Here is a 115343-nt window from a genome sequence, read left to right as displayed (position 1 = left end):
AGGTCCGCGGTTTCGCCAGTGACAACTACGCCGGGGCGCACCCCGAGGTGCTCGCCGCCCTGGCCCTCGCCAACGGCGGCCACCAGGTCTCCTACGGCGAGGACGCCTACACGGAGAACCTCCAGCGGATCGTCCGCAGCTACTTCGGCGCGACGGCCGAGGCGTTCCCGGTCTTCAACGGCACCGGCGCCAACGTCGTCGCGCTCCAGGCGCTCACCGACCGCTGGGGCGCGGTGATCTGCGCCGAGAGCGCGCACATCAACGTCGACGAGGGCGGCGCCCCCGAGCGCATGGCCGGCATCAAGCTCCTCACGGTGCCCACACCCGACGGCAAGCTCACGCCCGAACTGATCGACCGGCAGGCGTACGGCTGGGAGGACGAGCACCGCGCCATGCCGCAGGCCGTCTCGATCACCCAGAGCACCGAGCTGGGCACCGTCTACACACCGGACGAGATCCGCGCCATATGCGAGCACGCGCACGCGCGCGGCATGACCGTCCACGTGGACGGCTCCCGGCTCGCCAACGCCGCCGCGTCCCTGGACGTCCCGATGCGCACGTTCACCAACGCCGTCGGTGTCGACGTCCTGTCGCTCGGCGGGACGAAGAACGGCGCACTGTTCGCCGAGGCCGTCGTGGTCCTCAACCAGGACGCCGTGCGCCGGATGAGGCACGTGCGCAAGATGTCCATGCAGCTCGCCTCCAAGATGCGCTTCGTCTCCGTGCAGTTGGAGGCGCTGCTCGCCAAGGACCTGTGGCTGCGCAACGCCCGGCACGCCAACGGGATGGCGCGGCGCCTGGCCGAGGGCGCGAGGGCGGTGCACGGGGTCGAGATCCTGCATCCCGTGCAGGCCAACGGGGTGTTCGCGAAGCTGCCGCACGACGTGGCGGAACGGCTCCAGAAGCGGTTCCGGTTCTACTTCTGGGACGAGTCCGAGGGTGTCGTGCGCTGGATGTGCGCCTACGACACGACCGAGGACGACGTGGACGCGTTCGTGGCCGCGCTCAAGGAGGAGATGGCGCGCTAGCCGGAGCCGTCTTCGCAGTTCTGCATAGGTATGCGGTCACCCGAAAAATCATTGACGCTCGGGTGATCGCTTTCCTATGCTCTGCCGACATGGAGCTGATCCAGCAGAACCCCGACCTGTCCGTCTACTTGGCCGCCGACGAGGCAATCGACCATGAGCATCCGCTGGTGCGGCGGACGGCCGCGCGGCTGGCCAAGGATGCCGAGGACTCGTATGCCTATGCACGCCTCGCGTTCGAGTTCGTCCGGGACGCCGTCACCCACTCCCAGGACGTCGGTGACCCCCGGGTGACCTGGCGCGCGTCGGACGTGCTGGAGCAGGGCACCGGCATCTGCTACGCCAAGGCCCACGCGCTCGCCGCGCTGCTGCGGGCCGAGGACATCCCCACCGCGCTCTGCTACCAGCGGTTCGACGTGGTGCACGGCCTGGTCGCCGTCCGCTTCCACGGGGCCTGGCACCGGCAGGACCCGCGCGGCAACAAGCCAGGAGTGGACGCGCAGTTCTCCCTCCAGGGCGAGCGGCTGGCCTGGGTGCCGGATCCGGCGTCCAATGAGTTGGACCACCCGGTCCTGTACGCTCGACCCCATCCGGCGGTCCTCGGCGTCCTGAAGGCCGCCCCCGACCGGTCCGCCCTGTGGAAGACGCTCCCCACCGCACTCTGAGGCCAGACAGATGCCCCTCACGCTCACCGTGTCCGACGAGGTGCGCGCCCTCGCGCCCGGCTTCACCCACCTCGCCGTCGAGGCGCACGGCCTGGTCAACGGGCCCAGCACCGAGGAGAGTTCGGCGCTCCTCGACGACGCGGCCCGCCGCCTCGCCGTACGCCTGGACGGACGCGCCCCGCACGAGGACCCGCACCTGGCCGCCTGGCGCGCGGCCTACACCGCGTTCGGCTCCAAGCCGTCACGCACCCGCAACTCCGCCGAGGCGCTGGCGAAGAGAGCGCTGTCCGACGCCGGGCTGCCCCGGATCAACGTGCTCGTGGACCTCTACAACGCGATCAGCGTCGCGCATCTGATCCCGGTCGGCGGTGAGGACCTCGACCTCATCCGCGGTGACATGCGGCTCGTGCGGGCGAGCGGCGGCGAGGACTTCGTGACGACGGCCGGCGGCGAGGAGGCCGTCGAGCACCCCGACGCGGGAGAGGTGGTGTGGCGCGACGAGGCCGGTGTGACCTGCCGCCGCTGGAACTGGCGCCAGGGCCCGCGGACCCGCCTCACGGAGGGGACGACCTCCGCCCTCTTCCTCCTGGAGAGCCTAGCCCCGATGCCCGTCGACGAGTTGAGCGCCGCGGCGGCGGAACTCGTGGAACTGCTGGGGAAGTTCAGCCCCGGGGCGAGCGTCGAGGCGGGGGAGCCGGTCGGCGCCGCCGGCTGAACCCCCGGGCGCGGCTCAGTGCGCCTCGGCCGCGCGCAGCTGCTCCTGCGTGGGGGCCGTGCCGCCGAGGTGGGACGGCAGCCACCAGGTGTCGTCCGTGTCCCTGGGGCGGCCGGGATAGGCGCGCTGCGCGGCCTCCAGCAACTCCTGGACGCGCTCGCGCAGTCGGCGGGTGATGGCGCCCGCGTACTGCTCGCGGGACGCCTCGACGGCCTCGCCGACCCGGACGGTCACCGGCAGGTGGCTGCGCCGGAAGTTGCGCGGGTGCCCCTTGGTCCACAGCCGCTGCGTGCCCCACACCGCCATCGGCACCAGCGGGACCCCGGCGTCCTGGGCGAGCCGCGCCGCACCGGACTTGAAGCTCTTGAGCGTGAAGGACTCCGAGATGGTGGCCTCGGGGAAGACCCCGACGACCTCGCCGGAGCGCAGCGAGTCCAGCGCGTGCGCGTACGCCGCCTCACCCTGCTTGCGGTCCACCGGGATGTGCTTCATCCCGCGCATCAGCGGCCCGGACACCTTGTGCCGGAACACGGACTCCTTCGCCATGAACCGCACCAGCCGCTTCTGCGGGAGGGCCGCGAGGCCGTTGAAGACGAAGTCCAGGTAGCTGATGTGATTGCTCACCAGCACCGCGCCGCCGGAGCGCGGGATGTTCTCCGACCCCTTGCAGTCGATCCCGAGGTCCCAGACCTTGAACAACGTCTTGGCGAAACCGATGACGGGACGGTAGACCAGGTCTGCCATGCGGGGGACCGGACCCTTTCTGCTCTGCCGGGGAAAGGGGCTCCCAGCGGGTAACTTACGCAGCCGTAGGTTTACGGCGTCTCGCAGATCGTGCCCGAAGAACGGACGGGGAGCCAGTCCCGGTGCCGCGGTTCGGCGAGATCCTCGTCACGTCGGCCCAGTTTTCACCTCGGTGTTTTCATCTTCCTTTACTCCGTACGCACCGTCATCCGCCGGACCAGGAGGAACATCTCGCACCCCAGGCAGTACCCGAAGGCGGCGTTGAGGAAGGCCGCCGAGAGCGCCGCGCCGGTCGCCGCGAGCCCCAGCCACTCAGGGCCCAGCGTGTAGCCCACGAGCCCGAGACCGGCGAAGACGAGCCCCACCGCCTGGGCGAACCGCGGCGGTTCGGGCGCCTCGAACGCGGTCGGCGGCCCGATGCGCGGCCGTATCACCCCGCGGAACAGGAAGCCGTACGGCGAACTGCCCACCCCGCCCGCCGCGCCCAGCGCGAACGCGAGCGTCTGCCAGGCCAGCAGCCAGGCGCTGCCGGTGACCAGCACCGCGGCCAGTACGACCGTCGTCACGGCCGCACCGAAGCGCGGCCCCCTCACGTCGATGTCCATGAATCCAGCATTCCGCACGGAAAACGAGCCGGGGGTCCGGGAATCTTTGCAGTCTCGTGAACGCTTGTGCAGTGGATGACCGGACTGGTGGTGTGCGTCGCGGTGCTCGTCCTGGCGAGCGCCTACGGAGTGCTGCACAAGCGGCGGAGCGGGAGAGTACGGGTGCGCGGGCGGGACGACGGACGGCGGCTCGGCGCGGCCGAGCTGGGCGGCGACCTCGGCGAGCGGGCCACGCTCGTCCAGTTCTCGAGCGCGTTCTGCGCACCCTGCCGGGCGACCCGGCGGGTCCTCGGCGAGGTGGCCGAGCTGGTCCCCGGGGTGGCCCACATCGAGATCGACGCGGAGGCCCACCTCGGTCTGGTGCGGGAGCTCGACATCCTCAAGACGCCCACCGTGCTCGTGCTCGACGCGGACGGCCGGGTGGTGCGGCGGGCCACGGGACAGCCGCGCAAGGCCGACGTGATCGCGGCCCTGGGAGAGGCGGTCTGAGGATCGTGCGGCTGATGGTGAGACATCTCCCCCATGTCGGGAGACGCTTGACCGTGCGCACCATCTGTCGTCAGCCTGACCCCATGCCCAGGGAACTCCTTCTCCACGGCCGGGCGCACGTCGACCTGGTCCGCACCGCGAGCGCCTGCTGTCCGGGCCGTTGAACGGCATCGGCCCCGCTCGTCACCTCCCCCAGAAGGACAACTCCATGACGGCCACCCCCGGCCTCGGCACCTTCCTCCCCGCCTCGCCCGACCTGCTGCGCTCGACGTTCCGCCGGCACGCCGCGGGGGTCGCGGTGATCACCGCCTGCGGCGCCTCGGGCCCCGTCGGCTTCACCGCCACCTCCCTCACCTCCGTCTCCGCCGAGCCCCCGATGCTCTCCTTCGGCATCGGTGTCGGCGCCTCCAGCTGGCCCGCGGTGTCCGAGACCGAACACGTCGGCGTCCACATACTCGGCGAGCACCAGGGGGAACTGGCGGCCACCTTCGCCCGCAGCGGCGCCGACCGCTTCGGTGCCCCGACCGCGTGGCGGGAGGGCCCGGAAGGCGTACCCGTCCTGGACGGTGTGCTCGCCTGGCTCGTGTGCCGGATCGTCGGCCGGGTCCCCGCGGGTGATCACCGGATCGTGCTGGCCGAAGTGGTCCTCGGGGACCCCTCGGGCACCGGCCGGCCCCTTCTCTACCACCAGGGCCGCTTCACCGCGCTGCGCGACTGACCGCTCCCGGCTCCGCTGCGGAGGTGTCCGATTCCGGTTACGCTGCGTTGCGAAGGTCACAGTTCAAAGCGCTTGCTCAGCGGGAACGAACTGGGTGTACTGACGAGTAATATTTTGGTGGGAGCGCGCGGCCGACCCGACCGTGATCGGCCGCATCAGGCGCCTATGCTGCCTGCAAGAGGCAGCCCAGAACAGACGATGCAGTAGGAGAGCCGGCGTGAGCTTGAGGATCGTTGTCACTGTGAAGTACGTGCCCGACGCCACTGGCGACCGGCACTTCGCCGATGACCTGACCGTCGACCGCGACGACGTGGACGGTCTGCTCTCCGAGCTGGACGAGTACGCGGTCGAGCAGGCCCTCCAGATCGCCGAGAACGCGGACGACGCCGAGATCACCGTGCTGACCGTGGGCCCGGAGGACGCCAAGGACGCGCTGCGCAAGGCGCTGTCGATGGGCGCCGACAAGGCCATCCACGTCGAGGACGACGACCTGCACGGCACGGACGTCATGGGCACCTCCCTCGTGCTGGCCAGGGCGATCGAGAAGGCCGGCTTCGACCTGGTGATCTCCGGCATGGCCTCCACCGACGGCACCGCGGGCGTGGTCCCGGCGCTGCTCGCGGAGCGTCTGGGCGTCCCGCAGGTCACGCTGCTGTCCGAGGTGTCGGTCGAGGACGGCACCGTCAAGGGCCGCCGTGACGGCGACGCCGCCTCCGAGCAGTTGGAGGCCGCGCTGCCCGCGGTCGTCTCCGTCACCGACCAGTCGGGCGAGGCGCGTTACCCCTCCTTCAAGGGCATCATGGCGGCCAAGAAGAAGCCGGTTCAGTCCTGGGACCTGTCCGACCTGGACATCGAGGCCGAGGAGGTCGGTCTCGACGGCGCCTGGACGAAGGTCGACGGCGCCACCGAGCGTCCGGCGCGGACGGCCGGCACGATCGTCAAGGACGAGGGCGAGGGCGGCAAGCAGCTCGCCGCCTTCCTCGCGGAGCGCAAATTCGTGTGATGCGGCCTGGCGGGCCAGAAGTTCATCTGACGCCCGCGCCCGCCGAACGCCCCTCAACTGATCCGAGCAGGAGAGTTACCCCATGGCTGAAGTCCTCGTCTACGTCGACCACGTGGACGGCGCCGTCCGCAAGCCCACCCTGGAGCTGCTGACCCTGGCCCGCCGCATCGGCGAGCCGGTCGCCGTCGCCCTCGGCAACGGCGCGGGCGACACCGCAGCCGCGCTGGCCGAGCACGGCGCGGTCAAGGTCCTCACCCACGAGGCCGCCGAGTACGCCGACTACCTGGTCGTCCCGAAGGTGGACGCCCTCCAGGCCGCCTACGAGGCCGTCTCCCCGGCCGCCGTCCTGGTGCCGTCCTCGGCCGAGGGCAAGGAGATCGCCGCCCGTCTGGCGCTGCGCATCGGCTCCGGCATCATCACCGACGCCGTCGACCTGGAGGCCGGCGACGAGGGCCCGGTGGCCACCCAGTCGGTGTTCGCCGCCTCGTTCACCACCACGTCCCGTGTCGTCAAGGGCACCGCGGTCATCACGGTCAAGCCCAACAGCGCCGCCGTCGAACCGGCCCCGGCCGCCGGCGCGGTCGAGGCGCTGGCCGTGTCCTTCTCCGAGAAGGCGACCGGCACCAGGGTGACGGGCCGTACGCCGCGCGAGTCGACCGGTCGTCCCGAGCTGACCGAGGCCGCGATCGTGGTCTCCGGTGGCCGCGGTGTGGGCGGCGCGGACAACTTCGCGGTCATCGAGGCGCTGGCCGACTCGCTCGGCGCGGCCGTCGGCGCCTCGCGCGCCGCGGTGGACGCGGGCTGGTACCCGCACACCAACCAGGTCGGCCAGACCGGCAAGTCCGTCTCCCCGCAGCTGTACATCGCCTCCGGCATCTCCGGCGCGATCCAGCACCGCGCGGGCATGCAGACCTCGAAGACGATCGTGGCGGTCAACAAGGACGCCGAGGCCCCGATCTTCGACCTCGTCGACTACGGCGTGGTGGGCGACCTGTTCGACGTCGTCCCCCAGCTCACCGAGGAGATCAACACCCGCAAGGGCTGATCGCCGCCGGCCCGTCCGAGGCCCCCGTGACCGCACCGGTCACGGGGGCCTCGGCTCATCCCAGGGTTAGCGACACCCGCACGGGCAGATGGTCGCTGGGGAACTGACCGCCGCGGGAGAAGGTGTCGACCGAGGCCCGGTGGACGCCGACGCCGCGTGTGGCCAGGATCCAGTCGATGCGGTCACCGCCCGGCACGAGCGGCCGGTAGCCGTGGAACGTCGCGTACAGCGGGCCGCGTTCGGCCGCCGTGTCCCAGGTGTCGGTGAGCCCGGAGGCCAGCAGGACGTCGTAGGCGGGATTGCCGTGCGCCGCCGCGTTGAAGTCACCGGTCAGCAGGAACGGCAGCGGGGCGAACTCCGCGGCCCGCAGCGCGAGGAGGGCCGCGGAGTGCTCGCGGGCGGACTGGCTCGCGTGGTCGAAGTGGGTGTTGAGGACGACGAACTCACCGCCGTCGCGCCGGTCGCGGAAGCGGACCCAGGTGGCGACCCGGGGGAACGCGGCACCCCAGGTGTTGGAACCGATCACCTTCGGGGTGTCGGACAGCCAGAAGGTGTCGTGCTCGACGGGGACCAGGCGCCGGGTGTCGTAGTAGACGGCCGTGGACTCGTCGTGGCTGCCGCCCTCCCGGCCGGTGCCGATCCACTCGTAGTGCGGCCCGAGATCGGCGTCGATGTCGCGCAGTTGCTGGTACAGGCCCTCCTGGGTGCCGAGGACGTGCGGGGCGGCGCGGCACAGCAGCTCACGCATCACCGGGCGGCGGACCGCCCAGCTGTGCGGCTCCTTCGTGCTCGCGAAACGCAGGTTGAACGTCATGACGTCCAGGGGGTGGCGGGGCGGCCGGGCCCGCCGCAGCGGCCGGGCGGCACGGGCCGTCCGGGCCGCCGAGGCGGCCGGCACCGAACCGAGGACCGGGACGACCAGGGCGGCGGCCAGCGCCGTGCGCAGACCCTTGCGGCGCGTCATTCTGTGATTGTCCGGCATGAGTTTCCCTCCCGACGGCTCAGGATGCGGGGGCGGACTCCGGTCACGAAAGGGGGCGTAGAGGTGATCGGCATGCGGGGTGAACACGGCGGCTCGGCCCGTGGACGGGGTGTTGACCAGCGAGAAGCCGCCCGGATAACTTCGTTCTACGGATTGTTGATTCCGCAGAGCGGAAAACGGAGGTCGGGATGGGGCAGCAGGAGACGGTGACGACAAGTCTCGCGGGCGCCGTCGGCGAGGAGATCGGCGCCTTCCTCGCCCCGGTCGACGCCGAACTCGCCCGCGCCTATCCCGGGGACCCCGGCACCCGGCAGCCCGTCCACACCGTGTACGTCCCCGCCGACGCCCTCACCGCCGGGACGATCCGCTCCTGGGGCGGGCAGGCCCTCGCCGCGCTCGACGAACACGCCCCGGACGCCGCCTCCTTCGCGGCCGTCCTCGGCCTGCGGGACGACCTCGCCGAGCCGGTGTACTCCCGGGTCCGCGCCAAGCTGGAGCGCGAACCCGTCGAGGACCTGCGCATCGACTTCGAGGACGGCTACGGGAACCGGCCCGACGCCGAGGAGGACGCGGCGGCCGCCCGCGCCGCGCGGCTCGTCGCCGACGCGTACCGGGACGGCACGGCGGCCCCGTACACCGGCATCCGCATGAAGTGCCTGGAGGCCGCCGTCCGCGACCGGGGCATCCGCACCCTCGACGTCTTCCTCTCCGGACTGCTGGAGGCGGGCGGCCTGCCCGAGGGGCTGCTCCTGACCCTGCCCAAGGTGACGTACGCCGAGCAGGTCACCGCCATGGCGCGCATCCTCGCGGCGTTCGAGAAGGCGCGCGGACTCGCGCCCGGCAGGCTCGGCTTCGAGATCCAGATCGAGACCAGCCAGTCCATCCTGGCCGGCGACGGCACCGCCACCGTCGCCCGCATGATCCGCGCCGCCGAGGGCCGCGCCACCGGGCTGCACTACGGCACCTTCGACTACAGCGCCTGCCTCGGCGTCTCCGCCGCGTACCAGGCGAGCGACCATCCGGCCGCCGACCACGCCAAGGCGGTCATGCAGGTCGCGGCGGCGGGCACGGGCGTACGGCTGTCGGACGGCTCCACCAACGTGCTGCCCGTCGGCCCCGCCGAGCAGGTCCACGACGCCTGGCGCCTCCACTACGGGCTCACCCGCCGCGCCCTGGCCCGCGCCTACTACCAGGGCTGGGACATGCACCCCGGACACCTGCCCACCCGCTACGCCGCCGTCTTCGCCTTCTACCGCGAGGGCTTCGAACAGGCCGCCGCCCGCCTCGCCCGGTACGCGAACCACGCCACCGGCGACGTCATGGACGAACCCGCCACCGCCAAGGCCCTCAGCGGCCATCTGCTCCGCGGCCTCGACTGCGGCGCCCTCGACCTCCCCGAGGTCACCGACGCGACGGGCCTGACGAGGACCGCCCTGGAGGCCTACGCGGCCCCGCGCGGGGGCGATCCGACGGCCGTCGAGGCGTAAGGGGCCTACTCGGCCGCGAGGTTCGGGCGGGCCTCGCGGACGTGGCGCTCCAGGCCCGAGGCCGTCACCCGGCCCTCCCGCGCGAACAGGCGGGTGCCCTGCTCGCAGAGGGCGCGTTTCGCACGAGCGTTGGAGACGAACTCCTCCGGCGTGGCACCGAACAGGTCCCGCAGACCGGCGGATTCCGCGAGGAGTTCGGTGAGCAGCGGGCGCTGCCCGGGGTGTTCACGTGGCTCGCCGGCGCCGTCGTGGAGCACACCGTGCCGGTTGACGTACACGAACGCCCCCGGCAGCGGCTCCCCGGCCTCCGGCTCGACCCGGACCTCCGGACCGGGCACCCAGGCGCGGTCGTACGCCGTCTCGCTCGCGTCGATCACGGCGAGCTGCCGTGCGTCGAACCACGTCACGAACAACTCCCGCACCGCGCCCGGCGCGTGGAACGGCGACGCGGACACGTACCCCATCACGCTCACGTGCGCCGAGACCCCGACCCCCAGCCCCGTGACCCGGCACCGCACCAGCGGAACCGGCGAGCCGATCCCCGACTCGGCCATCTTGTGCCGCAGTTGCCCCGGACAGGCGTTGGACCCGACGGCCAGCACCGGGGTGCGCCCGGCCAGCAGGGCACCGTCGGAGGCGTCGAACGGCAGCAGCCGGCCCCCGTCCAGGACTCCCGACTCCGCCGGCCACACCCCCGGATACAGCAACGGCCACTCGCGGGGCGCCAGATGCACGCCCAGCGCCTCCAGGCTCAGCCCGTCGCCCACCGCTCGTCAGTCCGCGGGGGGCAGTTCCCCGGACCCCCGGGTGATCAGCCGCGTGGGCAGTTCGATGCGCTCCGGCGCGATGAGGTCGCCCTCCAGCTGGCGGAAGAGGCGGTCCGCCGCCGTGCGTCCGAGCGCGGCCGCGTCCTGCGCCACCACCGTGACCCCCGGGTCGAGCAGGTCCGCGAGCTCGATGTCGTCGAAGCCGACCAGCGCCACCGGCCGGTCCTGCTCGGCGAGGACGCGGATCACCGTGACGGTGACACGGTTGTTGCCCGCGAAGACCGCGGTCACCGGGGAGGGCCCGGCGAGCATGTCTATCGTCGCCTGCCGCACCCGCTCGGGATCGGTGGCCCCCAGTGACATCCAGCTGTCCTCGACCGTTGTCCCGGCGTCGTCCATCGCCGCCCGGTACCCGCGCAGCCGCTCGGCCGCCGTGTGGATGCTGGGCATGTCACCGATGAACCCGATCCTGCGGTGACCGTGCGCGATGAGGTGGGCGACCCCGTCCCGCGCCCCGCCGAAGTTGTCCGACAGCACCACGTCCGCGTCGATCTTTCCCGCCGGGCGGTCCACGAACACGGTCGCGATGCCCGCCCTCATCTCCGGCTCCAGGTACCGGTGGTCCCGGCCGGCCGGAATGATCACGAGTCCGTCCACGCGCCGCGCGCACAGCGCGAGCGCGAGCTCCTGCTCCCGGTCCGGGTCCTCCGCGCTGGAGCCGTTGATCAGCAGTGCGCCGTGCGACCGGGCGACCTCCTCGACCGCGCGGCTCAGCGGGCCGTAGAACGGGTCGGCGAGGTCCTCCAGGACCAGCCCGATGCTCGCCGTGCGACCCTTGCGCAGCACCCGCGCGCTGTCGTTGCGGCGGAAGCCGAGCGCGTCGATGGCCTCCTGCACCCGGCGCTCGGTGTCGGGCGTGACCCCGGGCTCGCCGTTCACGACCCGGGACACCGTCTTGAGGCCCACCCCGGCGCGCGCCGCCACGTCCTTCATCGTCGGACGATTGCCGTAACGGTTTCCGGGAAGGCGTTCTGCGCGGCGGGTGGTCTCTGGCACGATGCGGCGTCCTGTCCTGTCGTCCACGGGGGGTGCGTCGGGTCCATGGGGTGATATGAGGATGTGGCGTCGAGCATAGAGCCTGGACAACGTTGTCAGATGCGGGGGACACTGTCCACCGCTATAACCCGGGCCGTGCCCCACCGCGAGACCGGCCTGCGGGTTTCTCTTGGTTCTCTGATGGTTGACGGGGAGATTCGACTCTGATGCACACCGACCTCGTGGCTGCGCTCGACATCGGCGGTACGAAGATCGCCGGCGCGCTGGTGGACGGCCACGGCCGGATCCAGGCGCGGGCGCAGCGCCCCACGCCCGCGCGGGAGGCCGGCGACACCGTCATGCGGGCCGTGACGGATGTGCTCGCCGATCTCGCCGAGTCCCCGCTGTGGGAGCGCGCGGACCGCGTCGGCATCGGCAGCGCGGGTCCGGTGGACGCCTCCGCGGGCACCGTGAGCCCGGTGAACGTGCCGGGCTGGCGCGGCTACCCGCTCGTCGAACGGGTGCGGGAGGCCACCGGCGGCCTGCCCGTCGAGCTGATCGGCGACGGTGTCGCGATCACGGCGGCCGAGCACTGGCAGGGCGCCGCCCGCGGCCACGACAACGCGCTGTGCATGGTGGTGTCGACGGGGGTCGGCGGCGGTCTGGTCCTGGGCGGCCGGCTGCACCCGGGGCCGACGGGCAACGCCGGTCACATCGGCCACATCAGCGTCGACCTGGACGGCGACCTGTGCCCCTGCGGTTCGCGCGGCTGCGTGGAGCGGATCGCGAGCGGCCCGAACATCGCGCGGCGCGCGCTGGAGGACGGCTGGCGGCCCGGCCCCGGGGGTGACACCTCGGCCGCCGCGGTGGCCGAGGCGGCCCGCGCCGGCGACCCCGTCGCGGTGGCCTCCTTCGAGCGGGCCGCGCAGGCGCTGGCCGCCGGGATCGCGGCCACCGCGACCCTGGTCGAGATCGACATCGCGGTGATCGGCGGGGGCGTGGGCAAGGCGGGCGACGTCCTGTTCGCCCCGCTGCGCAAGTCCCTCACGGACTACGCGACGCTGTCCTTCGTGCAGCGCCTGACGATCGTGCCCGCCCAGATGGGCACGGACGCCGGCCTGGTGGGCGCGGCCGCGGCCGCACTGTCCCGCAGACCGGACGCGACCGCGACGGTCTGATCGGGCCGCGCCGGTTTGACAGGGCCGCAACGGTCTGGCCGGGCTGCGACCGTCTGATCTGGCCGCGCCGCCCGACCGGCTGACCGGGCGGCGCCCCCGACCTGACCGCGCCGTTCGACCGGGCCACGCCGCCCCAGTCCCTCCGGCACCGGGCCCTTCCGGGCGGGCCGCGGGCAGCTCCGGCCCGCGATCCGCGAGGCGTGATCCACGGTCCGGCGGCACGGTCCTTCTCCCGGCCCCGTGCGCCTTCGCGGGTCCGGGCCGCCGCGGGCGCGTCACGCGGCCGGGGAGGTCCGCCTCGCCGTGGGATCGGCCGGACTGCTGAACCCGCCCGTCCTCCGCCGGGTTTGCCCGGCACCGGTCCGGTTCGCCGGACGATCGGTCGGGTGCGTCCCGTGGCCGTGTCCGGTCGGGCGGGCACGGCCACGGGTCGTCGGGGGGTTCAGCAGGTGAGGCGGGCGGCTGCCCAGTCCGCGTGGTCGGAGTCGGCGCCGTCGGCGCCGTCGGTGACGACCAGGCGGATCACCTCGGCGCCGGTGACGTCCGCGGTGAGCGGCTGCGCGGGCATGGCGTTGGTCAGCACGCCGGTCGAGGCGACCTCGGTGCCGTCGGCCCAGACCTCGAAGGCCACGCTGCCGTTCGCGCCCTTCTCGTCGTCCACGCCGACGTCCGCGGTGACCGTCTCGCACGCCCCGCCGGTGTAGTACGCGACGTCGCTCGCGGCGTGCACACCGAGGCCCTTGGCGTACTCGATCCCGCCGAGGGTGATCGGATGCCCGTCGCCCGCGACCTCCTCGCCGTTGCTCGTGTCGCGTTCCACCGGCCCCCAGCCGCTGGTGGCGGACAGCCAGGGCAGGTCGCTCAGGTACGACGTCCCGGCGGGCGGCGCCACCACCACGTGCGCGGTCAACGGCAGCGCGGTGACGACGCGTTGGCCGGAGGGCGAGCGGTAGCGGGCGGTGAGCGTCAGGTCGTACGAACCGGTGGGTGTGCCCTCGGGCGCGGTCACCCGCCAGTCGGTGCGCAGGGAACGGCCCTCGGGCAGCGAGCCCGACCCGGTGGGGGAACTCGGGGCGACGGACCAGCCGTCGGGACCGGCGAGCGACACGGAGACCGCGCGGGCGGGTGTGCGGCCGAGCGCGGTGACCGTCGTCGTCAGCCTGGCCGGGGTGCCGGCGCGTACGAACGGGGAGCTGTCCAGGCCGAGTTCGACGGCCGGCGGGTGGGTGGCCCAGCGGGGGTCGGGGGCGACGCGGACGAGGACCGTGCCGTGCGCCGGGACGGTCGCCGCGATGGTGCCCGCGGTGTTGTAGCTGCGGTGCTGCCACAGGTCGCGCAGGGTGTAGGCGGTCGCGCCGGGGAGGCCGACCGCGCGGGCGGTCGTCGCGACGCGCTGGGCGCTGCCGGTCTCGTTGAACAGCGCGACGGCGCGGCTGCCGTCGCGCATCCGCTTGGCGACGACCCAGCTCCCGCCCTCGGAGGAGACGACGGTGCCCTGCGCGCCCAGCGGGTCCTGGTCGACCGCGATGACCTCCGTGTTGCCCAGGACGTCGAAGGTCTCCTGGGACGCCTTGCGCAGGTCGGTGCCGATGAGGAGCGGGGCCGCCATGACCGACCACAGCGAGAAGTGCGAGCGGTACTCGGTGTCGGTCATGCCGCCGTTGCCGACCTCCAGCATGTCGGGGTCGTTCCAGTGGCCGGGGCCCGCGTACGGGGCGAGGGGCAGGTTCTGCTTGAGGATCGACAGCATCGAGCCCCAGTTGTCGCTGATGTCGCCGGTGGTGCGCCAGAGTTGGCCGACGTCGCCCGCCCACTCCCAGGGCTTGTTCTCGCCCCACTCGCAGATGCTGTAGACGATGGGCCGGCCGGTCGCGCGCAGCGCGTCGCGCATGGTCGTGTAGCGCGTCCTGGCGTCCACGCCCTGGTTGTTGCAGTTGTCGTACTTGAGGTAGTCGACACCCCAGTCCGCGAACTGCCGCGCGTCGCCGTACTCGTGGCCCAGGCCGCCCGGGAAGCCGGCGCCGTCGCAGGTCTTGGTGCCGGCGCTGGTGTAGATGCCGAGCTTGAGTCCCTTGGCGTGGACGTAGTCGGCGACCGCCTTGATCCCGCCGGGGAACCGGGCCGGGTCGGGCACCAGCCGGCCGTCGGCGTCGCGGGAGGGCAGCGCCCAGCAGTCGTCCAGGTTGACGTACCGGTAGCCCGCCGCCTTCAGGCCCTTCTCGACGAAGAGGTCCGCGATCCCCTTCACCATGGCCTCGTTGAAATCGGGGCCGCAGTGCGTGGAGTTCCAGTTGTTGAAGCCCATCGGCGGGGTGAGCGCGAGGCCGTCGGCGGGGGCGGGGGGAGCCGCCTGGGCCGGGGCCGTCGCCTGATGCTCCGCGGCGACGGCGGGGGCGACGGGGGCGGCGAGACCCGCCGCGCACAGCAGTCCGGCGACGAGCGCCCCGGCGGCTCTGGTGCGGGTACGGCCGCGGGTGCTCGGTTGGGGGTGGGGCTGACGCATCGTTACGTTCCTCCGACTCGAGAGCGGAATGGCGCCATGTACGCGTCATGCTTGTGCGTTCACGTTAGGACGTGTAGGAGTCTGTTGGAAGAGAGGCGACATGGGTTCGGTTGTGTTGGAATCCCGCCATCGGAACTCAGGGAAGGGGCGGGCGGGGTCACGGTGGTGGGCCGCCCGCGGGTATCGGCGTGACCCTTGGCGGTCCGGACAGTTGATCCCGGCATGAAGAAGCGCAGCATGCTCGCCATCGCCTCCCTCGCCACCGGATTCGTCGTGGCCGCGATCACCCCGTCCCACGGCGCGGACAAGGACCTGATCGGCGACCTCAACGTCTCGGACACGCTCGGCACGGTCGACCACACCGTCGGCCAGGACGGTTTCGCCGCCGCCGAGGACGGCGCCGGGGACGGGAAGTAGGCGCCCGGGACCGCGAGGAGGGCGGAGGAACACGTTCCGGTGCCGGTGCCCCGGAGGCGGGGTCACCGGCACCGGAACGGGCGCACTCAACTGGAACTGGTTTCCGTGGCAGTGTGGAGCGGGCAAGCCACAGGGGGCCACAGAAGAGGGGGAACCGTGATCGTCTGGATCAACGGTGCGTTCGGTGCGGGCAAGACCACGGCCGCACGGGAACTGATCGACCTGATCCCGAACAGCACGCTCTTCGACCCCGAGGCCGTCGGCGGCACGCTCACCCAGCTGCTCCCCGCCAAGCGCCTCGCCGAGGTCGGTGACTTCCAGGACCTGCCGATCTGGCGCCGGCTCGTGATCGACACGGCCGCCGCGACGCTGGCCGAACTGGGCGGGACCCTCGTGGTCCCCATGACCCTGCTGCGCCAGGAGTACCGGGACGAGATCTTCGGGGGCCTCGCCGCCCGCCGCATCGGCGTCCGGCATGTGCTCCTGGCCCCGGCGGAAACGATCCTGCGCGAGCGAATAGCCGGGCGGGAGATCCCGCCCCACCTGCCCGACGGCGAGATGCGGGTGCGCCAGTGGTCCTACGACCACATCGAGCCCTACCGCGCCGCCCTCGCCTCCTGGCTCACCGCCGACGCCCACCCCGTGGACACCAGCGCCCTCACCCCGTACGAGACGGCCCTGCGCATCGCCGAGGCCGTCGGCAGCGACACGGTGCCCTACTGCGACATCGTGCAGACCCCCGAACCCACCGCGGAGACCCTCGCGGCCGGTGTGCTCCTCTTCGACGAGCAGGACCGCGTGCTGCTCGTCGACCCCACGTACAAGCCCGGCTGGGAGTTCCCCGGCGGGGTCGTCGAACCCGGCGAGGCCCCCGCCCGCGCGGGCATCCGCGAGGTCGCCGAGGAGACCGGCATCGAACTGGCCGACGTACCGCGACTGCTCGTCGTGGACTGGGAGCCGCCGCGGCCCCCGGGCTACGGCGGACTGCGGCTCCTCTTCGACGGCGGCCGGCTCGACTCCGCCGAGGCGCGCTCCCTGGTGCTGCCCGGGCCCGAACTGCGCGACTGGCGCTTCGTCACCGAGCGCGAGGCCGCCGACCTGCTCCCGCCCGTCCGCTACGAACGGCTGCGCTGGGCCCTGCGCGCCCGGGAACGCGGTGCCGCGCTCTACCTGGAGGCGGGCGTACCACTGGGCTGACGCCCCGTGGGCTCACCCGCGCGAGGTCCCGCCCGTCGCCCGTACGTCCGCCCCGTCGCCCGTACGTCCGCCCCGCCGCGCCGCTGTACGGTCGAGCCGTCGCCCCGAGGCACGGGTGGTCACCAGGACGCCGTGATCGCGGCACACCGCCCCCGCCCCAAGCCGAGGACACCCGGCGCCCCGGCGAGAGCCCGGCCGCAGGCGGTCCGCCGGGTGCCGGGGCGCGCCGGCCCGTGGCCGTGGGCCCGGGGACCGCTCCGCCGACCGGAACGCGCGGGCGGGGCGGCAGCCGTGACGTCCGCGCGGCGCCGACGGCGGAAGGGGCCCCGCCTGCCCGTGGGGCCCCTCCGCCACCGTGGATCGGGTCAGCCCGCCGCGTAGTTGCGCAGGAACAGCGCCTCCGTGACCGACAGCCGCTCCAGCTCCTCGGGCGACACGCTCTCGTCGATCGCGTGGATCTGCGCCTCCGGCTCGCTCAGCCCGATCAGCAGGATCTCCGCCTCCGGGTAGAGGCCGGCGAGCGTGTTGCACAGCGGGATCGAGCCGCCCTGACCGGCGTACTGCATCGTCTCGCCCGGGTAGGCCACCGCCATCGCGTCGGCCATCGCCCGGTAGGCCGGGCTGCTCGGGTCGGCGCGGAAGGGCTGGCCCTGGCCGATCTGCTCGGTGCTCACCCGCGCGCCCCACGGCGTGTGCGCCTCCAGGTGCGCCTGGAGCAGCTTGGTCGCCTCGGCCGCGTCCACGCCCGGCGGCACCCGCAGGCTGACCAGCGCACGCGCGCCGGCCTGCACGGACGGGGTGGCGCCGACGACCGGCGGGCAGTCGATGCCGAGGACGGTCACGGCCGGCCGCGCCCAGATGCGGTCGGCGACCGAACCCGCGCCGATCAGCCCGACGCCGTCGAGCACCTTGGCGTCCGCGCGGAACTGCTCCTCGGTGTACTCCAGACCCTCCCAGCCGGGCCCGGACGCCAGCCCGTCGACGGTGGTCGAACCGTCCTCGGCGCGCAGCGAGTCGAGCACTCGGATCAACGCGGCCAGGGCGTCCGGGGCGGCTCCGCCGAACTGCCCGGAGTGCAGATTGCCCTCCAGGGTGTCGATCCGCACCCGGACCAGGGTCATGCCGCGCAGGGTCGTGGTCACGGTCGGCAGGCCGACGCGGAAGTTGCCCGCGTCGCCGATCACGATGGTGTCCGCGGCGAGCAGACCGGGGTGCTGCTCGGCGTAGTGCTCAAGGCCGCCCGTGCCCTGCTCCTCGGAACCCTCCGCGATCACCTTGACGTTGACCGGCACGCCGCCGTTCGCCTTCAGGGCGCGCAGCGCGAGCAGATGCATGACGACACCGCCCTTGCAGTCGGCGGCGCCGCGCCCGTACCAGCGGCCGTCGCGCTCGGTCAGCTCGAACGGCGGGGTGGTCCAGGCGGCCTCGTCCAGGGGCGGCTGCACGTCGTAGTGGGCGTACAGCAGGACGGTCTTCGCGCCCTCGGGGCCGGGCAGGTAGCCGTACACCGACTGGGTGCCGTCCGGGGTGTCGAGCAGGGCCACGTCCTGGAAGCCCTCGGCGCGCAGCGCGTCGGCGACCCAGTTCGCGGCGCCCTCGCTCTCGCTCCGGGGGAACTGGTCGAAGTCCGCCACCGACCGGAAGGCCACCAGCTCGGCGAGTTCCGCCTTCGCCCCGGGCATCAGTGAGGCGACGGTCTCGGCGACCGGATTCGACGACATGGGCACGCTCCTCGTGGGTGCGACGTTGTGCATGTGAGTACCACGCATACTCCCACAGCGGCCTGCGGCGACCGCCGCCGTAGGATGCGGGGGACAGGTGCGGCAGACGGCGTGATCGGAGCAGCGGACCATCGTGAGCGGCGAGAACTCTTCGGCGGACGACGTGCAGCGGGTGTGGGACGTCGTCGTGGTGGGCGCGGGACCCGCGGGGGCGTCCGCGGCCTACGCGGCGGCGGTCGCGGGACGGCGCGTCCTGTTGCTGGAGAAGGCGGAGCTTCCCCGTTACAAGACGTGCGGGGGCGGCATCATCGGTCCCTCCCGCGACGCGCTGCCGCCCGGGTTCGAACTGCCCTTCAAGGACCGGGTGCACGCGGTCACCTTCTCCCACAACGGGCGCTTCACGCGCACGCGCCGCTCCCGGCAGATGATGTTCGGGCTGATCAACCGGCCCGAGTTCGACCAGCAGCTGGTGGAGCACGCGCAGAAGGCCGGCGCCGAGCTGCGCACGGGCGCCACGGTGCAGCGCGTCGAGCAGCACGGCTCGGCGGTGCCCGACCGCCGCACGGTCGCGGTCGTCCTCCAGGGCGGCGAGACGGTCCTGGCCCGCGCCGTGGTGGGCGCCGACGGCAGCGCCAGCCGCATAGGGGCGCACGTCGGGGTGAAGGTCGACCAGGTCGACCTCGGTCTCGAGGCGGAGATCCCGGTGCCGGAGACGGTCGCCGAGGACTGGAAGGGCCGGATCCTGCTCGACTGGGGCCCGATGCCCGGCAGTTACGGCTGGGTGTTCCCCAAGGGGGACACGCTGACCGTCGGTGTGATCTCGGCCCGCGGCGAAGGCGCCGCCACAAAGCGGTACTTGGAGGACTTCATCGCCCGGCTCGGCCTCGCGGGCTTCGAACCGAGCATCTCCTCCGGGCACTTGACCCGCTGCCGGGCCGACGACTCCCCGCTCTCGCGCGGCCGGGTGCTCGTCTGCGGCGACGCGGCCGGGCTGCTCGAACCCTGGACCCGCGAGGGCATCTCGTTCGCGCTGCGCTCGGGCCGGCTCGCCGGTGAGTGGGCGGTGCGGATCGCCGAGGCGCACGACGCGGTGGACACCCGCCGCCAGGCCCTCAACTACGCCTTCGCCATCAAGGCGGGCCTCGGTGTGGAGATGAGCGTCGGCAAGCGGATGCTCGCGCTGTTCGAGCGCCGCCCGGGGCTCATCCACACGGTCCTCACCGGCTTCCGCCCGGCGTGGAAGGCGTTCAAGGACATCACGCAGGGCTCGACGTCGCTGGGCGAGCTGGTGCGCACCCATCCGCTGGCCCACCGCGCGCTGACCGCCCTGGACCGCAGGCCCGCCCCGGTCGTCGCGGAGACGACGGAGCCCGAGGAGGACGCCGTCACTTCGTGAGGGTGATCCGGAAGACCGGGTGGTCGGGGGCGATGCGGCGCAGCTCCGTGTCGGGGGCGTCGGGGCCGACGCCGTTGAAGAACACCCCCACCTCGGCCCTCCACCGCTTGAGGTAGGCGCGCAGCAGGGGCACCTTGTCGTCGTCGGCGACCTCGGTCGCGGTGAACGCGTCGGTGTTCCTGCCCAGCCGCAGCTCACCACCGCCCGCCGCGCGCATGTTGTGCGTCCACTGGACGTGTCCGCGCGGGGCGACGAGGTACTGCTGTCCGTCCACGGTCAGCAGGTTCACTGGCGTGGTCCGCCACTGGCCGCTCTTGCGGCCGCGGACCGCCAGCACCCGGGAGCCCCACACGCTGAGACCGCGGCGGGTCATCCAGGCCACGAACGGGTTGAAGACGTTGACGGTGAACCAGCCGGGCTTCTGGACGTGCGTGGACATGGCTACTTCCTCCGGGAAGCGGACTTCCGAGAGCGGTGCTCTCGCCTCTGTGGACAGCATGGGGGAGATCGGTGATCCAGAGCAAGAGCACTGCTCTGTTTTGTGTGCAGTGCTCTGATTCCATGGCAGACTGCTGGACATGAGCACCGCACAGGGCGCCCGTGCGCGGGCCAGGAGCGAGGTCACCGCGGCCGTCAAGGACGAGGCGCGCAGACAGCTCGCCGCCGACGGCGCCGCCAAGCTCTCCCTGCGGGCCGTGGCCCGGTCCCTCGGTCTGGTCTCCTCGGCGCTCTACCGGTACTTCCCCAGCCGCGACGACCTGCTGACCGCGCTGATCATCGACGCGTACGACTCCCTCGGCGAGGCCGCAGAGGAGGCCCTCGACGCGGCCGCCGACGCCGGACCCGTGCGGCGCTGGACCGCCGTGTGCGAGGCGGTGCGCGCCTGGGCGCTGGCGCGGCCGCACGAGTACGCGCTGATCTACGGCTCGCCCGTCCCCGGCTACGCGGCCCCCGAGACGACCATCCCGCCTGCCGCCCGTGTCGGCCTCGTCCTCATCGGCATCGTCCGGGAGGCGCAGGAATCCCGCGGCGGCCCGGGGCTCGCCCCCCTCGACCTCGCCGAGGAGGCCCGCCCCGAGGCCGAGCGGATGGCTGCCGCCCTCGACCCCGCGATGTCGCCGGAGGCGATGGCCGCGCTGGTGGCGGCCTGGGCGCAGCTCTTCGGGCTCGTGGGGTTCGAGCTGTTCGGCCAGTTCAACCGGGTGGTGGAGGACCGCGAGGTCTTCTTCCGGCAGGCGGTGACCGGCCTTGCGCACGGTGTCGGCCTGCGCTGACGGCGCTCGTCGCGCACGGTCCATCGCCCTGGTCCATCGCTCCGGTCCATCCCTCCGGTCCGGGGTGATCCGCACGCCGCCCCACGTCGTCCTCGGCGCCGTACTCCCCGGGGAGTACGGGCGGGCACCGCGCCGGGCCGACGCCCCGGCCGGGAAGGGCGTCTAGCGTGGGCGTCATGGGAGAACGGCGCGGGCAGTGGCGGTACGGGCCCCCGTGGACGAACCGCCCGGACGGCACCGGTGCCGAACGCTCGGCGGCCCGGTGGCCGTGGCGGTCCACGGTGCTGCTCACCGCCTTCGTGCTGGTCGGCTCGCGCTTCGCCGCGCAGCAGCAGATCCACCGCGAACCGCTCGACTCCTCCGCGCGGGCGCTGCTGGTCGTGGCCTCGGTGCTGCTGCTGTGGCGGCGGCGCCATCCGGTGCTCGTCGCCCACGGCACGGCGGCGGCCACCCTCGTCTACCTCGCCGCCGGCTACCCCTACGGACCGGTCCTCCTGACCGTGGCCGTCGCCTGCTTCAGCGCCGTCGTCGCCGGTCACCGGCGGGCCGCCTGGTCGGCGATGGGTCTGCTGTGGGCCGGCCACGCGCTGATCGCCCTGTGGCTGTACCGCTGGTTGCCGCCCGCGGGCGACCGCGGCGCGAGCCTCGGGCAGGAGATCGTCGTCGCCACCTGGGTCGTGGCCGTCCTCGCCCTGTCCGAACTGGCCCGCGCGCGGCGCGAGCAGTGGGCCCGGGAACGCGCCGACCGGGCGCTCGCGGCCCGGCGGCGCGCGGACGAGGAGCGGCTGCGGATCGCCCGTGAACTGCACGACGTCCTCGCCCACAGCATCTCCGTCATCAACGTCCAGGCGGGCATGGGCCTCGCCCTCCTGGACAGCGATCCCGAGCAGGCGCGCACCGCGCTCACCACCATCAAGGCCGCGAGCAAGGAGGCGCTGGGCGAGGTCCGCCAGGTGCTGGACACCCTGCGCGCCCCCGGCGCCGCCCCGCGCGCGCCCGCCCCCGGTCTGGACCGGCTGCCCGAACTGGTGGAACAGGCGGCGGGCGCCGGACTCGCCGTCGCCGTCGAGGGCGCCGCACCGCGCCTCGCCCCGGGCACCGATCTCGCCGCCTTCCGCATCGTGCAGGAGGCCCTCACCAACGTCGTACGGCACTCCGGCTCGCGGCACGCCCGCGTGCGGCTGGAGCGGGACCCGGACGTGCTGCGGCTGCGGATCGACGACGACGGCCCCGCGACCGGCGCCGACGCGGGCGGCAGCGGCAACGGACTGGCCGGGATGCGGGAGCGGGCCGCCGCCCTCGGTGGCAGCATCGAGGCGGGCCCGCGCCCGGACGGCGGCTTCCGGGTCCTGGCCGAACTGCCCCTGCGCGCGGAGAAGAAGAAGCGCCTTGAGGAGAAGAAGCGCGTCGAGGAGATGGCCGAGAAGAAGAAGGAGGACGGCCGGTGATCCGGGTACTGCTCGCCGACGACCAGTCGCTGGTACGGGCGGGGTTCCGGGCGCTGCTGGACGCGCAGCCGGACATCGAGGTCGCCGGTGAGGCGGCCGACGGCGCGCAGGCCCTGGAGCAGGTGCGCCAACTGCGTCCCGACGTCGTCCTGATGGACATTCGCATGCCCCTGCTCGACGGCCTCGCCGCGACCCGGCGGATCACCGAGGCGCCGGAGTTGGGGGACGTCAAGGTGGTCGTGCTCACCACCTTCGAACTCGACGAGTACGTCTTCGAGGCGATCCGCTCGGGCGCCTCCGGCTTCCTGGTCAAGCACACCGAACCGGACGAACTCCTGCGCGCGGTACGGGCGGTGGTCGAGGGGGACGCACTGCTGTCGCCCGGGGTGACCCGGCGGCTGATCGCCGAGTTCGCGGCCCGGTCCAAGGAGCCCGCGGCCGCCGGCGCCCTCGCCCCGCTCACCGAGCGCGAGCGGGAGGTGATGGCCCTGGTCGGGATCGGGCTGTCCAACGAGGAGATCGCCCGCCGGCTGGTGGTCAGTCCGCTCACCGCGAAGACCCATGTGAGCCGCACGATGGTGAAGCTGGGCGCCCGAGACCGCGCCCAACTGGTCGTCCTGGCCTATGAGTCGGGCCTGGTCCGACCGGGCTGGCTGGGCTGAGGCCGGGCCGGACGGGGGACCGGGCCGGGGACCGGGTACGGGTGCGCGCCCGGTGGAGCGGATCGCTCCACCGGACGCGCGGGAGGCGTTTTCGCGTCTTCCAGGCCCCCGGGCCTGTCCGACGATCCGCCGACGGCTCCAGTGCCCCTGTTGGGGCACTAGTCACGGGCCGGTACGCGGTCCGTGTTCGCCTCCTTCGTGACGTATCCGGTGACCACGAGCGACGGTTGTGCGCGACGGGTGCGCAGACCCGTGAGCGTGATGAGCAGTCCGGCCAGCGCGACACCGGTGACGACCAGGAAGCCGGGCCGGTAGCTGTCGAGGACGGCCTGCGGGGCGGCGTCGGCGGGGGCGCCCGCGGTGACCACCGCCGTCACGACCGCCAGGAAGATCGCCCCGCCCACCTGCACCGAGGTGTTGAGCAGCCCGGAGACCATGCCCTGCTCGTGGTCGTCGACCCCGTTGGTGGCCTGGATGTTGAGCGAGGGGAACACCAGCGCGCAGGCCGCGCCGATCAGCAGCATCGACGGCAGGATCACGGCCGCGTACACCGGGTCGAGGTCGACGCGCAGGAACAGGGCGTACCCGAGGACCATCAGCGCGAAGCCCGCCGCGATCAGCCGCGGTGTGCCGAACCGGTCGACGATCGAGCCGACCTTGGTCGAGGACACCGCGACCAGCGCGCCGGCCGGCAGGAAGGCGAGCGCGGTGTGCAGCGCCGACCAGCCGAGCAGCGACTGCATGTAGAGCGTGGTCAGGAACTGGAAGCCGACGTACGACCCGAAGAAGGCGACCGCGCCCACCTGCGCCCGCACCTGGCTGCCCGAGCGCAGCACGCCGAGCCGGATCAGCGGGCCGGGGGAGCGGCGTTCGACCCGTACGAAGACGGTCAGGAGCACGGCGACCGCGAGGAACGACAGCAGGGTGCGCGCGGACGTCCAGCCGCTCTGCGGCGCCTGGACGACGGTGAAGACGAGCAGCAGCATCGACGCGGTGCCGAGGACGGCGCCCGGGACGTCGTAGCCGTTGTGCTCCTTCTCGCGTTCGCTGCGCGGCAGCAGCCGCAGTCCGGCGAGCAGCGCGATCACCGCGATCGGCGCGGGCAGCAGCATGGTGAGGCGCCAACTGGCCTCGGTGAGCAGGCCGGACAGCACCAGGCCCATGGAGAAACCGGTGGCCGCGCAGGTGGTGTAGATGGACAGGGCCCGGTTGCGCAGCGGGCCCTCGGCGAAGGTCGTGGTGATGATCGACAGCCCGGCGGGCGCGGTGAAGGCCGCGCTCAGACCCTTGATGAACCGGCTGGCGATCAGCAGCGGGCCGGAGTCCACCAGCCCGCCCAGCAGGGACGCGAGCGCGAAGATCCCGAGGGCGACCAGGAACACCTGGCGACGGCCGAGCAGATCGGCGGTGCGGCCGCCGAGGAGCAGCAGCCCGCCGTACCCCAGGATGTAGCCACTGACGATCCATTGCAGCGTCGACGTGGACAGATGGAGGTCGGAGCCGATGGACGGCAGGGCGACGCCGACCATCGACACGTCGAGCGCGTCGAGGAACATCGCGGCGCAGAGCACGAGCAGGGTGCCCCACAGCCGGGGGGTCCAGCGTCCCTCGGACGCCGACACGGGCGGGGAGAGCGGAGAGGTCATGCCGGAGACACTACATGCACATGCATCGAATGCAAGTGCATTTAAGTCCGGTGCAAGGAATGCACTTCTCTGTTACGGTGCGTTCATGGCGGCGAAAAGAGCCGAGCAGGAGCTCGTGGAGCAGTGGCGCGACATCCTCGCGCTGCACGCCCGCACCCAGTGCGAGCTGGACCGGGCACTGCACGGACACGGGCTGTGCGCCAGTGACTTCGAGGTGCTCGACCTGCTCTCCGAGGCCGCCGCCGCGGGTGACGGCGACTGCGCCTACCGCGTGCAGGAGATCGCCGACCGTGTCCATCTCAGCCAGAGCGCGCTGTCCCGGCTGATCGCCCGCCTGGAGAAGGACGGTCTCGTCGAGCGCGCCATGTGCGCGGAGGACCGCCGGGGCGTGCGCGTCGGGCTCACGGCGAAGGGGCGCGCGCTGCACGACGACGTACTGCCGCTCCAGCGCGCGGTGCTCGGCAGGATGCTGGCCGGCTGACCGGCGGGTCCGTGACTCCGTGGGCTTGCGGGCCCGTTCCTCGGTAGGCCCTGTCCTCGGCGGGTCTGCTTCACGGCGGTGTCCGTGTGAGGGGCGCTCCGGATCGTTTCCGTGCGGGCGGTGATCGGGCGGGGGCGTTTGTGCATGGGTTCCGCGCGTTCGAGGGACAACTGTCGTATTGCCGTAACGCTGTGCGGTCAGGTGTTTACGCTGTGCCGGGCGGTCCGGGCGGCGGATCGCCCGGCACACGGCACGAGGGGCAGGATGGGCTTCGGCTTCGGGACCCGGCGGGGTGGACAACTTCCCGCGGAACAGAGCAGTTTCGTCGGACGCGCGGAGGAGGTCGCCCAGGTCGGGCGGGCGTTGGAGGAGGGCCGCCTGGTGACCCTCGTCGGCCCGGGCGGCGTCGGCAAGAGCCGTACGGCGACCCATGCGGCACGCATGCTGGCCGACCGCTTCCCCGACGGCGTGTGGCTGGCCGAACTTTCCGGGCTCTCCGACCCGGAACTGGTGCCCGACCTCCTCGCCGCGGTCCTGGAGGTGCCGGAACAGGCCGGCATGGACCTGCTCGACGCGCTCGCCGGGCATGTGCGCGACCGTCGGCTGCTCCTCGTGCTCGACACCTGCGAGCACCTGCTCGAAGCCTGCGCGGTGGTGTGCGACGCGCTGCTGCGGGCCGGTGCGGAGGTGCGCGTGCTCGCGACCAGCAGACAGCCGCTCGACGTCGCAGGCGAACGCCTCGTACCGCTGGCCCCGCTCGACCAGGACGACGCGTTCGACCTGTTCGTGCAGCGCGCCGCCCTGGCCGCGCCGGAGTGGCGGACGACCGAGGAGAACCGGCCCCGGGTCCAGGAACTGGTGGAACGCCTCGAAGGCATCCCGCTCGCGCTCGAACTCGCGGCGGTACGGATGCGGGTGGCGCCGCTGGAGGAACTGCTCGCCCGGCTCGACGACCGTTTCGACGTGCTCACCGGCACCCGGCGCGGGGCACCCGACCGGCACCGGACGCTGCGGGCCGCGATCGGCTGGTCGCACGAACTGTGCACCCCCGCCGAACGGCTGCTGTGGCAGCGCCTCTCGGTGTTCGCCGGGCCCTTCGACCTCACCGCCGCCGAACGGATCTGCGCGGGCGGGGCGCTCGACGCCGAGGGGGTCGTGCCCACGCTGTTCACCCTGGTCGACAAGTCCGTCGTCCAGCGTCAGGGAGGGGACGGTCCGGGCTACCAACTCCTCGACACCATCCGGGCCTACGCCGCCGAGCGGCTGGACACCGCCGGGGACGCCGACGCCGTGCGCGAGCGGCACCTCGCCCACCACGAGGATCTGGCCGGGCGGTTCTGGGACGAGTTCATCTCGGGCGCGCAGGTCGGCCTGCACCGGGCGGTGCGCTCCGCCGTCGCCGACGTGCGCCAGGCGCTGCGCCACGCCTACGCCGACGAGGAACGGGCGGCGCGCGGGCTGTGGTTGACGGTGCGGCTCGCGCCGTACTGGCGGGCGGGCGGCACGCTATCCGAAGGGCGGTACTGGCTCGACAAGGGGCTCGACCTCGTCCACGAGGACCGGCCCGAGCGGGCCTGGGCCCTGCTGATGACCGGGGTGTTCGCCGTGTGGACCGGTGATCTGGCGTATGCGCCGGGCCAGTTCGAGCAGGCGCGCGCGGTGGCCGAGCGGTGCGGCGAGGAGCGCGTGGTGCTGTTCGCCGACCCCTATCTGGCCGCGTTCCGGGCGCTGTTCGGGGACGTCGAGGAAGGTCTCGCCGCCGTCGAGGAGGGGCGGCGGCGCATCGTGGCCGCCGGGGACGCGCTGGGCATGGGCATCATCCACTACGAGGCCGCGCTGCTGTTCGGCATCCTCGGCAGGACCGAGCGGGCGCTGGAGGTGTGCGAGGACGGCCTCGCCCATCTGCGCGGCACGGGCGAACGGCAGATGTACGCGTCCACGCTCGGGGTGCAGGGCCTCATCTTGTGGCTGGCCGGACGGCACGAGGAGAGCGCGGGGCCGCTGCACCGGGCGCTGGAGGCCGTGGCCGAGGTCGGGGACCTGCTGATCGCCGCCCTGTGCTGTCTGGGCCTCGGCTGGCACGCCACCCACCAGGGACGCCATGTGCGCGCCGCCTGGCTGCTCGGCTACGCCCACAGCACACGGCGGCTCACCGGGGACCCGGTGGGGATGCTGCCCTCGCTGCTCCAGGAGAAGGAGCGGGTGGAGGGTGCGGTGCGCGCCGCGCTGGGGGACTCGGAGTTCCGGCGCTGGCACGACGTGGGGGCGCGGATGTCCGGCACGGAGATCCTGACGGCGGTGCGGGCGGGGGCGGAGGTGCCCCGGCCGCGTACGCCCCCGGCGCGCAGTGCGCCGCAGGTGACGGGGGAGTTGACGGCGCGGGAGCGGGAGGTCGCCGAACTGGTGGCGCAGGGGCTGTCCAACCGGGAGGTCGCCGAACGGCTGGTGATCTCCAAGCGCACCGCGGACACCCATGTCGAGCGCATCCTCGCCAAGTTGGGCGTCGCCTCGCGCACCCAGATCTCCGACGCGCTGGGATCGTGACCGACGGGCCACGGCCGCTACGTATGCGGAACGCGCGGACCTGGGCATACCGACCTTCCCCGAACCCGCCCCGTGCTCCCTTCCCCCGAGGGCACGCTGAATTCCGCCGCCCGGTCCGGCGCCCGGCGCGAGGATGACCGGCACCCGACCGCCGCCCGGCCCGGCCGGCACGGGGGGAGGCACGGCCGCCTTGGTCGGCAAGGCAGCCGCGCCTCCCCTGCGGGGCTTCGACGGGAACACCCGGCCGGGGGCGCCGAACCTGCCGGGGGCACGGCGCCGGGCCGGCCGCCGGGGTTCGCCCCCGCGGCTCGGGCGCGCGTCGTTTCCTTGCGGGGCTTCGGTGGGAGGGGGGATCGGTCAGGGGTGTCGGGCCGATCGGGGCAGGCCGCCGGGGCCGGGATACCGGGAGTGCGCCCTCGCCGTGCCGACTCGCCTCGTCCCCCTGTGGGGTCGGGTGGGGTGTTGTCGGGTCGGGGTCGGGGGTCTTCGCGGTGCGCTTCCGTGGTGATCGTGGTCAGCGGGTGGAGCAGGGCCGTGTGGCCCAGGGGGATCGGCGGCGGGGGTCCACCGCGGCCGGCGCCCCGCAGGGTCCGGTGCCGGATCACGCCGGTCGACGGCCGCTCGAAGCGCAGGCGGTGCCAGCCCTCCGGGGAATGGGGTTCGGTACTACGTATGCGTAGGGGGTGCCGGACGTGGGCGCCGCGGGCTTACGTATCCGCCCGGCCCCGACGGCGTCCGGTCACGCCGCCTCCGCGTGCCGCGTCAGGAAGCCGATGAACGCGGCGATCCCCGCCAGGACGGCCACACTGGTCAGCGCGGCCGACAGCGAGGACGCCTCGGCCATGAACCCGATCGCGGGCGGCCCGAGCAGCATGCCGCCGTACCCGAGGGTGGAGGCGATCGCCACACCGCTGGGACCCGCGAGCGCCCCGGCGCGTTCCACGGCCACCGGGAACAGGTTGGCGAGGCCGAGCCCGGTGACCGCGAAGCCGAGCAGGGCCACCCACACCGCCGGGGCCAGGGAGCCGAGCAGCATGCCCACGGTGGCGGTGGTGCCGCCCGCGACCACGGTCCGGGTGCGGCCGAGCCGCTGGAGCAGGGTCGATCCGGTGAGCCGCCCGACGGTCATGGCGAGCGCGAACGCCGAGTACCCGGCGGCCGCGAGCCCCGGCGAGGTCTCCAGGTCCTGTTCGAGGTGCAGCGCGCCCCAGTCGGCCATCGCCCCCTCGCCGTACGCCGTGCACAGCGCGATCAGCCCGAAGGTGAACACCAGCCCGCGGGTACGGCCGTCCAGGCGCCGCGCGCGGCCCCGGGCGCCGTCGGCCGGGCGGTCCTCGCGCCGGGGCGGCTCGATCCGCAGCAGCACGGGACCGGCGACGGCGGTGACCAGCAGCCCGATCACGGTCAGGCCGAGCAGGTGCTCGGTGGGGGAGAACGCGCCGGCGACGAGCCCGCAGAGACCCGCGCCGATCATGCCGCCGAGGCTGAACGCCGCGTGGAAGCTGGGCATGATCGGGCGCCCGAGCGCGGCGACGAGGTCGACGGCGGCACTGTTGAACGCCACGTTGATGCCGCCGTACGCCGCCCCGAAGACCAGCAGCACACCGCCGAGCGCCGCCACCGAGTGGGTGAGCGGCGGCAGGGCGACGCTGAGGGAGAGCAGCACCGCGCACACGACGGTGACCGGATGGCTGCCGTAGCGGCGGCAGAGGCGGCCGGTGAGCGTCATGGTGACGACCGCACCGGCGGACACACCGAGGAGGGCGAGCCCGAGAGTGCTCGCGGAGGCGTGCGTCTGTTCCTTGACGGCGGGGATGCGCACGACCCAGCCGGCGAAGACGAAGCCGTCGAGGGCGAAGAATGCGGTGATCGCGACTCGGAGACGGGTGAGGGTCTCGCCCGGCACGGCACTGTGCGGGCGGGTTTTGTTTATTGGCGGCACAAAATCAGGCTACGGGCGTCCTCCGACCGGGACAAGGGTGCGGATCCACATGATCACGACCGGGCCCTGGGCTGTGTCAGGAGCCGCGCCGGAAGTCGGGCCGGGCGGGTGCGGGTGCGCGCCGGGCGTGGGCGGCCGGGTGCGGTCCGGATGTGGGCCGGGCGCGGGCCGGGCGTGGGCCGGGCCGCGCGTGGGGCGCAGGCGTGAGCCCCACGCGTGGGCGCGAGCCCAGCAGATCGCCCGGCGGATCGCCCGGCAGGGCGCGCGGTCACGCGCGCGGGTGCGTGCGGAGCGTGCGGGAGCGGCCGTCAGGGCTGCGGGTGGGCGCCCGGCCCCGGCCGGGCCGTGACGTCCCGCGGGGTCAGCGCGGTGTGCTCCTCGGAGCACTCGACGACCACCCGCACCGGCGCCCCGCACTCGGTGTGGTGCACGTCCAGGAGGGGTCCCCCGGGAGCGGGGACGTACGTCTCGCCCCACTGCCGGAGCGCGATGAGGACCGGCCACAGGTCCCAGCCCTTGCGGGTCAGCCGGTACTCGTTGCGCGAGCGGCTGCCCGGCTCCTGGTACGGCACGGTGCACAGGATGCCGGCCGAGGTCAGCTTGCGCAGCCGGTCGCTGAGCACCGCCTCGGACAGCCCGATGTGCCGGCGGAACCCCTCGAAGCGCCGCACCCCGTTCGCCGCGTCCCGCAGGATCAGCAGCGTCCACTTCTCGCCGACGATGTCCAGCGTCCGTCGTACCGTGCAGTTCTCCGCGCTCACCTCGGACCACTCCATGGCGCCCATGGTAGAGAGCTGGCTGCGACATTGACAGCCAGCTCCGCGCGCCGCTAGCGTCGAACGACTGAGCCTGACGAGGAGGAACCGCGGCGTGGGACGGACACGGACGTACGAGTGGGAGGACCCCGCGGTTTCGGCGGCGGCCGTGGGGCGCTCCTCGGGTGTCGACTTCCTGCGGGACATGCAGGAGGGACGGCTGCCCGGCCCGCCCGTCCTGTCCACGCTGGACTTCGCCCTCGAAGAGGTGACCGAGGGCCGCGTGGTGTTCGCCCTGACCCCGGGCGAGGACCACTACAACCCGATCGGCAGCGTGCACGGCGGGGTCTACGCCACCCTGCTCGACTCGGCCGCCGGCTGCGCCGTCCACTCCACCCTGCCCGCGGGCACCGGGTACACCTCGCTCGACCTGAGCGTGAAGTTCCTGCGCCGCGTCACCGTGGACACCGGCCGGATCCGGGCCATCGGCACCGTCGTCAACCGCGGGCGCACGACCGCCCTCGGCCAGGCCACCCTCGTCGACGCGGACGACCGGCTGCTCGCCCACGCCACCAGCAGCTGCCTGCTGTTCCCGATCCCGGCCCAGGGGGCCTGAGCCTCCCGCGCCGCACGGACGCCGGCCGGACGGGCCGGCGTCTGACGGGCTGTCACACCCTCCTGCCATGCTGGGACCCCGCACCGAGCACAGGAGGCCCCCATGCCCGAGCCGTCCGTCCTCGCCGCGTTGGTCTCCGGGCTGCGCGGCGGGTCGATCCAGGTCGTCGACCTCACCTCGCCGCTGTCGGCCGAGACACCGGTGATCCAGTTGCCGCCGCAGTTCGGCCAGACGGCGGTCTTCGCACTGGAGGAGATCAGCCGGTACGACGACCGGGGCCCGGCCTGGTACTGGAACAACTTCCGCAGCGGCGAGCACACCGGCACCCACTTCGACGCCCCGAACCACTGGGTGACCGGCCAGGACCTCGCCGACGTGGCGTCCGTGCCCGCCGGCCGGCTGATCGCACCGGCCGCCGTCCTCGACGTCACCGCCGAGACCGCCGAGGACCCGGACTTCCTCGTCGAGGTCGACCACGTCAAAGCGTGGGAGGCCGCCAACGGCCCCCTCCCGGACGGCGGCTGGCTCCTCGTCCGCACCGGCTGGGACGCCCGCGGCCACTCCCAGGAGACGTTCCTCAACGCCGACGAGAACGGCCCGCACACCCCCGGGCTCTCCCCGGAGTGCGCCCGCTGGGTCGCCGAGGAGTCACCGGTCACCGGACTCGGCGTCGAGACCGTCGGCACGGACGCCGGACGCGGGCACTCCTTCGACCCGCCCTTCCCCTGCCACTCCTACCTGATGGGCAGCGGCAAGTACGGGCTCACCCAGCTCCGCAACCTCGCCGCGCTCCCGGCGACCGGCGCGGTCGTGATCGCCGGACCGCTGCCCATCGTCGCCGGATCGGGCGCCCCCGCGCGCGTGCTGGCCCTGGTGGAGCGGTCGTGAAGGTCGCGGAGGCCGTCGGACGGGCGCTCACCGCCGCCGGGGTGGACCAGGTCTTCGGCGTGGTCGGCTCCGGCAACTTCCACCTGACCAACGCCATGATCGCTGCCGGTTCCCGGTTCGTCGCCGCGCGCCACGAGGGCGGCGCCGCCACCATGGCCGACGCCTACGCGCGTTTGAGCGGCACGGTCGCCGCCGTCAGCGTCCACCAGGGCCCCGGCCTCACCAACGCCCTCACCGGTGTCACCGAGGCCGCCAAGAGCCGTACACCGCTGCTGATCCTCGCCGCCGAGGCGAGCGAACCGCTCTCCAACTTCCACATCGACCAGGACGCCCTGGCCCGCGCGGTCGGCGCCGTCCCGCTGCGGATCACCTCCGCCGAGGACGCCGTGGAGCGGGCCTGCGCGGCGGTGCGGCACGCCCTGCACGAACGGCGCACCGTCCTGCTCGGCCTGCCCCTCGCCGTACAGTCCCTGGACGTCCCCGACGACGCCCTCACCCGGGCCGCAGCGCCGCTCCCGCGGCAGCCGGTCGAACCGTCCGCCGCCGACGTGACGGCGCTCGCGCGGGCCCTCGACCGCGCCGAGCGGCCCGTGTTCGTCGCCGGCCGCGGCGCCCGCACACCCGCCGCCCGGGACGCCCTCACGGCCCTCGCCGACCACCACGGCGCACTGCTCGCGACCTCCGCCGTGGCCCGCGGCCTCTTCCACGGCGACCCCTGGTCGCTCGACGTGTCCGGCGGCTTCGCCTCACCCCTCGCGGCCGAACTCATCGAGGACGCCGACCTCGTCGTGGGCTGGGGCTGCGCGCTCACCATGTGGACCACCCGGCACGGCGCGCTCATCGGCGCCGACGCCACCGTGGCCCAGGTCGACGACGACCCGTCCGCGCTCGGCGCCCACCGCGAGGTCCACCTGGGGATCACGGGCGACGTGGCACGCACGGCGCTCCTCGTGCGGGAGGCCGCGGCCGGCGCCCCGCGCGCGGGCCGCCGCACCCTCGACGTCGCCGCCGCCCTCGCCGCCCGCGGACACCTGCGCGACGTGCCCCACGACGACACCGGCGACCGCGAGCGCATCGACCCGCGCACCCTCACCGTCGCCCTCGACGACCTGCTGCCCGCACAGCGCGTCGTCGGCGTGGACTCCGGAAACTTCATGGGCTACCCGAGCGCCTTCCTGTCGGTGCCGGACGAGAACGGCTTCTGCTTCACCCAGGCGTTCCAGTCCGTCGGCCTCGGGCTGGCCACCGCGATCGGCGCCGCGCTGGCCCGCCCGGACCGCCTCCCGGTGGCCGCGCTCGGCGACGGCGGCGCCCTGATGGGAGCGGCCGAACTCGACACCGTACGGCGGCTCGGACTGCCGATGGTGGTCGTCGTCTACAACGACGACGCGTACGGCGCGGAGGTGCACCACTTCGGACCCGAAGGCCATCCGCTCGACACCGTCCGCTTCCCGCCGACGGACCTCGCCGCCGTCGCCCGCGGCCACGGCTTCGAGGCCGTGACCGTCCGCACGACCGCCGACCTGAAGGGCGTCGCCGACTGGCTCGCCGGCCCGCGCTCCGCACCCCTGTTCATCGACGCCAAGGTGCGCGCCGACCGCGGCGCCTGGTGGCTGGAGGAGGCGTTCCGGGGCCACTGAACACCCCCGCCGCACACGGGAGTCGGGCGCAGTCGCCCCGCGCGGGCGCCGTCCGCCCGCCGTCCGCGTGTTTCGTGCAGGGGGACGCGCGGTTCGTGCAGGAGATCACGCGCCCGTCCTCCGCATACTCGGTGGCCCAGGCGGCCGAGGCGCGCGGAGGCGGAACTCGATGCGGACGTTCGTGTACACATCCCATCCCTCACGGGTGGTCTTCGGGGCCGGCGTCGTCGGCCGGCTCCGGGAGGAGGTGGAACGGCTCGGCGCCCGCCGGGTGCTGCTGCTGTGGGGCAGGTCAGCGGCGGACGCCGCCGAGCGGGTGCGCACGGACCTGCGCGGGCTCGTCGCGGCAGAGTTCGACGGCGCCGTCGTCCACACCCCCGTGGAGGTGACCGAGCGCGCCCTCGCCGTCCTGCGGGACGCGGGCGCCGACGCCGTCGTGGCCCTCGGCGGCGGCTCCGTCACGGGCCTGTCCAAGGCCCTCGCCGCACGCACCGGCCTCCCGCAGATCGTCCTGCCGACGACCTACGCCGGCTCCGAGGTCACCCCGGTGCTCGGCGAGACCGCCGACGGCCGCAAGACCACCCGCTCGGCCCCGGAGATCCTGCCCCGGACCGTTCTCTACGACGTCGACCTCACCCTCGGCCTGCCGCTGCCGGTCACCGTCACCAGCGGGATCAACGCCCTCGCGCACGCCGTCGAGGCCCTGTACTCCGCCGACGCCGACCCGGTCACCGACCGGCACGCCCTGGACACCGTCTCCCTCGTCGCCCGTTCCCTGCCGCGCCTCGCCGCACGGCCCGCCGACCCCGAGGCCCGCGCCGACCTGCTGTACGCCGCCTGGCTCGGCGGCACCTGCCTCGCCTCCGCCGGCACGGGCCTGCACCACAAGCTGTGCCACACCCTCGGCGGCGCCTTCGACCTGCCGCACGCCCCGACGCACACCGTCGTCCTGCCGCACGCGATGGCCCACAACGCGCCCGCGGCGCCCGACGCCATGCGTCGGATCGCCGACGCCCTCGGCGTCCCGGACGCCTCCTCGGGCGTGTACGACCTCGTCGCCTCCCTGGGCGGCCCCACCTCGCTGCGCGACCTCGGCCTGCCCGAGTCCGGCATCCCCCGCGTGGCCGGACTCGCCGCCGCCACGCCGTACCCCAACCCCCGCCCGGTCACCGTCGAAGGCGTCACGGCCCTGCTCACCGACGCCTGGCACGGGCGCAGGCCCGAGGGCCCGCCGTCCCCGCGGGCCGCGCTCGCCCGGCTCACCGAGGAGGTCGTCGCCTCCTTCGCGCACACCCCCGACCCCCGTCTGCGCACCCTGCTCGGCGACCTCGTCCGGCACCTGCACACCTTCGTCGCCGACAACGACGTCACCGACACCGAATGGCAGTACGCGATCGACCACCTCACCCGCACCGGCCAGATCTGCGGGCCCACCCGCCAGGAGTTCGTGCTGCTGTCCGACACCCTCGGCGTCTCCAGCGCCGTCGACCTGCTCACCAACTCCCGCACGCCCACCACCACCCCGTCCGCCGTGCTCGGCCCCTTCTACGTCCCCGGCCCGCCCGAGGCCGCGCACGGCAGCGACATCTCCGGCGGACTGCCCGGCACTCCGCTGTGGGTCGACGTACGGGTCACGGACACCGGAGGCGCCCCCGTCGAGGACGCCGTCGTGGACGTCTGGCAGTCCAACGACGACGGCTACTACGACGTCCAACTCCCCGACCTGGACGGGCCGGTGCTGCGCGCCCGGCTGCGCACCGACAAGGCCGGAGGGCTGACGTTCTGGTCGATCCTGCCCTCCGAGTACCCCATCCCCGAGGACGGGCCCGTCGGCGAGATGCTCCACGCCACCGGCCGCCACCCCTACCGCGCGCCCCACCTCCACTTCCTGATCGACGCGCCGGGACACCGGCGGCTGGTCACCCAGCTGTTCGTCAAGGGCGGCCGTCACCTGGACGGCGACGCCGTCTTCGGCGTCAAGGACGCGCTGATCGTCGACTTCGTCCCGCACACCGGCCCCACCCCCGACGGCCGCCCCGTCGAAGGGGAGTGGCGCCGCCTCGACCACACCTTCCGCATCGCCCCCGCCGCCGACCGCCCGAGGAGCGCCCGCCCATGACCACCACCCCGGCCCCCGATACGTACGACACGGACGTCCTCGTCGTCGGCAGCGGCCCCGCCGGCGGCTCGACGGCCCTGCTGCTGGCCACCTACGGCATCCGCACCCTGCTCGTGACCAGGTACGGCCGGCTCGCCGACACCCCGCGCGCCCACATCACCAACCAGCGCACCATGGAGGTGCTGCGGGACCTCGGTGTCGAGGCCGAGGCACGGGCCCAGGGCACCCCCTCCGACCTGATGGGCGACACGGTGCTGTGCACCGCGCTCGCCGGCGAGGAGATGGGCCGCATCCGCAGCTGGGGCACGGGCCCCGCCTCCCTCACCGAGTACGCGGCCAAGAGCCCCTGCGCGATGATCGACCTCCCGCAGAACTACCTGGAGCCCATCCTCGTCGGCAACGCGGCGGCGCGCGGCGCCAAGGTCCGCTTCGACACCGAGTTCGTCTCCTTCACCCAGGACGCCGACGGGGTCACCGCGGTGCTCCGCGACCGGCTGCGCGGCGACGAGTACCCCGTGCGGGCCCGCTACCTCGTCGGCGCCGACGGCGGTCGCAGCACCGTCGCCGAACAGCTCGGCCTGCCCTTCGCGGGGCGCGACGCCAGGGCCGGCAGCATGAACATCGTCTTCCGGGCCGACCTGTCCCGGTACTGCGCCCACCGCCCCAGCGTCCTCTACTGGGTGCTGCGGCCCGGCGCGGCGACCGGCGGCATCGGCATGGGCCTGGTCCGTATGGTCCGGCCCTGGAACGAATGGCTGCTGGTGTGGGGCTACGACATCGAACAGCCCCCGCCCGAGGTCGACGAGCACACGGCGCGGCGCATCGTCCGCGACCTCGTGGGCGATCCGGACCTGCCCGTCGAGATCACCTCTACCTCCCTGTGGACCGTCAATCACACCTACGCCACGGAGTACGCGTCCGGCCGGGTCTTCTGCGCGGGGGACGCCGTGCACCGGCATCCGCCGTCCAACGGGCTCGGCTCCAACACGTCGATCCAGGACGCGTACAACCTCGCCTGGAAGCTCGCCCTGGTGATCCGCGGCGAGGCCGGACCCGCCCTCCTCGACAGCTACACGGCCGAACGCGCGCCCGTGGGACGGCAGATCGTCGACCGCGCCAACCTGAGCCGCGACCAGTTCGGCCCCGTCTTCGAGGCGCTGGGCGTCGGCGCCGACAGCGACGAGACCGCCATCACCGAGGGCCTCGCCGCCCTGCGCGCCCCCACCCCCGAGGGCGCCGTGCGGCGCGGCCTCCTGGAGCGGGCGATCCGGCTCAAGAACTACGAATTCAACGCGCACGGCGTCGAGATGAACCAGCGCTACGTCTCCACGGCCGTGCTTCCCGACGACGGTCCCGCCGAAGTGTGGGAGGACGACCGGGAGTTGGTGCACCGGCCGACCACCAGGCCGGGTGCCCGGCTGCCGCACGCCTGGGTCGTCGACGCCCGGGGCCGGCGCGTCTCCACGCTCGACCTCGTGGGCCGCGGCCGGTTCACCGTGCTGACCGGGCTGTCCGGCGGCGCCTGGGAGAAGGCGGTGGAGGCGTGCCGGGACGAACTCGGCACACCCCTGCGGTTCGTGCGCCTCGGCGACGCCGACTCCCGTGACGCGTACGGCGAATGGGCCCGGGTGCGGGAGATCGCCGAGGACGGCGCGCTGCTGGTCCGCCCGGACGGCCACGTCGCCTGGCGCGGGGCCCTGCCGGACGACGGGACGGAGGCCCGGCACGTGCTGCTGGACGCGCTGCGGCGGGTCCTGGGGCGGTGAGGGGTGGGGCGCCGGGTGACGCCCCTGCCCCCGTCGACTCGGCGCCGGACTTGCCCTGTTGCCCTGAGGCGTACGGCGTTCACCCCGCGCGGCGCAGCGCCGCCGGGGTGGTGCCGAGGCGGGCGCGCATCACCCGGGTGAGGTGCTCCTGGTGGGAGAAACCGCAGCCCGCGGCCACCTCGGCGATCGGCGCGGAACCCGCCCGCAGCAGACGGCAGGCCCGGTCCAGCCGCAGCCCCAGCAGGAACTGGTGCGGCGAGCGCCCCGTGCTCGCCCGGAATCGCCGGGTGAACTGGCTGGGGCTGAGCGCCACCGTCGCGGCGAGGTCGGCGATCGGCAGCGGCTCGGCCAGCCGCGCCTCCATGAGGTCCCGCACGGCGCCGAGTTGACGCTCGGACAAGGGCGTCGGCACGGGCACGGGCGCGGGCACGGGGGCGCCGGTCCGGTGCCCCCGTACGAGCTGCGCGGCGAGCATCGTCGTCAGATGGTCGGTGTAGGTCCGTGCCGACGGCTCCCACGCCCGCACCGCGCCCTCCAGCGCGCGCAGCAACTGCTCGGCCAGCGGATCGGTCGTGCCCAGCTCCTCCGACAACTCCACCGGCCGGCCGTCGTTCGCCTCGCGCAGCGCCGCGTCCGTCAGGTACGCGTGGATCGTGTCGAGTCTGCCGCCCAGTTCCACGGCGAGCGTGCGCCCCGCCGGCTGGACGAAGAGGCCGCCCGCCGGGACGGCCCGCGAACGCCGCGCCGCACCCCGGCCCCGGCGCACGGTGACGGGCCCGGTGAGATGCAGGATGACCAGATGCGTGGCCGCCGGTTCGAAGGCGGCCCGGTACGGCTCCTCGGCCTGCGCGGACAGGTACAGCCGCTCCCAGCCGAGGCCCGAGCTGCTGCACCGCGCCCGTACCCCCGGCTGCCGCAGGATGCCGACCGTGTCGGCCGGACCGAGTTCCGCCATGGTGCGACCTCCTCGTGGCACCGTCAGTAGTTGAAGAATAAAACTCGGAGCGGTGAATGGCACAGCGGTGAATGGCACAGCGGTCAATGGCGCAGCGGTGAACGGCACGGGGACGCGGCGTTCCGCGGAGGCGTGCGTCAACTCCCGAGACGCGTGCCGTTCCGCGTGACGGCGGACATATTACTGTCCGTTCCGCGGGGATATGTCGGCACATGTCGCCAGCATGGTTCGGTTAATGATTGCGCACGAGCTGGTTGCGGGCGGGTGAGCGGGTCATGATGACCCCATGACGTTAGCCTCGCGCGCTCTCGCGCAGCTGGCGACCTGGCCCGACCTGAGCCAAGTCGAACCGAGCTGCGGTCTGGGACAGGCGCTCAGTTCCTCGCAGGGCGAGATCGCCCACTTCCACTCGGAACGCGATGTCGATCTGCATCTGACGAACCGTGCGATCCGCCGGTTCTCCCGTGACCTGAGGGGGTCCGGAGCCGTCCGTCTCGTGCCCGGCTCCCAGTGGGTGACCCTGCGCCTCGACGCCTCGAGCGACGTGGACCTCCTGATGACCCTGGTGAGCGTCGCCCTCCAGGCCCAGCACGCCTGGCCCGACCCGGTCGGGCGGCCCGAGATCGGCTGCAACGACCAGCGGGGCGCGGGCTTCGTCCGCGCGGTCTCCGGCGGCATCTGACGGCGCGCACCGGGTGGTCACACGGTGACGACCCGGACGCCGGCCTCCTCGAAACGGCGCACGTCGTGCGCGGACACGGACGCGTCCGTCACCAGTGTGTCCACCAGCTCGGCCCCGCAGATCCGGGCGAACGCCCGCTGCCCGAGCTTGCTGGAGTCCGCCGCGACGACCACCCTGGCGGCCCGCTCGCACAGCAGCCGGTTGATCGCGGCCTCCGCCTCGTCGTGCGCCGCCGCGCCGTGCGCCACGTCGAAGGCGACCACCCCGAGCACCGCCACGTCGAGCGTGATCTGCCCGAGCACCCCGTCCGCGAGCGGCCCGACCAGCTCGTACGACTGCGGCCGCGCGACCCCGCCGGTCACCACGATCTTGAACTGCGGGCGTACGGCGAGCTCGTTCGCGATGTTGAGCGCATTGGTGACGACGGTCAACGCCGGTGAACCGGAGGCGAGTTCGGGCCGCACCGCCAGGGCGCGGGCCACCTCCGTGGTGGTCGTGCCGCCGGTCAGACCCACCGCCTCGCCCGGCGCGACGAGACCGGCGACCGCCCGCGCGATGCGCTGCTTCTCGGAGGCGCGGCGAGCGGTCTTGTAGCGCAACGGCAGCTCGTACGAGACCCCGTGCACCACCGCGCCGCCCCGGGTGCGCACCAGCATCTGCTGCTCGGCCAGCTGGTCGAGGTCCCGGCGGATCGTCGCGGGCGAGACCGACAGCTCGGCCGCCGCCTCCTCGACGTCCAGCCGGCCTCGCTCCACGAGCAGGTCCAGCAGCGTCTTCCAGCGGGCGTCGCGCGACATCCGCGGCCTCCGTCTCTCGATCTTCCCGCGACCCTAGCGCACCCCCGTGGTCGTCCCGCCGCCGTCCGAGTTCGGTAAGCATGCTTGATTGTGCTCGAAACCTCGCTATATCTTGCAGAAAAAATCAGCCGGGAGGGGCGGGGCATGACCCATGTCGAGGACGAGCTGAACAGCCAGCCCGAGTGCTGGATCCGCGCCGCGGGCCTGGTAGGGCGGCACCGCGAGGCACTGGGAGCACCGGGGGAGCGGGTCGCGATCGTCGGCTGCGGCACCTCGTACTTCATGGCACAGTCCGCCGCCGCCCTGCGCGAGGGCGCGGGCGGGGGCGAGACGGACGCCTTCGCCGCCTCCGAGTTCCCCCGGGCCCGCGCCTACGACCGGGTGGTGGCCCTCACCCGCTCCGGCACCACCACCGAAGTCCTCACCCTGCTCGGCGAGTTGAAGGGCCACACCCCGACGACCGCCGTCACCGCCGACCCCGACACCCCCGTGCCGGCCGCCGCCGACGAGACCGTGGTCCTCGACTTCGCCGACGAACGCTCCGTCGTCCAGACCCGGTTCGCCACCACCGCGCTCACCCTCGTCCGAGCCGCCCTCGGCCTGCACACCGATTCCGTCGTCGCCGACGCCCGCACCGCCCTGTCCGACCCGTTGCCGCCGGGCCTCGACGAGTGCGCGCAGTACACCTTCCTCGGCCGGGGCTGGAGCGTCGGACTCGCCCACGAGGCCGCCCTCAAGATGCGCGAGGCGTCCCAGTCCTGGACCGAGTCCTACCCGGCCACGGAGTACCGGCACGGACCCATCAGCATCACCACCCGCTCCACCGCCACCTGGATGCTCGGCACGGCACCCGACGGACTCGCCGAACAGGTCCGCGCCACCGGCGGCCGGTGGATCGAGGGCACGCTCGACCCGCTCGCCGAACTCGTCCGCGCCCAGCGGCTCGCCGTCGCCGTCGCCGCCCGCCGCGGCCTCGACCCCGACCGGCCGCGCCACCTCACCCGCTCGGTGATCCTCGCCCCCTGACCCGCCTCCCCGGAAAGGAGCAGGCACCGTGCCCCTCGCACTCACCGGCGAGCTGATCTCCCGCGCCGCGGCCACCCACTCGGCCGTCGCCGCGTTCAACGTCGTCACCCTCGAACACGTCGAGGCCGTCGTCACCGGCGCCGAGGCGGCCGACGCCCCCGTCGTCCTCCAAGTCAGCGAGAACGCCGTCAAGTTCCGCCACGGACGGCTGCTCCCGCTGGCCCGTGCCGCCGTCGCCGCCGCCGAACGCGCCCGCGTGCCCGTCGCGCTGCACCTCGACCACGTACGCAGCGACGACCTCCTGCGCCAGGCGCCCGGCGCCGGATTCGGCTCGGTGATGTACGACGCCGCGTTCCTGCCCTACGCCGACAACCTCGCCGCGACGCGCGCCGCCGCCGACTGGGCGCACGCCCAAGGGCTGTGGATCGAGGCCGAGTTGGGGGAGATCGGCGGCAAGGACGGACAGCCGCCGCCCGACCCGCACGAGCCGGGTTCGCGCACCGACCCGGACCAGGCCCGTGCCTTCGTCGCCGGCACCGGAGTGGACGCGCTCGCCGTCGCCGTCGGCAGCGTCCACGCCATGACCTCCCGCACCGCGGCCCTCGACCACGGCCTCATCGCCCGGCTCTCGACCGCGCTCGCCGTGCCGCTCGTGCTGCACGGCTCCTCCGGCGTGCCCGACGACGGACTGGCCGCGGCCGTCAGGGGCGGCATCACCAAGGTCAACGTCGGCACCGCGCTCAACGCCGCGATGACCGGTGCCATCCGCGACTTCCTCGGCACCCACCCCCGGGCCGTCGACTCCCGCACGTACCTCGGCGTCGGGCGCGAGGCGATGGCCGAGGAGGTCACCCGCATCATCCACGTCCTCGGCCGGGCCCGCCCTTGACGGCTCCCCGCCACGCACCGCACCGGACGGACCGGCCCCGTACGGGGGTGTCGCGGGCGCGGGCTACTTCCTGACCGCCTTGAGCACCACGAACTTCGGGTCACCGGCGACCAGTTCGCTGTTCCCGAACAGCCGCCGCAGCTTGACGTGATGGCCGAGATGACGGTTGGCGACCACCCACAGCTCGCCCCCCGGCCGCAGCGCCTGCTTGGCCCCGCTGAACATCCGCCACGCGGTGGCCTCGCTGGTCGCCTGGTGCGAGTGGAACGGCGGGTTGTTCAGCACGACGTCCACACTGCCGTCCGCCACCCCGGCCAGCGCGTCGCCGACCCGGAACTCGGCGTGCCCCGGCACCCCGTTGGCCTTGTACGTGGCCTCCGCGGAGGCCACCGCCTGGTACGACTCGTCCACGAACAGCACCTCGGTCTCGGGGTCGGCCAGCGCCACCGCCGTCCCCACGACGCCGTTGCCGCAGCCCAGGTCCACCACCCGCCGCAGACCCCGCTGCCGCGGCAGGTGCCGGAGGAAGAACCGCGTACCGATGTCGAGCCGGTCGGCGCAGAAGACGCCCGCGTGGTTGACGACCGTGTGCCCGGAGATCGCGCCGATGCCGTCCGGCAGGGAGTAGCTGTACGGCCACGGGTTGACGGGCCGCTCCAGCGAGGGGTCGGGGGAGCAGTGGATCAGCCGGGCCTTCTGCCGCGCCAGTGAGGTGCGGGTCGGCCCGAGGATCCGCTCGAACAGGCGCAGCGTCGAGGTGTGGATCTCCTTCACCATGCCCGTGCCGACGACGACGGTGTCCTCGTGCACCCGGGGGGCGAGCCGCAGCAGCTGGTCCTCCAGCAGCGCCAGGCTCTTCGGCACCCGCACCAGCAGCACGTCCACACGGTCCGGCGGAGGGTCCTGTGTGGTCAGCAACGGGACGACACCGGGGGCGACGCCGGCGCGCGCGAGGTTCACCCGCGTCGCCTCCTGACCGAGGAACGAGTCCGTGATCTGCGTCGGCCCGTGCTCGGCCAGCGCCGTGACCAGCGCGCCCCAGCGGTCCCCGACGACCACCACCGTGCCGGACAGCGGCACCCGCTCCTCGGCCAGGTGCCGCAGCAGATGGCCGTCCGCGGCGTCCCAGGCACGCAGCCGGTCGCGGGGGTCGTCCGGGAAACGGGAGAGCGCGAACTCGCCCCACTCAGTCGTCATACGCTCACTCATCGCCCCTCCAGGCTAGCGGAGCCCCAGCTCAGCCCCGCCGCCCCGCTCGTCCCACCCGCCGTCCGCCCCACCGGACCCTGCCGGGACCTTCCCCGGGGCCGAGCGGTGCCCCCGTCGGACGCCCCCGGCGGGGCACCGTGGGGTTTTGGCAGGATGGAGGCATGGAGCAGGAACTGTTCCCCAGGCCGCGCAGGCAGGTCGCGGAGGGCGCCGTGCACATGCCCGACTGGCTGGACGCCGACGCCCAGCGCGAGCTGCTCGCCGCCTGCCGGGAGTGGGCGCGTCCGCCCGCCGGACTGCGCACGGTCCGCACGCCCGGCGGCGGCACGATGACCGCACGCCAGGTGTGCCTGGGCTGGCACTGGTACCCGTACGCCTACGCCCGTACCGTCGTCGACGGCGACGGCGCGCCCGTGAAACCCTTCCCCGCCTGGCTCGGCGACCTCGGCCGCCGGGCCGTGACCGACGCGCTCGGACCGGGGGCGGCGCGCGGCGCGGCGTACGACATCGCGCTGATCAACTTCTACGACGGCGACGCCCGCATGGGCATGCACCGCGACGCCGACGAGCGCTCCGACGCCCCGGTGGTGTCGCTGAGCCTCGGCGACACCTGCGTCTTCCGCTTCGGCAACACCGAGACCCGTACCAAGCCCTACACGGACGTCGAACTGCGCGGCGGCGACCTGTTCGTCTTCGGCGGCCCCTCCCGCCTCGCCCACCACGGAGTGCCCCGCGTCCACCCGGGCACGGCACCACCCGCGTTGGGCCTGACGGGACGCCTGAACGTCACGCTGCGCGTGAGTGGCCGGTAGGTTGCTGCGACGGCCGGACAGGACGCGGATCATGGGAGACTCGCCCTCATGAGCGGCAAGGCGGACCCCCGGGCGGCGGGGGATGGGACCACCCCGAGAACGCGGCTGGACCGGGGGCGCGGCGCGCTCGGTCCCGCGTTGGAGCTCGTGCACACCGGGCGCGCGCCGACCCGGGCGGTGCTCACGGCCGAACTCGGCGTCACCCGGGCGACGGCGGGCGCGGTCGCCGCCGAACTGGAGGCCCTCGGCCTGATCAGGGTGGACGCGAGGCCGGCCGCGGCGGCCGGCTCCCAGGGCCGCCCCTCGCACCGTCTGGAGGTCGCCGAGGACGGCCCGGTCGCGCTCGCCGCCCAGGTGCACGCCGACGGCTTCCGGGCCGCGCTGGTCGGACTCGGCGGGCGGATCGTGGCGACGGCGCCCGGCTGCGAGGACGTGGACGAGAATCCGGCCAAGGTGCTCGGCTCGGTCGTCGAGGCGGGCGCCGAACTGCTGCGCCGGACCGGACTGCGCTGCGTCGGTGCGGGCCTCGCCGTGCCGTCCGCGGTCGCCGAGCCCGACGGCCTCGCCCTCAACCCCCTGCACCTGGCCTGGCCGGTGGGCGCCCCGGTGCGGCGGATCTTCGGGGAGTGCGTGCGCGCCGCCGGGATCACCGGCCCGGCGTTCGCGGGCAACGACGTCAACCTCGCCGCGCTCGCCGAACACCGGCACGGCGCGGGACGCGGGGCGCGCGACCTGCTGTGCGTGGCGACCGGGCACCGGGGCGTGGGCGGGGCGCTGGTGCTCGACGGGCGTCTGCACACGGGCAGTTCGGGGCTCGCCCTGGAGGTCGGGCACCTCACCGTGAACCCCGAGGGGCGGCCCTGCTACTGCGGCGGCCGGGGCTGTCTGGACGTCGAGGCGGACCCGCTGGCGCTGCTCCTGGAGGCCGGGCGCACCCCCGGTCCCGAGGTGTCCCTGCTCCAGCAGGCGATCGACCTCGTCGCCGGCCACTACGACGACCCGACGGTCCGCGGGGCGACCGAGGTGCTGATCGACCGGCTCGGCCTCGGGCTCGCGGGTCTGGTGAACATCCTCAACCCCGACCGCATCATCCTCGGCGGTATGCACCGTACGCTCCTCGACGCCGATCCCGAACGGCTGCGCGCGGTGGTGGCCGACCGCAGTCTGTGGGGGCAGAGCGGCGGGGTGCCCATCCTCGCCTGCACACTCGACCACAACAGCCTTGTCGGAGCCGCCGAGTTGGCGTGGCAACCGGTGCTGGACGATCCGCTGGGGGCGCTCCGGTGACACCGTCCGTGGAACTCTTCGAGGTACGGGACCTACGGCTGGAGGAGACGGCGCCGCCGGTCCTGTCCGCCGCCGACCGGGCGGACCGGGACCGGGTGTGGGAGGAGGCGGTGCGGCACAATCCCACGCTGTTCGACGGGCCGGTGGTCGCGGTCACCGGACTGACCCGGGAGGGACCGTACGGGCTGCGCGTGTCCTGGACCCGTACGACCTACCGCCACCACGCCCTGCGCCGCGTCCGGGGCGCCACCTCCTGGCTGCCCGCACTGTTCGTCTCGGTGGTCCAGCCGTCGACCGACGGCACGGTCCTGGTGGGCCGCATGGCGTCGTGGACCGCGACGCCCGGCCGCTGGCAGCTGCCCGGCGGCTCGGTCGAACCCCCGCCCGACGGCGAGGACTTGGACCTGACCGCGGTCCGCGGCGAGGCCGCCCGCGAACTCCGCGAGGAGACCGGCATCACCGCCCCGCCCGAGAGTCTCTCCCTCTGCCTGGCCACGCGGTCCACGTCGATCGGCCTGATCTTCAAGTCCCGGCCCCTGCCCCCGGCCACCCTCCACACGGCCCACAACTCCCTTGCCGAGAGCCACGCTTCGGGCCCCCACCCGCCGGAGTTCGACGAGATCGCCCTCCTCCGCACCCCCGCGACGTCCCTCCCGGCCGGCGGGACGGCCTATCTGGAACACGTGCTGAACCATCACGCGACCAGGTGAACCCGTACTCCCCACGGGGTACGCCCACTGCCGCCGGTCGTACGACGACCCGGACCCCCTCCACCGGTCAGTCTCGACGTGTCATCACCCCTTGCCCGCTTCGACACTGGGAGACGAACCGAGATGCAGACCTTGGCGAACTGGGACGGCGGACCCGGCCCGTGGATCCTGTTCTTCCCGCTGATCTGGGCGGCCGTCGTGGTCGGCGTCGTGACGCTGCTGCGCCGCACGTCCCGGCGCGGCCCGTGGCGTGCCATGGGCCCGGCCCGCCCGTCGGGCGACTCGCCCATCGCGATCCTCGGCCGCCGCTTCGCCACGGGCGAGATCGACGAGGACGAGTACTGGCGCCGACTCTCCGTCCTGGCCGAGCAGTTCGGCCACCCCGCCCACACCCCGACCTGACCCCACCCACCGCCGGGCAGCGTGCCGTCGGCCCCGGCGAGCCACCCCGGCCCGAGGGCCGCAGGCGTTCGTCAGCCGACGGCGGCCGGGCGGGCGGAAGCGGGTGCGGCGGGTACCGGCTCGACCTCGGTGAATCGCGGCACCGTCTGTTCCACGGTCGCCGCCACCCGCCGGGGCGGACGCGCCGGCCCGGTCCTCTTCGCCGGCTCGACGGCCGCGGGCAGGGTGAACCACACGACCTTGCCCTCGTCGCCGTCCGGCCGCGCGCCCCAGCTCTCGCTGACCGCGGCCACCATGGCCAGGCCGCGTCCGCCGGTGTCCAGCGGCTCCGCGTCCTCGACCACGGGAAGGCGCGGATCGTTGTCGCGGACCGACACCGTGAGCCGGCCGGGCAGCAACTCCATCCGGACCGTGCACAGTTTGTCGGGCTGGGCGTGCCGGTGGACGTTGCTGAGCAGTTCCGTCACACCGAGCGAGGCCCGGTCTATCAATGTGTCCATGTGCCAGTAGCGCAACTGCGCAGATACGATTCTGCGGACCTGGCCGATCCGTGCCGGCAAGGCCTGGAGCTCTACGGTGCAGTGTCTGTTCGGGTGACTGATCACGGCTGCGACTCCCCGACGTGAGGTCCGGAAGAACACGGAGTACGGATCCGGCAGGATGCCCACGTTCTGGCGGCGTCTGCCGTTGTGTCCGGCGGGCTGGTTCGCAGCGTGATCGCCGGTAAACCCAGAGTGACGTGAGACAAGCGTGACGCAGGACACATCGCCCCGCAACTCGCCACGGCTCAGCGGCCGCGACCGGCCGCCCTGCGCACGGCCTCGATGAACCGGCGCGCGGCCGGCGGACCCGGCTCGCCCGGCGCGGGGTCGTGGTCGCCCAGCGTGAGCAGATACCGATTCCCGTTGAGCTCGGCCAACGCCTGGTCGTCCGGCGCGAACCACGGCTTCGACGCGCGCACCGCCTGCACGGGCGCACTGTCGATCTCGCTGCCGTAGCTGGTCAGCAGCTCCAGCCTGCCGTCGTTGATGCGGACCTTCCCGGCCCGGGTGAGCGACCGCAGCCGCTTCCCGATCCGCACGCCATTGGCCGTGAACTCCGGCTCCGCCATCCTTCCCCGCCCCCTTCGTGCGCGCCCTCCGTCGGCCCGGGGCCCGTGCGGGCCGCTCCGGTGCCGTCCGGCTCCCGATCCATCCAGTGTGCGCCCTGCTCCGGAGTGCAGTCTGCCCGGACCCCGCGGAGAGCACCAGTACGCATACGGTCCGACCGTACGCGCTCGGAGCACGCGCCGTCACGCGCCCCCCGAGGGCCGCCCCGGGGCCCCGCCCCCCTGACCGGCTTTGGCTTGCCCAAAGGTGTGTTTATGCAGGTGAGGGACATGATGGAGATGTCTATCATCGGGACGTCGACCGTACCGCGGCGACGTCGGCGTCAACTGTAAGGAGCACCGCCGTGAGCACCACCCCACAGACCCGGCCGGGCGCCACCCTCGACGTCGACCGCAGTGACGACGCCTACCGGAGCTGGCTCAAGGAGGCCGTCCGCAAGGTCCAGGCCGACGCCAACCGCTCCGCCGACACCCATCTGCTGCGCTTCCCGCTGCCCGAGCCCTGGGGCATCGACCTGTACCTCAAGGACGAGTCGACCCATCCGACCGGCAGCCTCAAGCACCGCCTCGCCCGCTCCCTGTTCCTCTACGGCCTGTGCAACGGCTGGATCCGCCCCGGGCGTCCGGTGATCGAGGCGTCCAGCGGCTCGACGGCCGTCTCCGAGGCGTACTTCGCCAAACTCATCGGCGTCCCGTTCGTCGCCGTGATGCCGCGCACCACCAGTGCCGAGAAGTGCCGGCTCATCGAATTCCACGGCGGGCGCTGTCACTTCGTCGACGACTCACGCAAGATGTACGAGGAGTCGGCCCGCCTCGCGACGGAGACCGGCGGCCACTACATGGACCAGTTCACCTACGCCGAGCGGGCCACGGACTGGCGCGGCAACAACAACATCGCCGAATCCGTCTTCCGCCAGCTGGAGTTGGAGCGCTTCCCGCAGCCCGCCTGGATCGTCGCCACGGCGGGCACCGGCGGCACCTCCGCGACCATCGCGCGCTACGTCCACTACATGCAGTACGACACCCGCATCTGCGTCGCCGACCCCGAGAACTCCTGCTTCTTCGAGGGCTGGACGACCGGCGACCCCGACGTCACCTGCGACTGCGGCTCCCGCATCGAGGGCATCGGCCGCCCCCGGATGGAGCCGAGCTTCGTGCCCGGCGCCGTCGACCGCATGATGAAGGTCCCGGACGCCGCCAGCGTCGCCGCCGTCCGGGCCCTGGAACGGGCCATCGGACGCAAGGCGGGCGGCTCGACCGGCACCGGCCTGTGGAGCGCCCTGAAGATCGTCTCCGAGATGGTCGCCGAGGGGCGCCGGGGCAGCGTGGTGACCCTCCTGTGCGATCCCGGCGACCGCTACCTCGACAAGTACTACTCCGACTCCTGGCTGGAGGAGCAGAAACTGGACATCACTCCGTACACGGCGGCCATCGACTCCCTGCTGGAGACCGGGGCCTGGCCGGACTGACCCCGCCGCCCGCCGCCCGCCGCCCGCGGTCAGACGTCCGCGTCCTCGCCCGGCTCGCCCGCCACCACCAGCCGCAGATGCTCGGCGATCTCGTCCCGCGCCGCACGCGGCAGCCCCGCGTCGGTCACCAGCGTGTCGACCTCCTCCAGCCCGGCGAAGGAACTCAGGCCCACCGTCCCCCACTTGGTGTGGTCGGCCACCACCACGACCCGCCGCGCCGACTGCACCAGCCGCCGGTTGGTCTCGGCCTCCGCGAGGTTCGGCGTCGACAGCCCCGCCTCCACCGATATGCCGTGCACCCCGAGGAACAGCAGATCGAAGTGGAGCGCCGCGATCGCCCGGTCCGCCACCGGACCCACCAGCGAGTCCGACGGCGTGCGCACCCCGCCGGTCAGCACCACCGTGGCCGCGCCCTGCCGGGGGCCCGAGGTGCGCTGCGCCACGTGGAAGACGTCGGCGACCCGCACCGAGTTCGTCACCACCGTCAGATCCGGCACCTCGATCAGCTGGTGCGCCAGCGCGTAGGTCGTCGTACCCCCCGACAGCGCGATCGCCGTCCCCGGCGTGACCAGCGCGGCCGCGGCCCGCGCGATGTCCTCCTTGGCGCTCAGCTCCAGCCCCGACTTGGCCTCGAAGCCCGGCTCGTGCGTGCTCGCCTCGACCACCGGCACCGCGCCGCCGTGCACCTTCTCCAGGACCCCCTGCCGGGCGAGCGCGTCCAGGTCGCGGCGCACCGTCATGTCCGACACACCCAGCTTGCGCGTCAGTTCGTTGACCCGGACACCACCGCGGCGCCGGACCTCGTCCAGGATCAGAGTGCGCCGCTGCTCCGCGAGGAGGTTCTGATTCTCACTCACGTACGCTCCGGTCCTTTCGCCTCAAGCCGCCGACACGCCCGCCGCATCGGTTCCGACCAGGACGTTCCACCCTCCGTCGATGCGCGGACGCCCCATCTTTTCACGGGACGGTCCAGGTTGCGCCACCACCTGTACCGACGCGCGCATGCCATTCGGACAGTCCGCGTACCACCATTCGTCACACGGACAGGGGAGATTCGGTGTGGAGAGGTGTAAGTCACACCGCCAGCGGAGATCCTGTGCCCGCGACAGCGACCGACGGCGCGTCACCGGGGGAGTGCGGAAACAGTGGAACGAGCGCAGGAAAGGCCCGCGGGCAAGAGCACGCGGACACCCGCCGCGAGACCGGGGCAGGCGGAGACCGACCTGGAACTCCTGGTCCACGGAGTCGGCGGCGCCACCCCCCAGAAGATGCTCGACGACCCGCGCACGGTGCGCGTCTCCGGCGACGACACCGCCGCCGTCTTCCGCCGCGCCGCGGACGCCCACGCCGAGGACCGCCCCGCGGCCCACCGGGGCCGCCCCGTCCCCGAGGCGTACGTCTGGTGCAACCTCACCTCCGGCAACGCCGCCCGCGCCCTGTGGCTGCTGCTCCTGCCCTTCATGGTGGTCAACCTCGCCCACTGGATGCGCCCCGCCGCCCGCGACCGCGACCGCGCGATCCGCCTCTACGGCCTGCTCGTCCGGCTCGTCGGCCTCACCCTGACCGTGCTGTTCGTCGCCGCCGCCTGCGAGGTCGCCCTGGACCTCACCGCCTGGCAGTGCGTCGGCGCCGACGCCTGCGCCCGCCGCCACACCTGGCTGGGCTTCCTGTCGCCCACCCTTTCCCACGACGGCTGGTGGAGCACGCCCGGCCGCCGCCTCGCCCTCGCCGCACTCGTCCCCACCGCGCTCACCGGCCTGCTCTGGTACCTCTCCCACCGCACCTGGAGCGCCTACGAGTCCCAGCCGCCCCCGACCGGCGAGTCCGGCCCCGACGACGACACCGCCCACACCTCCCTCGGCAGGCCCGGCTTCTGGTACGGCCGCCGCCTCGTCGCCCGGCTGCGCGCCGCCCACACCGCCGCCGGCCTGCTCACGGTCGCCGCCGCCGTCGCCGCCCCCGCCGCCCGGGCGCCCGGCGGATCCACGGCACTCGACCTGTTCGGACGCTCCCTGGCCGCGGGACTCGCCGCCGCGGCCGTCGTCGTGCTGTGGGTCGTGTGCCGACGCGGCCGCACCGAGAACCGCCTCGACCGCGAACTCGACCGGCACCTCGTGCACCGCCTCCCGCTCGCCGCCCTCGCCCTGCTCCTCCTCACCCTCGTGTACGCCGGCTGGTCACGGCCGGGCTGGCACTCCACGGGCCGGCTGTCCGGCAACGCCGCCTTCGGCGCGCTCGCCCTCGCCCAGGGCGTACTGGTCGTCGCCCTCGCCGTCGTCGCCCACGTCCTGCACCGCACCCACCGCGACCCGCGCGCCGCCCTGCGTGGCTTCGGCGGGCCCTGCGTCGCGCTGCTCGCCTGCGCGCTCGGCGGAGTGATGTCCGGCGGCGTCGCCCAGCGCGTCGCCGACTGGCTCGACGGCACCCGCGCCACCATCGACGGCGCCCCCGTCCTGCTCACCTGGCAGGCGTCCGTGATCCCACCGCTCCTCGTCGCCGTCCTGGCCCTGAGCGCCTGGCTGGCCTGGCGCACCGTCCGGCTCGGCCGCGCCGAACGCGCCCTCGTACGGCACGACCACCCGGGCGAGCCCGAGGACCCCGCCCGCACCCGCCGGGTCGCCCGCACCCGCGCCATGGCCGCCCTCACCGACCGGGCACCGCTCCTCGTCGCCGTCGTCTCCGCCACCACCCTGCTCCTCGGCGCCGCGGCCCTCGTCGGCGGACTGACCGGCGACCGGACCCCGAGCGCCGCCGCCCAGCACACCTCACCCGTCGTCCACGGCACCGCCCAGACCGCCCAGGCACTCGGCTCCTGGCTGATCGGACTCGGCTTCCTCCTCTTCGTCACCTGGGGCCGACGCGCCTACAAGGACGCCTCCGCGCGGCGCACCATCGGCATCCTCTGGGACGTCGGCACCTTCTGGCCGCGCGCCGCCCACCCCTTCGCCCCGCCCTGCTACGCCGAACGCGCCGTGCCCGACCTCACCTGGCGCATGGCCACCTGGACCGACAGGACCGGCGGACGCCTCGTCCTGTCCGGGCACTCCCAGGGCAGCGTCCTCGCCGCCGCGGCCGCCTGGCAGCTCAGCCCGGCCGCCCGCAAGCGCGTCGCCCTGCTCACCTACGGCTCACCCCTGGAACGCCTCTACGGCCGCTGGTTCCCCGCCCACTTCGGGCCCGCCGCGCTCAGCTCCCTGCACCGCGAGGTCGCCTGCTGGCGCAACCTCTACCGGCTGACCGACCCCATCGGCGGCCCGGTCCGCCTCCCCGGCGACTGCGGCCCCGAGGTCGACCACGCGCCCCTCAAGGACCCCCTCGCCTACGGCCGCACCGCCCAGCACCCGCTGCCCGCACCGATCCTGGGCCACTCCGACTACCAGGCCGACCCCGTCTTCGACCAGGAACGCGAAAAGCTCCTGGACCGGCTGCGCCCCGAACTGCCCGGCCAGCGACCCGAGACCGGCCCCTGACCGGCCCTCACGGCAGCTCCGGCAGATCCTCCGCGAACAGCAGGGTCAGATCGTCCTTCGTGGGCTCCTCGACATGGGCGACCCGGCTCGCGTGCCGCTCCACCATCGCCTCGAACGTCTGCCGCGCCGTACGCCCGTTGCCGAAGGCGACACCCTTGGGGATCTCCGTGAAGTACTTCAGCAGCGCCTCCGACGTGCCCGGCGCCAGCCGGTACTCGTGCTCGTCGGCCTGCTGCTCCACGATCCGCAGCAACTCGTCGGGACCGTAGTCGCCGAAGGTGATGGTCCGTGAGAACCGCGACGCCACACCGGGGTTGACGGACAGGAACCGCTCCATCTCCGCCGTGTAGCCCGCGACGATCACCACCACCGCGTCCCGCTGGTCCTCCATCAGCTTCACCAGCGTGTCGATGGCCTCCTTGCCGAAGTCGCGCCCGGCGTCCTCCGGCGACAGCGCGTACGCCTCGTCGATGAACAGCACACCGCCGCGCGCCCGTTCGAAGGCCTCCTGGGTGCGGATCGCCGTGGAGCCGATGTGCTCGCCGACCAGGTCGACCCGGGAGACCTCGACCAGATGGCCCTTCTCCAGCACCCCCAGGGACGCCAGGATCTCGCCGTAGAGCCGCGCGACCGTCGTCTTGCCGGTGCCCGGCGAGCCCGTGAAGACCAGGTGCCGCTTCACGGAGGCCGCCTTCAGACCCGCCTGCTGACGGCGCCGGCCCACCTCGATCATGTCGGTGAGCGCCCGCACCTCGCGCTTGACGCTGTCCAGGCCCACCAGCGTGTCCAGTTCACCCAGCACGTCCGTCGAGGAGCGCGCCGGCTCCGGCGCGGCCGCCTCGACCAGCGGCTCCTGCTCGGTGCTGCGCTGCCCCGGGATCGCGCCGAGCAGACCGGCACCGGGCCCCGACGTCTGCAGGGCGGGCACCGCGGGCGGGGCGCCCTCCCGCGCCGCGGCCGAGCGCACCCCGCCGCTCTCGTCGCTGGTGCAGTCCTCCACGACCGGACCCGTGCCCGATCCGGCGTCCGCGAACTCGTAACCCCCGCGCGCGCACCGCTCCGTGCGGCACTTCTTCAGCGTCGCACGGCAGTCGTCGATCACATGGAAGCCGTAGCCCCCGCTGCCCGTGACCCGGCAGCCGACGAAGGTGCCCCGGCCGCCCGCCGACACGTAGAAGCCCGCCTCCGCGGGGGAGTCGACCGTGCAGCGCTCGATCGTGGGGTCCGCGCCCTTGGTGACGATCACACCGGTCTGTGTGTTGTCCACCGTGCAGTTGTTGAGCGTGCCGCCGCTGCCGTGGTCGCGGAACCAGGCGCCCGTCGCCGCGTCCCGGATCCGGCAGTCGTCGAGCTGCGCCGTGGCGCCGTCGCTCACCGACACCGCCGTGTTGCGCACCTGGGACAGATCGCTGTCGACGACGTCCGCGCGCGAACCGCGGTCCAGGACGAACAGTGCGTCCGGCACGTCGTGCACCCGGCAGGAGTCGAGCACCGCCGTCGCGCCGTCGCTCACCCACACCGCGGGATAGTCGCCGGTGCTGTCGAAGATCTCGCACTGGTTGGCGTCCACCCGGGTGCCCGGGTCCCACACCGACAGGCCGTTGCGCCCGAACCGGCGCACCGTCGTCCGCGTCAGCGTGAGGACCGAACGCGAGCGCAGGTCGACCGCGTTCTCCGGGATGTCGTGGATGCGGCAGTCGGCGAGGGTGAGCACGGCGTCCGTGTCGAGCGTGACACCGTCCGCGCTGGTGCGGTGCACATCGCAGTCGGTCAGATGGGCCGTGCCCCGCGAGGTGACCTGCGCGCCGGAGCCGCGCACCTCGTAGACCTCACAACCCACCGCCTCCAGCGCCGAGTTCTCGCCCGTCACCATCAGCCCGGAGCCCGAGGCGTGGTGCACCCGGCAGCGGTCCAGACGCGGATGCCCGCCGCCCTGCACGGCGACACCGGACTGGCCGGCCGACAGCACCTCGCACTCCTCGAACACCCCGCCGCCGCCGTCCACCACGGCGATGCCCACACCGGCCGGGTTGTCCACCGTGCAGCGCCGGACGGTCGGGCGCGCGCCGCCGCGCACCTCGATGCCCGCGGCGGACCGGGTGACGATCCGCACGTCCAGCACCTCCGGCGCGCCCTCCTCGACGAGCAGCGCGGGCGCCGCCGCGTCCTGGCCCTCCACGTGCAGGTCCTGCACCACGGCCGAGGCGCGCACGGTCAGCGGCACCCCGTCCACGGGCGCGATGCGCACCGAGCCGGGGGAGCCCTCGGGGCCGCGCAGGGTCACCGCCCGCTCGACGACGAGGTTCTCCCGGTAGGTCCCGGGGGCGATGGTGAGGACGTCGCCGTCGGCCGCGGCCTCCAGGGCGGCGGCCAGCGAGGCGTACTCACCCGTGCGGCGCCGCCACCGCGATGTGCCGGTGTGCGTCACCTGGACCGTGCCCTGTCCCATGGCGTTGCCGTGCCCCCACCTCGTCGTACGCGGGTTGATGCCGAATGCTCGGCCGGTCCACCGTAGCGTGCGCGCGGGCGGTGGATCGACCAGAGCGGCAAGGCGGTCAGCTGCCGGTGCCTGCCTTGCCCCAGTCCGGGCCCGCCCTGTCCCACGCCTGGTCCCAACGGGCGTACCGGCGGCGGACCATGCGCCAGACGATCACCCGTCTGATGCCCTCGACCAGCCCCGCCGCGAGCGCCGCCGCCCCGACCCCTGCGAGCACGGCGTGCGTCGTCGCCGTCTCGGAGTCCAGCGGGCGGATGGTTATTCGCCCCTGGGGATCGGTCCAGAGGTGGAAGGTGTCGCCGGGCCGGGGGGAGTCGAGACGGGTCAGCACCGTGCCGTGCCGCGGGGTGCCGTCCGGGGCGGTCCACTCCGCGAGGACGCGGCTGCGCAGGTCCTGTCCGCTCGTCGGGTCGGGTTCCTGGTCGAGTACACCGCTCTCCAGCCTGCGCACCACCGTGGCCGTGACCAGGTGCCGGGTGTGCCGCTGGTCGCGCGCGGCGCGTTGCAGCGAACTCTGGGCGGCCGAGCCGACGAGGAAGCCGCTGACGGGCACGGCCACCACCATCAGCAGCAGCGTCACGAGGGCCACCCACGCCTCGGCCAGATCGGTCGCACGGCGCAGCGGATTGTGCCGCCAGCGCCACAGACCGCCGATCGCTCGCACCGTCGCACCCCCCTTCCCGCTCCGGGACAACCCCGGGCGCAGCCGCTCACGTGGGAGTCCGGCCGAAGAGAGAGCGAAATCACCTCGGCTCCGGCACCGGTCCTCTCACGAACTTCTCATCAGGTCCCAACGACCGGGCCCCCGCCGGGGGTTCCCGGTCCTCTTCGAGGACCCGCACCGGATCGCCGACCCGGATCGTGCCGCTCGACCGGGGCACCGCCTGCCGGCCGAAGACGAGCCGGCGGTCGACGTTGCGGTGGCGCCCCAGGGTGTGCAGCGGCTCCTTGCCCCGTGCGCCGGTGGCCTGGTCGACGGTGGTGACGACGCAGCGGCCGCACATCCGGGTGATCCGCAGGACGACGTCGCCGATCGCGATGCGCGTCCAGTCGTCCTCGGCCCACGCCGACGTGCCCGCCACGACCACGTTCGGCCGGAAACGGTTCATGGGCAGGGGGCCCTCGTCGGCGTGATCGCCCTGCGCGATCAGCGAGTTGAGGGCGTCGAGGGAGGCCACCGTGGTGATGAGCAGCGGATAGCCGTCGGCGAAGCTCACGGTCTCGCCGGGCAGCGCATGGTCGGGGTCCACCGGGCGGCGGGTGGCCGGGTCGTCCATGTGGACGAGGGTGACGTGGGAGCCGAGGTACGCCGAACACCACGCGTGCGCCGCGGCATCGGCGGGGACGGCCTCGACCTTCGTGCCGAAGACGTTCACCGTCACCGTGGACGACGGCTCCGGAACACGCACCGTGAGCGGTTCAAGACCGGGTGCGGACAGACTGATACCGCCGCCGGGCTCCGGCCCGGCGGCGGCCAGCGCGAGACGCGGTTGCTCACGCTGCGTGACGACCTTTCCCCCGTCGTCGATCAGCACCCAACGCCGGTCTCCGGCCGGGCCCCAGGGCTCCACCAAGGCCTCCCGGGGCGAGAAGCCCCGGAACGCCTTGACCGGATGGACGTGGATCGACTGCACTACGGCGTTCCCCATACGGCCATCGTGCCAGGTGGCACCGACAGCCGGGGGAGCCGATCAGTAGCCGCGGTACTGCTGGTTGTTGTACGGGTCCTGGTACGGAGCCGGGGCGGGGCGGGGCGCCGCGGGGCGCATCGCCTCGTAGCCGGTGCCCGTCGCCATCGGCCGCGGCGGCTGCTGCTGCTGCATCTGCGGCATCTGCTGCGGGCCGGGGTAGCCGCGGGGCGCGGACGCCTGCTGCGGGATGTACGCCGTGGGCGCCTGCTGCAGCGGAGCGGGCTGCTGCGCCTGGGGGTAGCCGTAGGAGGGGGCCTGATGGGACGGGCCCGCCGGGAGGGCGGGCAGCGCCGACGGCAGCGCGGGCAGGTTGCTGCCCACGTCGTACGCGGCGGGGACCCGGATCGGGGCGATCTGCGGGGTGCCCCGCTCGGCCACGAGCGAGTCGTAGATCGGAGTGTCCGGGAAGGAGGCGGAGTAGTAGCCGCCGCCATAAGGGGAGCGGGGGGAGGTCATGGCACATAAGTTAAGCCCACGATGTGCTGGTTGGGGAGACCGATAAGAGGGTTGTTTTCCGTGTCGGCAGTGGCCTCGGATCCCCAATCCGAGCGAACTCGGCAAAATAGGACGACGATCCGCGTTTAGATCACGTAAAGGGCTAGTTCCCGGCGGGTAACCGGGGGTTGGCCAGCGATCTTGCTGTGCCGTACATGGGAGTTCCCTGTCCACCGGAATACGTTGGGAGGACAGGGAAGGCAAGGGACGATCCGGGTGCGGCCCGGTGTGCCGAGACGTGATGGGGGCGGACATGTCAATGTCGAAAGGGTCCAATACGCCGGTGCCGACGACGGCCCTGCGTGTCGAATTGGGGTGGCGCTCCGGCCCCGGTGTCCCGGACGTGGACGCATCTGCGCTGCTGCTGGTCGCAGGCAAGGTCCGCTCGGACGCCGACCTCGTCTTCTACAACCAGCCCGCCCACCCCTCGGGTGCGGTCCGCCATGAGGGAAAACAGGACACCGACGGACGGGTCGCCGACCGGCTGCTCGTCGACCTCCCACGCGTGGAGGACACCGTCGAGCGCGTGATCATCGCCGCCTCGGCGGACGGCGGCTCCTTCGGCCAGGTCCCGGACCTCTACGTCGAGGTCCAGGACACGCAGCGGGGCGGTGTGGTCGCCCGGTTCGACAGCCAGGGGGCGACCGTCGAGACGGCCTTCGTGCTCGGCGAGTTCTACCGCCGCCAGGGCGCCTGGAAGTTCCGCGCCGTGGGCCAGGGCTACGGCACCGGACTCGAGGGCCTGGCCACGGACTTCGGCATCACCGTGGACGAACCCCAGCACACGCCCGCGCCTACGCCCACGCCCACACCCGTTCCGGCACCGGCCCCGCCGCCCGTCGCGCCCCCTTCGCCCCAGGCCCCGCCGCCCCCGGTGGGCCCGCCGACCCCTGCCGCGCCCCCGGTGCGCCCGGCGGTCCCCGTCACCGTGCCGCCCCCGTCCGGCCCGCCCGTCCCGTCGCCCCCGCCGCCCGCCGCCCGGCCGGTCCGGCTCACCAAGGTGACGCTCACCAAGGCGGCCCCCTCCGTCTCCCTCACCAAGCAGGGCGGAACGTCCGGTGTCCTGCGCGTGAACCTCAACTGGCAGGTGCACAAACACCTTTCCGGCTGGGGCGGGAGACGCGGCACCGACCTCGACCTCGACCTGTGCGCCCTGTACGAACTCGCCGACGGCCGCAAGGGAGTCGTACAGGCCCTCGGCAACGCCTTCGGATCGCTGCACCGGCCGCCGTACATCCACCTCGACGGCGACGACCGCACCGGCGCGCAGACGGCGGGCGAGAACCTCACCGTCAACCTCGACCACCGCCAGGACCTCCGCCGCGTCCTCGTCTTCGTGACCATCTACGCGGGCGCCACCTCCTTCGCCGACCTGCACGCCACGGTCACCCTCCAGCCCCAGCACGGCGCCCCCGTCGACTTCTCCCTCGACGAGTGCACGGTCCCCTCCACCGTCTGCGCGCTCGCCCTGCTCACCAACACGGGCGGCGACCTCGTCGTCCGGCGCGAGGCCCGCTACCTCGTCCCCGAGCGCGGGGTCAGCCCGCAGCGCACCGTCGACCGCGCCTACGGCTGGGGCATGAACTGGACACCCGGCCGCAAGTGACGCCCCGTCAGGCCCTGTTCCCGTCCGTCCTCGTCAGCCCTCGTCAGCCCTCGTCGGCCATCGCGTCAGGCCGGGCGTACGTGCGGCCCTTCCACGCGGCGCCACGCCCCCGGTAGTGCTGCACCGCCGAGTCGACCGTCATCAGGAGGTACAGGAACGCCGTGAACGGCAGCAGCGGGGCGAGCCACCACGGCTGCCGGTAGTAGCGCAGCATCGGGAGGTACGTCCCCGCCATCACGCACCACGCCGGCGCCCCGGTGACGGCCGCGGCCCAACTCCCCGTGACCGCGCCCGCGACCACCGCCGCGGACGGCACCAGATACACCAGCGCGAGCCCGGCGACCGTACCGAGCAGCAGCAGCGGACTGTGCCGCAACTGCGCGTACGCGCTGCGCGAGACCATCCGCCACAGGTCGTGCAGCCGCGGATACGGACGCACGCTGTCCACCCGCTCCGCGAGCCCCAGCCAGATGTGTCCCCCACCGCCCTTCACGGTCCGCGCGAGCGCCACGTCGTCGATCACCGCGTGCCGGATCGCGTCCGGGATCCGCGCCCGCTCCGCGGTCTCCGCGCGCAGCAGCACACAGCCGCCCGCCGCCGCGGCGGTCCGCCCGCCCCTGCGGCCGATCCACCGGAACGGATACAGCTGCGCGAAGAAGTAGACGAACGCCGGCACCACCAGCCGCTCCCACGGGCTCTCCACCCGCAGCCGCGCCATCAGCGACACCATGTCGAAGCCCCCGGTCCGCGCCGCGGCCACCAACTGCCGCAGCGAGTCCGGGGCGTGCGCAATGTCCGCGTCCGTCAGCAGCAGGTACTCCGGCTCCCGCGCGCGGGCCAGCGCGATGCCGTGCCGCACCGCCCACAGCTTGCCCGTCCAGCCCGCCGGCGGTTCACCGGGGGAGTCCACCGTCAGCGGCAGCCCGCCCGGCCGCGCGCCCAGCTCACGGGCCAGCTCCCCGGTGCCGTCCGTGCTCCCGTCGTCCACCAGGAACACCTCGGCCCGCCCCGGATAGTCCTGCGCCAGCAGCGACGGCAGACTCTCCGGCAGGACGGCCGCCTCGTCGCGCGCGGGCACGACGACACACACGGACGGCCACACGTCGGGCTCCCGGCCCGGCGGCAGCCGTACATCCGTACGCCAGAAGAAGCCCTGACACAGCAGCAGCCACAGCCAGGCGGCGAGGGACACGGCGGCGATCCACACGACGGCGCTCACCCGCGCAGTCTGCACCACCCGACCGGCGGCCCGGCACCGATCGTCTATCGTGGCCGGGTGAAGATCGCGCTCATGGACTCCGGAATCGGCCTGCTGGCGGCCACCGCCGCGGTACGGCGCCTGCGCCCCGACGCCGATCTCGTGCTCTCCCTCGACCCCGACGGAATGCCCTGGGGCCCGCGAACCCCCGAGGACCTCACCCGGCGGGCCGTCGCCGTCGCCGAGGCCGCCGCCGCGCACGGGCCCGACGCGCTCGTCGTCGGCTGCAACACCGCCACCGTGCACGCGCTGCCCGCGCTGCGCGAACTCCTGGAGCCCGGCGTCCCGGTGATCGGCACCGTGCCCGCGATCAAGCCCGCCGCGGCCGGCGGCGGCCCCCTCGCGATCTGGGCGACGCCCGCCACCACCGGCAGCCCCTACCAGCGCGGACTCGTCGAGCGGTTCGCCGGCGGCGTGAGCGTCACCGAGGTGCCCTGCTGGGGCCTGGCCGAGGCCGTGGAACACGCGGACGAGACCGCGATCGACCTCACGATCGCCGCGGCGGCCTCACTGACCCCGGCCGACGTCACCACCGTCGTCCTCGGCTGCACCCACTACGAACTGGTCGCCGAACGCATCCGCGCGGCCGTGCAGCGCCCCGACACCCCGCCCCTGGTCCTGCACGGCTCCGCCGGCGCCGTCGCCGCGCAGACGCTGCGCCGCGTCGGCGAGCAGCCCGATTCCACCGCCCCCGCCGAGGGCACCCTGACCGTGCTGCTGAGCGGACGCGAGGGCGAGCTGCCCGCGGCGGCGCTGAACTACGCCGAGGGCCGCATCCTCCCCGCCGTGAGCCCCACCCGCTGACCTGCCCCGGACGCTGTCACGCTCCGCGTTCCGGTACCCGCGCAGCGAAACTTGGGTAACCTTTTAGTCATGAGGGACGACCCCCACGACCCCCACGACAAGAGCGCGGCCTCCCCCAAGGTGTGGACCGGACGGGCCACCAACCGGGTGCAGTGGCTGCTCGCGCTCGGCGGTGCGGCCTGCCTCGCGCTCGGCATCGAGCTGGCCGTCGTCTCCGCCTGGACCTCCGGCATCGCCCCGCTGGTGATGTCGGTCGTCGGCTGCATCACGGCCGGCCTGCTCGTCCTCTTCGGCACGCTCGCGTTCGTGCACGTCGACCTCAAGCTCGACGACAAGTCCCTCGAAGTGCGCTGCGGCCACATCGGCGTGCCACGCCGCCGCATCCCGCTCAGCCAGGTCGTCGGCGCCGAGTTCGCCCCGCACGTCACCCCGCGCCAGTGGGGCGGCTGGGGCTACCGATGGCGTCCCGAGAAGGGCACCGCCGTCGTCGTGCGCAAGGGCGAGGGCGTCGTCCTGCGGCTGTGGGACGGCCATACGTTCACGATCACCGTGGACAACGCCGAATCGGCCGTACGGGTGATCAGGGACCGGCTGCGCTCCGGCACGCCCGGCTGAGCCGACGCTCACCCAGGGCCGGGACCAGGGCCGGCCGACTCCCCGTAAGGCTCCCCATGCTTCCCGTGCCGGTCCGCGCGCTGCTCCCCGGTGAACGGGCGGGCCGTGGCCAGCCCCGCCAGCAGCCCCGCGCCCGCCGACACCGCCGTGAAGCTGAGCGCGTTGCCGACCGCGGCGAGCACCCCCACCGCGGTCAGGGCGGCCCCCGCCGTCAGCGCGACCGGGGTGGGGCGGGCCGTGCGCCACAGCGCGAAGAGGATCCAGCAGAACGCCGCCGCGAGCAGCAGCACCCCGAGCAGCCCCTGCTCGGCCGCCTGCTGGAGCGGCGCGGAGTGCGGCTTGCCGTCGGACAGCGGCGTCTGCGGCACGGCGGGGCTCAGCTCGCCGAACCGGCCGGGTCCGACACCGAGGGCGGGGTCCTGCCGCGCCAGGCGCAGGGCGTCGTGCCACGACCCGACACGGCGCGGGGTCAGCAGGCCCTCGAACGACTCCGTGAGACCGGCGGGCAGCACGTTCCCGGCGAGCGCCCAGACCGTCCCCGTCACGAGGACCGCCGTCAGCGCCAGGCCGAGGAGACCGATCCCGCGGTGCCGCATCCGGCCGGCGGCGAGCGAGCACAGCAGCACGGCGGCGCCCAGGACACAGCCGGTGGCCGACCCGGTGACGGCGGCGGTGACCACGATCCCGGCGGCGAGCACCCGAAGGGCCGACCGCAGCGCGAGCAGGGGAGCGGCCCACGCCGCGCAACACGCGGCCCCGGTCGCCAGGACCAGCAGCGCGGCCTCCGCTCCGGCGTACCCGAGCGGCGCGGTGAACTGCGGGCCGGGCGCGACACGCGGCATGGCCGTCGCGAGGACGACTCCGGCCAGCGCGCCCGCGCAGGGTGCGGCGACCGGCAGCAGCGCGCCCGAGACACGTCCCGCGGCGTAGCCGGCGGCCACGGCGAGCACCGCGAGCAGGACCCCTTCGGGGCGTCCGTCGTGTGCCGCCGCCGTGATCAGGGACCACACGGCGCAGGCCCCGAGCACCACGACGCCCACCGCGTCAGAAACGTTTCGTCTGTCGCTGTCCGCGTCCGCCTCCGTCGCGGACGCCGTCCCCGTCGACCCCACCCCGCCGCCCCTCGTACCTGGTCCCCCGACCTGTGGAGACACCGCGCGCGGGCCGCGACCGGCCGTGCGACACGGGCTCGGCCACACCGTAACGGCTGCCGGACCGTTTGTGGACGACTCGCGCACGAATGTCTGCCGACGGCGGGACGGTTGCGATCGCCCGGCCGGTGCTGTCCTGTGACCGGCGGTGTCCTGGGTCTTTGCGGGCGGTGGGGCGGGTGGGGCGGGTGGGGCGGCGATCGGTGACCTGGGCCGACCGTGTGTCATGCGCTGCGGGGTGGGTCGGGCCGGGTTGAGTCGCGGTCGGGTCGGGTCGAGTCGGGTCGGGTCTGGGGCCGGGGGCGGGGTGGCCGGTGTCCTGGGTCGACCGGCGGCTGCCGTCCGGGCCGGCTGCCGGTCGGCGGGGTTGCCGACGGGGTGCGCTGCCGTCTGCGGCGAGGCCGCCGGGCGTGGCTGCCGGAAGAGGTGCTGTTCGGCGGGAGTGCCGTCCGGGTGGGGCTGCCGGGCGTGGTGCTGTTCGGCGGGAGTGCCGTCCGGGTGGGGCTGCTGGGCGAGGTGCTGTTCGTAGGGGCTGTTGTTCGGTGAGGCTGTCGTTCGGGGCGTGGCCGCCGGGCAAGATGCTGTTCGCAGGGGGCTGTTGTTCGGGCGAGCCCGCCGTCTGTCGGGGCTGCCGTCCGTCGGGTAGCCGTTCGGCGGGCTGTCTTTCGTCGAGGTCGTCAGGGTCGGCTCGCCGAGGCCGGCCGGGCCGGGGCCCGTCCCGCCGCCCCGGCCGGCGTCACGGCGGAGCGGCGTGGGCCGCTCTGTCGGCCGGTCGGGCCGCCGCCGTACACTCCCCGGGTGACCGTCACCGCACCCCCCGTGGACCAGTCGGACCAGCTCCAGCCGCCGCCCGCGCCCGGAGCGCGCCCGGCCTGGCTGCGGCGCCTGGTCCCGGCCGTCGGCGCCGCAGCCTGCGGCGTACTGCTGTACGTCAGCTTCCCGCCGCGCACCCTGTGGTGGCTGGCCCTGCCCGCCTTCGCCGGGTTCGCCTGGGTGCTGCGCGGCCGCGGCTGGAAGGCGGCCCTCGGCCTCGGCTATCTGTTCGGGCTCGGTTTCCTGCTGCCCCTGCTGGTGTGGACCGGCGTCGAGGTCGGCCCCGGCCCGTGGATCGCGCTGGTCCTCGTGGAAGCGATCTTCGTCGCCCTGGTCGGCGTCGGAGTCGCCGCGGTCTCCAAGCTACCGGCGTGGCCCCTGTGGGGCGCGGCCCTGTGGATCGCCGGCGAGGCCGTACGCGCGCGGGTGCCCTTCCACGGCTTCCCCTGGGGCAAGATCGCCTTCGGGCAGGCGGACGGCGTGTTCCTGCCGCTCGCCGCGCTCGGCGGCACCCCGGTGCTCGGCTTCGCGGTCGTCCTGTGCGGCTTCGGCCTGTACGAGGCCGGGCGGCTGCTCGCCGAGGGGCGCCGCACCCGTGTCGTCCGGAAGTCGGCCGCTGCCGCCGCCCTGCTGAGCGTGGCCGTCCCGGTGGTGGGCGCCGTCGCCGCCCGCCCGCTGGTGAGCGACAAGGCCGAGGACGGCACCGCGACCGTCGCCGTCATCCAGGGCAACGTGCCCCGCTCCGGCCTGGAGTTCAACGCCCAGCGGCGTGCCGTGCTCGACTACCACGCGCGGGAGACGCTGAAGCTGGCCGCCGACATCCAGGCGGGCAAGGTCGCGAAGCCCGACTTCGTGCTGTGGCCGGAGAACTCCTCCGACATCGACCCCTTCGCCAACGCCGACGCCGCCGTGGTGATCGACGACGCGGCCAAGGCGGTCGGCGTGCCCATCTCCGTGGGCGGCGTCGTCGAACGGGACGGCAAGCTGCTGAACGAGCAGATCCTCTGGGACCCGGTGAAGGGGCCCACGCAGACGTACGACAAGCGCCAGGTCCAGCCGTTCGGCGAGTACCTTCCGCTGCGCTCGCTCATCGGCGCGATCAACAAGAACTGGACCAGCATGGTCCGCCAGGACTTCAGCCGGGGCTCCACGCCGGGCGTGTTCGACATCGACGGCGCCAAGGTCGGCCTCGCCACCTGCTACGAGGCCGCCTTCGACTGGGCCGTGCGCGACACCGTCACCGACGGCGCGCAGATGATCTCCGTGCCGAGCAACAACGCCACGTTCGACCGCAGCGAGATGACCTACCAGCAGCTCGCCATGTCCCGCGTCCGCGCCGTCGAGCACAGCCGGACCGTGACCGTGCCGGTGACCAGCGGCGTCAGCGCGATCATCATGCCGGACGGCAGGATCACCCAGAAGACCGGCATGTTCGTGCCCGCCTACCTGGAGCAGAAGATCCCGCTGCGCTCCTCCCGGACCCCGGCGACCGACCTGGGCATCCTGCCCGAGATCGCGCTCGTGGTGATCGCGGCCGGCGGTCTCGGCTGGGCGATCGGGGCGGGCCTGCGGGGGCGGCGCACGACCGACGCGTGACGGACGCCCGGACACGACGCGGCGCCCCCGACGCCCTGGTGGCACGGTGGGCGCCGTGATGTCCGGGCGGTGGGGTGCGTGCGGGGCCCGTTAGGGTCGGTCGCATGGCTACTCCTGACTTCATCCGCACCCTCCGGGCCTCCGCCGGTCATCAGCTGCTGTGGCTTCCCGGGGTCACCGCCGTCGTCTTCGACGACCGGGGCCGTCTTCTGCTGGGGCAGCGCGCGGACAACCACAAGTGGGCGCTGCTCTCGGGCATCCCCGACCCGGGTGAGCAGCCCGCCGCCTGCGCGGTGCGCGAGGTGTACGAGGAGAGCGCCGTACGGTGTGTCCCCGAGCGGATCGTCATGGTGAAGTCGGGACGGCCGGTCACGTTCGACAACGGTGACATCTGCCAGTTCATGGACATCACCTTCCGCTGCCGGGCCGTCGGCGGCGAGGCACGGGTCAACGACGACGAATCCCTGGACGTCGGCTGGTTCGAGGCGGACGCGCTGCCGCCCATGGACGACTACCACCTGGTGCGGATCAAGCAAGCCATGTCTGATGAACCCACATGGTTCGAACCCACGAGTTTTGAATGAACTATGGGGCGTGACCATATGTGGCCAGGTGGGAGCGCTGCTTAGGGTCGTTCCATGACCCCGTCCAGCACCCCGCCCGGCCCTCATGCCCCGTCGCTCGACCTCATCGGCCGCACCGCCCTCGTGACCGGCGCCGCCTCCGGCATCGGCCGCGCCTGTGCGCTGCGGCTCGCCGCCGCGGGGGCCGAGGTGAGAGCCGTGGACCGGGACGCGACCGGTCTCGACGGGCTCGCCGAGGAGGCCCGGAGCCTGGCGGACCGGAGCCTGGCGGGCTCGGTCGTGCCGCACGTCCTCGACCTCACCGACCTGGACGCCGCCGAGGCGGCTGCCGCCGGGACCGACGTCCTCGTCAACAACGCCGGGCTCCAACTGGTCCGCCCCATCGAGGAGTTCCCGCCGGACGTCTTCCACACCGTGCTCACCGTGATGCTGGAGGCCCCCTTCCGGCTCATCCGCGGCGCCCTGCCCCACATGTACGGTCAGGGGTGGGGCCGTATCGTCAACGTGTCCTCCGTCCATGGGCTGCGCGCCTCGGCCTTCAAGTCGGCCTATGTGGCCGCCAAACATGGTCTGGAGGGACTCTCCAAGACCGCCGCGCTGGAGGGCGCACCCCATGGAGTCACCTCCAACTGTGTGAACCCCGCCTATGTACGCACCCCGCTGGTCGAGAAGCAGATCACCGATCAGGCCCAGGCGCACGGCATCCCCGAGGAGCGGGTCGTGGCCGAGGTGTTCCTGAAGGACAGCGCGCTCAAGCGGCTCATCGAACCGGAGGAGGTCGCGGAGGCCGTGGCGTACCTGTGCGGCCCGCAGGCGTCCTTCGTGACCGGCACGTCCCTGGTCCTCGACGGCGGCTGGACCGCCCACTGACCGGCACGTCCACGCCGGACCCGGAGTTTTCCACAGGCACGAACGGACGGACGGGCGATGCGTAATCCTGTGAACATGTCCAGCGATCACGCGCAGCCCGACCGGCACGCCGCCACCGAAGCCGCGGCGCCGACCACCGCTGCGCGCACGCCGGACACGGCCGACCACACACCGAAAGCGGACGACCGCACGCCGGAACCGCACGCCGACGTCCGCCCACCGGAGTCGGACGCTGCCGTCCGCCCACCGGAGTCGGACGGCGGCGCCCGCACGCCCGAGCCGGAGGGCGGCGCCCGTACGCCGGACGACACCACGCCCGCGCCGCAGGCGTCCGCACCCACGCCGGACGACGTCGCCGAGGCGCCCTACCTCGCGCTGCTGGCCCGCGGGGCCCCGGCGGAGGCGTACGAGCAGCCGGTGCTGCTCGCCCGTGCCGAGGGCCGGTCCGCCGACCGGGTCGCCGCGCTGGAGCGGGCCAAGGCCGTCGCGCTGCGCGTCCGGGCGGAGCTGGAGGGCCGACGCCGTCGCGAGGCGGAGCTGTCCGCCCTGTTCGAGACCGCGCACGACCTCGCAGGGCTGCGCGACCTGGACGCCGTGCTCCAGGCGATCGTGCAGCGCGCCCGCTCCCTGCTCGGCACGGACGTCGCCTACCTCAGCCTCAACGACCCGGCTCGCGGCGACACCTACATGCGGGTCACCGAGGGCTCCGTAGCCGCCCGCTTCCAGCAGCTGCGGATCGGCATGGGGGAGGGGCTCGGCGGACTCGTCGCCCAGACCGCCCGCCCCTACGTCACCGACGACTACTTCAAGGACGGCCGCTTCCAGCACACGCTCGCCATCGACGCCGGCGTCCGTGACGAGGGCCTGGTCGCCATCCTGGGCGTACCGCTGATGCTGGGACCGCACGTCATCGGCGTGCTCTTCGCCGCCGACCGGCGCGCGAGGGTCTTCGAACGCGAACAGATCGCGCTGCTCGGTTCCTTCGCCGCGCTCGCCGCGGCCGCGATCGACACCGCGAACCTCCTCACCGAGACCCGCTCCGCCCTGGCCGGCCTGGAGCGCGCCAACGAGATCATCCGGGACCGCAGCGGGGTCATCGAGCGCGCCTCGGACGTCCACGACCGGCTCGCCGAACTCGTCCTGCGCGGCGGCGGGGTCCACGACGTGGCCGCCGCCGTCTCCCAGGTCCTGGACGGCACCGTCGAGTTCGCCGAGACCGGCAACGCCCCGCCCGAGGCGCTGGAGGCGTCACGCGCCGAGGGCCACGCGGTGCCGTACGGCAAGGACTGGATCGCCGCGGTCGCCGCGGGCGAGGAACTCCTCGGCGCGCTGGTCCTGCGCGGGCACCCGGGCCTCGACCCCGTCGACCAGCGCACCCTGGAGCGGGCCGCGATGGTCACCTCCCTGCTCCTGCTCGCCCGCCGCTCCGCCGCCGAGGCCGAACGGCGAGTGCGCGGCGAACTGCTCGACGACCTGCTGGACGCCCGCGACCGGGACCCCCGCCTGCTGCGCGAACGCGCCGCCCGGCTGCGCGCCGACCTGGACGCCACCCACACCGTCCTGGCCGCCCGTCTCGACGGCCCCGCGGCCGACGCCGACCAGGAGGCCGCCGCCCGCCGCCGGCTGTGGGCCGCCGCCTCCCACCTCGCCACGACCCGGCAGGGCCTGGCCGCGGCGAGGGACGGCGGCACGGTCCTGCTGCTGCCCCTCGGCCCCGGGGACACCGCCGCCGGCGTGGCCCGAGGCGTCGCCCGCCAACTGGGCACGGCCGTCCACGAACCGGTCACCGTGGGCGCCTCCGCCCCCGTCACCGACCTCCTCGCCCACCCCGAGGCCCTGGCCGCCGCCTACGCCGAGAGCCGCCGCTGCCTCGACACGCTGCGGCTCCTCGACCGGGTCGGGGACGGGGCGGCGGCCGAGGACTTCGGCTTCCTCGGCCTGCTCCTGGCCGGCGAGCGGGACGTCGGCGGATTCGTCGAGCGCACGATCGGCCCGGTGGTGGCGTACGACGAACGGCGCGGTACGGATCTGCTGCGCACCCTCGACGCGTACTTCGCCTGCGGCATGAGCCCGGCCCGCACCAAGGACGAACTCCACGTCCACGTCAACACGGTGGCCCAGCGCCTGGACCGCGTCGCCCGCCTCCTCGGCCCGGACTGGCAGGAACCGGCCCGTGCGCTGGAGACCCAACTGGCGCTGCGCCTGCACCGGTTGGCGAGACCGACGCGCCACTGAGACACCGCCCGCACGGAAGCCGGCCGGCGGTCGGAGCCCGGCGGGCACGTCGGTTCCGGCTCGGCACGAGTCCCCACAAGCCGTAGGGGTGGGCGTTGTACGCTGACGGGCATGATGCGCCGGATGTGGTCGGAGCCATGGGTGCACACCGCCTACGACCTGGCCCTCGCCCTGCTGGTGGCCTACTCGACGCTGTCCTACGGCACGGGCTACGACACGGTCGTGGGTTTCTCGATGGCGGTGGCCGTGGCGTTCCGTCGGCGCCGGCCCATGGCGGTGATGGCGGTCGTCTCCGCTCTCGCCCTGACGCAGTATCTGCTGGCGGTCCTTCCCGAGCCGTTGGCGAGCGACGGCGCCGTGTACGACATGGCTGTCCTGATCGCGATGGTGACCGTGGTGAGCCATGCCGGGCAGGTGTGGAAGGTGTATGCCGCCGGTGGTGTTTCCGTGCTGGGCGTCGCGTTGGTGTTCGGGGGCACGGCCGATGTCACCTCCGACTCGGGCCGGGACGGCCTCGATCAGGCTCTGGGGTTCGCGGGCGCGTGCGCGGCGGTGTGGCTGACGTCGTACATGATGCGGACCCGTCGGCTGTACACGGTCGTCCTGGAGGAACGCGCGGTCATCGCGGAACGGGAGCGTGACCACCTTGCCCGGATCGCCGCGGCTGAGGAACGTGCGGAGATCGCACGCGAGTTGCACGATGTGGTGGCGCACAGCCTGGCGGTGATGATCGTGCAGGCCGACGGGGCCGGTTACGCGATCGCGACGGATCAGGACAAGGCCGGCGCGGCGATGCGGACGATCGCGGGCATCGGCCGCGAGGCGCTGGAGGACATGCGCCGCATCGTCGAGGTCCTTCGCGGCACGAAGGGGTCGCAGGACGAGGACGGCGGCGATCGTCGCCGGGTCGGCCTGGCCCATCTCGAGCCGCTGGTGGGGCGGGCCCGCGTGGCCGGACTCCAGGTGGACCTGAGCGTCGAGGGCGAGTGGCGGGGACTCTCGGCCGCCGACGAACTGACCCTCTTCCGTATCGCCCAGGAGGGCATGACGAACGCGCTGCGGCACGCCGGTCCCTCGGCCCGGGTCTCCATCGCGCTGCGGTTCGACGAGGACACCGCCGTGCTGGAGGTCGTGGACGACGGCGCGGGCAAGTTGGCCGGCACCGCTCCGGTCGTGCCCGGGTCGGGCGGCAACGGGCTCATGGGCATGCGGGAGCGGGTGGCGACGCACGGCGGGCGGTTCACCGCCGGCCCCCGGCTCGGCCCGGGCTGGCAGGTCAGGGTCGAGCTTCCCGTGAGGACAACCGCATGAACGACACGAGCGACACCAGCGACATGAACGACATGAACGACATGGACGGCAGGAACGGTACGGGCGGTGCGAACAGGCCGATCCGTGTGGTCGTCGTGGACGACCAGCCGCTGGTGCGTGCCGGATTCGCGATGGTGCTGGACGCGCAGTCGGACATCGACGTCGTCGGTGAGGCCGGGGACGGAGTGGAGGCCCTTTCCCTGCTGGACGGCACTCCGGCCGATGTCGTCGTCATGGACATCCGTATGCCGCTCATGGACGGTGTGGAGGCCACCAAGGAGCTCGTCGGCCGCCCGAACCCGCCCAAAGTCCTTGTGCTGACCACGTTCGACACCGACGAGGACGCGTTCGCCGCGCTGCGGGCGGGCGCGAGCGGCTTCCTGATCAAGAACGTGCCGCCCGAGGAATTCCTCGCCGCGATCCGCGTGGTCGCGGCGGGCGACTCCGTGGTGGCCCCCCGGGTGACCCGCCGGCTCCTGGAGCGGTTCGCCGGACAGCTCGACCCCGCGCCCGAGCGGGAGGACAACCGGCTCGACGTCCTGACCGAGCGGGAGCGGGACGTTCTGGAACTGGTCGCCCGGGGACTGTCCAACTCCGAGATCGCCGGCCGCCTGTACGTCGCCGAGACGACCGTGAAGACGCACCTCGGGCGGATTCTGACCAAGCTGGAGTTGCGCGACCGCGTTCAGGCCGTCGTGCTGGCCTACGAGACCGGACTGGTCCGGCCCTCGTCCGGCTGACGTCCGCCGCCCCACTGGCCCCACTCGCCCCGCTTCGCCCCACCAGGGTCCCACCCCGGAAGGACCCGGACCCCGTCCTCCGTACGACCCGGGTCGTACGGGCCCGGCCGCGGGGGTCGTGTTCCCCTCCGATGTGCGGTGAATCCCGCCCGGCCAGAATCGTCGACGACACGAAATGAGCGTGTCTCGACCATTCCCCGGAGGGCCTCGGATGAACAGCGCTGGGCAGCAGAACAACAAGACCGGAAGCCTGAGGACAAAGGCACTGGTATTCGGGATCGCGGCCGTTTTTCTGGTGTCGGCGGGAGCCGGGGGCGCCTATTGGCTGCACCAGCGTGGTCTTCCCAGCCAGGCGTCCGCGGCCGATTGCGATCTGGCCCAGAAGATCATCGACGAGGCGCAGACCCAGGACAGGTCCACCGTCGTGAAGTGGACCGAAGACATGCACGACCTGCGCATGGAGAAGATGAAGGACGGCTACCTCGGGCTGCAGATCGCCCGGTACGAGGACTCGGTCGCCGCTCACCTGACGGGAAAGGGCGAGGCGCCGACGAAGGCGGAGTTGGCCGACATGTCGAAGCAGGCGAATTCGCACTGCACCGGGGTCGAGCACACCCTCGTTTTCCCGCCCGTCGCGGCATGACGCGTTCCGCATCGTGGAGCCGTGAGCCGTCGAGGAGACAAAGATGATGAGTGCCTGCGCGGTTGCGCACGAAAAAACAATCATTTCCCGGTACGAGAGTGGTGAAGCAGCCGTCAGCGCGCAGGACCTCGTCAAGGTCTTCGGCCGGGGCGATGGCGAAGTACGGGCCCTGGACGGGGTGACCGTCGCCTTCGCCGGTGCGCGGTTCACCAGCATCATGGGCCCGTCGGGCTCCGGAAAGTCCTCCCTGATGCACTGCCTGGCCGGTCTCGACACCGCCACCTCCGGGCGGGTGCTGCTCGGCGGCACCGATCTCACCGGCCTGTCCGACCGCGCGCTGACCACCGTGCGGCGGGACCGGATCGGCTTCGTCTTCCAGGCGTTCAACCTGCTGCCGCAGCTGACCGCGGCGCAGAACATCACGCTGCCGCTCGACCTGGCCGGCCGGCCCGTCGACCGGGAACTGCTCGACCACCTCGCCGGCACCCTGGGCATCGGTGACCGGCTGACCCACCGGCCGAGCGAGCTGTCCGGCGGTCAGCAGCAACGGGTCGCGCTGGCCCGGGCGTTGGTGTCGCGGCCCGCCGTGCTCTTCGCCGACGAGCCCACCGGCAACCTGGATTCGCGTTCCGGCGCCGAAGTGCTCGGCTTCCTGCGGGACTCGGTGCGCGACCTCGGGCAGACCGTCGTCATGGTGACCCACGACCCGGGCGCCGCCGCCCACGCCGACCGTGTTGTCGTCCTGGCCGACGGCCGTGTCGTCGACGATCTGGACGCCCCGACCCTGACGTCGGTCACCGACGCGCTGCAGCGCCTGGCGGGTGCCTCATGAGCCGCGGACCGGGCATCGGCGACGCCGCCGTGCTGCGCACCCAGCTCGCCGGGGTGCTGGTCCGGCCCGGCCGGCTCGTCATGACGGGCCTCGCGGTACTCGTCGCCGCGTTCGTCGTCTTCGGCACCGTGATGGCCCAGCAGATCACCGAACGAACCGCCCTCGACCGCTTCAGCGGCACCCCCGGGGCGACCAGTCTGATCGTCACCGCGAACGGAGACGGGAACGGGGACGGGGCCGACGACGGAGACGGGGACGGGGCGGCGATCACCGACGCGAGGATCAAGGCCGTGCGAGCGGTGTCCGGCGTCGCCGAGGTCGCCGCTCGCACGGAGATCGGCGTCTCGCTCTCCGGCGTCTCGGCCCGCTACCTGGAGCTCCGAGGCGACCCGGGCACCGGGCGACTGTCCCGCGTTCGGGTCGTGTCGGGCCGTTACCCGGACGGCCCCCGGGAGGTGGCCGTGAACCGCCCGGCCTCGCAGCAGTTCGAGATGAAGCCCGGCGACCGCGTCGCCATGCTCTTCCCGAAGGGCGGGGACGGCGGGACGAAGAAGGTCACCGTGACCGTCACGGCCGTCGTGGAGGCCAACTCCGACCGCACGGCCGCGGGTTACGCCCCCGCCGCCGTCATCGACGCGACGGCCGGTCTGCGGGGGTATCCGCAGCTGGACATCGGCGCGGATCCCGGGGTGTCCGCCGCCACGCTGTCCGCGCGGCTGGCACCGGTGTTCCATGCCGCCGGTGCCTCCGTCAAGGTCGTCCCCGGCGACACCGTACGGTCCCTGGAGGCCGAGGACGCGGTGAAGCAGTACGCGGACGTCTTCCGGCTCATCTCGATGTTCCTGGCGATCGCCGTGGTCGCCGCCGCCCTCGTCTCGACGTCCACCTTCCGTATCGTCTTCGCCGGGCGGCTGGGCCAACTGGCGCTGTTGCGGACCATCGGCGCGCACCGCGGCCAGCTCGTCCGGGCGCTCGCCGTCGAGGGCGCGCTGGTGGGCCTGGCCTCCGGCACGGTCGGCGTCCTGCTGGCGCTCGGCGCCGGACACGCCGCCCCGGTGATCGCGGGCGCCGCCGGGCAGACCCTCCTGGCCCCCGGAGCGCCGGTCCCCGCGGCGCTGGCGGTGGTGCTCGGCGCCGTGCTGGTGACGCTGGCCGCCGTACTCGCCCCCGCGCTGTCCGCCTCCGGCGTGTCCCCTCTGCAGGCGTTGCGCAGCGCGAGCACCGTGTCCGGGGCACGAGGCATCGGGCCGGTACGCCTCGGGTCCGGTCTGTTCCTCGCCGCGGCGGCACTCCTCCTGGTCGCCCTGGTCCTCGTCGACCTGCCCGAACCGGGCAGCCCGGACTACGACGCGTCGACGGGCCTGATGGTGACCGTCGCGTCGGGCGCGCTGGCCTTCCTCGCGCTGATCGCCCTCGGCCCGCTGCTCGTACGGCTGGTGCTGGCCGTCGCCCGGCGGCCGCTGCGCCGCCTCGGGCCCACCGGCACCCTCGCCGTCGGCGGCGTCGGCGGGGTCCCACGACGCGCCGCGGCCGTGTCGGTCGTCGTCGCGCTCGGCGTCACCCTGATCTCGGGCACCCTCGTCGGCGTCGCGAGCCTGCAAGGGTGGGCGGACCGCGGTCTCGCCCTCAAGGCCCCGGCGGACTTCGACCTGAGCGCCGCCGACGGCCTCGGCGCCGAGACCGTACGCCGGGTCGAGGCCCTGCCGGAACTGGCCCACACGATCGACTACCGCGTCACCGACGTCGCCGTCGACGGGTCCGACGTACGGGCCACCGACCTGGACCTGGCCGCCCTGCCCACCGCACGCCGGCTGTACACGGCCACCGGCGACCTCGGCGATCTCGGTCCCGGCCGGGTGATCGTCAACGCCCGGCTCGCCAAGCTGCTCGACGTGACGGCCGGCGACGGCATCACGGTCACCACACCCACCGAGGGCACCGTCCGCGCGACCGTCGCCGCCACGCTGCCCGGTCAGGCACCGCTGGGCGCCGACCTGATCGCCGCTCCCGCGGACCTCGGGAAGATGGGCGCCTCGTCGCGGCCGACCGGCGTCCTGGCCGACGCCGCCGAGGGCGGGCGGACGGCTCGCAACGCGGCGGCGAGGGCCATCGAGAAGACCGTCGGCCCGGACACCGACGCCTATCTGACCGTCCTCGCGGAGGACCGCGACAACTACGACGGCGACCTGGAGGTGGCGGCCACCTCGGCACTCGGTCTGCTCGGGCTCACCGTCCTCATCGCCGTCGTGGGCGTCGGCACCACGACCGGTCTCACCGTGCTGGAACGCGCCCGTGAGTCGGGACTGCTGCGGGCGCTGGGACTGGGCAGGGCCGGGCTGCGTTTCATGATCAGCATCGAGGCCGGCCTGTACGGGGTCGTCGGCGGCGTCCTCGGCCTGGCCCTCGGCGTCCCCTACGCCTGGCTGACGGTCCGGGTGCTGAACCTCGGCGCGCCCCTGCTCCTGCCCGTGGGGCAACTGCTGGCGGTGTTCGCGGGGTTGGTGGTCACCACCGCCCTCGCCGGACTGCTCCCCGCCCGCCGCGCGGCACTGATCAGCCCGGTCGCGGCGCTGGGCACCGCCGAATGACACGGTACGGCCGAGGGCCGCTCGTGACGACGGCGACGCGGTCCTCGATCGCGACCCCTACGGCGCGAGCAGACTGCGGATCACGGACGTCAGGCGGGACGGGGGACGCGCAGCTCGAACCACGTGGTCTTGCCCCGTCCTGCCGGTGAGCTGCCCCAGGCCGAGGCCAGGGCGTCGACGATCAGGAGCCCGCGCCCCGACTCGGCCTCCTGATTCTCGGTCGCGTCATCGAGGGGAGTGGTCGGAACCGGTGGGTAGGGGTCGCCGTCCCGGACTTCGACCCTGATGCGGTCGGGATAGCCACGCAGTCGCAGATCCACGTCGCTGTGGGCGTGGATCAGCGCGTTGGTGACGATCTCCGTCGCCAGCAGTTCCAGGTTGTCGAGCGGCACGGGGAGGTCCCAGCCCTCCAGTTGCCGCCGGAGGAAGAGGCGCGTCCGGGAAACTCCCTTGAGGTCATGGCGCGTCAGAGAGGTCTCCGCCAGACGGCAGTGGCCGCGGGGCCGGCTTCCCTCGTAGCGCAACAGCAGAAGCGCCGCGTCATCGGCGAAGCCGGCCGAGGGGCGACAGGCATCGATCATGCGGTCGGCCAGTACCTCCAGGTCTGCCCGGCTGCCGGCCACGAACAGATCGGAGAGTTCCGCGGTGGCCCGTTCCGTCCCGAGCTCGCGGAAATTGAGCAGGCCGTCGGTGTACATCGCGACCACGGCCCCCGTCTCCAGCACCATGTCGCCCTGCTCGTAGCGTGGCTGCCCCTCGACGCCCAGAGGCGGTCCGACGGGGGAGCGCGGACGGCGCAGTCGTGACCGGTGGTCGGTGACCAGGGGCAGGGGGTGTCCCGCTGTCGCCATGCAGACGACGCCCGTCGCGACGTCCAGCCAGAGGCAGCAGCAGGTGGCGTAGAGACCCGTATCCAGATTGACCAGCAACTGGTTGCTTCGCGCCAGGATGGCCGCCGGATCATGTCCTTCGTCCGCGTACGCGCGGACCGCGCTGCGCAACTGGCTCATCACCGACACGGCTTCGAGGCTGTGCCCCTCCACGTCACCGACCACGAAGCCGATGCCGCCACCCGCGAGGGCGATCACGTCGTACCAGTCGCCCCCCACGGCGGCTCCCTGCGCCGCGGGGAAGTAGCGGGTGGCCGTGACCACTTCGGACAGGTGCGGAACACTCCGCGGAAGCAGGCTGCGCTGGATGCTCTGCGTCACCGCGTGTTCGATCTCGTAGGCCCGAGCCCGGGCCAGCGCCTGACCGATCTGCTCAAGCATGATCATCAGTACGGCGATCTCGTCGGCGCGCAGAGGGACGCCGGCCTCGTCGAATCCGAGGACGCAGCAGCCCACCGCCTTGCCGTGGGAGATCAGGGGGAAGTAGGCGTGGGCCTGACGGTCGTGATCGATCTCATGTGCCGGATATTCCTCCCGGAGCTTCTCGACGGTGGGGAAGATCCTCACCTTCACGCCCTTGATCGTGTCGGTCTCGGGGGTTCGCCGGGACAGCAGTGTTCCTTCGATGCCGTGGACCTGTTCCCGTGAACATCCCGCGGCACCGACCACATGGAGACGCTCCGCCTCCACGAGGCAGAGAGCCACCGTGCTTCCGTGGAAAGCGCGCACCACGCGGGTCTGGGTGATGGCCACGATGTCCCGGACACACACCGCTCCGGCGAGCTCCGTGGCGAGTCGCTGCAACTGATAGAGGAATCGGTTGCCGGAACCGGGCTCGGACCGCTGTCCGCGCGGCGTCCCGTGCCCCGCGTCCGCGGTGCCCCGGTCGCAGGAGACGAAGACCGGCGTCCTGTCGCTCGTGACGGACACGCCCTTGCCGGCGAGGTCCTCCAGTGTCGCGGCCAACTCGTCCGCGACGACCTGGAGTTCACGCAGTTCCCCGTCGGTGACGACGCGTGGCGGAACACAGCGGACGGTGATGGCGCCGAACCGCCGTCGCGCCGTGCGTATCGGAGCCGATGCCACCGTCAGGGGGAACGGCATATTGGTGACCAGCGACGGCGACGCCTCGGTCAGCTTCCGCATCCCCTGCGGATCGCGCAGCACCGCGACCCCCTTGCGGTGCGCCGCCGCCGTCGGGAAACCCATGTTGTCGACGGAGATCTCCGGCGTGATCGCGAAGCTCAAGGGTGTGTCCATGGTCATGGCAACGGTCAAGTACCTGCCGTCCCGCGTGAGCAGGTAGGCGGTGCAGGTGCTGGGATCCAACCCGCTGTACACCTGACGCAGGGCGGAAGCCATCGCTTCTTCGCGGTGCGCGTCGAGTTCTTCTCGTGGCGCGGAGAATTCAATATCCATCATTTCAAATGTACTCATACCTCGCAGGCTCAGGGGTGAGGGTTCCTCATCTGTCGAGGGGGCCGCTCAGCAACAGCTCACAGACCAGTCGGACGGCCGGATCGTCCAGGTCGAGGCCGGAGATCTTCTTGATGCGGTCCATGCGGTAGCGCAGCGTCGTGACGTGCACCCCGACAGCACGGGCCGCCTCTCCGGCGTTGCCGCCCGCGCGGAGGTAGGCACCGAGCGTTCCGACATGGTCGGTGCCGCGCGCACGGTCTTCCGAGGCCAGGCACTCCAGGCCGGGCAGCCTCAGCTCGGAGCGCTGGGCCAGGGTCTGTCGCACCTCGCCCAGGATCACCTGCGCCTGGACCTCCTCGTAGCGAACGAAGCGGGCGGCGGGCCCGGCGTCGTCCCGGAGGACGTTCAGCCCGTTCTCCGCCTCGACGCGCCGTTGGTTGAGCCGGCCCAGACCCGGTTCGACCGCGCTGACCGCTCCCAGCAGACGTCCCGGCAACACGGGCACCGAGCGATTCACGACCTCCTGCCCCAGCCGCGTCACTCCGTGGTCCACCGTTCCTCCGGGGACGGCCAGGATGGCGAAGACCGTGTGTCCCACGCGGCTCACGGCCGCTTGCCATCGGTACGCCTCGCACGCCAGGGAGACATGGTCGGTGATGCGGTCCCACACCTCTTCCGCCAGAGCCTCGTGCACGGCCGGGGCGAAAGCCATCACGGCGAGGGCCGCGTTCCTGGGCAGCCCGAGCTCGTCGGCGTAACGATGCAGCTGTCCCCGGCCGTCCAGGAGGGACCGCACGAGGCTGCCCCGCCAGAGCCGCTCCGCCTTGTGTCCTTCCTGGTGCCGCAGCAGGTGCGGTACGGCCAGCTCGGCCGCCCCTCTGAGTGCTTCGCTCGCGTCCCGCGGCAACGGATGATCGCCTTCGGCGACCCACATGATGCCCAGCAGTTGGCTGCCGGACCGCACGGCGGTGATCAGCCGCCGGTGCGCACGCCCGGGGCCGGAGTCGAGGTCCACCACGTCGGACGTGCTCCGCAGCCGTTCGAGGCTCCCGGTGCGCTCCAGGTACTCCAGCCACTCCGGCGGAATGCGCCGCCCGAGGATCGCGGTGTCCCGCCCCCGGTCCATGGACCCGATGAAGGACGAGTAGGCCAGGACGCGGAAGTTCGAGTCCTCGATGATCACGGGCCCGCCGGTCCGGTCGGCGAAGGAGTCGGCGAGGGCGAAGAGGTCACCCAGCGGGATGTCGCTCGCCGTGTCGGACGTGCCCGCGGCCCCGGCCGGTCCGCTCCTGGTGACGTCCATGGCGGTGTTGATCGCGGTCAGCCAGGGGGTGGCCCCCCGAAGAAACAGCAGGGGCACGCCGTGGCGCTGCGCGGCGTCCGCCCACTCGGCGTGCCCCTGGGGCCGGGCCGGCTCACGGACGACGACGGCGGCACATCGTGTGCGGCGCGCTGTGCCGAGTACGTCCTCGCGCTCCCCGTCCCCGGCCGCACACGCGGCGAAGAGCAGCGTCCCGGGCGTGCAGTCGGTCCCTGAGGCGCCCTCCCAGAGGGCGACGCCGGAGTAGGTCTCCGCGGCGGACGTGGGTGTCATGAGCACGACTCCTGCGCCCAGGCGCCGCGCCAGTTCTTCGAGGGTTGTCATGGTCGCTCTCGCTCCGCCGGATGAAGGAACTCACGTCCCGGTTTTCCTCTGTTCAAAGGAAGCCGCAGGAACGGTTCAAGCCTACTTTGTTGCCCTGACGTCAACGGCGAATGTCCATCAAGCGTCCCGTGGACAACTGATCGTTCGTTTCCCTCGGCTCCGGAGATTCAGGAGGAGTAGTGCTTCTGTCGTCCATGGAAGGCGGACAACGAGGTGTCCTGGCGGAGAAATCCTGCATTGTCACCGGCGGTTGTCGGGGACTCGGCCTGGAGATCTCCCGTGAACTCGTGAAAGCAGGTGCTCGGCTGGTCGTCACCGGCAGGGACCAAACCGCACTCGATTCCGCCGTGCGAGACCTTTCCCGGACCGGAGCCCAGGTCATGGGAGTGAGATGCGATGTGCGGGACGAAAGGGCCGTGACGGAACTGGCGGCTCGTGTCGATTCCGAGTGGGGAAGCATCGACGTCCTCGTCAACAACAGCGGAATCGCCGGACCGACAGCGCCTCTGTGGGAATCCACCGTGGCGGAATGGCGGGAGACCCTGGACGTCAACCTGCTGGGCACGTACCTCTGCTGCCGCGCCGTACTGCCGTTCATGATCGAGAAGAAGTCCGGCAGCGTCATCACCATAGGGTCCATGACCGGGAAGCGTCCTTTGTTCGGCCGTACCAGTTATGCGGCCAGCAAGACCGCGCTCATCGGTTTCACCCGCAATCTCGCACTCGACGCGGGTCCGTTCGGCGTGCGCGCCAATCTTGTCTCGCCGGGCCCGCTGGAAGGAGATCGAATCCAGCAGGTTTTCGAGGCGCAGGCGTCCAGCCGGGGTGTGGCGGTGGAGACCGCCCGGGAGGAAATGCTGTCCCAGTCACCGCTGCGAAGACTTGTCCCCCAGGTCGACGTGGCGCGCGCCGTGACCTTTCTCGCCAGTGACGCCGCCGCCTCCATCACCGGCGAGGACCTCAACGTTTCCGCCGGCATCGTCATGCACTAGCGATCCACCCCATGCCACCCCATGCTCCGAAGAATCGGGAAGGGCTCGACTCATGGAACTCATCGATCTCTCACAGGAGATCTACGAAGGAATGATGGTCTATCCGGGCCATCTGAAGACCGTCGTCTTCGACCACGCGACACACGAAGAAACCGCACAGCGGTTCGTGGGAGGATTCTCCTTTCAGACCAAGGGGCTCATGATCAACGACAACGGGCCGACCCACGTCGACTCGTTCTCCCATCTCGACCCCTCTCCCGACGCCCTCACCATCGACCGGATGCCCCTGGACCTGTTCCACGGAACAGCGGTGTGCCTCGACGTGTCGGCCGTCGCTCCCCGCACCGACATCACCGCGGAGCACCTGGACAGGGCCGAAGCCGCGGTCCGGGTGTCGGTCCGTCCCGGCGACATCCTGCTCCTCCACACCGGGACGCACGGCCGCCACGCGGGCAAGCCCGAGTACCTCACCGAGTTCCCCGGGCTCGGGCGGTCCGGCGCCGAGTGGATCGCGGAGCGGGGAGTGAAGACGTTCGGCGTGGACAGCCCCACCCCGGACAACCCCTCCAGCCAGGTCTACCCCTGCCACATGATGTGCCGCGCCACCGGCATCACCCACTACGAGAACCTCGCCAATCTCGATCGCCTGATCGGCAAGCGCTTCGTCTTCAGCGGCTTCCCCATCAAGCTCGTAGGCGGTCACGGCGGCCCCACCCGCGCCGTCGCGCTTCTCGACACCGCATCCGACAACGCCCAGTAAGGAGTTCCCCCATGCCTCGTACGGTTCTCAAGGACGCCGCGGGTGCCGCCACATCTCGCGAGCTCACCCAGGTGCAGGACACGGTCCGTTCCGTCATCGACGACATCCGCACCCGCGGTGACGTGGCCGTCCGTGAGTACTCCCAGAAGTTCGACGGATGGTCTCCCGACTCGTTCCGGCTCAGCACCGACGCCATCAAGAAGATCATCGCCGAGGTCCCGGACCAGGTCATCGCCGACATCGAGTTCGTACAGGCGCAGATCCGGCGCTTCGCGCAGGCACAGAAGGACTCCCTGTCGGAAGTGGAGATCGAGACCCTGCCCGGCGTCCGGCTCGGACACAAGCACATACCCGTCGCGGCAGCCGGGGCCTACGTCCCGGGAGGCCGCTACCCGCTGACGGCCTCGGCCCACATGACGATCGTCACGGCCAAGGTGGCCGGTGTGCCGCGAGTCGCCGCGTGCACTCCCCCCATCCGAGGAGAGATCCCCAGCGCCACCGTGGCGGCCATGCATCTGGCCGGCGCCGACGAGATCTACCTCCTGGGCGGTGTGCAGGCCGTGGCCGCGCTGGCCGTGGGAACCGAGACCGTGGACCGCGTCGACCTCATCGCCGGGCCGGGCAACCAGTACGTCGCGGAGGCCAAGCGGCAGCTGTTCGGCGAAGTGGGCATCGACCTGTTCGCGGGCCCCACCGAGACCCTCGTCATCGCGGACGAGACGGCCGACCCCTTCATCGTCGCGGTCGACCTGCTCAGCCAGGCCGAGCACGGTCCGGACTCACCGTCGGTGCTGATCTCCACCAGCAGGGAAGTGGCCCAGCAGGCGCTCGCCCATGTGGAGGACATCCTCCCGGGCATGCCCACCCGCGACTTCGCGGAACCCGCGTGGCGCGACCACGGTCAGGTCCTCGTGGTGGACACCCTCGACGAGGCCTTCGCCCTGGCCGACACGTTCGCCTCCGAGCACGTCCAGGTGCTCACGGCGGAGCCGCGCCTGGCCCTGGAGAAGATGCACGACTACGGGGCCCTCTTCCTCGGCGAGGGCACATGTGTGAGCTACGGGGACAAGGTCATCGGCACGAACCACGTGCTGCCGACCCGTGGGGCCGCCCGGTACACCGGCGGGCTGTGGGTGGGCAAGTACCTCAAGACCGTTACCTACCAGCAGGTGGACAATCAGAAGTCCAGCGCCCTTCTGGGCGAGCTGTGCGGCAGGGCGGCGCGTGTCGAACTGTTCGAAGGCCACGCCCGGTCCGGTGACGTCCGCCACGCCAAGTACAGCGGCACTCCTCTGTCGTGGAGCGACCACTCCTTCCCCCAGCAGCCGGCGTGACGGCAGACCCGAAAGTGGACTCACCCATGCTGCATCAGAATGTCGACAACGGTGGCGCCGCCACCTCTGCGGGTCTGCGGATCACGCGCCGCCAGTGGCTGACGCTCACGGGCACCACACTCGGCTGGGGGCTGGAAGGCTTCGACGCGAGCCTGTACACGCTCATCATCGTGCCGGCCGTCACCGATGTGCTCGGTGCCGGGGCGAGCCCGGCCGACATCAGCTACCACACCGGTCTGGCCGTCGCGATCTTCCTCATCGGCTGGGCCCTGGGCGGTCTGGCGTTCGGGATGCTCGCCGACCACCTCGGCCGGGTGCGGGTGCTGACCTTCAGCATCGTCCTCTACGCCACCGCCACCGCCGCTTCGGCACTTGCGCAGAACTACTGGCAACTCGCCGCCCTGCGATTCCTCGCCGGTCTGGGATCCGGAGTGGAAGCCCCGGTGGGCGCGGTCCTCATGGCGGAGACATGGAACAACCGCTACCGGGCCCGAGCCATCGGCATCATGATGTCGGGCTTCGCCGGCGGCTTCTTCCTCGCCTCCGTGGTGTACGGAGCGATCGGCGGCCACGGCTGGCGGATCAGCCTGCTCGTCGCGATCCTTCCCGCCGGGATCGCCCTGTTCGTCCGCAAGCACATCCACGAGCCCGAAGCCATGGTGGAAGTACGCCGACGGCGCGCGGAGCGCAAAGCCGCCGCGACGCGCTCGCCACAGGACCGCTTCATCCTGGCGCAGTTGTTCACTCCGCCCCTGCTGCGCCGTATGGTGCCCTGTCTTCTGATCCAGACCGGAGCCCTGTTCGCCTTCTGGTCGATCTCGACCTGGACCCCACCCATCATCAAGCAGCTGGCCTCCGCCGACGGGCTCAGCGACACGGTGGCGCTCTCCCACGTGTCCACGGCCACGGCCATGCTCAATCTCGGTGGTGTGGTGGGCTACGCCAGTTGGGGCTTCATCGCCGACGCCGTCGGACGCCGAGGAGCCTTCCTGATCAGTTTCACCGTGACGCTGGTCAGCAGCATCGTGCTGTTCCCCTTCGACCGCTCCTACGGCACGTACCTGCTGCTCCTGCCGGCGGTCGGCTTCGGCATCTTCGGCGCTCTCGGCGGGCCCTGTGTGTACTTCCCCGAGATCTTCCCCACCAGGGTGCGGGCGTCGTCCATCGCCGTCAGCAACTCGGTGGGACGGCTCCTGACGGCCGGCGGACCGCTGCTGGCGAGTTCGATCGCCACGCGCTACTTCGACGGTGATCTGGGCGTGGCCGTGACCGTCGTGTCCTGCCTGGTCCTGCTGTCCGTCGTCGGTGCGCTCATGGCACCGGAGACCCGGGGCGCGTTCCTGGAGGAACCCGAGACATCGAAAGGCGTGGGACTGTGATGGCCGATGAGGACGAGCGCCGCCCGGAGGGCATCCGCGTGGACTGGGACGTCCCGATCACCATGGACGACGGCGTCACCCTGCGGGCCGACGTCTTCCGGCCGACCGCGGAGGGACGGTACCCGGTACTGATCACCTGCGGTCCCTACGCGAAGGGCCTGGCCTTCCAGGACGGCTACCCCAGTGCCTGGGAGAAGATGGTCGAGGAGCACCCCGACGTCATCGACGGATCGTCCGGCATCTACCAGAACTGGGAGGTGGCGGACCCGGAGAAGTGGGTACCGCACGGCTACGTGTGCGTCAGGGTGGACTCTCGCGGGTGCGGTCGCAGTCCGGGCTTCATCGACCACTTCTCGCCGCGGGAGACGAAGGACTACCACGACTGCATCGAGTGGGCCGCCGATCAGCCCTGGAGCAACGGGAAGATCGGGATCACCGGTATCTCGTACTACGCCATGAACCAGTGGCTGGTCGCCTCCTCCCAGCCCCCGCACCTCGCCGCCATCTGTGTGTGGGAGGGCGCGTCGGACTGGTACCGGGAGCTGGCCAGGCACGGAGGCATCCTGTGCACCTTCGCCGAGCACTGGTACGACATGCAGATCAAGACCGTGCAGTACGGCGTCGGAGGAGGCGGACCGCGCTCGCGGGTCACCGGCGCCCTCGTGTGCGGCGACGAGACGCTGCCGGAGAGCGAGCTGTCCGCCAACCGCATCGACTACGCGGGCAGTCTCCGCGAGCACTTCCTTGAGGACGACCACTGCCGTGCGCGCATGCCCGACTTCGCGAAGATCACCGTCCCGTTGCTGTCCGCGGGGAACTGGGGCGGGCAGGGACTCCATCTCCGCGGCAACGTCGAAGGGTTCCTCCGTTCGGCGTCCGAGCAGAAGTGGCTGGAGATCCACGGCCTGGAGCACTGGACCCACTTCTACACCGACTACGGGGTGAGCCTCCAGCGCCGGTTCTTCGACCACTTCCTGAAGGGGGAGGACAACGGCTGGGACCGCGAGCCCCCTCTGCAACTGCAGATCCGGCACGCCGACGGCACCTTCACCCGGCGCCGTGAGAACGCCTGGCCCCTGCCGAGCACCCGATGGACCCGCGCATACCTCGACGCCGGTCGGTCGACGCTCGAACCGCTGCAGCCGCCGGCACAGGAGTCCGTCACGTTCGACGCCCTGGGCGAAGGCGTCACGTTCACCATGCCGGCCGTGGCCCACGACACCGAGATCACCGGACCGCTGGCCGCCCGGCTCTTCGTGGAGTCGAGCACCACCGACGCGGACCTGTTCCTGGTGGTGCGGGCCTTCGGGCCGGACGATTCCGAGGTCGTCTTCCGCGGCGCCATCGACCCGCACACGCCCGTCACCCAGGGCTGGCTGCGGGCCTCCCACCGCAAGCTCGACCCCGAGCTGAGCACCCCCCATCGTCCCTACCTCGCCCACGACGAGGTCCAGCCACTGACCGCAGGAGTGATCCACCAGCTCGACATCGAGATCTGGCCCACGTCCCTCGTGCTGCCCAAGGGCCACCGCCTCGCGCTGACCGTCCAGGGCAAGGACTACGAGTACCCCGACGCGGGTGTCGCCCGCCTGAGCAACTTCAAGAACGACCTGCGTGGATCGGGTCCCTTCCTGCACGACGATCCCACGGACCGTCCCCAGGACACCTTCGGCGGTCGAACCACCCTGCACACCGGCGGCAGCAGGGAGTCCTTCCTGCTGCTGCCCGTCGTACCGGACGTCTCCGGCTGACACGCACCACCACCGCGCGCTGTCCCACCATCGGGACAGCGCGCGGAGCCCCGCCGAAGCCGTGCCTACGCCCTTGCGGCGTCGGAGCCGTCCCGGACGACCGCGGGCCGGCGGAGCGGGAGGCCCGCGGCGTCGTAGACGGCGTCCACCACGGTCATCGTCCGTACCGCGTCCGCCGCGTCCGTCAGCACCGGGCCGTTGTCGAGCACCGCCGCGGCGAACGCGTCGAGTTGGAAGGCGTAACTGGGACGCCGGGACAGTTTCTCCACCCGTCGGCGTTCCCCCTGCCCGCGCACCGTGATCCGATGTCCGGCGTGCGGCAGCAAGGGGTTCCACACCCTCATCTCGCCGCGGTCGCCGACGGCCCGGACGCTCAGGCGCACGAGGTCCGACGACCACAGCGAACCGACGATGTGCCCGGTGACGCCGTCCGGGAAGGCGAGGTCCGCCCGGATCGCTCGTTCCACGCCGGGGGAGCGGAGTTTCGCCCGCGCGTGCACGACCTCGGGTTCCGCGTCGGCCAGCGTCCTCACCATGTGGACCGCGTAGCAGCCCGGGTCCATCAGGGCACCGCCCGCCAGGCCGAGTTGATAGCGGATGTCCGAACGCTTCGGAACCGGCCCGCACAGAGCCGCCTCCACATGCCGCAGCCGCCCCAGCTCACCGGAGCGCACGATGTCGACCATCCGGTGCGCCACCGGGTGGTAGCGGTAGTGGACGGCCTCCATCACCACCAGACCGGTTTCCTCCGCGACCTTCAGCACCGCACGGGCCTCCTCCGCGTTGGCGGTGAAGGGCTTCTCGCACAGCACGTGCTTCCCCGCACGCAGGGCCGCCATCGTCCAGTGCCCGTGCAACCCGTTGGGAAGGGGGTTGTAGACCGCGTCGATCGACGGATCGTCGAGCAACTCACGGTAGGAACCGTGTACTCGGTCGATGCCGTGTTTGGCGGCGAACGCTTTTGCCCTCCCGCTGTCGCGCGCCGCGACGGCCCCGATCTCCACGTTCGGGGTCAGCCGCGCGGGCTTGACGACGGCGTCGGGCGCGATCTTCGCCGCGCCCAGGATTCCGATGCGCAGCAGTTCGTCACTCACCGTACCGACACCCCTGTGAATCGTGCACATGCTTCATGGGGAGGAGCTTCGTCGGCCCGTCGGGACGGGACCAGACCCTGACGTGGTCACCCAGGAGGGAACAGCCGGGCGGGCCGACCCGCGTGTCCGCGGTTGTGGGATCATCGGGCGATGGGCCAGAGGCGAAACCCGGAGTTCGGCGACTTCCTGCGGTCACGGCGTGCCGCGCTCTCCCCGGCCGAGGCCGGCTTCGCCCTGTACGGTCCGGCACGTCGGGTGCCCGGCCTGCGGCGCGAAGAGGTGGCCGAGCTCGCGGGGATCAGCGTGCACTACTACACGCGCATCGAGCAGGGCGAGACCCACCACCTCTCCGACTCGGTCCTGGCAGGTCTGGCGAACGCCCTCCGTCTCGGCCCGGTCGAACGCCGGCACCTCGTCCGGCTGGCCCGTGCGCCGCACCGGCGTCGACACCGGCCCGACGACGGCGAGGTGAGGGACTCCGTACGGGCCATCGTCGAGGAGAACACGGGACAGGCCGCGTTCCTGCTCGGGCCCCGAGCCGACCTCCTCACGGCCAACCCCCTCGGGTACGCGCTGCTCGGCGTCCCACCCGGCCGGCGTGCGAACCTGGCCCGTCTGGTCTTCCTCGAACCGGCGGCACGTGAGCTGTTCGTGGGCTGGGAGGAGGAAGCACGTCAGGTGACGGCCTTCCTCCGCATGGCATCGGGCTCCTGGGCGGCGGGTGACCAGGAGCTGGCCGACCTGATCGGCGAACTGTCCGACCGGAGCGAGGAGTTCGCCCATGCGTGGCGAACCCACTCCGTCGCGGACTGTCTGCCCAGGACCCAGGAGTGCCGTCACCCGCACGTCGGACACCTCACCCTGAGAGTGGAGAGCCTGCGGCTCCCGGACGCCCCCGGCAGGATCGTCGTCTTCTGCGGAGCACCCTCCGGTTCACCCACGGCGGACCGGCTGCGCCTCCTCGGCTCCATGGCGGCACCTCAGGGGGCCGGCTCGTCTCCGAGAACCACCTGAACGAGGTCGTCCGCTACCTGGCGGCGGGGCGCGCCCTCCGCACCCTCGGAATCGTCGCCGGTGGGCGCGGGTCGGACCGTCCCGGACGTGTCGTGCAACCGGCCTTCTTCCCGGCGGCGTCGGGCAGGAGCTGTTCCGCCCAGATGCTCTTGCCGCTCGGGGTGTAGCGGGTTCCCCAGCGGTTGGTGAGCGCGTCGACCAACTGGAGTCCCCGGCCGTCCTCGTCGGTGTCCGCCGCCCTGCGGATCCTCGGCATGGTGTGGCTGCTGTCGGACACTTCGCAGATCAGGCTGCGGCTGTGCAGCAGGCGCAGGGCGATCGGGCCCTTGGCGTGCCGGACCACGTTGCCGACCAGCTCGCTGACGACGAGTTCGGTGGTCGTCAGCAGATCGTCCAGACCCCACGCGCGCAGTTGTACGCGGACGTGGTCGCGGGCTTCGCCCGCCGCTCTCGGATCGTGCGCCAGGGTCCAGGAGGCGATGTCCTCCGGGTCGAGCGCACGGGTGCGGGCGACGAGCACGGCGGCGTCGTCGCGTGTCTGCCCCTGGCCGGGCAGCAGGGCGTCGACCAGGCCGTCGCAGAGGCTGTCGAGCGAGCCGGAGCTGTACGTCGCGGCCAGATACCCGGCGAGGCGGCCCATGCCCTGGTCCAGGTCGCGCACGGCGGACTCGATCAACCCGTCGGTGTAGAGCACGAGGAGTGACCCTTCGGGGATCTCCGTCTCCGTGACGTCGAAGGGCGGGGCGGCGGCCCCGAGCGGCGGATTGCGAGGCAGGTCGGGGAAGCGGACGGTGCCGTCGGGATGCACCACGGCCGGTGGCGGGTGACCCGCGGTGAGGATCGAGCAACGGCGGTCGGTCGGGTCGTAGATGACGCACAGACAGGTCGCGTAGGAGTCGTCACCGAGATCGCCGACCAGGGAGTTGAGATGGAAGAACAGCTCGTCGGGCGGCAGTTCGAGATCGGCGAGGGTACGGACCGCGGTGCGCAGGCGTCCCATGGTGACGGCTTCCGACAGGCCGTGGCCCATCACGTCGCCGACGATCAGCGCCACCCGGTCGGCGGAGAGCGGGATGACGTCGTACCAGTCGCCGCCGACGTCCATGTCCTGCGTGGCGGGTACGTAGCGGGCCGTCGCGCTGAGGGCCGGCAGGCTGGGCAGGGTCCGCGGCAGCAGCCCTCGTTGCAGTTCCTGGGCCCGGCGGTGTTCGGCGTCGTACAGCCGGGCCCGCTCCAGCGCCTGGGCCACCAGCCCTGTCAGCGCGGTGAGGAGAGTGCGCTCCTCACCGCGGAACGCACGTGGCTCGTCGAAGCAGATGACGCACACACCGACCGAGCGGTCCGACACGACCAGCGGCAGGAACGCCCAGGCCTTGTGATCGCTGGCGCGCGGCACGTCGGCCATCGGCGGGTAGCGGCGAACGAACTCCGCGGGGGAGCAGATGAAATTCGGCACCCGGTCGGTGAGGGCACGCATCGTCGGCGGGGTGTCCTCGACCCGGATGCCTTCGATCCGTCGGAGAAACCGCGCGGAGTATCCTCTCGCGCCCACCAGGAAGACCCGTCCGCGCTCCTGGACCCACACACCGACCGCCGCCGCGTCGAACAGGGGCAGCAGACGGCCGGCCATCACATCCACGACATCGGGGCCGGTCACCGCCGAGGCGAGAGCCCGGGTGAGATCCGCGATCGGGCTGGTCCGCTCCACGCGCCGACCCCCTCACATCGTTCACATGATACTCCGCGGGCTCGTGTGATCACGGCGCCGGTGAGCGTGGTCAGCAGCCGCTCCCGTACGTGCTCGGTCGGCAGGTCAGGGGTCGGTCCTCTTTGCGACGGCGGACAGGTGGTACCGGCTCTTCCAGAGGCTTGACCAGGGCCTTCGGGGGCCGTCGCAGATCCAGATGGGCAGGCCGTACGCCTGGTCGCGGATGTGCAGGTGATGGGTCACGGTTCCGGCCGGCCCCGTAGAAGTCCAGGGCCGCCGCCGTGCCGTGGACGTCGGTGACGATGGCCGTGTTCGGGCGGTCGGCCGCGGGTGACGAGGCGTGGACCACGGCGGTCCGGTCGGCCGGTTCCGGCCGTCCCACCATGTCCTTGGACAGCCCGTCGGGCATGGCGTGCAGCGCCGAGGCGGGGTACAGCGGGAGCGGGATCGGCACCGGTGAATACCCCGCACGGCGACGACGCGCCCTCCGGGCCGCCGACTCACAGGTCGTGCTCGTCCAGCCCCTTGATCGCTCCCAGCCGGTGGGCGTCGAGCAACGCGACCACCCGGTCCGCGTCGCCGGCCTCGGCGGCCCGAAGGATCTCCGCGTGTTCGTGATGGTTGCTGCGGCGGGTGTCGCGGTTGTCGAGGACCTTGGCGCGATAGTGGTCGGAGCGGTCCCACAGTGAGGTGAGCACGCCCGTCATCTGCGGCCCGCTGCCCGGTCCCAGCAGGGCGAAGTGGAAGCGGCGGTCGGCGGCGAGGAAGGCGATCAGGTCTCCGGCTTCGTCCGCCTCCCGCATCCGGGCCGCGGCGGCTCTCATCTCCTCGACCACCGCGGGGGTCATCGAGGGCATGCCCTGACGGATGGCCATGCCCTCCAGGGCGGCCCGGATCGCGCAGATCTCCAGCAGGTCCTCGCGGCTGTACGCGCTCACGAAGAACCCCCGGCGCGGGGCGAAGACCACCTGCCCCTCGCCCTGGAGGGACTTGAGCGCCTCGCGCACGGGGATCACCGACAGACCCAGACGGGCCGCGACGGCCTCCTGGGTGATCTGCGCGCCGGGGGAGTACTCCCCGGTGAGGATGAGGTCCCGTATCTCACGCAGAGCGACGTCGTGGGCGCTCACGGTGCGACGGGGTGCGGAGGTGCTCATGCCTACGAGTAAAGCAACCGTCCCTTGTTTTTTCTACTTTATAAGATCTAGGATCGAAGATGTGGACGACAACGCTGTGGACATCCCCAACTACGTCGGCGGCCGCCCCGTGCGGACCGGACGCACCTTCGCCAAGGTCAGCCCGGTCGACGGCCAGGTGATCGGCCAGGTGCACGAGGCGGACGCACAGACCGTCGATCAGGCGGTGCGGGCCGCGCGCACGGCCCTGGACGGAGCGTGGGGGCGGACCTCCGTCCCGGAGCGCGCGGCCCTGCTGAGGCGGATCGCCTCGCGCATCGAGGAACGGTTCGACGACCTCGTCACGGCCGAGTCCGCCGACACCGGCAAGCCGTTGCACCTGGCCCGCACGCTCGACGTCGCGCGGGCGGTCGCGAACTTCCGCTCCTTCGCCGACACGGTCTCCGCCCACGGCATGGAGTCCTTCGTCACCGAACTCCCCGACGGACGACGTGCGTTGAACTACGCCGTCGGCAAACCCCTGGGCGTCGTCGCGGTCGTCGTCCCCTGGAACCTGCCGCTGCTCCTGCTCACCTGGAAGGTCGCGCCCGCCTTGGCGTGCGGCAACGCCGTCGTCGTCAAACCGTCCGAGGAGACACCGTCCAGCGCGACACTCCTGGCCGAGATCATGGACGAGGCGGGCGTTCCCGACGGTGTGTACAACGTGGTGCACGGCTTCGGTCCGGGCTCGGCGGGCGAACACCTCACCACCCACCCGGGCATCGACGGCGTCACGTTCACGGGAGAGTCGGCGACCGGCTCGGCCATCATGCGCGCCGTGGCCCCCCGGGTCAGGCCGGTCTCGTTCGAACTGGGCGGCAAGAACGCCGCGGTCGTGTTCGCCGACGCCGACCTGGAGCGGACCGTCGACGGTCTGGCGCGCTCGGTGTTCACCAACACCGGCCAGGTCTGTCTGTGCACCGAGCGCGTCTACGTGGAGCGACCGGTGTTCGACGACGTGGTGTCCGGTCTGGCCGAGCGTGCCGCCGCGCTGGCCCCGGGCCGTCCGGAGGACCCGGACACCACGTTCGGGCCGCTCATCTCGGCCGCCCACCGGGAAAAGGTGCGTTCCTACTACGAGTTGGCGAAGCAGGAAGGCGCACAGGTCGTCACCGGCGGGGGAGTACCGGCACTGGGCGCGGACCTCGCCGGCGGCGCCTGGATCGAGCCCACGGTGTGGACCGGCCTCACCAACTCCCACCGAACGGTGCGCGAGGAGATATTCGGGCCTGCCGCGGCCGTGATCCCGTTCGACGACGAGGCGGAGGCGGTACGCCTCGCCAACGACACGGAGTACGGCCTCGCCGCGGCGGTCTGGACGACGAACCTGGAACGCGCGCACCGCGTCGCCCAGCAGATGCGCGTCGGACTCTCCTGGGTGAACACCTGGTTCCTGAGAGAACTGCGCGCGCCCTTCGGCGGAGTGGGCCTGTCGGGCATCGGCCGCGAGGGAGGCACGCACTCCCTGCACTTCTACCAACAGCCCACCAACGTCTGCATCCAGCTCTGAGGAACACCGCATGTCCGACGTCATAGTCGAAGCCGTGTCCCGTCTGCGGACCGCCGACCGGACCAAGGTCGCCTGCGCTCCCGTGCGGGACCTCATCGGGGATCGGGACCTCGACCGCGCGTACGCGGTCCAGGAAGCCACCGTCGCCGCCTGGACGGCCGAGGGCCGCCGGGTCGTCGGCCACAAGATCGGACTGACCTCCTCCGCGGTGCGGAGACAACTGGGCGTGTCCGAGCCGGACTTCGGCACCCTCACCGACGCGATGGCCTACGCGGACGGCGAGCCCGTGCCCCTGCACCGCTTCCTCCAGCCCCGGATCGAGGCCGAGGTCGCCTTCGTCCTCGGACGCGACCTCGACGCCGGACCGTGCACCGTCGCGGACGTGCTGCGGGCCACGGAGTTCCTGCTGCCGGCCGTCGAGATCGTGGACTCCCGGATCGCGGACTGGGACATCACCGTCGCCGACACGGTCGCCGACAACGGCTCCGCCGCCGCGTTCGTCCTCGGCACCACCCCGGTGAAGCCGGACGGCGTCGTGCTCGCCGACATCGGCATGGTGATCGAGCATCGCGGCGAACCCGTGGCGACCGGTGCGGGCGCCGCCTGCCTCGGCTCGCCGGCCGTCGCCGTGACCTGGCTGGCGAACGAACTCGCCCGACGCGGCAGCCCCCTCAGGGCGGGGCAGATCGTCCTGTCCGGCGCGCTGGGGCCGCTCGTCCCCGTGTCCGAGCCCGGTGTCCACCGCGCCCGGCTGGAGGCCCTGGGCAGTGTCCGCGCCGTCTTCGAGGAGGAAACCCCATGACCGTCTGCGCCGCACCCCGCCGTTCCGGCGGCCCGTCGTACCCCGGACGCTCCGCCGGCGGGCGCGCGTCCGCGGACCCGCTCACCGTGCATCCCTCCCCGGCCTCGGACGGCACGCGATGACACACGAAGCGATGGCCGAGGTCCTCGCCGACGCCGCCGCGACGGCCACGGCCGTTCCCCAGCTCAGCCGGGACCACGAGTTCGGCCTCGCCGACGCCTACGCGGTGCAGCGCCTCGTGGTCGACGCGCGCGGCCGGCGCCGTACGGGGGTGAAGCTCGGGCTGACCAGTCGTGCCAAGGCGGCCCAGATGGGTGTCTTCGACGTGATCTTCGGCGAACTGACCGAGGACATGGAGACGGAGGACGGAGGACGACTCTCCGCCGCCCGGTTCATCCACCCCCGGGTCGAGCCCGAGGTCGCCTTCCTCGTCCGCGGCGGCGAGGTCACCGGCGTGGCGCCGGCCCTGGAGGTCATCGACTCGCGCTACCGGGACTTCCGCTTCAACCTCGTCGACGTCGTCGCCGACAACACCTCGGCCGCCGCCTACGTCATCGGACCCTGGCGGCCCGCCGGTACGGACGTCGCCAACCGCGGCGTGGTGCTGGAGATCGACGGCCACGTCGTCGAGACCGGCTCCACGGCCGCCGTCCTCGGCGCCCCGCTGCGCGCCGTCGCCACCACCGCACGGCTGGCCGCCGACATCGGCCTGGCACTGCCGGACGAGACGGTCGTCCTGGCCGGCGCGGCCACCGCGGCGGTCCCCCTCACCCCGGGCACCACGGTCGAGGCCCGCATCTCCGCGCTCGGCCGTGTCGGCTTCACCTACAGCACTTAGGAGACACCCGTGGTTGCTTTCCCGGTACACAACTTCACGCGTTGGGTCGCCGACCACGAGCACCTGCTCAAGCCCCCGGTCAACAACAAGCAGATATGGGAGGAGACCGGAGACTTCATCGTGCAGGCCGTCGGCGGTCCCAACGAGCGCACCGACTACCACGTCGACCCGTACGAGGAGCTGTTCTACCAGATCAAGGGCAGCATGCACGTGAACGTCATGACGCCGGACGGCCCTCAGCGGATCGACCTCGGCGAGGGCGACATGTGGCTGCTGCCCCGCGACACCCCCCACTCCCCGCAGCGTCCGGAAGCGGGCTCGATCGCCATCGTGGTCGAACGCATCAGGGAGGAAGGGACCCGGGAGAAGTTCCAGTGGTACTGCCTCGACTGCAACGCGCTGGTGCACGAGGTGGAGCTCCAGGTGCGGGACATCGTCACCGACCTCCCCCCTGCCTTCGACTCCTTCTACGCGAGCGAGGACGCCCGCACCTGCCCCGCCTGCGGCTCGGTCCACCCCGGCAAGTCGGCCCTCTGACAGGAGACCACGATGTTCGACTCGCACTACCTTCCACTGATCAACGGCAAGTTCACCGCCTTCACCGAGGAGACGTTCCCGGCGAACGACGCCTCCACCGGAGAACAACTCGCGGTCATCACCCGGTCGGGCCAGGCCGAGGTGAACGCGGCCGTCGCCGCGGCCGATGCGGCCTTCCCGGCCTGGGCCGCGACCCCGGCAGGTGAGCGGGCGAAGCTGCTGCTCAAGGTCGCCGACTGGCTGGAGGAGAACACCGAGCGTCTCGTCCGGATCGACGCCCACGACATCGGCCGTACCGTCTTCGAACTCCCCCAGGACTACCGGCAGGCCATCGGCCAGTACCGGTTCTTCGCCGCCGCGATCCTCACGCACGACGGCTGGAACAACGTCGTGCCGGGTGGCTGGGCCATCGCCAAACGCGAACCGTACGGCGTCGTGGGGCAGATCATCCCGTGGAACGTGCCGTCCATCATGGTGAGCTTCAAGCTCGCCCCCGCCCTCGCGGCGGGCAACACCGTCGTCCTCAAGCCGGACGAGAACGCCTCACTGTCCACCATGGAACTGGCGAAGTACCTCGCCGAGATCTTCCCGCCCGGCGTCGTCAACGTCGTCCCCGGCTTCGGCGAGGAGGCCGGAGCCGCGCTCACCGCCCACCCGGGCGTCGCCAAACTCGCCTTCACCGGCTCCACCGAGGTCGGCAAGATCATCGCGCACGCCGGAGCGTCCCGGCTCGCGCCCGTCTCCCTCGAACTCGGCGGCAAGAGCCCCAACATCGTCTTCCCCGACATCGACGACCTGGACGCGGTGGTCGACAACACCACCTTCGCCGCGACCTTCTGCAACGGCCAGTCGTGCCTGGCGGGAACCCGTCTGTTCATCCACGACGACATTCACACCGAGTTCATGGCCAAGCTGACCGACGCCTTCCGCAAGATCCGCGTCGGCTCCCCCCTCGACCCGGCGACCCGGCTCGGCAGCCTCGTCTCCCGCAAGCAGGGCGAGCGCGTCATGAAGTACATCGAGTCCGGCAGGTCCGAGGCGAATCTGATCACCGGCGGTGAACGGATCCAGGTGCCGGGCCACGACGCCGGCTGGTTCATCGCGCCGACCGTCTTCGAGACCTCCAACGACACCACCATCGCCCAGGAGGAGATCTTCGGCCCGGTGCTCTCGGTCATCCGCTGGAACGACTTCGACACCATGATCAAGCAGGCCAACGACATCCGCTACGGCCTGGCGTCCGGCATCTACACCTCGAACCTGCGCAACGCCATGCGCACCGCGGACCGGTTGCAGGCCGGACAGGTGTGGGTCAACCAGTACGTGAACCTGGTCGACGGATCACCGTTCGGCGGGTACAAGGAAAGCGGCCTCGGCCGCGAGGTCTCCAAGGAGACCCTGGACATGTACACCCAGCTCAAGTCCATCATGCTGGCCGAGCAGGTTCCCCCGCCCTTCTACGTGTGAAGCCCCTCGCCCCCGCCGCGCGGCCGGCCGCGCGGCGCCTCACCCGGGACACATCGTGACCACACCCAAGAACGGACCGCACACGGCCTCGGCCCTGGCCGTACCCCGCGGGCGGTTTCCCCACGTCCATGTGTCAGGAGACCTCGTCTTCGTCTCCGGCACGAGCGCCCGCCGACCCGACAACACGATCGCCGGCGCCCACGCCGACGAACTGGGCACCACCACCCTGGACATCCGCGCGCAGACCCGGGCGGTGATCGAGAACATCCGGTCCGTCCTCCAGGAGGTGGGCGCGGACCTGGCCGACACGGTGCAGGTGACCACCTACCTGGTCTCCATGAACGACTTCGGCGGATACAACGAGGTCTACGCCGAGTACTTCGACGAGAACGGGCCCGCCCGCACGACCGTCGCCGTGCACCAACTGCCGCACCCGCACCTGCTCATCGAGATCCAGGCCGTCGCCCGACGGAACGGCTCATGAGCGGACTCGTCGACGTGCACACGCACTTCGTGCCGGACGGGTGGCCGGACCTGACCCGTTGGGCCGGGCCCGAGGCACTGTGGCTGCGCGACGACAAGGTGATCATGCAGGGGGCGCGCGAGTTCCGTGCCGTCGACGCGACCTGCTGGGACGCCGGGCGCAGGCTGGCCGACATGGACGCCGACGGTGTCGACGTCCAGGTCGTCTCGCCGACGCCCGCGTTCTTCCACTACGGGAGACCCGCCGGGGACGCCGCGGAGATCTGCCGCATCTTCAACGACCTCGCCCTGGAGATCACCGCACCGGCCGCCGACCGCCTCGTCCCCTTCTGCCAGGTACCCCTACAGGACCCCGACGCGGCCTGCCGGGAACTCGAACGCTGCGTCGCCGCCGGTCACCGGGGCGTGGAGATCGGCAACCACGTCGGGGACCTCGACCTCGACAGCGCCGGCGTGGTGACCTTCCTCCAGCACTGCGCGGCCCTCGACGTCCCGGTGTTCGTCCACCCCTGGGACATGGCATCCTCCCCCCGGCTCGACCGCTGGATGGCCCAGTGGCTGACCGGGATGCCCGCCGAGACCCATCTCTCCGTGCTGTCCCTCGTCCTCGGCGGGGCCTTCGACACGCTGGACGAACGGCTGAGGATCTGCTTCGCGCACGGCGGAGGCTCCTTCGCCTTCTGGCTCGGCCGGGTCGAGAACGCCTGGCACCGTCGCCGTGGCACGGTCGGCACCTCGCAGTACCCGCCCTCGCACTACCTGGGCCGCTTCTCGGTGGACTCGGTCGTCTTCGACGAACGAGCCCTCCGGCTGCTCGTGGACACCCTGGGCGCGGACCACGTCATGGTCGGCAGCGACTACCCCTACCCCCTGGGTGAACGCCCCGCCGGCGCGGTCGTCGCCAACAGCGGCTTCCTGACGGACGAGCAGCGCTCCCTCATCCTGCGGGGCAACGCCGAACGCTTCCTGGCCCGCGCCTGACCCCTTGCCCGGACCGAGCACGCCGTGGCATGCCCAACAGCCGTGCCACGGCGTGCGGGAACCCGCCCGAGGAGCGACGGTGTCATCGAAGGAGCCGGCGACCGGGGCACTTTCGTCCCGGCACTGGTCGAACTGCACCGCCAGGGCCGGCTGCCGTACGACTGCCTCGTCCGCTTCCACGGCCCGGACCGGCTCCACGAGGCGGTGCCCGCCGCCCGGTCCGGACACGTCCTCGAACCCGTCATCCGCTTCACGGACCGAGCGAGGAAGCGCCCCGGGGATTCACCCTGTGCCGGTGCGGCTGTCCCGTGCGGTGTCGTACGCGTCGCGGGCGGCGTCGACGCGGTCGACGTTCGCCTCGGTCCAGTCAGGGGCGACGTCGTCATCCGGAGCCGGCGGTACGGCCGTCCGGCCCCGTCGTGTCACGGTGCCGGCCGGGGAGGTGTCGCGGCCGCGGGCGAGTGAGGCGACGAGGGCGAGGACGCAGGTGGTGCCGAGGCTGAGGAGCGCGCACTTGTAGCCGGTGGTGAGGGCGTCCATGGTGTGCGGCGCGAGGCTGGAGACCGTGCCGGCGTAGGCGGCCTGCTTGGTGGGACCCGGCAGTCCGCTGGTCGCGATGGCCAGCGCGAGCGCGGTGCTGACCGCGTATCCGGCGTTCTGCGCGGTCTGGCGGACCCCGTTGGCGACGCCGCGCCGCTCGGCTGGCACCGAGCCCATGATGGAGCTGGTGTTGGGGGTCATGAAGAGGCCGACCCCGGCGCCGACGGCCAGCAGGCACACCGCGAGCGCGGTGCTGTTCATGTCGGGCCGGATGAGCGCGGACAGCGCGAACAGCCCGGCCGCGGCCAGGACGAGTCCGGCGCTGGAGAGGGCGCGTGCGCCGAAGCGGCCACGGAGCCGGCCCGCGGCGGGGGACGCGGCGGCCATGGCCAGCGCGACGTACAGGACGTGGAGGCCGGCCCGGTAGGGCGGCATGCCGGAGGCGGCCTGGAGGTAGAGCGACATCAGCAGGACGACGGCGAAGTAGGCCATCGCCATGAAGAACAGCGCGAGGTAGGCCATGCTGCGGGCGCGGTCGGCGAACAGGCCCAGATCCACCAGCGGGTGGCGGCGGCGGGCCTGGACGGCCAGGAAGAGGGGGGTGAAGACGGCGAAGAGCGCCAGACCGGCGACGACCGGCACACTGCTCCAGCCCAGGGCACCGCCCTCGGACAGGGCCAGGATCAGACCGCCGAGCGCGAGGGCCGACAGGACGGCGCCGAGATGATCGAAGGGTTCGCGTTCGGCGCGCGGGGCACCGGGGCGCAGGATCATGCCCGCCCAGATCAGTCCGGCCACGCCGATGGGGACGTTGAACCAGAAGACCGCGCGCCAGCCGAGGCCGGAGGCCAGGGCGCCGCCGAGGGCCGGGCCGAGGACCTGGGCGAGCGCGGCGACGGTGACGTTGACGCCCAGGGCGGTGGGCAGCCGGCGGGCGGGGAAGGCGTCGGTGATCAGCGCGGTGATGTTGCACAGCAGCGCGGCGGCGCCGACGGCCTGCACACAGCGGAAGACGATCAGCCAGGCGATGCCGGGTGCCAGGCCGCACAGCAGACTGCCGGCCGTGAGGAGGGCGGTGCCCGCCAGATACATGCGGCGGCGGCCGATCAGGTCGGCGGCCCGCCCGAAGACGAACACCAGCACCGTGGTGACGAGCATGTAGGACAGCAGGGTCCAGGACGCGGTGGAGGCCGAGGAGCCGAAGTGGCGGCTGACCGTGGGCAGGGCGACGTCCATGGTGGAGGTGTTGACGCCGGCGAGGAACCCCCCGAGCCCGGCGACGACCTGTATCTGCCACAGGCGGGGCGCGGGACCCGTCCCGGACGCGGGGGACCGGGCGGGTGTCCGGGTGAGGGGGGTGGTCATGGCCTTCCTTCCTTGTCCCCGGCGCCGGGGAGCGCCTCCGGGTCGAGATGGGCGAGGAGTGTTTCGCCGATGGCCGTGAGCCGGCCGCGCGCCTCGTCGCTCAGCGGGCCGAGGACGTGCTCGCGCACACTGCGCGCATAGACGGGTGCCGCCTGCTCCACCCGCTCCAGCCCCTCGTTGGTCAGTACGGCCAGCCAGCCGCGCCGGTCGCCCGCCGGCACTTCGCGGCGCACCAGCCCGGCCGCCTCCAGACGGCCGACGGCATGGGTGATCCGGCTGGACTTGGAGTGGGTGATCTCCGCCAGCCGGCTCATCCGCAGCGACCGGTCCGGCGCGCGGCGCAGCCGCCACAGGATGTCGAAGTAGGTGCGCGGGAGGTTCGCCTCGCCCTCCATGTCGGCGTCGAGGCGCGCGGCCACCGCTTCCCACGCGCGGTTGAAGGCGCGGAAGATCCGCAGTTCGTCGGGGCTGAGCCAGCCGAGTTGTTCATCGCTCATCACATTTATTACACTACACGATTGTCCAGTGCTGTAATAAACGGCGCTGGAGTAAACCTCCTCCCGGTGGCCGCCACGGCGACCCCCGCGAAGCCCCCTATGACGAAGGAAAGCCCCTTGTCCGGTAAGACCCCCGCCCTGATCCCCGCGCGGACCGCGCTGGTGCTCATGGACCTCCAGCACTCCCTGCTGGAGGCCCTTCCCGAGCCGGACCGCATCCTGGAGGGCGCCCAGCGCGCCCAGCGCGCCGCCCTGGCGGCCGGCATCCGGGAGGTCCACGTGCGCGTCGCCTTCACACCCGAGGACCACGCGGCCGTGCCCTCCCACAACAAGGCCTTCGCGCCCGTGGCCGAGGCCGGTGCGCTGGCCGCGACGGAGCCGGAGAACGACGTCCACCCCGTGCTGCGCTCGGGCGGCGCGGCGCACACGGTCACCAAGACCCGCGTCGGCGCCTTCAGCACCACCTCGCTCGACCCGTTCCTGCGGGAACAGGGCATCAACACCCTGGTCCTCGGCGGTGTCTTCACCAGCGGCGTGGTCCTGTCCACCGTGCGCGAGGCCGCCGACCGCGACTACCGCCTGCTGGTCCTGAGCGACGTCTGCGCCGACCCCGACCCGCAGCTCCACCGGACGCTGATGGAGTCGGTCCTGCCGATGCAGGCCGACATCCTCGACGTCACCGCCTTCGAGGCCGCCGCCGAAGAGGCAGCCGCCCAGGAGTGACCCACCCGGCCTGCCCCGCCGACCGGCCTGCCCCGCCACCCGGCCCGCCCCCGTCGGGACGGGCCGTGGCGGTGGGGTCGGTGGCGGGAGCTGAACTCCTGCGCCTCCTGCGCCTCCTGAGGCCGTACGCCGGCAGCGGTGGCGGTGGCGCCCCGTGCCTCGGGCAGCTTCTCGCCCTCGACGTCGACGTGGGGCAGGACGCGTTCGATCCAGGCGGGCAGGGCCCACGCACGACGGCCGAGCAGCGCCAGGACCCCGACCGGACGCCGGAGCCGAGCACCTGTGGGTGACCGTCACCAACACCGCCGCGCGCCACAGGACGCACACACCGGCAGGCGGCCGGGGCGGCTTCGGCCTGCTCGGACTCCAGGAACGCATCGAGGCCGTCGACGGCACCCTGCGCGCCGGACCGCTGCCCGGCGGCTGGGAAGTCGCCGCCGCCCTGCCCCTCGCGGGGAAGTGACCCGCCCCCGGGGCGCGCCCGGCACACTCGGGACGACTGCCCGGGCCACCGCGACGCGGCGCGGCCCTGTGAGAGGAACGGCCCATGACCGAACCCCGGATCGACGTCGTGATCGCCGACGACCAGGAACTGGTACGGATGGGATTCAGCCTGATCCTGGGTGTGCAGCCCGGGATCCGAGTGATCGGCGAGGCGGCCGACGGCGTGGAGTGCGTCGAACTCGCGCGCCGGCTGCGTCCCCATGTCGTGCCGGCCGACATCCGTATGCCGCGGCTGGACGGCCTCGAGGTCGTGCGACAGCTTGCGGGGCCCGGGGTGAGCGATCCGATGAACGTCGTCGTGATCACCACCTTCGACCAGGACGACTACGTGCGGACCGCGCTGCGCAACGGCGCGTGCGGTTTCCTGCTCAAGGACGCGTCCCCCGCCCTCCTGGTGGAGGCGGTGCACGCGGCGGCACGGGGCGACGCCCGCGTCTCCCCGGCGGTCACCGTACGGCTCCTGCAACGGTTGGAAGCGGCGGCACCACCGCCCCGGGTCCCGGACGGTGCCGGACTCGGCGAGCGCGAGCTGGACATCGTGCGTCTGGTGGCCGTGGGGCGCACGAACCAGGAGATCGGCGCCGAGTTGTTCCTGTCCTTGTCGACGGTGAAGACGTACCTGGGACGGGTCCAGACCAAGATCAAGGCCCGTAACCGCGTGGAGGTGGCGGCCTGGGCCTGGGAACACGGAGCGGTCCGCGGAACACGGTGAGGCGGCGGCACCCCGGTGACGGCCGGAACAGCGGCACCCCGGCCGGAACGACCGAGCGACGGTCGGGTCAGCCCAATGACGCGCTCGCCGTGCGCAGTTCGTCCAGGGCCGCCCGGAGGTACCCGGCGAACGCGTCGTCGGCACCGTGATCGCCCTCGGACCATTCGGCGTACCCCCGCTTGAAGGCGAGGACGCCCAGTTCGGCCGCGAGAGCCGCGGTCGGGTCGGGGACGCCGCGGGCGATCAGGGCGGCTGTCATCGCGGCCGCCAGGCTGACGGTCTTGAGGGCGTCACGCTCCTGGAGCTCGGCGCTGGCCGCCACGGCCGCCTTCAGCCGGGGGGCGAGCTCCCGGTTCACGGGACCCATCGCGCTCGACGCGCGCTCCAGACCGGCGGCGACCGCCTCCAGCGGACTGGCGTCGCCGGGCGCCTCGGCGATCCCCTCGGTCAGCAGCTTGCTCAGCGTCTCCTGACCGGCCACCAGCAGCTCGCGCTTGTCGGGGAAGTGCCGGAAGAACGTGCTCTTGGTGACCCCGGCGCGCTCGGCGATCTGCGCGACCGTCGTGGCGTCGTACCCCTGCTCGGTGAACAGGTCGACAGCGGCCACGACGAGGCGTTCGCGCGCCCCTGGTTCCCATCGACCCATGGGCCGATCATACGTGATGGGACTCTTGTCCCGTCACCCTGCTAATGTGACGGGACAAGAGTCCCATCACTTGCGGGGAGAGCTCCATGCGCGTCTTCGTCACCGGTGGCACCGGCCTGATCGGCTCCGCCGTCGTCGCCGAACTGCTCGGCAACGGCCACACCGTCAGCTCACTCGCCCGCTCCGACGCGTCCGCACGGGCCGCCGAGGCGGCCGGCGCCGAGCCGCTCCGGGGAGCCCTTGCCGACCTGGACGTCCTTCGTGCCGGAGCCGCCCGGGCCGACGGGGTGATCCATCTGGCGTTCGCCCACGACTTCAGCGGCCCCGCCGCCCTCGCGAAGGCCGTCGCCGAGGAGAGCGCCGCCCTCGCGGCCCTCGGTGCGGAACTCGTCGGCAGCGACCGCCCCTTCGTGACCGTCTCGGGTACGCCCGCCGTGCCGGGCCGCGCCTCCACCGAGGCCGATCCGGTGTCGACCGACGGGCCGGTCGGCGGGCGCGGTCGTGCGGTCACGGCGGCCTTGGGCCTGGCCTCGCGCGGGGTCCGGAGCACGGCCGTACGCATGCCGCGCACGGTTCACCACCGGGGCACGGGCGGATTCGCCGGTCTGCTGACCGACATCGCACGCCGGACCGGGGTGTCCGGCCACCCGGGCGACGGCGCACAGCGTTGGCCGGCCGTGCACGCGCTCGACGCGGCGGTCCTCCTCCGGCTCGCCCTGGAGTCGGCGCCGGCCGGCAGCTCCTGGCACGCCGTGGCCGACGAGGGGGTCAGGGTGCGGGACATCGCCGAGGTCATCGGCCGACGCCTTGGCCTGCCGGTCGAGTCGGTGCCGTCGGAGACCTACGGCCCGCTCGGCCCGATCTTCGCGAACGACCAGCCCTCCTCCAGCGCCCACACCCGGCAGGCCCTCGGCTGGGAGCCGAAGCACCCGGGCCTCCTGGAGGACCTGGAGAACATCCGGCCCTGACCCGGGACCGGAACGAACCGGGCAGTCCCGCTCACGGCGCTCGCGCCGACGGTGAAAGCCCCCCACCCCGATCAAGGCGTAAGCCCCCCCCACCCCCATCAACAGGAGGTTCCGTCATGGTGGCAGTTGTTCTCGGCGCCCGCGGCAACGTGGGTCGTCATGTGGTCGATGGGCTGCTGGCAGCCGGTGAGCGGGTCAGGGCCGTCAACAGAACCCAGGTCGCGGCCTCGGGGCCCGGGTCGGAGACGGCCGTCGCCGACCTGGACCGTCCCGAGACGCTTCCCGCGGTGTTCGACGGCGCCGACAAGGTGTTCCTCTACGGAATGCTCGACCCCCAACGGCCCTACGACATCGAGAAGGTCGTCGCGGCGGCCACCGCCGCGGGCATCCGGCAGGCGGTTCTGCTCTCGTCGGTGTCGGTCCTGGACCCCGACGCCGACCACCCGGTGCCCCGTCTGAACCGCACGATCGAGCACGCCGTCCAACGGTCCGGCATGGACTGGACGTTCCTCAGGCCGGGGACGTTCGCCACCAACACCCGCACCTGGTGGGCCGAATCGATCCGCACCGACAACGTCGTCCGCCTTCCCCGTCCCCTCGCGCAGTCGGCACCGGTGCACGAGAAGGACCTCGCGGCACTCGCGGTGACCGCCCTGACCGAACCGGGCCACACGCACCAGGCGTACACCGTCCACGGTGCCGAGTCCCTGACCCTGCGACGCCAGGTCGAGCACATCGGTGAGGCCATCGGCCGCGCCATCCGGATCGAACACGTCTCGGACGAGGAGGCCCGCGCGGACATCGCCAGGACGATGTCCCCGATCGTGGCCGGGGCGATCGTGGGCCAATGGGCCGCCGCCGACGGCGTCCCGGTCACGACCTCCGCCGTCGTCGAGAAGATCACCGGCGGGCCGGCGCACACCTACGCCCAGTGGGCCGCCGACCACGCCGACGACTTCCGGGGGTGACGGAACGGCGGCGCCACCGCCTCTCGAGAGGCGGTCGCCGTGTCCTGCGGTTCAGGGCTGCCTGGACTCCAGCAGTTCCGCCGCCTCGAGCGCCGCCTCCGCCGCGGTGCGGACATGGCGGCGGGACGCGCGTTCGGCCTCCTCCGGGTCCCGGGCGCGGATGGCGGCGAAGATCTCGTCGTACTCCCGCGCCGAGCCTCCCGCCGCCCCGCGATCGACAGGGACCCCCGCCCCTCTTGTTCAGCTCTCCCGGAACGCCTTCGGACGGGGCCGTGGGCTTTCAGAAGACGGAAGCACACCAGTCATGAACGCGAGACCCGAACTCGACCCGCGCGCGGAGGCGTCGGTCGTCCGCCCCGTTCCGCAGTCGTCCGCATGCGCGGCGTGGCGGCTCCCGGGCCGGAGCCGCGGAACACCGCACGAGGCGTGCTCCCAGGTCGTCAGGAAGTGCCGCCAGTGGGGTCTGCCGGCCGAGACGACCGACGACCTCGCCCAGGTCGCCGTGATCGACCACGGGCGGAGCGCGGAGTCCCCCGCGGAGTCGATGCCGGACGACGAGCACGGCCGCGGACACGTCCTCGTTAAGAGCCTCGCCGACCATTTCGTGTGCAGGGCGGCACACCACGGCATGGTGGCCTGGGCGAGCGTGGCCCTCTCCGCGACCGCCGTCACCCACGGCATCAGCCGGAACGACCACGACAGCTGACGCGCCATGAACGGCGCCGACCGACGTTCCCCCGTCACGAACGCAATCCGCGCAACCGCGTGCCCGAGAGGAGCCGTCGTCTTCCTCAACCGGCCTGGTGGCGGAGCGCGTTGACGCCTCCGGCCAGATCGCCCAGCTCCGCGACGCTCAGTTCCGTCCACTCCGATCGCGGACGTGCGTGCAGGCGCAGGACGAAGTGGCCGGTACGAAACCCCTTCCTCCATATGTCGAACTGGGCCGTGAGGTCGTATTCGTCGTCCGTCGCCTGAACGATTTCCACCGTCGCGTCGGGAGCGACACCCAGGCCGTGCTCGGAGAGTACCGAATGCGGTGCGGTCAGTAGCCGTTGTGAGAACCTCCGGCTCGACCACGCCATCGTCAGAATGTGGGTGTAGCGGTCGATGAATTCCGGCAACTGCGGGGGTTCCATATGCCGCACCCTTCTCCTCGTCCTGCCCTGCCGCTTCTCGGAGGTGGGCAGTGCTGCTCCGAATCATGGAGCCAGAGAAGGCTGATGAAGGTCAATCGGAACACGGTGTGAACGGGCATTCTTATCGGTTCCGGCGGCTGTCGATTTCGGTGCCCCGTCAGGTGTTTCGGTATGTGGCTAGCGGTCTCCGTCACCCCTGACCGTCACTTGGAAAGTGGTCCTGACCAGCACGATCGGGAGTGATCGCGGAGTGATTTGTCGATCGCCGTCACGCGTGATCCAATGACCGGACATGCTCCTGGATCTTGGTGACGGCGGGTCCACCCCGATGGGTGTGCCAATGGCTCCGCCATCCAACCGGGTTGTGGAGTGCAGCCCGGAATCCTTCAAGGCGACTGCCCGGGGCCCGCGTTCGGCCCTCCGGTGGCAGCACGTCGTTCAATTGTTGGGAAGCGCCATGGTCGACACCATCTCCCTCCACGAACGTGGTCCTGCCCTTTCCGCGTGCTGGAAGGCGTTGGAGAAGGCCGCTGCCGGACGCGGTGGATTCGTCGTGGTGCACGGCGAGGCGGGGGTGGGCAAGAGCGCGCTGCTCGACAGCGTGACCGACCGGGCCCGTGCGTCGGGCTTCGACGCGGCCCAGGTCCGTGCCAGTTACGCCGAGCACCACGTGCAGGACAACATCGCCCGCAGGCTCCTGGAGTCGTTGTTCGCGTCCCTGCCGGCGGAGGCGCGGCAGGCGTTGCCGTCCGAGGCCCTCGGCGTGGCGGAAGGGCCCGGGACGAACCCGCCCTGGACCCCGCACGCCCTGGCTCAGGCGACCTGCCAACTGGTCTCCGCCGGCAGCCCCAGGCCCCAGGTGTTCGTGATCGACAACGTGCACTGGATGGACCGCGGTTCCATGGTCTGGCTGAACCTGCTCCTGGAAAGCCTGAGCACGTTGCCGTTGCTCGTCGTCGGCTCCGTCTGCGACGGCGTTCCCGGTGCCGCTCCCGAACTCCTGGAAGAGCTGGTCAGCAGCAGTTCCCGGCTCGTCCAGCTCCGTCCCCTCGGTGAGGAGGCCGTGGGGTCCGTGCTCGCCGACGTCCTGGGCGGACCGCGCGACGCCGAGTTCGTCGAAGCGGCGATGCGGGCGACCGCAGGGAACCCGTTGCTCCTGCACACGCTCGCCCGGCTCCTCGACAGCCGGGGCATCCCCGCCGACGCCGCGTCGGCCCCCGTGCTGGGGGAGTTGTCGGCGGACGTCCTCGCGATGTCCATGAGGGTGCGTACGCGCCGGGTCTCGGACGAGGCGTTCACCATCCTGCGGATCATCGCGGCCCTGGACGGGGACGCGACCGTCCGCAGCGTCACCCACATCACCGGAGTCGACCTGGCGACGGTCGCGGAGAGCTGTCACGCGATGCGCAGGCTGGGCTTCCTCACGTTCGACAACGACAGGATGGCCCTGACCCAACCGCTGGTACGCAACTCCGTGCTGAGCGAGTGCTGCCCCGCCGTCCTCGACGCGGTGCACGCCCAGGCGGCGAGCCTGCTGCACCAGGAGGGCGCCGCGGCCACCACCGTGGCACGGCACATCGTCGGGACCAGCCAGCCCCTCGCCGGAACCTGGGTCGTGAAGACGCTCCTGAGCGCCGCTCACGACGCCAGGGAGCGTGACCTGCCGGATCTTCGTGTGGCGTGCCTGAAGAGGGTTCTGGTCGAGCCGCTGTCCGACGAGGACCGCACGCGGGCGCTCATGGACCTCGCCGCCACCCTGGCCCCCCACGACATGGCCGACGCCCTCGGCCACCTGCGCCAAGCACTCGAACTGTCCCCGCGGGCGGCGTGCGAGTTCGTGGACGTGGACCTCTTCGTCCTCCTCGCCCTCGCCGGGTGCGAGGAGGAACTGACGCTGATCCACCGGCATGCGGACGACGTCCACCGGTCGACCCTGGACAGGTTGCGACGTCTCCTGCATCTGCCGGGCCACGCCGAGCCGGTGCGGTGGGAACACGGGGACGAGTCCGTCCCGCAGTATCCGACGTGCGTGTTCTCGCTGGCGTACGAGGCGCTGGCCGGTACGGTCACGGGCAGCATGTCCGCGCAGGAGGCCACCGCACTCGCGCAGGAGGTCCTCGCCACCCTCCTCGGACGGGGCGCGGGAAGACTGGTCGCCCAACTGGCGGTCGTCAGGGTCCTGGTCGCCGCGGGCCGACTGCGCATGGCGCTGCGCTACGGCGAGGCACTGCGGGACGCCGCGGAGAGCCAGAACGTCAAGCCGCTGCACGCGGCGGCTTCGCACATCCTCGCGTGCGTCCATCACCGGACGGGCGAACTCGGCAAGGCGCAGGCGTACATCGGGGACGGCCTGGCCGCGCTGAAGGAGTGGGATCCCGCCCGTACCACCGTCCTGGAGCGCGAACTCATGTCCCGGGCCGTGCAGTTGCATCTGGCGACGGCCGCCGTGGACGAAGCGGCGGCGATGCTGCGGATGCTGGAGGCCCAGTGCGAGATCTCGCCGACCTCCGAGACGTTCGCGCACTTCGCCACGGCAAGAGCCCGGTTCCGCATGGCGACGGGTGACGCCGACGGCGCGGTGAAGGACCTGGAGGTCGCCGAGGGCGCCCTGGCCGCCGACGGTGCGCGCAACCGGGCCCTGCTCGACTGGCGCCTGGACAAGGCCGTGGCCCTCGGCGGCCTCGGGCGCACGGACGACGCCGTCGCCGGGATCGGCGAACACCTGGCGTCGGCCCGCCGATGGGGCGCTCCGGGTCCGCTGGCCGCTGGAGTCCTGGCCCGGGTCGCCGTCACCGAGGAGGCCGACGCTCCGGCGCTCCTGGAGGAGTTGACCGAGCTGGTGCGCGGCAGCGATGACCGCCTGATGCTGGTGAGGGTTCTGTTCGAGCACGGCAGGGCGCTGCACAGGGCGGGGGAGACCGGCGTGGCCCGGCAGGTTCTGCGGGAGGCCTACGAGTCCTCGACGACGATCGACGACCCTCAGCTCACGAAGGCCATCAGCCGCGAGATCGTCGACATGGGGGGACGCGTCCCGCGCTCCCGCCCCGCGGGGGCGGCCAGCCTGACGGAGTCGGAGCGCAGGGTCGCCGTCCTCGCCGCGCAGGGCAAGAAGAACCGTGAGATAGCCGGACTTCTGTTCCTGCAACTGCGGACGGTGGAAATCCATCTCACGAACACCTACCGAAAGCTGGGCATCGACGGCAGAAGCGCGCTGCCCGCCGCACTCGCCATCGATGCCCAAATCGACGGGAAAGCACGGCCGGCGGGCGACCGGGCCGCCTGACGCCCGGAGAAACAGTCGCACGGGACCGGCGGACGGTCTCCGTATCGGGATCACCCCGTCATGCACGCGATGCCCGCAGGGCAGTTGTGCCCGGCCTCGCGCCCCCATGTCGAGCACGGCATGGTGAACCCTCCGCCCAGGGAACCGAAATGCGCGACACGATGCCGAAACGAGTGGCGACCGCTACCGATAAGAATGCCCCTAGGTAGTCGTCCGCGCATTGACTGGCCTTGACGGATCTGGCTCCATGAACAAGTCGGCGCGCTTCACTCATTGATTGCCGCGCCCCCTGTGAACGTGTTCCAGGATTCCCGTCCGTGTGCGGCACGGCCGATACCTGAGGTAGTCGAACCATGAAATTCCGGCCGCAAGCCCTGGCCAAGCTCCAACAGCCCACGAAGATGGACGCCCCGATCCAATTGGCGCTCCCGCGCAGCCTGATGTCGCTGACCGCGGTGGCCCTGCTCGTCGTCGCGGGAGCCGTGTGGGCCGTCACCGGCGCCATCTCCCGCCAGACGACGGCATCGGGGATTCTGACCCATGCCGGGGGAAGCGTTTATCTGCAGAGCCCCTATGCCGGCCAGATCACCAGCGTCTTCGTCGTTCCCGGCTCGGTCTTCCCGGTGGACACTCCGCTGTTCACCGTGCAGAGCGGCGGTCGTGTCGAGACCGTCCGGGCCGTCACCGGAGGTCGCCTGATCAGCTCGGCCGGAAGCGTCGGGTCGGTCGTCTCCCGGGGCACCGAACTGGCCGTCATCGAACGGATCGACGGCGCCGGCGACCCGCTCGTCGCGATGGTGTACGTGCCGCAGGCGTCGGCGGGCCTCATCCACATCGGAAGCCAGGTGGACCTCACCGTCGCCTCCGCCCCCTCCACCCAATTCGGCGTACTGCGCGGGACCGTTCAGTCGATCGGCCAGTTCCCCCAGACGGAGGCCCAGGTCACCGACTTCCTCGGCGACCGACAGCTCGGACAGCGCTTCACCGCGCACGGACAGCCGTTCGCGATCACGGTGAAGATCGCCTCCGGCTCGACCACCAGCGGATTCACCTGGTCCACCACGGCGGGCCCGCCGTTCCAGATCGACTCGCGCACCCTCGTCAGCGCGGCGATCCACCTGCCGCCCATCAAGCCCGTGAACTGGGTGGTGGCCTGAGATGTGGGGACGGCCCATCGGACGTCGCCGCGGTACCGGACCGGGCGGACGGGTGAAGACCGAAACGGTCCTGCAGATGGAGGGAGTCGAGTGCGGGGCCGCGTGCCTGGCCATGGTGCTGCTCCACTTCGGCCGCCACGTTCCGCTGGAGGAACTGCGCGTCGCCTGCGGCGTCTCCCGGGACGGCGCCAAGGCGTCGAACATCATCAAGGCGGCGGGGGAGTACGGGCTTGAGGCCAGGGGCGTCAGGACCGAACTCGACCGCATCGAAGCCGGGCAGCTCCCCGCCGTCCTGTTCTGGGAGTTCAACCACTTCGTCGTCCTCGAAGGCGTGAGCCGGCGGCGGGGCAAGGACGTCGTCCACCTCAACGACCCGGCGTACGGACACCGTTCGGTCTCCGCCGCGGAGTTCGACGAGTCCTTCACCGGTATCGCCCTCGTCCTCCGCCCCGGCCCCGGGTTCCGGCCGGGCGGCCGCCCCCCGGGGCGCCTGGTCGGTCTGTCGAGCCGGCTGCACGGCAGCGGTCTGCTGCTCGTGTGGGCGTTCGTGGCCAGCCTCCTGCTGGTGGTGACGGGCGTGGCGCTCCCCGCCTACACCCGCGCCTTCGTGGACACCGCGCTGGTCGGCCACGACCTGTCGATCCGCGTGCCGTTCTTCGTCCTGATGACGGCCACCATCGTCGCGGCGGCCCTGCTCACCGGGCTGAGGGAGTCCTTCCTGCTGCGCCTGCGGATCGTCAGCGCCACACTCGCGAGCTCCCGCTTCCTGCAGCATCTGCTGCGGCTGCCCATCGGCTTCTACGCGCAGCGCAGCGCCGCCGACATCACCAACCGCATGCAGTCCAACGACGCCGTCGCCCTGACACTCGCGAACGACCTCTCGGCCGTCGCGATCAACGCGGTGGTGATCGTGCTGTACGCGGCACTGATGTGGACGTACAGCGCGTGGCTCACCTGTCTGTGCGTCGCCGTGGCCGCGGTGAACATCCTCGCGGTACGGCTCACGGCGAAGGCCCGCGCCGACGGCGTCAACCGGCTCACGGCCGACCGCGCTTCCTTCCTCACCACCTCCTACAGCGGCGTCCAGCGCATCGAGACGCTGAAGGCCACCGGGGCCGAGGACGAGCACTTCCGCAGGTGGTCCGGCGAACACGCGAAACTCGTCTCGGGCCAGCAGCAGGTGGACACCCCGATGGCGATGCTCGCCGTGGTGGTGCCGACACTGGCGGCCCTCAACAGCACGCTCATCCTTCTCCTGGGGGGCCTGCAAGCCGCCGCCGGACACATCTCCGTGGGTCTTCTGCTGGCCTTCCAGGCCCTGGTCACCGCGTTCACCGCTCCTATCGGCCAGCTCACCAACGTGGCAGGGCGGGTACAGGACTTCGCGGTGCAGCTGACCAGGCTGCGCGACGTGGAGAACTTCCCCGCCGTCGAACGCCGGCCGGTCGCCGACCCGAAGCGGTCGCCGCGCAGACTGACCGGACACCTCATCTTCTCCGAGGTGACGTTCGGCTACAGCCCGCTCGCCCCGCCCCTGCTGCGCGCGCTGTCCTTCTCCGTGGGGCCGGGCGAACAGGTCGCGCTCGTGGGAGGTTCGGGCAGCGGGAAGTCGACGGTGACGCGCCTGCTCTCGGGCCTGTACGAACCGTGGACGGGCGACATCACGATCGACGGAACACCACGGCACGAGATCGACGACCTGGTGTTCGGCTCGTCCGTCGCCTTCGTGGACCAGGACATCTTCCTGTTCGAAGGAACGGTCCGCGACAACCTCACCCTGTGGGATCCGTCCGTACCGGACGACGACGTCGTGGCCGCCCTGAAGGACGCGCACGCCTACGACTTGGTGTCGGCCCGTCCCGGAGGCATCCACAGCAAGGTCGAGGAGGGCGGGCGGAACTTCTCCGGGGGACAGCGCCAGCGGCTCGAGATCGCCAGGGCCCTGGTGCGCAATCCCGCGCTCCTGGTCCTGGACGAAGCCACCAGCGCGCTGGACGCCGAGGTCGAGGGCCGGATCACGGACAGTCTGCGGCGCCGCGGGTGCGCGATCGTCGTGGTGGCCCACCGCCTGAGCACGATCCGCGACAGCGATCAGATCATCGTGCTGGAAAAGGGACAGATGGTCGAGAGCGGCGAGCACGAGGAACTCATCTCCGCGGCAGGGCGGTACTCCCAGCTGATCAGGGAGCACTGATGGAGCTGACACGGCTCGACCACACCAGGAACGCTCCCCGCGAGCTGAGCGCCCTGGCCGACCTGGGCCAGGAGACCGATCGCTCCGTCCACCGGGTCTCCCTGCACGAGCAGGGGACGCTGTGGCTCGTGAGGTCAGGGGAACTCGACCTCTTCGTCGTGGAAGGGCATGACGGCCCTTGGCACCACGTGGGCCGCGTCCCCTCGGGAACCGCCTTCCTGTCCCCGCCGCCCGGCCTCGGCCCCGAGCTCGTCGTACGACCGCTGCCCGGGTCCAGGCTCTCCAGGATCCCCCTGCACGAAGTGTCCGCCGCGATCGGCCCGCCGGGGGAGAACGAGCCTGCCCTGGAGGCGCTGACCGAGGGCATCGGCCGGGGGCTCTCCCTCCTGATGGGCTTCGTCCGCGAGGGACTGCCGCCCCAGGAGTTCGAGACGCTGGAGCCCGGCACGGAGGCCGCCCTCGCCGATAACCTGTGCGCCCGCCCGGTCGACGGCCCGGTCTGGCTGGAGGTCGTCTCCGGCGAGGTCCGCATCAGCGACGACCAGGACGCGCCGGGCTTCACCCGGGGCGAGATCCTCATACTGGGCAGGCGCGACTGGATCACCGCGACGACGGCCGCCCGGGTACGCGTGCACACGCTGCGGGACTTCCCCGACCCGGCCCGGCTGTGGCCCGTGGCACGGCTCCTGGAGGACCGCCTGCTCCGCATGGGCGGCCGTGCCGTCGAGAGGCGCAGACAGCACGAGGAACGCCGGATCAACGCCGGCCGGAAGGCCAACCTCGCGGCGGCGGCACAGGCCGATCGTCTGCTGGGCGGAGCCCTCGGAACGAGCGGACACGCCCTGTCCCGGCTCGTGCTGCCCGACGAGGACGCGACGACCGCGGCCTGCCGGATCGTCGCCCAGGCCATGGGCATCGACGTACCGCGGCACGAGACACCCGCGCCACCGCTGCAGACGGGCCCCATCGAGCAATGGGCGCGGCACTCGCGCCTGCGCAGCCGGGTCGTCGCGCTCGACGGCAGGTGGTGGCGCCGGAACATCGGCCCGCTGATCGGCCACGTCGCCGAGACCCGCGCCCCGGTGGCCCTGCTGTGGCGCAGGGGCGGGTACGAGGCGGTCGACCCGGTGTCGGGGTCGGTGACCGTCGTCGACAGGCGGACCGCCCCCGTCGTCGCGCCCCAGGCCGTCATGCTGTACCGGCCGCTGCCCGAGGGGCCGATCGGGAAGCGGGCCCTGGTGCGCGCCGGTCTGCGCGGCGCGGGCGGCGACATCAGGGCCGTCGTCGTCACCATGCTGATCGCCGTCGCCCTGAGCACCCTCGTGCCGGTGGGCACCGGCATCGTCCTGGGGCGTTTTGTGCCGAACGCCGAGAACACCATGATCATTCAGGCTTCGGCCGTCATCCTGATGGCGGTCGCGGCCTCGGCGGCCTTCGGCATCATCCAGAACCTGGCGCTGCTCCGGCTGGAGGGCCGCTTCGAAGCCACCCTGCAGACCCTGGTCTGGGACCGGCTGCTGAGGCTGCCCGCGGGATTCTTCAAACGCTGGTCGACCGGTGAGCTCTCGCGGGCCGCCCTCGGCGTGTCCGACATCCGCGCCACCCTCATGGGGATCAGCTCCTCCGTCCCCTATCACGCCGCCGTCGCCCTGGTGAACTTCGGCGTGCTGCTGTGGATCAGCGTTCCCCTCGGCCTGCTCGCCGCGGTCTTCGCAGCCGTGGGCATGGCCACGTTCGCCCTGCTGGCCAAGGCGCAGATGACCTGGCAGACCAAGTCCCTCCTCCAGGGATACCGGCTGACCGACAAGGTCTTCCAGATGCTGCGCGGGCTGCCCAAGCTTCGGGTCGCCGCGGCCGAGGGCAGGGCCTACGCGGACTGGGCGGCGACCTTCTCGCAGCAGAAGGACATGCAGAAGCGCATCGGCCGCCACCAGAACGCCATCACGGTGTTCAACGCGGGCTTTCCACCCCTGTGCCTGCTGGTGTTCTTCGTGACGACGTCGAACACGCCCGACGCCATCTCGATCCCCGGATTCCTCACCTACAACGCGTCCCTGACGCTGATGCTCACCTCCCTGGCCCAGGTGACCGGCGGCATCACATCGGCCATCGCCGTGATCCCGATGTTCCTGCGCCTTCAGCCGATCCTCACCGAACTCATGGAGTCGTCGGACAGCAGCACGGCCCCCGGTGAACTGTCGGGCGACATCGAAGTCAGCCACCTCACCTTCGGATACGCCAGGAACCTGCCGCCCGTCCTGGACGGCGTCTCCTTCCGGGTACGGCCCGGTGAGTTCCTCGCGGTCGTCGGCGCGAGCGGATCCGGCAAGTCGACCCTGCTGCGTCTGCTGCTCGGCTTCGAGAAACCGGACGCGGGGACGGTGCTGTACGACGGGCAGGACCTGTCCTCCCTGGACAGCGGCGCCGTACGACGGCAGTGCGGTGTGGTGCTCCAACAGGTGCAGCATTCCAACGGATCCATACTCCAGGCGATCACCGGTGGGCTGAACTACTCACTGGACGAAGCCTGGGAGGCCGCCGAACTCGCCGGTCTGCGCGAGGACATCGAAGCCATGCCGATGACCATGCACACCTACATCGGCGACACCTCCACCCTGTCGGGAGGCCAGCGGCAACGGCTCGCCATCGCGCACGCCCTCATCCGCCGGCCGCGCATGCTCTTCTTCGACGAGGCCACCAGCGCGCTCGACAACGCCACCCAGCAGATCGTGACGAGAGCCACCAAGCAGCTGAAGGCCACCCGCATCGTCATCGCCCACCGGCTGTCCACGGTCATGGACGCCGACAAGATCATCGTCCTGTCGCAGGGGCGCGTGGTCCAGTACGGCCCTCCGGGGGAGCTGCTGGCCGACTCCGCCGGGCTCTTCCACCAACTCGTCCACCGCCAGATGCAGTGAAGGAACCACACGCATGAACACACGAAGACGGTACGGACACCTGTGCCGGCTGCTCGCCTGCTCGGCCCTGCTCGTCGGGTGCGGCTCGCAGACGGGGCGGACCGGTGGGGCCGGTCACCCCTCGTCCCCGGTCGTCACCGACGCTCAGGCGGTCGCCGCCGTACGGGCGTACGAGCAGGGCAACAACAAGGTGAACGCGGCTCTCGACCCGCCGGGCCTCGCGGCCGTGGAGACGACACCGCTGCGCACGTCGAGCCAGGCGCTCATGACCGTCAGCAGGACGCTGCACCAGAAGATCCCGCACATCACCCATACGAAGACGGAGGTCTTCGTACCGTCCGGGACGGGCCGGACCACATGGTTCCTGTCCGTCTCGCAGCGCGTGGTCGGGGGTGTGCCGTCCACGCAGCCCACGTACAACGTCTTCGTCAGGACGGGACCTTCCGGCTCCTTCCGGGCGGCCTACGCGCTGACGCCCATCCAGCAGGAGCAGGTCGGGCCGTTCGCGCTCGACGCCGCCGGCGCGGCGATGTCCGTGACGTCGGCCGACGACCTGCTCCTCGCACCCGACAAGGTGGGACGGGCCGTCACCGAGCACTACGTGCGGGGGCTGTCCGGCAAGGACGCGTTCCTCCCCAGCACCGCCCTCGACGACGTCCTGGGCAACGGTTACGTCCTCGGACGCAAAGTGCTCGGCGAGCGCGGCGTCACCCTGACGAGGAACGTACGCTCCGACCTCCCCGAGACCTACGCCCTGAGGACCACCGACGGAGGCGTGGTCGCCTTCACGGCCATCACCGTCACCGATCACCTCACGGCGAAGAACGCCAAGTCCAAGGCCACCCTGCGCGCGGGGAGCAACGACGCGGCTCTGTTCGGCAGACCCGGTGGAGCGCAGGCGGAGAAGTTCACCATCGACCGCCTCGAAATGTTCATGACGTACATCCCCCTCGCCCGATCGGGCGGCAAGGCCAAGGTCCTCGCGTACAGCGAGGCCCCGATTTCCGTCGTATGAGAGAGCCCTCCGAGGCTCCGGCACTGAAAGGACACCACACCATGGCAGCGGAAGAGAACCCGGAGGCAGGGGCCGAGGAGATCCGGACGACCGGCGAAGAGCCGGCCCCGGAGGGCGGCCCCGGAGACGAACTGACCGCGGAGGAACTGGACAACGTCGACGCCGGCGACGGCGGACAGGTGTCCTACCCGCCTTACCTGTAGAACGGAGGAGGGCCGGGGGGGCCCCCCCGGGGGGGGGGCCCCCCCCGGGGGGGACCGACCCGACCGCCCCCCCCCCCCCCCCCCCCCACCCCCCCCGCGGGGACGCCCCGTGGGGGT

At 72.4% G+C, this 115343-nt stretch carries 100 protein-coding genes and 3 pseudogenes (1 of these 103 running past the window's edge); 70 read left to right on the top strand and 33 right to left on the bottom strand.

The features are described from left to right. The 3 genes from AB0F77_RS26450 to AB0F77_RS26440 all read left to right on the top strand — a co-directional run. Positions 1-1028, top strand: the 3' portion of a protein-coding gene (locus AB0F77_RS26450; RefSeq protein ID WP_361953554.1) for a low specificity L-threonine aldolase. 43 nt of this gene lie to the left of the window's left edge; 1028 of the gene's 1071 nt are visible here — the last part of the coding sequence; its start codon lies beyond the left edge, outside the window; the stop codon is at positions 1026-1028. A gap of 89 nt (positions 1029-1117) precedes the next feature. Further along, entirely contained in the window at positions 1118-1690 is a 573-nt protein-coding gene (locus AB0F77_RS26445; RefSeq protein ID WP_361953551.1) for a transglutaminase family protein, read from the top strand. A 10-nt stretch (positions 1691-1700) separates the two neighbouring features. After that, positions 1701-2405 carry a phenylalanine--tRNA ligase beta subunit-related protein gene (locus tag AB0F77_RS26440; RefSeq protein WP_361953548.1) on the top strand — a complete coding sequence of 235 codons (705 nt, stop codon included), beginning with the start codon at positions 1701-1703 and terminating at the stop codon, positions 2403-2405. Positions 2406-2420: 15 nt separating this feature from the next. Here the strand turns inward: AB0F77_RS26440 and AB0F77_RS26435 are convergent, their stop codons facing one another. Further along, on the bottom strand, positions 2421-3149 hold the full coding sequence (locus AB0F77_RS26435; protein WP_361953545.1) for a lysophospholipid acyltransferase family protein: 729 nt from the start codon (positions 3147-3149) through the stop codon (positions 2421-2423). A gap of 188 nt (positions 3150-3337) precedes the next feature. Next, complete coding sequence (locus AB0F77_RS26430) at positions 3338-3754, bottom strand: DUF4395 domain-containing protein (protein ID WP_361953542.1); 417 nt, start codon at positions 3752-3754, stop codon at positions 3338-3340. A 75-nt stretch (positions 3755-3829) separates the two neighbouring features. Between AB0F77_RS26430 and AB0F77_RS26425 the strand changes: the two genes are divergently transcribed. From AB0F77_RS26425 to AB0F77_RS26410, 4 genes are all read left to right on the top strand, one after another. Then, positions 3830-4243 carry a thioredoxin family protein gene (locus AB0F77_RS26425; RefSeq protein ID WP_361953539.1) on the top strand — a complete coding sequence of 138 codons (414 nt, stop codon included), beginning with the start codon at positions 3830-3832 and terminating at the stop codon, positions 4241-4243. A 208-nt stretch (positions 4244-4451) separates the two neighbouring features. Beyond that, the gene (locus AB0F77_RS26420; protein ID WP_361953536.1) at positions 4452-4961 is read left to right on the top strand and encodes a flavin reductase family protein; all 510 of its coding nucleotides are present in this window, start codon (positions 4452-4454) and stop codon (positions 4959-4961) included. A gap of 217 nt (positions 4962-5178) precedes the next feature. Next, on the top strand, positions 5179-5964 hold the full coding sequence (locus tag AB0F77_RS26415; RefSeq protein ID WP_361953533.1) for an electron transfer flavoprotein subunit beta/FixA family protein: 786 nt from the start codon (positions 5179-5181) through the stop codon (positions 5962-5964). An 82-nt stretch (positions 5965-6046) separates the two neighbouring features. Beyond that, positions 6047-7009, top strand: coding sequence for an electron transfer flavoprotein subunit alpha/FixB family protein (locus AB0F77_RS26410; RefSeq protein ID WP_361953530.1), 963 nt, complete (start codon positions 6047-6049; stop codon positions 7007-7009). A 55-nt stretch (positions 7010-7064) separates the two neighbouring features. Here AB0F77_RS26410 and AB0F77_RS26405 read toward each other — a convergent pair whose 3' ends face one another. Next, entirely contained in the window at positions 7065-7991 is a 927-nt protein-coding gene (locus AB0F77_RS26405) for an endonuclease/exonuclease/phosphatase family protein (protein WP_361953527.1), read from the bottom strand. Between the two features lie 188 nt (positions 7992-8179). On the opposite strand from AB0F77_RS26405, the gene AB0F77_RS26400 reads away from it, so the two are divergent. Then, positions 8180-9478, top strand: coding sequence for an aldolase (locus tag AB0F77_RS26400; protein WP_361953524.1), 1299 nt, complete (start codon positions 8180-8182; stop codon positions 9476-9478). A 5-nt stretch (positions 9479-9483) separates the two neighbouring features. Here the strand turns inward: AB0F77_RS26400 and AB0F77_RS26395 are convergent, their stop codons facing one another. Both AB0F77_RS26395 and AB0F77_RS26390 read right to left on the bottom strand, forming a co-directional pair. Beyond that, positions 9484-10245 (bottom strand): hypothetical protein, encoded by a 762-nt coding sequence (locus tag AB0F77_RS26395; protein ID WP_361953521.1) that lies wholly within the window; start codon positions 10243-10245, stop codon positions 9484-9486. Positions 10246-10251: 6 nt separating this feature from the next. Then, entirely contained in the window at positions 10252-11301 is a 1050-nt protein-coding gene (locus AB0F77_RS26390) for a LacI family DNA-binding transcriptional regulator (RefSeq protein ID WP_361953518.1), read from the bottom strand. 206 nt (positions 11302-11507) lie between these two features. On the opposite strand from AB0F77_RS26390, the gene AB0F77_RS26385 reads away from it, so the two are divergent. Next, positions 11508-12458 (top strand): ROK family protein, encoded by a 951-nt coding sequence (locus AB0F77_RS26385; protein ID WP_361953515.1) that lies wholly within the window; start codon positions 11508-11510, stop codon positions 12456-12458. A gap of 442 nt (positions 12459-12900) precedes the next feature. Here AB0F77_RS26385 and AB0F77_RS26380 read toward each other — a convergent pair whose 3' ends face one another. After that, complete coding sequence (locus tag AB0F77_RS26380) at positions 12901-14961, bottom strand: NPCBM/NEW2 domain-containing protein (protein ID WP_361953512.1); 2061 nt, start codon at positions 14959-14961, stop codon at positions 12901-12903. Positions 14962-15183: 222 nt separating this feature from the next. On the opposite strand from AB0F77_RS26380, the gene AB0F77_RS26375 reads away from it, so the two are divergent. Both AB0F77_RS26375 and AB0F77_RS26370 read left to right on the top strand, forming a co-directional pair. After that, complete coding sequence (locus AB0F77_RS26375; RefSeq protein WP_361953509.1) at positions 15184-15378, top strand: hypothetical protein; 195 nt, start codon at positions 15184-15186, stop codon at positions 15376-15378. Positions 15379-15534: 156 nt separating this feature from the next. After that, a complete protein-coding gene (locus AB0F77_RS26370) occupies positions 15535-16575 on the top strand; it encodes an NUDIX domain-containing protein (protein WP_361953506.1) in 1041 nt (346 codons plus the stop codon). A gap of 365 nt (positions 16576-16940) precedes the next feature. Here the strand turns inward: AB0F77_RS26370 and AB0F77_RS26365 are convergent, their stop codons facing one another. Then, complete coding sequence (locus AB0F77_RS26365; protein ID WP_361953503.1) at positions 16941-18296, bottom strand: dipeptidase; 1356 nt, start codon at positions 18294-18296, stop codon at positions 16941-16943. A 133-nt stretch (positions 18297-18429) separates the two neighbouring features. Between AB0F77_RS26365 and AB0F77_RS26360 the strand changes: the two genes are divergently transcribed. Beyond that, positions 18430-19692, top strand: coding sequence for a geranylgeranyl reductase family protein (locus AB0F77_RS26360; protein ID WP_361953500.1), 1263 nt, complete (start codon positions 18430-18432; stop codon positions 19690-19692). On the opposite strand, the gene AB0F77_RS26355 is transcribed toward AB0F77_RS26360, so the two are convergent. After that, complete coding sequence (locus AB0F77_RS26355; protein WP_361953497.1) at positions 19682-20131, bottom strand: nitroreductase family deazaflavin-dependent oxidoreductase; 450 nt, start codon at positions 20129-20131, stop codon at positions 19682-19684. The genes AB0F77_RS26360 and AB0F77_RS26355 overlap by 11 nt on opposite strands. A 139-nt stretch (positions 20132-20270) precedes the next feature. Here AB0F77_RS26355 and AB0F77_RS26350 point away from each other — a divergent pair, with 139 nt between their 5' ends. The 3 genes from AB0F77_RS26350 (at position 20271) to AB0F77_RS26340 (ending at position 23076) form a co-directional block, all read left to right on the top strand. Next, a complete protein-coding gene (locus AB0F77_RS26350) occupies positions 20271-20966 on the top strand; it encodes a TetR/AcrR family transcriptional regulator (RefSeq protein ID WP_361953494.1) in 696 nt (231 codons plus the stop codon). Positions 20967-21142: 176 nt separating this feature from the next. Further along, positions 21143-22414, top strand: a complete 1272-nt coding sequence (locus AB0F77_RS26345) for a sensor histidine kinase (protein ID WP_361953491.1) — start codon at positions 21143-21145, stop codon at positions 22412-22414. Continuing rightward, on the top strand, positions 22411-23076 hold the full coding sequence (locus tag AB0F77_RS26340; RefSeq protein WP_361953488.1) for a response regulator transcription factor: 666 nt from the start codon (positions 22411-22413) through the stop codon (positions 23074-23076). Before AB0F77_RS26345 ends, AB0F77_RS26340 begins: the two co-directional genes overlap by 4 nt. 158 nt (positions 23077-23234) lie before the next feature. On the opposite strand, the gene AB0F77_RS26335 is transcribed toward AB0F77_RS26340, so the two are convergent. Further along, positions 23235-24722 (bottom strand): MFS transporter, encoded by a 1488-nt coding sequence (locus AB0F77_RS26335; protein ID WP_361953485.1) that lies wholly within the window; start codon positions 24720-24722, stop codon positions 23235-23237. An 85-nt stretch (positions 24723-24807) separates the two neighbouring features. On the opposite strand from AB0F77_RS26335, the gene AB0F77_RS26330 reads away from it, so the two are divergent. Continuing rightward, on the top strand, positions 24808-25203 hold the full coding sequence (locus tag AB0F77_RS26330; protein WP_361953482.1) for a MarR family transcriptional regulator: 396 nt from the start codon (positions 24808-24810) through the stop codon (positions 25201-25203). 264 nt (positions 25204-25467) lie between these two features. Next, positions 25468-27747: a LuxR C-terminal-related transcriptional regulator gene (locus tag AB0F77_RS26325; protein ID WP_361953479.1), complete on the top strand. Its 2280-nt coding sequence runs from the start codon at positions 25468-25470 to the stop codon at positions 27745-27747. Between the two features lie 739 nt (positions 27748-28486). On the opposite strand, the gene AB0F77_RS26320 is transcribed toward AB0F77_RS26325, so the two are convergent. Then, positions 28487-29653: an MFS transporter gene (locus AB0F77_RS26320; RefSeq protein ID WP_361953476.1), complete on the bottom strand. Its 1167-nt coding sequence runs from the start codon at positions 29651-29653 to the stop codon at positions 28487-28489. 344 nt (positions 29654-29997) lie between these two features. After that, complete coding sequence (locus tag AB0F77_RS26315; RefSeq protein ID WP_361953473.1) at positions 29998-30465, bottom strand: helix-turn-helix domain-containing protein; 468 nt, start codon at positions 30463-30465, stop codon at positions 29998-30000. A gap of 94 nt (positions 30466-30559) precedes the next feature. Here AB0F77_RS26315 and AB0F77_RS26310 point away from each other — a divergent pair, with 94 nt between their 5' ends. The 5 genes from AB0F77_RS26310 to AB0F77_RS26290 all read left to right on the top strand — a co-directional run bounded on the left by AB0F77_RS26310 (position 30560) and on the right by AB0F77_RS26290 (position 37473). Next, a complete protein-coding gene (locus AB0F77_RS26310; RefSeq protein ID WP_361953470.1) occupies positions 30560-31060 on the top strand; it encodes a PaaI family thioesterase in 501 nt (166 codons plus the stop codon). A 102-nt stretch (positions 31061-31162) separates the two neighbouring features. Further along, the gene (locus tag AB0F77_RS26305; RefSeq protein WP_361953467.1) at positions 31163-31948 is read left to right on the top strand and encodes a cyclase family protein; all 786 of its coding nucleotides are present in this window, start codon (positions 31163-31165) and stop codon (positions 31946-31948) included. Beyond that, entirely contained in the window at positions 31945-33588 is a 1644-nt protein-coding gene (locus AB0F77_RS26300; protein ID WP_361953464.1) for a thiamine pyrophosphate-binding protein, read from the top strand. Before AB0F77_RS26305 ends, AB0F77_RS26300 begins: the two co-directional genes overlap by 4 nt. A gap of 169 nt (positions 33589-33757) precedes the next feature. Then, the gene (locus tag AB0F77_RS26295; RefSeq protein WP_361953461.1) at positions 33758-35707 is read left to right on the top strand and encodes a maleylacetate reductase and hydroxyquinol 1,2-dioxygenase domain-containing protein; all 1950 of its coding nucleotides are present in this window, start codon (positions 33758-33760) and stop codon (positions 35705-35707) included. After that, the gene (locus AB0F77_RS26290) at positions 35704-37473 is read left to right on the top strand and encodes an FAD-dependent monooxygenase (protein ID WP_361953458.1); all 1770 of its coding nucleotides are present in this window, start codon (positions 35704-35706) and stop codon (positions 37471-37473) included. Before AB0F77_RS26295 ends, AB0F77_RS26290 begins: the two co-directional genes overlap by 4 nt. A gap of 79 nt (positions 37474-37552) precedes the next feature. Here the strand turns inward: AB0F77_RS26290 and AB0F77_RS26285 are convergent, their stop codons facing one another. After that, complete coding sequence (locus AB0F77_RS26285) at positions 37553-38428, bottom strand: AraC family transcriptional regulator (RefSeq protein ID WP_361953455.1); 876 nt, start codon at positions 38426-38428, stop codon at positions 37553-37555. Positions 38429-38714: 286 nt separating this feature from the next. On the opposite strand from AB0F77_RS26285, the gene AB0F77_RS26280 reads away from it, so the two are divergent. Continuing rightward, positions 38715-39110: a luciferase family protein gene (locus AB0F77_RS26280; RefSeq protein ID WP_361953452.1), complete on the top strand. Its 396-nt coding sequence runs from the start codon at positions 38715-38717 to the stop codon at positions 39108-39110. 17 nt (positions 39111-39127) lie between these two features. Here AB0F77_RS26280 and AB0F77_RS26275 read toward each other — a convergent pair whose 3' ends face one another. Beyond that, positions 39128-39907: a DeoR/GlpR family DNA-binding transcription regulator gene (locus tag AB0F77_RS26275; protein WP_361953449.1), complete on the bottom strand. Its 780-nt coding sequence runs from the start codon at positions 39905-39907 to the stop codon at positions 39128-39130. Positions 39908-40051: 144 nt separating this feature from the next. On the opposite strand from AB0F77_RS26275, the gene AB0F77_RS26270 reads away from it, so the two are divergent. Both AB0F77_RS26270 and AB0F77_RS26265 read left to right on the top strand, forming a co-directional pair. Beyond that, the gene (locus AB0F77_RS26270; protein ID WP_361953446.1) at positions 40052-40933 is read left to right on the top strand and encodes an SIS domain-containing protein; all 882 of its coding nucleotides are present in this window, start codon (positions 40052-40054) and stop codon (positions 40931-40933) included. A 28-nt stretch (positions 40934-40961) separates the two neighbouring features. Continuing rightward, positions 40962-41822 (top strand): class II fructose-bisphosphate aldolase, encoded by an 861-nt coding sequence (locus tag AB0F77_RS26265; RefSeq protein WP_361953443.1) that lies wholly within the window; start codon positions 40962-40964, stop codon positions 41820-41822. Between the two features lie 63 nt (positions 41823-41885). Here AB0F77_RS26265 and AB0F77_RS26260 read toward each other — a convergent pair whose 3' ends face one another. Further along, positions 41886-43019: a methyltransferase gene (locus tag AB0F77_RS26260; RefSeq protein ID WP_361953440.1), complete on the bottom strand. Its 1134-nt coding sequence runs from the start codon at positions 43017-43019 to the stop codon at positions 41886-41888. A 173-nt stretch (positions 43020-43192) separates the two neighbouring features. On the opposite strand from AB0F77_RS26260, the gene AB0F77_RS26255 reads away from it, so the two are divergent. From AB0F77_RS26255 to AB0F77_RS26240, 4 genes are all read left to right on the top strand, one after another. Next, on the top strand, positions 43193-43843 hold the full coding sequence (locus tag AB0F77_RS26255) for an alpha-ketoglutarate-dependent dioxygenase AlkB (RefSeq protein ID WP_361953437.1): 651 nt from the start codon (positions 43193-43195) through the stop codon (positions 43841-43843). Between the two features lie 48 nt (positions 43844-43891). Next, positions 43892-45130, top strand: a complete 1239-nt coding sequence (locus tag AB0F77_RS26250; protein WP_361953435.1) for an ROK family protein — start codon at positions 43892-43894, stop codon at positions 45128-45130. Continuing rightward, complete coding sequence (locus tag AB0F77_RS26245) at positions 45127-45840, top strand: NUDIX domain-containing protein (protein WP_361953432.1); 714 nt, start codon at positions 45127-45129, stop codon at positions 45838-45840. Before AB0F77_RS26250 ends, AB0F77_RS26245 begins: the two co-directional genes overlap by 4 nt. 123 nt (positions 45841-45963) lie before the next feature. Continuing rightward, a complete protein-coding gene (locus AB0F77_RS26240; protein ID WP_361953429.1) occupies positions 45964-46242 on the top strand; it encodes an SHOCT domain-containing protein in 279 nt (92 codons plus the stop codon). Positions 46243-46313: 71 nt separating this feature from the next. Here AB0F77_RS26240 and AB0F77_RS26235 read toward each other — a convergent pair whose 3' ends face one another. Together AB0F77_RS26235 and AB0F77_RS26230 are read right to left on the bottom strand one after the other, a co-directional pair. Next, the gene (locus tag AB0F77_RS26235; protein ID WP_361953426.1) at positions 46314-46847 is read right to left on the bottom strand and encodes an ATP-binding protein; all 534 of its coding nucleotides are present in this window, start codon (positions 46845-46847) and stop codon (positions 46314-46316) included. Positions 46848-47029: 182 nt separating this feature from the next. Further along, on the bottom strand, positions 47030-47353 hold the full coding sequence (locus AB0F77_RS26230) for a hypothetical protein (RefSeq protein WP_361953423.1): 324 nt from the start codon (positions 47351-47353) through the stop codon (positions 47030-47032). Between the two features lie 341 nt (positions 47354-47694). Between AB0F77_RS26230 and AB0F77_RS26225 the strand changes: the two genes are divergently transcribed. After that, entirely contained in the window at positions 47695-48819 is a 1125-nt protein-coding gene (locus AB0F77_RS26225; protein ID WP_361953420.1) for a PLP-dependent cysteine synthase family protein, read from the top strand. Between the two features lie 29 nt (positions 48820-48848). On the opposite strand, the gene AB0F77_RS26220 is transcribed toward AB0F77_RS26225, so the two are convergent. After that, positions 48849-49676 (bottom strand): DeoR/GlpR family DNA-binding transcription regulator, encoded by an 828-nt coding sequence (locus AB0F77_RS26220; RefSeq protein WP_361953417.1) that lies wholly within the window; start codon positions 49674-49676, stop codon positions 48849-48851. 288 nt (positions 49677-49964) lie between these two features. Here AB0F77_RS26220 and AB0F77_RS26215 point away from each other — a divergent pair, with 288 nt between their 5' ends. After that, positions 49965-52289 (top strand): hypothetical protein, encoded by a 2325-nt coding sequence (locus AB0F77_RS26215; protein WP_361953415.1) that lies wholly within the window; start codon positions 49965-49967, stop codon positions 52287-52289. Positions 52290-52296: 7 nt separating this feature from the next. On the opposite strand, the gene AB0F77_RS26210 is transcribed toward AB0F77_RS26215, so the two are convergent. The 4 genes from AB0F77_RS26210 to AB0F77_RS26195 all read right to left on the bottom strand — a co-directional run bounded on the left by AB0F77_RS26210 (position 52297) and on the right by AB0F77_RS26195 (position 56933). Next, the gene (locus AB0F77_RS26210) at positions 52297-54738 is read right to left on the bottom strand and encodes a right-handed parallel beta-helix repeat-containing protein (protein WP_361953412.1); all 2442 of its coding nucleotides are present in this window, start codon (positions 54736-54738) and stop codon (positions 52297-52299) included. A 106-nt stretch (positions 54739-54844) separates the two neighbouring features. Further along, positions 54845-55450 carry a hypothetical protein gene (locus AB0F77_RS26205; protein ID WP_361953409.1) on the bottom strand — a complete coding sequence of 202 codons (606 nt, stop codon included), beginning with the start codon at positions 55448-55450 and terminating at the stop codon, positions 54845-54847. 79 nt (positions 55451-55529) lie between these two features. Further along, positions 55530-56435, bottom strand: a complete 906-nt coding sequence (locus AB0F77_RS26200; protein ID WP_361953406.1) for an MOSC N-terminal beta barrel domain-containing protein — start codon at positions 56433-56435, stop codon at positions 55530-55532. A 42-nt stretch (positions 56436-56477) separates the two neighbouring features. Continuing rightward, complete coding sequence (locus AB0F77_RS26195; RefSeq protein ID WP_361953403.1) at positions 56478-56933, bottom strand: DUF6643 family protein; 456 nt, start codon at positions 56931-56933, stop codon at positions 56478-56480. 298 nt (positions 56934-57231) lie between these two features. On the opposite strand from AB0F77_RS26195, the gene AB0F77_RS26190 reads away from it, so the two are divergent. Beyond that, positions 57232-58578: a TerD family protein gene (locus AB0F77_RS26190; protein WP_361953647.1), complete on the top strand. Its 1347-nt coding sequence runs from the start codon at positions 57232-57234 to the stop codon at positions 58576-58578. Positions 58579-58621: 43 nt separating this feature from the next. Here the strand turns inward: AB0F77_RS26190 and AB0F77_RS26185 are convergent, their stop codons facing one another. Further along, entirely contained in the window at positions 58622-59797 is a 1176-nt protein-coding gene (locus AB0F77_RS26185) for a glycosyltransferase (protein WP_361953400.1), read from the bottom strand. A 72-nt stretch (positions 59798-59869) separates the two neighbouring features. Here AB0F77_RS26185 and AB0F77_RS26180 point away from each other — a divergent pair, with 72 nt between their 5' ends. Both AB0F77_RS26180 and AB0F77_RS26175 read left to right on the top strand, forming a co-directional pair. Then, complete coding sequence (locus tag AB0F77_RS26180; RefSeq protein ID WP_361953644.1) at positions 59870-60640, top strand: aspartate/glutamate racemase family protein; 771 nt, start codon at positions 59870-59872, stop codon at positions 60638-60640. A 69-nt stretch (positions 60641-60709) separates the two neighbouring features. Further along, positions 60710-61255 carry a hypothetical protein gene (locus AB0F77_RS26175; RefSeq protein WP_361953397.1) on the top strand — a complete coding sequence of 182 codons (546 nt, stop codon included), beginning with the start codon at positions 60710-60712 and terminating at the stop codon, positions 61253-61255. Between the two features lie 8 nt (positions 61256-61263). Here AB0F77_RS26175 and AB0F77_RS26170 read toward each other — a convergent pair whose 3' ends face one another. Continuing rightward, positions 61264-62295, bottom strand: coding sequence for an O-antigen ligase family protein (locus AB0F77_RS26170; protein ID WP_361953394.1), 1032 nt, complete (start codon positions 62293-62295; stop codon positions 61264-61266). A gap of 489 nt (positions 62296-62784) precedes the next feature. Between AB0F77_RS26170 and AB0F77_RS26165 the strand changes: the two genes are divergently transcribed. The 10 genes from AB0F77_RS26165 (at position 62785) to AB0F77_RS26120 (ending at position 74618) form a co-directional block, all read left to right on the top strand. Then, the gene (locus AB0F77_RS26165) at positions 62785-62952 is read left to right on the top strand and encodes a hypothetical protein (protein ID WP_361953391.1); all 168 of its coding nucleotides are present in this window, start codon (positions 62785-62787) and stop codon (positions 62950-62952) included. Between the two features lie 252 nt (positions 62953-63204). Next, positions 63205-64815 (top strand): apolipoprotein N-acyltransferase, encoded by a 1611-nt coding sequence (lnt, locus tag AB0F77_RS26160; RefSeq protein WP_361953388.1) that lies wholly within the window; start codon positions 63205-63207, stop codon positions 64813-64815. A 104-nt stretch (positions 64816-64919) separates the two neighbouring features. After that, the gene (locus tag AB0F77_RS26155; protein WP_361953384.1) at positions 64920-65399 is read left to right on the top strand and encodes an NUDIX domain-containing protein; all 480 of its coding nucleotides are present in this window, start codon (positions 64920-64922) and stop codon (positions 65397-65399) included. Between the two features lie 54 nt (positions 65400-65453). Then, complete coding sequence (locus tag AB0F77_RS26150) at positions 65454-66269, top strand: 3-hydroxybutyrate dehydrogenase (RefSeq protein ID WP_361953382.1); 816 nt, start codon at positions 65454-65456, stop codon at positions 66267-66269. A gap of 75 nt (positions 66270-66344) precedes the next feature. Then, entirely contained in the window at positions 66345-68504 is a 2160-nt protein-coding gene (locus tag AB0F77_RS26145) for a GAF domain-containing protein (RefSeq protein ID WP_361953379.1), read from the top strand. A 111-nt stretch (positions 68505-68615) separates the two neighbouring features. Next, a complete protein-coding gene (locus AB0F77_RS26140; RefSeq protein WP_361953376.1) occupies positions 68616-69815 on the top strand; it encodes a histidine kinase in 1200 nt (399 codons plus the stop codon). A gap of 41 nt (positions 69816-69856) precedes the next feature. Further along, positions 69857-70555 carry a response regulator transcription factor gene (locus AB0F77_RS26135; protein WP_361953641.1) on the top strand — a complete coding sequence of 233 codons (699 nt, stop codon included), beginning with the start codon at positions 69857-69859 and terminating at the stop codon, positions 70553-70555. A gap of 211 nt (positions 70556-70766) precedes the next feature. Continuing rightward, positions 70767-71198, top strand: coding sequence for a hypothetical protein (locus tag AB0F77_RS26130; protein ID WP_361953373.1), 432 nt, complete (start codon positions 70767-70769; stop codon positions 71196-71198). Positions 71199-71244: 46 nt separating this feature from the next. After that, positions 71245-72030, top strand: a complete 786-nt coding sequence (locus AB0F77_RS26125; protein WP_361953638.1) for an ABC transporter ATP-binding protein — start codon at positions 71245-71247, stop codon at positions 72028-72030. After that, entirely contained in the window at positions 72027-74618 is a 2592-nt protein-coding gene (locus AB0F77_RS26120) for an FtsX-like permease family protein (RefSeq protein WP_361953370.1), read from the top strand. Before AB0F77_RS26125 ends, AB0F77_RS26120 begins: the two co-directional genes overlap by 4 nt. A gap of 89 nt (positions 74619-74707) precedes the next feature. Here AB0F77_RS26120 and AB0F77_RS26115 read toward each other — a convergent pair whose 3' ends face one another. Both AB0F77_RS26115 and AB0F77_RS26110 read right to left on the bottom strand, forming a co-directional pair. Then, positions 74708-76927: a SpoIIE family protein phosphatase gene (locus tag AB0F77_RS26115; RefSeq protein ID WP_361953367.1), complete on the bottom strand. Its 2220-nt coding sequence runs from the start codon at positions 76925-76927 to the stop codon at positions 74708-74710. Between the two features lie 46 nt (positions 76928-76973). Next, positions 76974-78572, bottom strand: coding sequence for a helix-turn-helix domain-containing protein (locus AB0F77_RS26110; RefSeq protein ID WP_361953364.1), 1599 nt, complete (start codon positions 78570-78572; stop codon positions 76974-76976). A 179-nt stretch (positions 78573-78751) separates the two neighbouring features. Between AB0F77_RS26110 and AB0F77_RS26105 the strand changes: the two genes are divergently transcribed. Genes AB0F77_RS26105 through AB0F77_RS26085 form a run of 5 tightly spaced genes read left to right on the top strand, consistent with a single transcriptional unit; the run spans position 78752 to position 84788 of the window. Next, positions 78752-79564, top strand: coding sequence for an SDR family NAD(P)-dependent oxidoreductase (locus AB0F77_RS26105; protein WP_361953361.1), 813 nt, complete (start codon positions 78752-78754; stop codon positions 79562-79564). A gap of 52 nt (positions 79565-79616) precedes the next feature. After that, positions 79617-80324 carry a cyclase family protein gene (locus tag AB0F77_RS26100; RefSeq protein WP_361953358.1) on the top strand — a complete coding sequence of 236 codons (708 nt, stop codon included), beginning with the start codon at positions 79617-79619 and terminating at the stop codon, positions 80322-80324. Positions 80325-80335: 11 nt separating this feature from the next. Continuing rightward, a complete protein-coding gene (gene hisD / locus AB0F77_RS26095) occupies positions 80336-81658 on the top strand; it encodes a histidinol dehydrogenase (RefSeq protein WP_361953356.1) in 1323 nt (440 codons plus the stop codon). Between the two features lie 26 nt (positions 81659-81684). Further along, positions 81685-83037 carry an MFS transporter gene (locus tag AB0F77_RS26090; protein ID WP_361953353.1) on the top strand — a complete coding sequence of 451 codons (1353 nt, stop codon included), beginning with the start codon at positions 81685-81687 and terminating at the stop codon, positions 83035-83037. Then, a complete protein-coding gene (locus AB0F77_RS26085; protein WP_361953350.1) occupies positions 83037-84788 on the top strand; it encodes a CocE/NonD family hydrolase in 1752 nt (583 codons plus the stop codon). The genes AB0F77_RS26090 and AB0F77_RS26085 overlap by 1 nt, the downstream gene beginning before the upstream one ends. Positions 84789-84853: 65 nt before the next feature. Here AB0F77_RS26085 and AB0F77_RS26080 read toward each other — a convergent pair whose 3' ends face one another. Then, a complete protein-coding gene (locus AB0F77_RS26080) occupies positions 84854-85882 on the bottom strand; it encodes a Gfo/Idh/MocA family oxidoreductase (RefSeq protein ID WP_361953347.1) in 1029 nt (342 codons plus the stop codon). Positions 85883-86032: 150 nt separating this feature from the next. On the opposite strand from AB0F77_RS26080, the gene AB0F77_RS26075 reads away from it, so the two are divergent. Beyond that, complete coding sequence (locus AB0F77_RS26075; protein ID WP_361953344.1) at positions 86033-86896, top strand: helix-turn-helix transcriptional regulator; 864 nt, start codon at positions 86033-86035, stop codon at positions 86894-86896. A 13-nt stretch (positions 86897-86909) separates the two neighbouring features. Here the strand turns inward: AB0F77_RS26075 and AB0F77_RS26070 are convergent. Further along, positions 86910-88601, bottom strand: a pseudogene (locus AB0F77_RS26070) (SpoIIE family protein phosphatase); the annotation flags it as partial. Positions 88602-89104: 503 nt separating this feature from the next. Then, positions 89105-89761 (bottom strand): GntR family transcriptional regulator, encoded by a 657-nt coding sequence (locus AB0F77_RS26065; protein ID WP_361953341.1) that lies wholly within the window; start codon positions 89759-89761, stop codon positions 89105-89107. A gap of 109 nt (positions 89762-89870) precedes the next feature. Between AB0F77_RS26065 and AB0F77_RS26060 the strand changes: the two genes are divergently transcribed. The 7 genes from AB0F77_RS26060 (at position 89871) to AB0F77_RS26030 (ending at position 96397) form a co-directional block, all read left to right on the top strand. Then, the gene (locus AB0F77_RS26060) at positions 89871-91289 is read left to right on the top strand and encodes a 2-hydroxymuconic semialdehyde dehydrogenase (protein WP_361953635.1); all 1419 of its coding nucleotides are present in this window, start codon (positions 89871-89873) and stop codon (positions 91287-91289) included. Between the two features lie 10 nt (positions 91290-91299). Continuing rightward, positions 91300-92091, top strand: a complete 792-nt coding sequence (locus tag AB0F77_RS26055; protein WP_361953338.1) for a fumarylacetoacetate hydrolase family protein — start codon at positions 91300-91302, stop codon at positions 92089-92091. Between the two features lie 118 nt (positions 92092-92209). Further along, positions 92210-92929 carry a fumarylacetoacetate hydrolase family protein gene (locus tag AB0F77_RS26050; protein WP_361953335.1) on the top strand — a complete coding sequence of 240 codons (720 nt, stop codon included), beginning with the start codon at positions 92210-92212 and terminating at the stop codon, positions 92927-92929. Positions 92930-92938: 9 nt separating this feature from the next. Continuing rightward, positions 92939-93466: a 3-hydroxyanthranilate 3,4-dioxygenase gene (locus AB0F77_RS26045; protein WP_361953332.1), complete on the top strand. Its 528-nt coding sequence runs from the start codon at positions 92939-92941 to the stop codon at positions 93464-93466. 12 nt (positions 93467-93478) lie between these two features. Next, the gene (locus tag AB0F77_RS26040) at positions 93479-94933 is read left to right on the top strand and encodes an aldehyde dehydrogenase family protein (protein ID WP_361953329.1); all 1455 of its coding nucleotides are present in this window, start codon (positions 93479-93481) and stop codon (positions 94931-94933) included. 55 nt (positions 94934-94988) lie between these two features. Continuing rightward, positions 94989-95417 carry a RidA family protein gene (locus AB0F77_RS26035; RefSeq protein WP_361953326.1) on the top strand — a complete coding sequence of 143 codons (429 nt, stop codon included), beginning with the start codon at positions 94989-94991 and terminating at the stop codon, positions 95415-95417. Further along, on the top strand, positions 95414-96397 hold the full coding sequence (locus tag AB0F77_RS26030; protein ID WP_361953323.1) for an amidohydrolase family protein: 984 nt from the start codon (positions 95414-95416) through the stop codon (positions 96395-96397). Before AB0F77_RS26035 ends, AB0F77_RS26030 begins: the two co-directional genes overlap by 4 nt. A gap of 282 nt (positions 96398-96679) precedes the next feature. On the opposite strand, the gene AB0F77_RS26025 is transcribed toward AB0F77_RS26030, so the two are convergent. Next, a complete protein-coding gene (locus AB0F77_RS26025) occupies positions 96680-98302 on the bottom strand; it encodes a DHA2 family efflux MFS transporter permease subunit (RefSeq protein ID WP_361953320.1) in 1623 nt (540 codons plus the stop codon). Continuing rightward, entirely contained in the window at positions 98299-98799 is a 501-nt protein-coding gene (locus AB0F77_RS26020) for a MarR family transcriptional regulator (protein WP_361953317.1), read from the bottom strand. Before AB0F77_RS26020 ends, AB0F77_RS26025 begins: the two co-directional genes overlap by 4 nt. A gap of 117 nt (positions 98800-98916) precedes the next feature. Here AB0F77_RS26020 and AB0F77_RS26015 point away from each other — a divergent pair, with 117 nt between their 5' ends. From AB0F77_RS26015 to AB0F77_RS26000, 4 genes and pseudogenes are all read left to right on the top strand, one after another. Then, the gene (locus AB0F77_RS26015) at positions 98917-99522 is read left to right on the top strand and encodes a cysteine hydrolase (protein WP_361953314.1); all 606 of its coding nucleotides are present in this window, start codon (positions 98917-98919) and stop codon (positions 99520-99522) included. A gap of 65 nt (positions 99523-99587) precedes the next feature. Next, positions 99588-99812 (top strand): hypothetical protein, encoded by a 225-nt coding sequence (locus tag AB0F77_RS26010; RefSeq protein WP_361953311.1) that lies wholly within the window; start codon positions 99588-99590, stop codon positions 99810-99812. Between the two features lie 38 nt (positions 99813-99850). Continuing rightward, positions 99851-99985 (top strand): annotated as a pseudogene (locus AB0F77_RS26005) (two-component sensor histidine kinase); the annotation flags it as partial. Positions 99986-100069: 84 nt separating this feature from the next. After that, positions 100070-100738, top strand: coding sequence for a response regulator transcription factor (locus tag AB0F77_RS26000; RefSeq protein ID WP_361953308.1), 669 nt, complete (start codon positions 100070-100072; stop codon positions 100736-100738). Between the two features lie 67 nt (positions 100739-100805). Here the strand turns inward: AB0F77_RS26000 and AB0F77_RS25995 are convergent, their stop codons facing one another. Next, entirely contained in the window at positions 100806-101384 is a 579-nt protein-coding gene (locus tag AB0F77_RS25995; RefSeq protein ID WP_361953305.1) for a helix-turn-helix domain-containing protein, read from the bottom strand. A gap of 86 nt (positions 101385-101470) precedes the next feature. On the opposite strand from AB0F77_RS25995, the gene AB0F77_RS25990 reads away from it, so the two are divergent. Further along, positions 101471-102352, top strand: a complete 882-nt coding sequence (locus AB0F77_RS25990) for an SDR family oxidoreductase (RefSeq protein ID WP_361953302.1) — start codon at positions 101471-101473, stop codon at positions 102350-102352. A gap of 116 nt (positions 102353-102468) precedes the next feature. Beyond that, positions 102469-103320, top strand: coding sequence for an NAD(P)H-binding protein (locus tag AB0F77_RS25985; protein ID WP_361953299.1), 852 nt, complete (start codon positions 102469-102471; stop codon positions 103318-103320). Positions 103321-103371: 51 nt separating this feature from the next. Here the strand turns inward: AB0F77_RS25985 and AB0F77_RS25980 are convergent. Next, a pseudogene (locus AB0F77_RS25980) lies at positions 103372-103521 on the bottom strand (FCD domain-containing protein); the annotation flags it as partial. Between the two features lie 103 nt (positions 103522-103624). Between AB0F77_RS25980 and AB0F77_RS25975 the strand changes: the two are divergent. Further along, entirely contained in the window at positions 103625-104026 is a 402-nt protein-coding gene (locus AB0F77_RS25975; protein WP_361953296.1) for a hypothetical protein, read from the top strand. Between the two features lie 85 nt (positions 104027-104111). Here the strand turns inward: AB0F77_RS25975 and AB0F77_RS25970 are convergent, their stop codons facing one another. After that, positions 104112-104456, bottom strand: coding sequence for a hypothetical protein (locus tag AB0F77_RS25970; RefSeq protein WP_361953293.1), 345 nt, complete (start codon positions 104454-104456; stop codon positions 104112-104114). Between the two features lie 457 nt (positions 104457-104913). On the opposite strand from AB0F77_RS25970, the gene AB0F77_RS25965 reads away from it, so the two are divergent. From AB0F77_RS25965 to AB0F77_RS25940, 6 genes are all read left to right on the top strand, one after another. Beyond that, a complete protein-coding gene (locus AB0F77_RS25965; protein ID WP_361953290.1) occupies positions 104914-107739 on the top strand; it encodes an AAA family ATPase in 2826 nt (941 codons plus the stop codon). Between the two features lie 353 nt (positions 107740-108092). Continuing rightward, positions 108093-108896 (top strand): HlyD family efflux transporter periplasmic adaptor subunit, encoded by an 804-nt coding sequence (locus AB0F77_RS25960; protein ID WP_361953287.1) that lies wholly within the window; start codon positions 108093-108095, stop codon positions 108894-108896. 1 nt (position 108897) lies between these two features. Further along, positions 108898-111090: an NHLP family bacteriocin export ABC transporter peptidase/permease/ATPase subunit gene (locus AB0F77_RS25955; protein WP_361953284.1), complete on the top strand. Its 2193-nt coding sequence runs from the start codon at positions 108898-108900 to the stop codon at positions 111088-111090. Continuing rightward, a complete protein-coding gene (locus tag AB0F77_RS25950) occupies positions 111090-114008 on the top strand; it encodes an NHLP bacteriocin export ABC transporter permease/ATPase subunit (protein WP_361953281.1) in 2919 nt (972 codons plus the stop codon). Before AB0F77_RS25955 ends, AB0F77_RS25950 begins: the two co-directional genes overlap by 1 nt. 13 nt (positions 114009-114021) lie before the next feature. Next, positions 114022-115023, top strand: coding sequence for a hypothetical protein (locus tag AB0F77_RS25945; protein WP_361953278.1), 1002 nt, complete (start codon positions 114022-114024; stop codon positions 115021-115023). Positions 115024-115064: 41 nt separating this feature from the next. Further along, positions 115065-115226 carry a hypothetical protein gene (locus AB0F77_RS25940; protein ID WP_361953275.1) on the top strand — a complete coding sequence of 54 codons (162 nt, stop codon included), beginning with the start codon at positions 115065-115067 and terminating at the stop codon, positions 115224-115226. The last annotated feature ends 117 nt before the right edge of the window (positions 115227-115343 follow it).

The organism is Streptomyces sp. NPDC026672 (assembly GCF_040638185.1).
GTDB lineage: Bacteria > Actinomycetota > Actinomycetes > Streptomycetales > Streptomycetaceae > Streptomyces.
This window is presented reverse-complemented; position numbering and strand designations above follow the sequence as displayed.

Bases quoted from the DNA above. Each gene is read 5' to 3' on its own strand.
- AB0F77_RS26445 (WP_361953551.1), top strand. From the start codon at position 1,118: ATGGAGCTGATCCAGCAGAACCCCGACCTGTCCGTCTACTTGGCCGCC.
- AB0F77_RS26440 (WP_361953548.1), top strand. From the start codon at position 1,701: ATGCCCCTCACGCTCACCGTGTCCGACGAGGTGCGCGCCCTCGCGCCC.
- AB0F77_RS26435 (WP_361953545.1), bottom strand. From the start codon at position 3,149: ATGGCAGACCTGGTCTACCGTCCCGTCATCGGTTTCGCCAAGACGTTG.
- AB0F77_RS26430 (WP_361953542.1), bottom strand. From the start codon at position 3,754: ATGGACATCGACGTGAGGGGGCCGCGCTTCGGTGCGGCCGTGACGACG.
- AB0F77_RS26425 (WP_361953539.1), top strand. From the start codon at position 3,830: ATGACCGGACTGGTGGTGTGCGTCGCGGTGCTCGTCCTGGCGAGCGCC.
- AB0F77_RS26420 (WP_361953536.1), top strand. From the start codon at position 4,452: ATGACGGCCACCCCCGGCCTCGGCACCTTCCTCCCCGCCTCGCCCGAC.
- AB0F77_RS26410 (WP_361953530.1), top strand. From the start codon at position 6,047: ATGGCTGAAGTCCTCGTCTACGTCGACCACGTGGACGGCGCCGTCCGC.
- AB0F77_RS26405 (WP_361953527.1), bottom strand. From the start codon at position 7,991: ATGCCGGACAATCACAGAATGACGCGCCGCAAGGGTCTGCGCACGGCG.
- AB0F77_RS26400 (WP_361953524.1), top strand. From the start codon at position 8,180: ATGGGGCAGCAGGAGACGGTGACGACAAGTCTCGCGGGCGCCGTCGGC.
- AB0F77_RS26385 (WP_361953515.1), top strand. From the start codon at position 11,508: ATGCACACCGACCTCGTGGCTGCGCTCGACATCGGCGGTACGAAGATC.
- AB0F77_RS26380 (WP_361953512.1), bottom strand. From the start codon at position 14,961: ATGCGTCAGCCCCACCCCCAACCGAGCACCCGCGGCCGTACCCGCACC.
- AB0F77_RS26375 (WP_361953509.1), top strand. From the start codon at position 15,184: ATGAAGAAGCGCAGCATGCTCGCCATCGCCTCCCTCGCCACCGGATTC.
- AB0F77_RS26365 (WP_361953503.1), bottom strand. From the start codon at position 18,296: ATGTCGTCGAATCCGGTCGCCGAGACCGTCGCCTCACTGATGCCCGGG.
- AB0F77_RS26355 (WP_361953497.1), bottom strand. From the start codon at position 20,131: ATGTCCACGCACGTCCAGAAGCCCGGCTGGTTCACCGTCAACGTCTTC.
- AB0F77_RS26350 (WP_361953494.1), top strand. From the start codon at position 20,271: ATGAGCACCGCACAGGGCGCCCGTGCGCGGGCCAGGAGCGAGGTCACC.
- AB0F77_RS26345 (WP_361953491.1), top strand. From the start codon at position 21,143: ATGGGAGAACGGCGCGGGCAGTGGCGGTACGGGCCCCCGTGGACGAAC.
- AB0F77_RS26335 (WP_361953485.1), bottom strand. From the start codon at position 24,722: ATGACCTCTCCGCTCTCCCCGCCCGTGTCGGCGTCCGAGGGACGCTGG.
- AB0F77_RS26330 (WP_361953482.1), top strand. From the start codon at position 24,808: ATGGCGGCGAAAAGAGCCGAGCAGGAGCTCGTGGAGCAGTGGCGCGAC.
- AB0F77_RS26325 (WP_361953479.1), top strand. From the start codon at position 25,468: ATGGGCTTCGGCTTCGGGACCCGGCGGGGTGGACAACTTCCCGCGGAA.
- AB0F77_RS26315 (WP_361953473.1), bottom strand. From the start codon at position 30,465: ATGGAGTGGTCCGAGGTGAGCGCGGAGAACTGCACGGTACGACGGACG.
- AB0F77_RS26305 (WP_361953467.1), top strand. From the start codon at position 31,163: ATGCCCGAGCCGTCCGTCCTCGCCGCGTTGGTCTCCGGGCTGCGCGGC.
- AB0F77_RS26295 (WP_361953461.1), top strand. From the start codon at position 33,758: ATGCGGACGTTCGTGTACACATCCCATCCCTCACGGGTGGTCTTCGGG.
- AB0F77_RS26290 (WP_361953458.1), top strand. From the start codon at position 35,704: ATGACCACCACCCCGGCCCCCGATACGTACGACACGGACGTCCTCGTC.
- AB0F77_RS26285 (WP_361953455.1), bottom strand. From the start codon at position 38,428: ATGGCGGAACTCGGTCCGGCCGACACGGTCGGCATCCTGCGGCAGCCG.
- AB0F77_RS26280 (WP_361953452.1), top strand. From the start codon at position 38,715: ATGACGTTAGCCTCGCGCGCTCTCGCGCAGCTGGCGACCTGGCCCGAC.
- AB0F77_RS26275 (WP_361953449.1), bottom strand. From the start codon at position 39,907: ATGTCGCGCGACGCCCGCTGGAAGACGCTGCTGGACCTGCTCGTGGAG.
- AB0F77_RS26270 (WP_361953446.1), top strand. From the start codon at position 40,052: ATGACCCATGTCGAGGACGAGCTGAACAGCCAGCCCGAGTGCTGGATC.
- AB0F77_RS26260 (WP_361953440.1), bottom strand. From the start codon at position 43,019: ATGACGACTGAGTGGGGCGAGTTCGCGCTCTCCCGTTTCCCGGACGAC.
- AB0F77_RS26255 (WP_361953437.1), top strand. From the start codon at position 43,193: ATGGAGCAGGAACTGTTCCCCAGGCCGCGCAGGCAGGTCGCGGAGGGC.
- AB0F77_RS26250 (WP_361953435.1), top strand. From the start codon at position 43,892: ATGAGCGGCAAGGCGGACCCCCGGGCGGCGGGGGATGGGACCACCCCG.
- AB0F77_RS26240 (WP_361953429.1), top strand. From the start codon at position 45,964: ATGCAGACCTTGGCGAACTGGGACGGCGGACCCGGCCCGTGGATCCTG.
- AB0F77_RS26230 (WP_361953423.1), bottom strand. From the start codon at position 47,353: ATGGCGGAGCCGGAGTTCACGGCCAATGGCGTGCGGATCGGGAAGCGG.
- AB0F77_RS26210 (WP_361953412.1), bottom strand. From the start codon at position 54,738: ATGGGACAGGGCACGGTCCAGGTGACGCACACCGGCACATCGCGGTGG.
- AB0F77_RS26200 (WP_361953406.1), bottom strand. From the start codon at position 56,435: ATGGGGAACGCCGTAGTGCAGTCGATCCACGTCCATCCGGTCAAGGCG.
- AB0F77_RS26195 (WP_361953403.1), bottom strand. From the start codon at position 56,933: ATGACCTCCCCCCGCTCCCCTTATGGCGGCGGCTACTACTCCGCCTCC.
- AB0F77_RS26190 (WP_361953647.1), top strand. From the start codon at position 57,232: ATGTCGAAAGGGTCCAATACGCCGGTGCCGACGACGGCCCTGCGTGTC.
- AB0F77_RS26180 (WP_361953644.1), top strand. From the start codon at position 59,870: ATGGACTCCGGAATCGGCCTGCTGGCGGCCACCGCCGCGGTACGGCGC.
- AB0F77_RS26175 (WP_361953397.1), top strand. From the start codon at position 60,710: ATGAGGGACGACCCCCACGACCCCCACGACAAGAGCGCGGCCTCCCCC.
- AB0F77_RS26155 (WP_361953384.1), top strand. From the start codon at position 64,920: ATGGCTACTCCTGACTTCATCCGCACCCTCCGGGCCTCCGCCGGTCAT.
- AB0F77_RS26150 (WP_361953382.1), top strand. From the start codon at position 65,454: ATGACCCCGTCCAGCACCCCGCCCGGCCCTCATGCCCCGTCGCTCGAC.
- AB0F77_RS26145 (WP_361953379.1), top strand. From the start codon at position 66,345: ATGTCCAGCGATCACGCGCAGCCCGACCGGCACGCCGCCACCGAAGCC.
- AB0F77_RS26140 (WP_361953376.1), top strand. From the start codon at position 68,616: ATGATGCGCCGGATGTGGTCGGAGCCATGGGTGCACACCGCCTACGAC.
- AB0F77_RS26135 (WP_361953641.1), top strand. From the start codon at position 69,857: ATGGACGGCAGGAACGGTACGGGCGGTGCGAACAGGCCGATCCGTGTG.
- AB0F77_RS26130 (WP_361953373.1), top strand. From the start codon at position 70,767: ATGAACAGCGCTGGGCAGCAGAACAACAAGACCGGAAGCCTGAGGACA.
- AB0F77_RS26125 (WP_361953638.1), top strand. From the start codon at position 71,245: ATGAGTGCCTGCGCGGTTGCGCACGAAAAAACAATCATTTCCCGGTAC.
- AB0F77_RS26120 (WP_361953370.1), top strand. From the start codon at position 72,027: ATGAGCCGCGGACCGGGCATCGGCGACGCCGCCGTGCTGCGCACCCAG.
- AB0F77_RS26115 (WP_361953367.1), bottom strand. From the start codon at position 76,927: ATGGATATTGAATTCTCCGCGCCACGAGAAGAACTCGACGCGCACCGC.
- AB0F77_RS26110 (WP_361953364.1), bottom strand. From the start codon at position 78,572: ATGACAACCCTCGAAGAACTGGCGCGGCGCCTGGGCGCAGGAGTCGTG.
- AB0F77_RS26100 (WP_361953358.1), top strand. From the start codon at position 79,617: ATGGAACTCATCGATCTCTCACAGGAGATCTACGAAGGAATGATGGTC.
- hisD (WP_361953356.1), top strand. From the start codon at position 80,336: ATGCCTCGTACGGTTCTCAAGGACGCCGCGGGTGCCGCCACATCTCGC.
- AB0F77_RS26090 (WP_361953353.1), top strand. From the start codon at position 81,685: ATGCTGCATCAGAATGTCGACAACGGTGGCGCCGCCACCTCTGCGGGT.
- AB0F77_RS26085 (WP_361953350.1), top strand. From the start codon at position 83,037: ATGGCCGATGAGGACGAGCGCCGCCCGGAGGGCATCCGCGTGGACTGG.
- AB0F77_RS26075 (WP_361953344.1), top strand. From the start codon at position 86,033: ATGGGCCAGAGGCGAAACCCGGAGTTCGGCGACTTCCTGCGGTCACGG.
- AB0F77_RS26065 (WP_361953341.1), bottom strand. From the start codon at position 89,761: ATGAGCACCTCCGCACCCCGTCGCACCGTGAGCGCCCACGACGTCGCT.
- AB0F77_RS26055 (WP_361953338.1), top strand. From the start codon at position 91,300: ATGTCCGACGTCATAGTCGAAGCCGTGTCCCGTCTGCGGACCGCCGAC.
- AB0F77_RS26050 (WP_361953335.1), top strand. From the start codon at position 92,210: ATGACACACGAAGCGATGGCCGAGGTCCTCGCCGACGCCGCCGCGACG.
- AB0F77_RS26040 (WP_361953329.1), top strand. From the start codon at position 93,479: ATGTTCGACTCGCACTACCTTCCACTGATCAACGGCAAGTTCACCGCC.
- AB0F77_RS26030 (WP_361953323.1), top strand. From the start codon at position 95,414: ATGAGCGGACTCGTCGACGTGCACACGCACTTCGTGCCGGACGGGTGG.
- AB0F77_RS26025 (WP_361953320.1), bottom strand. From the start codon at position 98,302: ATGACCACCCCCCTCACCCGGACACCCGCCCGGTCCCCCGCGTCCGGG.
- AB0F77_RS26020 (WP_361953317.1), bottom strand. From the start codon at position 98,799: ATGAGCGATGAACAACTCGGCTGGCTCAGCCCCGACGAACTGCGGATC.
- AB0F77_RS26000 (WP_361953308.1), top strand. From the start codon at position 100,070: ATGACCGAACCCCGGATCGACGTCGTGATCGCCGACGACCAGGAACTG.
- AB0F77_RS25995 (WP_361953305.1), bottom strand. From the start codon at position 101,384: ATGGGTCGATGGGAACCAGGGGCGCGCGAACGCCTCGTCGTGGCCGCT.
- AB0F77_RS25990 (WP_361953302.1), top strand. From the start codon at position 101,471: ATGCGCGTCTTCGTCACCGGTGGCACCGGCCTGATCGGCTCCGCCGTC.
- AB0F77_RS25985 (WP_361953299.1), top strand. From the start codon at position 102,469: ATGGTGGCAGTTGTTCTCGGCGCCCGCGGCAACGTGGGTCGTCATGTG.
- AB0F77_RS25975 (WP_361953296.1), top strand. From the start codon at position 103,625: ATGAACGCGAGACCCGAACTCGACCCGCGCGCGGAGGCGTCGGTCGTC.
- AB0F77_RS25970 (WP_361953293.1), bottom strand. From the start codon at position 104,456: ATGGAACCCCCGCAGTTGCCGGAATTCATCGACCGCTACACCCACATT.
- AB0F77_RS25965 (WP_361953290.1), top strand. From the start codon at position 104,914: ATGGTCGACACCATCTCCCTCCACGAACGTGGTCCTGCCCTTTCCGCG.
- AB0F77_RS25960 (WP_361953287.1), top strand. From the start codon at position 108,093: ATGAAATTCCGGCCGCAAGCCCTGGCCAAGCTCCAACAGCCCACGAAG.
- AB0F77_RS25955 (WP_361953284.1), top strand. From the start codon at position 108,898: ATGTGGGGACGGCCCATCGGACGTCGCCGCGGTACCGGACCGGGCGGA.
- AB0F77_RS25950 (WP_361953281.1), top strand. From the start codon at position 111,090: ATGGAGCTGACACGGCTCGACCACACCAGGAACGCTCCCCGCGAGCTG.
- AB0F77_RS25945 (WP_361953278.1), top strand. From the start codon at position 114,022: ATGAACACACGAAGACGGTACGGACACCTGTGCCGGCTGCTCGCCTGC.
- AB0F77_RS25940 (WP_361953275.1), top strand. From the start codon at position 115,065: ATGGCAGCGGAAGAGAACCCGGAGGCAGGGGCCGAGGAGATCCGGACG.